The 113386-nt window shown below is 60.4% G+C and carries 110 protein-coding genes and 1 tRNA gene (2 of these 111 cut by a window edge); 45 read left to right on the top strand and 66 right to left on the bottom strand.

Going from position 1 to position 113386, the window contains the following annotated elements:
* Positions 1–500, top strand: partial view of a long-chain fatty acid--CoA ligase gene (locus ACQY8Q_RS14880; protein WP_428427276.1) — the end only. 1201 nt of this gene lie to the left of the window's left edge; the window shows 500 of its 1701 coding nt (coding positions 1202–1701); the start codon falls outside the window, past its left edge; it ends in the stop codon at positions 498–500.
* Positions 501–948: 448 nt separating this feature from the next.
* Positions 949–2574 carry a glucose-6-phosphate isomerase gene (gene pgi, locus ACQY8Q_RS14875; RefSeq protein WP_428427275.1) on the top strand — a complete coding sequence of 542 codons (1626 nt, stop codon included), beginning with the start codon at positions 949–951 and terminating at the stop codon, positions 2572–2574.
* A gap of 92 nt (positions 2575–2666) precedes the next feature.
* Here the strand turns inward: pgi and ACQY8Q_RS14870 are convergent, their stop codons facing one another.
* Positions 2667–3314: a hypothetical protein gene (locus ACQY8Q_RS14870; RefSeq protein ID WP_428427274.1), complete on the bottom strand. Its 648-nt coding sequence runs from the start codon at positions 3312–3314 to the stop codon at positions 2667–2669.
* Between the two features lie 85 nt (positions 3315–3399).
* Between ACQY8Q_RS14870 and ACQY8Q_RS14865 the strand changes: the two genes are divergently transcribed.
* From ACQY8Q_RS14865 to ACQY8Q_RS14855, 3 genes are all read left to right on the top strand, one after another.
* Positions 3400–3951, top strand: coding sequence for a DUF2975 domain-containing protein (locus tag ACQY8Q_RS14865; protein ID WP_428427273.1), 552 nt, complete (start codon positions 3400–3402; stop codon positions 3949–3951).
* A gap of 2 nt (positions 3952–3953) precedes the next feature.
* Complete coding sequence (locus ACQY8Q_RS14860) at positions 3954–4187, top strand: helix-turn-helix domain-containing protein (RefSeq protein ID WP_428427272.1); 234 nt, start codon at positions 3954–3956, stop codon at positions 4185–4187.
* Positions 4188–4320: 133 nt separating this feature from the next.
* Positions 4321–4563, top strand: a complete 243-nt coding sequence (locus ACQY8Q_RS14855; RefSeq protein WP_428427271.1) for a DUF6894 family protein — start codon at positions 4321–4323, stop codon at positions 4561–4563.
* Positions 4564–4616: 53 nt separating this feature from the next.
* Here the strand turns inward: ACQY8Q_RS14855 and ACQY8Q_RS14850 are convergent, their stop codons facing one another.
* On the bottom strand, positions 4617–5504 hold the full coding sequence (locus ACQY8Q_RS14850) for a LysR family transcriptional regulator (protein WP_428427270.1): 888 nt from the start codon (positions 5502–5504) through the stop codon (positions 4617–4619).
* A 129-nt stretch (positions 5505–5633) separates the two neighbouring features.
* Between ACQY8Q_RS14850 and ACQY8Q_RS14845 the strand changes: the two genes are divergently transcribed.
* Both ACQY8Q_RS14845 and ACQY8Q_RS14840 read left to right on the top strand, forming a co-directional pair.
* Positions 5634–5987, top strand: a complete 354-nt coding sequence (locus tag ACQY8Q_RS14845) for an antibiotic biosynthesis monooxygenase (RefSeq protein WP_428427269.1) — start codon at positions 5634–5636, stop codon at positions 5985–5987.
* Positions 5988–6179: 192 nt separating this feature from the next.
* A complete protein-coding gene (locus ACQY8Q_RS14840; protein ID WP_428427268.1) occupies positions 6180–7226 on the top strand; it encodes a glycosyltransferase family 4 protein in 1047 nt (348 codons plus the stop codon).
* Positions 7227–7248: 22 nt separating this feature from the next.
* Here the strand turns inward: ACQY8Q_RS14840 and ACQY8Q_RS14835 are convergent, their stop codons facing one another.
* From ACQY8Q_RS14835 to ACQY8Q_RS14825, 3 genes are all read right to left on the bottom strand, one after another.
* Positions 7249–8175, bottom strand: coding sequence for a carbohydrate kinase family protein (locus ACQY8Q_RS14835; protein ID WP_428427267.1), 927 nt, complete (start codon positions 8173–8175; stop codon positions 7249–7251).
* 73 nt (positions 8176–8248) lie between these two features.
* Positions 8249–8947: an orotate phosphoribosyltransferase gene (locus tag ACQY8Q_RS14830; RefSeq protein ID WP_428427266.1), complete on the bottom strand. Its 699-nt coding sequence runs from the start codon at positions 8945–8947 to the stop codon at positions 8249–8251.
* 105 nt (positions 8948–9052) lie between these two features.
* Positions 9053–9619 (bottom strand): glyoxalase superfamily protein, encoded by a 567-nt coding sequence (locus tag ACQY8Q_RS14825; protein ID WP_428427265.1) that lies wholly within the window; start codon positions 9617–9619, stop codon positions 9053–9055.
* 400 nt (positions 9620–10019) lie between these two features.
* Here ACQY8Q_RS14825 and ACQY8Q_RS14820 point away from each other — a divergent pair, with 400 nt between their 5' ends.
* Entirely contained in the window at positions 10020–10523 is a 504-nt protein-coding gene (locus tag ACQY8Q_RS14820) for a hypothetical protein (protein WP_428427264.1), read from the top strand.
* Between the two features lie 43 nt (positions 10524–10566).
* Here ACQY8Q_RS14820 and pyrC read toward each other — a convergent pair whose 3' ends face one another.
* From pyrC to ACQY8Q_RS14795, 5 genes are all read right to left on the bottom strand, one after another.
* Positions 10567–11619, bottom strand: a complete 1053-nt coding sequence (gene pyrC / locus ACQY8Q_RS14815; protein ID WP_428427263.1) for a dihydroorotase — start codon at positions 11617–11619, stop codon at positions 10567–10569.
* 308 nt (positions 11620–11927) lie between these two features.
* The gene (locus ACQY8Q_RS14810) at positions 11928–12557 is read right to left on the bottom strand and encodes a nucleoside triphosphate hydrolase (RefSeq protein WP_428429792.1); all 630 of its coding nucleotides are present in this window, start codon (positions 12555–12557) and stop codon (positions 11928–11930) included.
* Between the two features lie 2 nt (positions 12558–12559).
* Positions 12560–13348: an ATP-binding cassette domain-containing protein gene (locus tag ACQY8Q_RS14805; RefSeq protein WP_428427262.1), complete on the bottom strand. Its 789-nt coding sequence runs from the start codon at positions 13346–13348 to the stop codon at positions 12560–12562.
* A complete protein-coding gene (locus ACQY8Q_RS14800) occupies positions 13348–14406 on the bottom strand; it encodes an ABC transporter permease (RefSeq protein ID WP_428427261.1) in 1059 nt (352 codons plus the stop codon). Before ACQY8Q_RS14800 ends, ACQY8Q_RS14805 begins: the two co-directional genes overlap by 1 nt.
* 105 nt (positions 14407–14511) lie before the next feature.
* Positions 14512–15537, bottom strand: a complete 1026-nt coding sequence (locus ACQY8Q_RS14795) for a sugar ABC transporter substrate-binding protein (protein WP_428427260.1) — start codon at positions 15535–15537, stop codon at positions 14512–14514.
* Between the two features lie 300 nt (positions 15538–15837).
* On the opposite strand from ACQY8Q_RS14795, the gene ACQY8Q_RS14790 reads away from it, so the two are divergent.
* Positions 15838–17070, top strand: a complete 1233-nt coding sequence (locus tag ACQY8Q_RS14790; protein ID WP_428427259.1) for an ROK family transcriptional regulator — start codon at positions 15838–15840, stop codon at positions 17068–17070.
* Positions 17070–17498 carry an RbsD/FucU family protein gene (locus ACQY8Q_RS14785; RefSeq protein WP_428427258.1) on the top strand — a complete coding sequence of 143 codons (429 nt, stop codon included), beginning with the start codon at positions 17070–17072 and terminating at the stop codon, positions 17496–17498. Before ACQY8Q_RS14790 ends, ACQY8Q_RS14785 begins: the two co-directional genes overlap by 1 nt.
* A 75-nt stretch (positions 17499–17573) precedes the next feature.
* On the opposite strand, the gene ACQY8Q_RS14780 is transcribed toward ACQY8Q_RS14785, so the two are convergent.
* Complete coding sequence (locus ACQY8Q_RS14780; protein WP_428427257.1) at positions 17574–17957, bottom strand: DoxX family protein; 384 nt, start codon at positions 17955–17957, stop codon at positions 17574–17576.
* Between the two features lie 292 nt (positions 17958–18249).
* Here ACQY8Q_RS14780 and ACQY8Q_RS14775 point away from each other — a divergent pair, with 292 nt between their 5' ends.
* Together ACQY8Q_RS14775 and ACQY8Q_RS14770 are read left to right on the top strand one after the other, a co-directional pair.
* On the top strand, positions 18250–18954 hold the full coding sequence (locus tag ACQY8Q_RS14775) for a Crp/Fnr family transcriptional regulator (protein ID WP_428427256.1): 705 nt from the start codon (positions 18250–18252) through the stop codon (positions 18952–18954).
* 4 nt (positions 18955–18958) lie between these two features.
* The gene (locus tag ACQY8Q_RS14770) at positions 18959–20815 is read left to right on the top strand and encodes a CHASE2 domain-containing protein (protein WP_428427255.1); all 1857 of its coding nucleotides are present in this window, start codon (positions 18959–18961) and stop codon (positions 20813–20815) included.
* A gap of 6 nt (positions 20816–20821) precedes the next feature.
* Here the strand turns inward: ACQY8Q_RS14770 and ACQY8Q_RS14765 are convergent, their stop codons facing one another.
* Positions 20822–21445 carry a FecR family protein gene (locus ACQY8Q_RS14765; RefSeq protein ID WP_428429791.1) on the bottom strand — a complete coding sequence of 208 codons (624 nt, stop codon included), beginning with the start codon at positions 21443–21445 and terminating at the stop codon, positions 20822–20824.
* A 223-nt stretch (positions 21446–21668) separates the two neighbouring features.
* Here ACQY8Q_RS14765 and ACQY8Q_RS14760 point away from each other — a divergent pair, with 223 nt between their 5' ends.
* Positions 21669–22559: a tetratricopeptide repeat protein gene (locus tag ACQY8Q_RS14760; RefSeq protein ID WP_428427254.1), complete on the top strand. Its 891-nt coding sequence runs from the start codon at positions 21669–21671 to the stop codon at positions 22557–22559.
* A gap of 133 nt (positions 22560–22692) precedes the next feature.
* On the opposite strand, the gene ACQY8Q_RS14755 is transcribed toward ACQY8Q_RS14760, so the two are convergent.
* Positions 22693–23727, bottom strand: a complete 1035-nt coding sequence (locus ACQY8Q_RS14755) for a proline racemase family protein (RefSeq protein ID WP_428427253.1) — start codon at positions 23725–23727, stop codon at positions 22693–22695.
* A 328-nt stretch (positions 23728–24055) separates the two neighbouring features.
* Here ACQY8Q_RS14755 and spdA point away from each other — a divergent pair, with 328 nt between their 5' ends.
* The 6 genes from spdA to ACQY8Q_RS14725 all read left to right on the top strand — a co-directional run bounded on the left by spdA (position 24056) and on the right by ACQY8Q_RS14725 (position 31693).
* Positions 24056–24862: a 2', 3'cyclic nucleotide phosphodiesterase SpdA gene (spdA, locus tag ACQY8Q_RS14750; protein ID WP_428427252.1), complete on the top strand. Its 807-nt coding sequence runs from the start codon at positions 24056–24058 to the stop codon at positions 24860–24862.
* 187 nt (positions 24863–25049) lie between these two features.
* Positions 25050–25364 carry a YkgJ family cysteine cluster protein gene (locus tag ACQY8Q_RS14745; protein ID WP_428427251.1) on the top strand — a complete coding sequence of 105 codons (315 nt, stop codon included), beginning with the start codon at positions 25050–25052 and terminating at the stop codon, positions 25362–25364.
* Between the two features lie 188 nt (positions 25365–25552).
* On the top strand, positions 25553–29248 hold the full coding sequence (gene putA, locus ACQY8Q_RS14740) for a trifunctional transcriptional regulator/proline dehydrogenase/L-glutamate gamma-semialdehyde dehydrogenase (RefSeq protein ID WP_428427250.1): 3696 nt from the start codon (positions 25553–25555) through the stop codon (positions 29246–29248).
* 263 nt (positions 29249–29511) lie between these two features.
* Positions 29512–30096, top strand: a complete 585-nt coding sequence (locus ACQY8Q_RS14735; protein WP_428427249.1) for an IMPACT family protein — start codon at positions 29512–29514, stop codon at positions 30094–30096.
* Positions 30097–30291: 195 nt separating this feature from the next.
* Positions 30292–31278 (top strand): aldo/keto reductase, encoded by a 987-nt coding sequence (locus ACQY8Q_RS14730; protein ID WP_428427248.1) that lies wholly within the window; start codon positions 30292–30294, stop codon positions 31276–31278.
* 172 nt (positions 31279–31450) lie between these two features.
* Positions 31451–31693, top strand: a complete 243-nt coding sequence (locus tag ACQY8Q_RS14725) for a hypothetical protein (protein WP_428427247.1) — start codon at positions 31451–31453, stop codon at positions 31691–31693.
* 100 nt (positions 31694–31793) lie between these two features.
* On the opposite strand, the gene ACQY8Q_RS14720 is transcribed toward ACQY8Q_RS14725, so the two are convergent.
* The 5 genes from ACQY8Q_RS14720 to ACQY8Q_RS14700 all read right to left on the bottom strand — a co-directional run bounded on the left by ACQY8Q_RS14720 (position 31794) and on the right by ACQY8Q_RS14700 (position 37972).
* Positions 31794–31870 (bottom strand) — tRNA-Arg (locus ACQY8Q_RS14720).
* A 199-nt stretch (positions 31871–32069) separates the two neighbouring features.
* Positions 32070–33551, bottom strand: a complete 1482-nt coding sequence (locus ACQY8Q_RS14715) for a sensor histidine kinase (protein ID WP_428429790.1) — start codon at positions 33549–33551, stop codon at positions 32070–32072.
* A gap of 19 nt (positions 33552–33570) precedes the next feature.
* Complete coding sequence (locus tag ACQY8Q_RS14710) at positions 33571–34995, bottom strand: dihydrolipoyl dehydrogenase family protein (RefSeq protein ID WP_428429789.1); 1425 nt, start codon at positions 34993–34995, stop codon at positions 33571–33573.
* Between the two features lie 4 nt (positions 34996–34999).
* Positions 35000–35818, bottom strand: coding sequence for a TVP38/TMEM64 family protein (locus ACQY8Q_RS14705; RefSeq protein ID WP_428427246.1), 819 nt, complete (start codon positions 35816–35818; stop codon positions 35000–35002).
* A 144-nt stretch (positions 35819–35962) separates the two neighbouring features.
* Complete coding sequence (locus ACQY8Q_RS14700) at positions 35963–37972, bottom strand: methyl-accepting chemotaxis protein (protein ID WP_428427245.1); 2010 nt, start codon at positions 37970–37972, stop codon at positions 35963–35965.
* A 415-nt stretch (positions 37973–38387) separates the two neighbouring features.
* Here ACQY8Q_RS14700 and rpmH point away from each other — a divergent pair, with 415 nt between their 5' ends.
* The 3 genes from rpmH (at position 38388) to yidC (ending at position 40831) form a co-directional block, all read left to right on the top strand.
* Positions 38388–38525, top strand: coding sequence for a 50S ribosomal protein L34 (gene rpmH, locus ACQY8Q_RS14695; protein WP_037104763.1), 138 nt, complete (start codon positions 38388–38390; stop codon positions 38523–38525).
* A 135-nt stretch (positions 38526–38660) separates the two neighbouring features.
* Positions 38661–39047, top strand: coding sequence for a ribonuclease P protein component (rnpA, locus tag ACQY8Q_RS14690; RefSeq protein ID WP_068951673.1), 387 nt, complete (start codon positions 38661–38663; stop codon positions 39045–39047).
* The gene (gene yidC / locus ACQY8Q_RS14685; RefSeq protein ID WP_428427244.1) at positions 39047–40831 is read left to right on the top strand and encodes a membrane protein insertase YidC; all 1785 of its coding nucleotides are present in this window, start codon (positions 39047–39049) and stop codon (positions 40829–40831) included. Before rnpA ends, yidC begins: the two co-directional genes overlap by 1 nt.
* Before the next feature lie 99 nt (positions 40832–40930).
* Here yidC and ACQY8Q_RS14680 read toward each other — a convergent pair whose 3' ends face one another.
* Positions 40931–41809 carry a LysR substrate-binding domain-containing protein gene (locus tag ACQY8Q_RS14680; RefSeq protein ID WP_428427243.1) on the bottom strand — a complete coding sequence of 293 codons (879 nt, stop codon included), beginning with the start codon at positions 41807–41809 and terminating at the stop codon, positions 40931–40933.
* Positions 41810–41917: 108 nt separating this feature from the next.
* On the opposite strand from ACQY8Q_RS14680, the gene ACQY8Q_RS14675 reads away from it, so the two are divergent.
* From ACQY8Q_RS14675 to ACQY8Q_RS14660, 4 genes are all read left to right on the top strand, one after another.
* Positions 41918–42814 carry a DMT family transporter gene (locus tag ACQY8Q_RS14675; RefSeq protein WP_428427242.1) on the top strand — a complete coding sequence of 299 codons (897 nt, stop codon included), beginning with the start codon at positions 41918–41920 and terminating at the stop codon, positions 42812–42814.
* 105 nt (positions 42815–42919) lie between these two features.
* Positions 42920–43837, top strand: coding sequence for a DMT family transporter (locus ACQY8Q_RS14670; protein ID WP_428427241.1), 918 nt, complete (start codon positions 42920–42922; stop codon positions 43835–43837).
* 82 nt (positions 43838–43919) lie between these two features.
* Positions 43920–44573, top strand: coding sequence for a ribosome biogenesis GTP-binding protein YihA/YsxC (gene yihA / locus ACQY8Q_RS14665; protein WP_428427240.1), 654 nt, complete (start codon positions 43920–43922; stop codon positions 44571–44573).
* Positions 44574–44754: 181 nt separating this feature from the next.
* On the top strand, positions 44755–45294 hold the full coding sequence (locus ACQY8Q_RS14660) for a DUF1269 domain-containing protein (protein WP_428427239.1): 540 nt from the start codon (positions 44755–44757) through the stop codon (positions 45292–45294).
* Positions 45295–45300: 6 nt separating this feature from the next.
* On the opposite strand, the gene msrB is transcribed toward ACQY8Q_RS14660, so the two are convergent.
* Together msrB and ACQY8Q_RS14650 are read right to left on the bottom strand one after the other, a co-directional pair.
* A complete protein-coding gene (gene msrB / locus ACQY8Q_RS14655; RefSeq protein ID WP_428427238.1) occupies positions 45301–45792 on the bottom strand; it encodes a peptide-methionine (R)-S-oxide reductase MsrB in 492 nt (163 codons plus the stop codon).
* Positions 45793–46026: 234 nt separating this feature from the next.
* Complete coding sequence (locus tag ACQY8Q_RS14650; protein WP_428427237.1) at positions 46027–46584, bottom strand: fasciclin domain-containing protein; 558 nt, start codon at positions 46582–46584, stop codon at positions 46027–46029.
* 400 nt (positions 46585–46984) lie between these two features.
* On the opposite strand from ACQY8Q_RS14650, the gene ACQY8Q_RS14645 reads away from it, so the two are divergent.
* A complete protein-coding gene (locus ACQY8Q_RS14645; protein WP_428423764.1) occupies positions 46985–48139 on the top strand; it encodes an IS4 family transposase in 1155 nt (384 codons plus the stop codon).
* Between the two features lie 221 nt (positions 48140–48360).
* On the opposite strand, the gene ACQY8Q_RS14640 is transcribed toward ACQY8Q_RS14645, so the two are convergent.
* The gene (locus ACQY8Q_RS14640; protein WP_428427236.1) at positions 48361–49083 is read right to left on the bottom strand and encodes an anti-sigma factor; all 723 of its coding nucleotides are present in this window, start codon (positions 49081–49083) and stop codon (positions 48361–48363) included.
* The gene (locus tag ACQY8Q_RS14635; protein WP_318414359.1) at positions 49080–49619 is read right to left on the bottom strand and encodes a sigma-70 family RNA polymerase sigma factor; all 540 of its coding nucleotides are present in this window, start codon (positions 49617–49619) and stop codon (positions 49080–49082) included. Before ACQY8Q_RS14635 ends, ACQY8Q_RS14640 begins: the two co-directional genes overlap by 4 nt.
* Before the next feature lie 184 nt (positions 49620–49803).
* On the opposite strand from ACQY8Q_RS14635, the gene argB reads away from it, so the two are divergent.
* Positions 49804–50691: an acetylglutamate kinase gene (gene argB, locus ACQY8Q_RS14630; protein ID WP_426124084.1), complete on the top strand. Its 888-nt coding sequence runs from the start codon at positions 49804–49806 to the stop codon at positions 50689–50691.
* Positions 50692–50792: 101 nt separating this feature from the next.
* Here the strand turns inward: argB and ACQY8Q_RS14625 are convergent, their stop codons facing one another.
* Complete coding sequence (locus tag ACQY8Q_RS14625; protein ID WP_428423744.1) at positions 50793–51749, bottom strand: IS110 family transposase; 957 nt, start codon at positions 51747–51749, stop codon at positions 50793–50795.
* A gap of 8 nt (positions 51750–51757) precedes the next feature.
* On the opposite strand from ACQY8Q_RS14625, the gene ACQY8Q_RS14620 reads away from it, so the two are divergent.
* Positions 51758–51844: a DUF2180 family protein gene (locus ACQY8Q_RS14620; protein ID WP_113313656.1), complete on the top strand. Its 87-nt coding sequence runs from the start codon at positions 51758–51760 to the stop codon at positions 51842–51844.
* A 292-nt stretch (positions 51845–52136) separates the two neighbouring features.
* On the opposite strand, the gene ACQY8Q_RS14615 is transcribed toward ACQY8Q_RS14620, so the two are convergent.
* Genes ACQY8Q_RS14615 through ACQY8Q_RS14605 form a run of 3 tightly spaced genes read right to left on the bottom strand, consistent with a single transcriptional unit; the run spans position 52137 to position 54951 of the window.
* Complete coding sequence (locus ACQY8Q_RS14615) at positions 52137–52904, bottom strand: isocitrate lyase/PEP mutase family protein (protein ID WP_428427235.1); 768 nt, start codon at positions 52902–52904, stop codon at positions 52137–52139.
* Complete coding sequence (locus tag ACQY8Q_RS14610; RefSeq protein WP_428427234.1) at positions 52901–53980, bottom strand: bifunctional transcriptional activator/DNA repair enzyme AdaA; 1080 nt, start codon at positions 53978–53980, stop codon at positions 52901–52903. The genes ACQY8Q_RS14615 and ACQY8Q_RS14610 overlap by 4 nt, the downstream gene beginning before the upstream one ends.
* Before the next feature lie 56 nt (positions 53981–54036).
* Complete coding sequence (locus tag ACQY8Q_RS14605; protein WP_428427233.1) at positions 54037–54951, bottom strand: EamA family transporter; 915 nt, start codon at positions 54949–54951, stop codon at positions 54037–54039.
* A gap of 212 nt (positions 54952–55163) precedes the next feature.
* Between ACQY8Q_RS14605 and ACQY8Q_RS14600 the strand changes: the two genes are divergently transcribed.
* Both ACQY8Q_RS14600 and ACQY8Q_RS14595 read left to right on the top strand, forming a co-directional pair.
* Positions 55164–55877: a pyrimidine 5'-nucleotidase gene (locus ACQY8Q_RS14600; protein ID WP_428427232.1), complete on the top strand. Its 714-nt coding sequence runs from the start codon at positions 55164–55166 to the stop codon at positions 55875–55877.
* A gap of 139 nt (positions 55878–56016) precedes the next feature.
* Positions 56017–56532, top strand: a complete 516-nt coding sequence (locus ACQY8Q_RS14595; protein ID WP_428427231.1) for an EF-hand domain-containing protein — start codon at positions 56017–56019, stop codon at positions 56530–56532.
* Positions 56533–56796: 264 nt separating this feature from the next.
* Here ACQY8Q_RS14595 and ACQY8Q_RS14590 read toward each other — a convergent pair whose 3' ends face one another.
* The 4 genes from ACQY8Q_RS14590 to ACQY8Q_RS14575 form a co-directional block, all read right to left on the bottom strand.
* Positions 56797–58164 (bottom strand): PepSY-associated TM helix domain-containing protein, encoded by a 1368-nt coding sequence (locus ACQY8Q_RS14590; protein ID WP_428427230.1) that lies wholly within the window; start codon positions 58162–58164, stop codon positions 56797–56799.
* Positions 58165–58226: 62 nt separating this feature from the next.
* A complete protein-coding gene (locus tag ACQY8Q_RS14585) occupies positions 58227–58631 on the bottom strand; it encodes a hypothetical protein (protein WP_428427229.1) in 405 nt (134 codons plus the stop codon).
* Between the two features lie 127 nt (positions 58632–58758).
* Positions 58759–59196: a pyridoxamine 5'-phosphate oxidase family protein gene (locus ACQY8Q_RS14580; protein WP_428427228.1), complete on the bottom strand. Its 438-nt coding sequence runs from the start codon at positions 59194–59196 to the stop codon at positions 58759–58761.
* A 91-nt stretch (positions 59197–59287) separates the two neighbouring features.
* Positions 59288–60187 (bottom strand): LOG family protein, encoded by a 900-nt coding sequence (locus tag ACQY8Q_RS14575; protein WP_428427227.1) that lies wholly within the window; start codon positions 60185–60187, stop codon positions 59288–59290.
* A 206-nt stretch (positions 60188–60393) separates the two neighbouring features.
* Here ACQY8Q_RS14575 and dapD point away from each other — a divergent pair, with 206 nt between their 5' ends.
* The gene (dapD, locus tag ACQY8Q_RS14570; protein ID WP_428427226.1) at positions 60394–61251 is read left to right on the top strand and encodes a 2,3,4,5-tetrahydropyridine-2,6-dicarboxylate N-succinyltransferase; all 858 of its coding nucleotides are present in this window, start codon (positions 60394–60396) and stop codon (positions 61249–61251) included.
* Positions 61252–61256: 5 nt separating this feature from the next.
* The gene (locus ACQY8Q_RS14565; protein WP_428427225.1) at positions 61257–61616 is read left to right on the top strand and encodes a DUF805 domain-containing protein; all 360 of its coding nucleotides are present in this window, start codon (positions 61257–61259) and stop codon (positions 61614–61616) included.
* A 35-nt stretch (positions 61617–61651) separates the two neighbouring features.
* Here ACQY8Q_RS14565 and ACQY8Q_RS14560 read toward each other — a convergent pair whose 3' ends face one another.
* From ACQY8Q_RS14560 to ACQY8Q_RS14550, 3 genes are all read right to left on the bottom strand, one after another.
* Positions 61652–62827: a GAF domain-containing sensor histidine kinase gene (locus tag ACQY8Q_RS14560; protein ID WP_428427224.1), complete on the bottom strand. Its 1176-nt coding sequence runs from the start codon at positions 62825–62827 to the stop codon at positions 61652–61654.
* 88 nt (positions 62828–62915) lie between these two features.
* Complete coding sequence (locus ACQY8Q_RS14555; protein ID WP_428427223.1) at positions 62916–63962, bottom strand: aldo/keto reductase; 1047 nt, start codon at positions 63960–63962, stop codon at positions 62916–62918.
* A gap of 145 nt (positions 63963–64107) precedes the next feature.
* Positions 64108–65016, bottom strand: coding sequence for an AraC family transcriptional regulator (locus tag ACQY8Q_RS14550; protein WP_428427222.1), 909 nt, complete (start codon positions 65014–65016; stop codon positions 64108–64110).
* 190 nt (positions 65017–65206) lie between these two features.
* Here ACQY8Q_RS14550 and ACQY8Q_RS14545 point away from each other — a divergent pair, with 190 nt between their 5' ends.
* The gene (locus ACQY8Q_RS14545; RefSeq protein WP_428427221.1) at positions 65207–65947 is read left to right on the top strand and encodes an SDR family NAD(P)-dependent oxidoreductase; all 741 of its coding nucleotides are present in this window, start codon (positions 65207–65209) and stop codon (positions 65945–65947) included.
* 85 nt (positions 65948–66032) lie between these two features.
* Here the strand turns inward: ACQY8Q_RS14545 and ACQY8Q_RS14540 are convergent, their stop codons facing one another.
* Both ACQY8Q_RS14540 and greA read right to left on the bottom strand, forming a co-directional pair.
* Complete coding sequence (locus ACQY8Q_RS14540; RefSeq protein ID WP_428427220.1) at positions 66033–66506, bottom strand: VOC family protein; 474 nt, start codon at positions 66504–66506, stop codon at positions 66033–66035.
* 205 nt (positions 66507–66711) lie between these two features.
* A complete protein-coding gene (gene greA / locus ACQY8Q_RS14535; RefSeq protein ID WP_426229414.1) occupies positions 66712–67194 on the bottom strand; it encodes a transcription elongation factor GreA in 483 nt (160 codons plus the stop codon).
* Between the two features lie 1138 nt (positions 67195–68332).
* On the opposite strand from greA, the gene dapE reads away from it, so the two are divergent.
* A complete protein-coding gene (dapE, locus tag ACQY8Q_RS14530; RefSeq protein ID WP_428427219.1) occupies positions 68333–69526 on the top strand; it encodes a succinyl-diaminopimelate desuccinylase in 1194 nt (397 codons plus the stop codon).
* On the top strand, positions 69513–70127 hold the full coding sequence (locus tag ACQY8Q_RS14525; RefSeq protein ID WP_428427218.1) for a hypothetical protein: 615 nt from the start codon (positions 69513–69515) through the stop codon (positions 70125–70127). The genes dapE and ACQY8Q_RS14525 overlap by 14 nt, the downstream gene beginning before the upstream one ends.
* On the opposite strand, the gene truA is transcribed toward ACQY8Q_RS14525, so the two are convergent.
* From truA to def, 5 genes are all read right to left on the bottom strand, one after another.
* Positions 70121–70864, bottom strand: a complete 744-nt coding sequence (truA, locus tag ACQY8Q_RS14520) for a tRNA pseudouridine(38-40) synthase TruA (protein ID WP_428427217.1) — start codon at positions 70862–70864, stop codon at positions 70121–70123. The two genes, ACQY8Q_RS14525 and truA, sit on opposite strands and share 7 nt — an antisense overlap.
* Positions 70864–71799: a methionyl-tRNA formyltransferase gene (fmt, locus tag ACQY8Q_RS14515; RefSeq protein WP_428427216.1), complete on the bottom strand. Its 936-nt coding sequence runs from the start codon at positions 71797–71799 to the stop codon at positions 70864–70866. Before fmt ends, truA begins: the two co-directional genes overlap by 1 nt.
* Positions 71800–71821: 22 nt before the next feature.
* Positions 71822–72244: a type II toxin-antitoxin system VapC family toxin gene (locus ACQY8Q_RS14510; RefSeq protein ID WP_428427215.1), complete on the bottom strand. Its 423-nt coding sequence runs from the start codon at positions 72242–72244 to the stop codon at positions 71822–71824.
* Complete coding sequence (locus ACQY8Q_RS14505; RefSeq protein WP_428427214.1) at positions 72241–72525, bottom strand: FitA-like ribbon-helix-helix domain-containing protein; 285 nt, start codon at positions 72523–72525, stop codon at positions 72241–72243. Before ACQY8Q_RS14505 ends, ACQY8Q_RS14510 begins: the two co-directional genes overlap by 4 nt.
* Before the next feature lie 65 nt (positions 72526–72590).
* The gene (gene def / locus ACQY8Q_RS14500; RefSeq protein ID WP_428427213.1) at positions 72591–73115 is read right to left on the bottom strand and encodes a peptide deformylase; all 525 of its coding nucleotides are present in this window, start codon (positions 73113–73115) and stop codon (positions 72591–72593) included.
* A 144-nt stretch (positions 73116–73259) separates the two neighbouring features.
* Here def and ACQY8Q_RS14495 point away from each other — a divergent pair, with 144 nt between their 5' ends.
* From ACQY8Q_RS14495 to ACQY8Q_RS14480, 4 genes are all read left to right on the top strand, one after another.
* The gene (locus ACQY8Q_RS14495; protein WP_428427212.1) at positions 73260–74459 is read left to right on the top strand and encodes a DNA recombination protein RmuC; all 1200 of its coding nucleotides are present in this window, start codon (positions 73260–73262) and stop codon (positions 74457–74459) included.
* A gap of 50 nt (positions 74460–74509) precedes the next feature.
* On the top strand, positions 74510–75409 hold the full coding sequence (locus ACQY8Q_RS14490) for a ribokinase (protein ID WP_428427211.1): 900 nt from the start codon (positions 74510–74512) through the stop codon (positions 75407–75409).
* 289 nt (positions 75410–75698) lie between these two features.
* Complete coding sequence (locus ACQY8Q_RS14485) at positions 75699–78068, top strand: methyl-accepting chemotaxis protein (RefSeq protein WP_428427210.1); 2370 nt, start codon at positions 75699–75701, stop codon at positions 78066–78068.
* A 163-nt stretch (positions 78069–78231) separates the two neighbouring features.
* Entirely contained in the window at positions 78232–78522 is a 291-nt protein-coding gene (locus ACQY8Q_RS14480) for a hypothetical protein (RefSeq protein WP_428427209.1), read from the top strand.
* 88 nt (positions 78523–78610) lie between these two features.
* Here the strand turns inward: ACQY8Q_RS14480 and ACQY8Q_RS14475 are convergent, their stop codons facing one another.
* Positions 78611–79555, bottom strand: coding sequence for a nucleoside hydrolase (locus ACQY8Q_RS14475; RefSeq protein WP_428427208.1), 945 nt, complete (start codon positions 79553–79555; stop codon positions 78611–78613).
* A 155-nt stretch (positions 79556–79710) separates the two neighbouring features.
* Here ACQY8Q_RS14475 and ACQY8Q_RS14470 point away from each other — a divergent pair, with 155 nt between their 5' ends.
* The gene (locus ACQY8Q_RS14470) at positions 79711–80142 is read left to right on the top strand and encodes an Hsp20 family protein (RefSeq protein ID WP_428427207.1); all 432 of its coding nucleotides are present in this window, start codon (positions 79711–79713) and stop codon (positions 80140–80142) included.
* 140 nt (positions 80143–80282) lie between these two features.
* Complete coding sequence (locus ACQY8Q_RS14465) at positions 80283–80540, top strand: DUF1150 family protein (protein ID WP_037104558.1); 258 nt, start codon at positions 80283–80285, stop codon at positions 80538–80540.
* A gap of 24 nt (positions 80541–80564) precedes the next feature.
* Here the strand turns inward: ACQY8Q_RS14465 and trmB are convergent, their stop codons facing one another.
* From trmB to trpS, 15 genes are all read right to left on the bottom strand, one after another.
* On the bottom strand, positions 80565–81263 hold the full coding sequence (gene trmB / locus ACQY8Q_RS14460; protein WP_428427206.1) for a tRNA (guanine(46)-N(7))-methyltransferase TrmB: 699 nt from the start codon (positions 81261–81263) through the stop codon (positions 80565–80567).
* 87 nt (positions 81264–81350) lie between these two features.
* Positions 81351–82631, bottom strand: a complete 1281-nt coding sequence (metK, locus tag ACQY8Q_RS14455) for a methionine adenosyltransferase (RefSeq protein ID WP_113246675.1) — start codon at positions 82629–82631, stop codon at positions 81351–81353.
* A 248-nt stretch (positions 82632–82879) separates the two neighbouring features.
* Positions 82880–83299, bottom strand: coding sequence for a helix-turn-helix domain-containing protein (locus ACQY8Q_RS14450; RefSeq protein ID WP_428427205.1), 420 nt, complete (start codon positions 83297–83299; stop codon positions 82880–82882).
* A gap of 155 nt (positions 83300–83454) precedes the next feature.
* A complete protein-coding gene (lnt, locus tag ACQY8Q_RS14445; RefSeq protein WP_428427204.1) occupies positions 83455–85044 on the bottom strand; it encodes an apolipoprotein N-acyltransferase in 1590 nt (529 codons plus the stop codon).
* A gap of 154 nt (positions 85045–85198) precedes the next feature.
* Positions 85199–86362, bottom strand: coding sequence for a hemolysin family protein (locus tag ACQY8Q_RS14440; protein ID WP_428427203.1), 1164 nt, complete (start codon positions 86360–86362; stop codon positions 85199–85201).
* A gap of 12 nt (positions 86363–86374) precedes the next feature.
* Positions 86375–86881 (bottom strand): rRNA maturation RNase YbeY, encoded by a 507-nt coding sequence (gene ybeY / locus ACQY8Q_RS14435; protein WP_428427202.1) that lies wholly within the window; start codon positions 86879–86881, stop codon positions 86375–86377.
* A gap of 18 nt (positions 86882–86899) precedes the next feature.
* On the bottom strand, positions 86900–87955 hold the full coding sequence (locus tag ACQY8Q_RS14430; RefSeq protein WP_426231154.1) for a PhoH family protein: 1056 nt from the start codon (positions 87953–87955) through the stop codon (positions 86900–86902).
* A 29-nt stretch (positions 87956–87984) separates the two neighbouring features.
* Positions 87985–89385, bottom strand: a complete 1401-nt coding sequence (gene miaB, locus ACQY8Q_RS14425) for a tRNA (N6-isopentenyl adenosine(37)-C2)-methylthiotransferase MiaB (RefSeq protein ID WP_428427201.1) — start codon at positions 89383–89385, stop codon at positions 87985–87987.
* A 60-nt stretch (positions 89386–89445) separates the two neighbouring features.
* Positions 89446–90234, bottom strand: coding sequence for a lysophospholipid acyltransferase family protein (locus ACQY8Q_RS14420; protein WP_428427200.1), 789 nt, complete (start codon positions 90232–90234; stop codon positions 89446–89448).
* Between the two features lie 147 nt (positions 90235–90381).
* On the bottom strand, positions 90382–90894 hold the full coding sequence (locus ACQY8Q_RS14415; protein WP_428427199.1) for a GNAT family N-acetyltransferase: 513 nt from the start codon (positions 90892–90894) through the stop codon (positions 90382–90384).
* 1 nt (position 90895) lies between these two features.
* Positions 90896–91561 (bottom strand): tRNA (adenosine(37)-N6)-threonylcarbamoyltransferase complex dimerization subunit type 1 TsaB, encoded by a 666-nt coding sequence (gene tsaB / locus ACQY8Q_RS14410; protein WP_428427198.1) that lies wholly within the window; start codon positions 91559–91561, stop codon positions 90896–90898.
* Between the two features lie 46 nt (positions 91562–91607).
* Positions 91608–92174, bottom strand: coding sequence for a NifU family protein (locus tag ACQY8Q_RS14405; protein ID WP_428427197.1), 567 nt, complete (start codon positions 92172–92174; stop codon positions 91608–91610).
* A 130-nt stretch (positions 92175–92304) separates the two neighbouring features.
* Positions 92305–94041: a calcium-binding protein gene (locus ACQY8Q_RS14400; RefSeq protein WP_428427196.1), complete on the bottom strand. Its 1737-nt coding sequence runs from the start codon at positions 94039–94041 to the stop codon at positions 92305–92307.
* 277 nt (positions 94042–94318) lie between these two features.
* Positions 94319–94810 carry a universal stress protein gene (locus ACQY8Q_RS14395; RefSeq protein ID WP_037104521.1) on the bottom strand — a complete coding sequence of 164 codons (492 nt, stop codon included), beginning with the start codon at positions 94808–94810 and terminating at the stop codon, positions 94319–94321.
* Positions 94811–94863: 53 nt separating this feature from the next.
* A complete protein-coding gene (gene trpS, locus ACQY8Q_RS14390) occupies positions 94864–95931 on the bottom strand; it encodes a tryptophan--tRNA ligase (protein WP_428427195.1) in 1068 nt (355 codons plus the stop codon).
* Between the two features lie 417 nt (positions 95932–96348).
* Between trpS and ACQY8Q_RS14385 the strand changes: the two genes are divergently transcribed.
* Positions 96349–96831 (top strand): YcbK family protein, encoded by a 483-nt coding sequence (locus tag ACQY8Q_RS14385; RefSeq protein ID WP_428427194.1) that lies wholly within the window; start codon positions 96349–96351, stop codon positions 96829–96831.
* Positions 96832–96842: 11 nt separating this feature from the next.
* Here ACQY8Q_RS14385 and murJ read toward each other — a convergent pair whose 3' ends face one another.
* From murJ to mutS, 3 genes are all read right to left on the bottom strand, one after another.
* Positions 96843–98429, bottom strand: a complete 1587-nt coding sequence (gene murJ, locus ACQY8Q_RS14380; RefSeq protein ID WP_428427193.1) for a murein biosynthesis integral membrane protein MurJ — start codon at positions 98427–98429, stop codon at positions 96843–96845.
* Positions 98426–101272, bottom strand: a complete 2847-nt coding sequence (locus ACQY8Q_RS14375) for a [protein-PII] uridylyltransferase (protein WP_428427192.1) — start codon at positions 101270–101272, stop codon at positions 98426–98428. Before ACQY8Q_RS14375 ends, murJ begins: the two co-directional genes overlap by 4 nt.
* A 208-nt stretch (positions 101273–101480) precedes the next feature.
* Complete coding sequence (gene mutS / locus ACQY8Q_RS14370) at positions 101481–104222, bottom strand: DNA mismatch repair protein MutS (RefSeq protein WP_428427191.1); 2742 nt, start codon at positions 104220–104222, stop codon at positions 101481–101483.
* Between the two features lie 102 nt (positions 104223–104324).
* Here mutS and ACQY8Q_RS14365 point away from each other — a divergent pair, with 102 nt between their 5' ends.
* The gene (locus ACQY8Q_RS14365; RefSeq protein ID WP_428427190.1) at positions 104325–106610 is read left to right on the top strand and encodes an NADP-dependent malic enzyme; all 2286 of its coding nucleotides are present in this window, start codon (positions 104325–104327) and stop codon (positions 106608–106610) included.
* A 199-nt stretch (positions 106611–106809) separates the two neighbouring features.
* Here the strand turns inward: ACQY8Q_RS14365 and ACQY8Q_RS14360 are convergent, their stop codons facing one another.
* The 5 genes from ACQY8Q_RS14360 to ACQY8Q_RS14340 all read right to left on the bottom strand — a co-directional run bounded on the left by ACQY8Q_RS14360 (position 106810) and on the right by ACQY8Q_RS14340 (position 112458).
* Positions 106810–107688: a GNAT family N-acetyltransferase gene (locus ACQY8Q_RS14360; RefSeq protein ID WP_428427189.1), complete on the bottom strand. Its 879-nt coding sequence runs from the start codon at positions 107686–107688 to the stop codon at positions 106810–106812.
* A 93-nt stretch (positions 107689–107781) separates the two neighbouring features.
* The gene (locus ACQY8Q_RS14355; protein WP_428427188.1) at positions 107782–110085 is read right to left on the bottom strand and encodes an ATP-binding protein; all 2304 of its coding nucleotides are present in this window, start codon (positions 110083–110085) and stop codon (positions 107782–107784) included.
* 56 nt (positions 110086–110141) lie between these two features.
* A complete protein-coding gene (lspA, locus tag ACQY8Q_RS14350; RefSeq protein WP_428427187.1) occupies positions 110142–110630 on the bottom strand; it encodes a signal peptidase II in 489 nt (162 codons plus the stop codon).
* Entirely contained in the window at positions 110630–111484 is an 855-nt protein-coding gene (locus ACQY8Q_RS14345; RefSeq protein WP_428427186.1) for a TrmH family RNA methyltransferase, read from the bottom strand. Before ACQY8Q_RS14345 ends, lspA begins: the two co-directional genes overlap by 1 nt.
* Positions 111481–112458, bottom strand: a complete 978-nt coding sequence (locus ACQY8Q_RS14340) for a class I SAM-dependent methyltransferase (RefSeq protein WP_428429788.1) — start codon at positions 112456–112458, stop codon at positions 111481–111483. The genes ACQY8Q_RS14345 and ACQY8Q_RS14340 overlap by 4 nt, the downstream gene beginning before the upstream one ends.
* Positions 112459–112745: 287 nt before the next feature.
* On the opposite strand from ACQY8Q_RS14340, the gene ACQY8Q_RS14335 reads away from it, so the two are divergent.
* Positions 112746–113204, top strand: coding sequence for a CoxG family protein (locus ACQY8Q_RS14335; RefSeq protein ID WP_428427185.1), 459 nt, complete (start codon positions 112746–112748; stop codon positions 113202–113204).
* A 22-nt stretch (positions 113205–113226) separates the two neighbouring features.
* On the opposite strand, the gene ACQY8Q_RS14330 is transcribed toward ACQY8Q_RS14335, so the two are convergent.
* Positions 113227–113386, bottom strand: the final stretch of a protein-coding gene (locus ACQY8Q_RS14330) for a DUF1049 domain-containing protein (RefSeq protein ID WP_428429787.1). The gene runs 185 nt beyond the window's last position; only the last 160 of its 345 coding nucleotides appear in the window; its start codon lies off the right edge, out of view; it ends in the stop codon at positions 113227–113229.

Genomic DNA, 113386 nt, shown 5'->3' with positions numbered 1-113386 from the left:
CCGATGTCGAAATCCGCGACGACGACGGCAACGCAGTGCCACTCGGCGATATCGGTGAAATCTGCATCCGCGGACCACAGGTCATGGCCGGTTATTGGCAACGGCCGGACGAAACCGCCAAGGCGATCTCCGCCGACGGCTTTTTCCGCTCGGGTGATATTGGCTTCATGAACCCGGAAGGGCTGGTCAAGATCGTCGATCGCAAGAAGGACATGATCCTGGTGTCCGGCTTCAACGTCTTCCCCAACGAGATCGAGGAAGTGGCGATGACCCTTGCCGGCATTCTCGAATGTGCCGCTATCGGCGTACCCGACGAACATTCCGGCGAAGCGGTAAAACTGTTCGTCGTCAAGAAGGACCCGAACCTGACGGAAGCGGACGTGAAGGCACATTGCGCAGCAAACCTGACCAACTACAAACGCCCAAGGTTTGTTGAGTTCCGTACGGAACTGCCTAAATCGAATGTCGGCAAGATTCTGCGTAAGGACCTGCGCGGGTAAGAGGCCTTGTTTACTTGTCAGAACGCCGCGAAACATCTATTTTAGCGGAGTGGTGACTGGAGCGCGAACTCCAGCCACCTTTGCTAGGCTAAGAAATTGACCCGCACGGTAATTAACCAGCTTGTGCGGGTTTTTCTTATGCGAAACGTGATGCTAAATGGCCGGAACCACATAGATCACCTCCACATCCGAGGACGGGGCTGTGTCCTGCTACAGTCCGGAAAGCCCATCCGTCCGGATGCGCCAGCTGGCATGGCGTTGCTGCTTTCATCCCCGAATGAGGAAAACATGACTGCAAAGGCGCCAATTTGCAACCACAAGACGATTTCCGGTTGCCTGACGAAAAAGGTGGGATGGCTTTTTTAGCCTTCGCATGAGGACAGGCTTGATTTGCTAAGGGCAAAGCGACTAGCTATCGCAACCCTTCCGCAATGCAAGGAACCCCGCCATGAGCGCGCTTGTCGAACAGCTGAAATCCACCGTTTCCGACACCAACGCAACAGATATCCGGGCGGCTTTCGCCAGCGATCCCAAGCGTTTCACCAAATATAGCGTGACGCTTGACGACATGCTGTTCGACTACTCGAAATGCGCCGTCAACGAGAAGGTGCTGGACGGGCTGGAGGCAATCGCCAAGGCTGCCAAGGTCGCTGAAAAGCGCGACGCAATGTTTGCCGGCGATATCATCAACATCACCGAAGGCCGCGCTGTTCTGCATACCGCGTTGCGCAACCGCTCCAACACGCCGGTCCTGGTCGATGGCAAGGACGTGATGCCGGACGTCAACGCCGTACTCTCCGCCATGGGCGTTTTTTCCGACGGCATCCGCTCGGGCGCACTGAAAGGCGCCACCGGCAAAAAAATCACCGACGTCATCAACATCGGCATTGGCGGCTCCGATCTCGGCCCGGTCATGGCGACGCTGGCGCTGGCACCCAATCATGACGGTCCCCGCCTGCATTTCGTCTCCAATATCGACGGCGCGCATATCGCCGATACTCTCAAACTGCTCGACGCTGAAACCTCCCTGTTCATCGTTGCCTCCAAGACCTTCACCACCATCGAGACGATGACCAATGCCGCGACCGCGCGCGCCTTCATTGCCGAAAAGCTCGGTGAAAAGGCTGTCGGCCATCATTTCTGCGCCGTCTCGACCGCGCTCGACAAGGTCGCGGCGTTCGGCATCGACGCAGACCGCATCTTCGGCTTCTGGGATTGGGTCGGTGGACGTTATTCGATCTGGTCGGCCATCGGCCTGCCGCTGATGATTGCCATCGGCAAGGAGAACTTTGCCGAATTCCTGGCCGGCGCGCACGCGATCGACAACCATTTCCGCACCGCGCCTTTGCGCGAAAATATCCCGATTCTGCTCGGCCTTCTCGGTTTCTACCATCGCAACGTGCTCGGCTATGCTACGCGCGCCATCCTTCCCTACGACCAGCGCCTGTCGCGCTTTCCGGCCTATCTGCAACAGCTCGACATGGAATCGAACGGCAAGGGCGTGACGCTGGACGGTACGCCGGTCGAAGGCAATTCCGGCCCGGTTGTCTGGGGTGAACCCGGCACCAACGGTCAGCACGCCTTCTACCAGCTGATCCACCAGGGCACGAGCGTCATCCCGGCCGAATTCATGATCGCCGCCAACGGCCACGAGCCCAATCTGCGCCACCAGCATCAGCTGCTGATGGCCAATTGCCTGGCCCAATCGGAAGCCCTGATGAAGGGGCGCACGCTTGCGGAAGCCCAGGCGCAGATGGCTTCGAGGGGCCTGGACAAGGACTTTATCGAACGTATCGCCCCGCACCGGGTCTTTACCGGCAACCGCCCGTCACTGACCCTCGTCTATGATGAGATGACGCCCTTTACCTTCGGCCGTCTGATTGCACTCTACGAACACCGCGTCTTCGTCGAAGGGGCGCTGTTCAACATCAATTCCTTCGACCAGTGGGGCGTCGAACTCGGCAAGGAACTGGCAACAGGCCTGCTGCCAGTCGTCGAAGGCAAAGAAAGCGCTGCCGGTCATGACTCGTCAACCGCCGGGCTGGTCGCCGCCTTGTTGAAGGCTGCGAAATAAGTCCATCCTAGCCTTGCGTGCATCGCGGCACTCCAAACTTTCGCACTGGCTTCTGGTGTTAGTTTCGATACGCGAATGACGCGCATAGGCTGTCATGAGGGATGGCGCCCTGCGGCCGGACGCAAGGCGCCATCTGGGCTTGCGTCCTGGCAGGTGGGCAGGGTATCGATGCCCTGCTCTTTCAGGATGTCTTTCAGATCGACGGCGCCAAGCACCGGAAAATATGTGTCTACTGGACTAGCCTGAAGCCATGCGGCAACTGACTGGCCTTGTTCACTTTGCGACACCGCGCCATTCCAGCAGCCGCCGTCAAAACTCATGGAGATGTACCCTTTGCCCTTCAGTCCGGCTCTTTTCGCGTTGCCAATTTGCGCCTGCAGTTCCCGCATTCGTTGAGCATCAGCGACACTCATTGTCAGCAGCACGATTTTTTGGCCCGCTTTTACCTCTTCATTCAACGCAATGGCTGCCGCGTTTCCGGATAGAAGGTCGAGATGGAAGCTGCCAAGATAATGCTGGGAGGCCTCGGTGGCCTGCCAGCCCATGGCCAGTGATACGTCGCCCCTTTTCAAAACAAGCGGCTCCGGCAAGATCAGAGCCACGCGCATTGCACCAGGATCGAACTCGAGGGGATTGAAGCGGGAAAACTTCACAAGGGCGGACGGCGAGAGTGTGGTGCACGCGGCAAGCAGTGCCGCCACAGCGACGACGCAGGACGTATTCCGTAGCAGGCAGGTCATTGACTGATCGCATCCTATGCAGATTGACGAGATATAATTATCGTTATACAATAATTTTTATGCAGTAAACATGAAAGTTCTGATCATGAGTCAGCATTCTTCGCAGACCATCCAAAGCCTGAGCAGGCTGATGAAGCGTCTTGTTCTCGTCCTCGCGGCGGGCATTGCCTTTGCCGTGATTTATGTGCTGTGGCTCCTGGCCTTCGATCAGCCAGCTTTTGCCGACCTCGTCAAAGCGAACCTGTTTGAGGAAATCCCGATGACGGTGTCGCGCACTGCGATGACGGCCCTGGTCCTGCTCGGCAGCGTTAATCTCTGGATCGCATTTTCCGGTCTGTCCGCAGTCTGGCACCTGTTCGACGGGTTCGAACGGGGAGATGTCTTTTCCGCCAGAAGCGGCGGCTTGTTGCGAAAGGCTGGCTTTGCTGCCTTGATCGGTGCTGCCAGCACAGTGATGTCGCGCACCCTTGCAGTTCTCATCGTCACCCTTGGTAACCCGCCTGGCCAAAAGGTATTGCTGGTTGTTTTCGGAACCAGCGAAGCGTTTCTCCTGTTGGTGTCTGTTCTGCTTTTGGTGATGGGCCATGTCTTTCGGCTCGCTGCCGACATCGACGCGGAAAACCGGAGCTTTGTTTAGAAATGCCGATCACCGTGAATCTCGACGTGATGCTTGCCAAGCGGAAAATGCGCTCCAAGGAGCTTTCCGAGCGTATCGGCATTACCGAGCAGAACATCTCCTTGCTAAAATCCGGCAAGGTGAAGGGAATTCGGTTTGAAACCCTGGAAAAGATCTGCCACGTCCTTGAATGCCAACCGGGTGATATTCTCGAATATCAGCAAATCCTCCCTTCCACCGTGCTGCCAGGAAGTTGACAATACCGGCGCCCGCACGATGAATACAGGCTGAACGTCCAGTTCAGCCTGTATTCGGACACAATGCGTTATCCCTGAAGATGCGTCCCCAAGCCGGAGAAATCTCCAGCGGCGCACGGGTTCGGGGCTTAACGTGGAACACTATTTCTTCGATCTGCATTTCGGCAACGAACAGGTTGTCGATGAAGATGGCGTCGATCATTTCGACGTCGGTTCCGCCGTCTATTACGGCCAGAGAATTGCCGACAAGATCGGTCGCGACACGGACTATCGCTCGCTCACCGTCCATGTACGCACCCTCGAAGGCTCTGTGCTGGCAATCGTTGCCGCTTCGGCTGGCCGTGGCTTCGAACAGATGGCGTTGATGGGGCGATGATACGCCCAGCCGAGGCCCCTCGGCAGCAGCGTGTTGCGTCTGTCCCAGTCACATCAAGCACGAAACAGATTTTCGCTCATGAACTTCACGAACGCCTGCACCTTCGGGGACAGATGTCGGCTGGATGGCCACAGAATGTTGAACTCGCCGACATCCTCGATATGGTCGGCCAGAACCGGAACCAGCTTCCCTGCGGCGATCTGACCGTGGATCGTGAAGAGCGGCAAGCAGGCAACGCCAAGCCCTTGCTCTGCCATGCTGACAAGTGGCTCGAGCGTGCTTGCCATAGAGGATACCGGCAGCTCGAATTTCCCCTGTTCCGGATCATATCTTAGAGGCCAGCGCTCGAGCTTCCCGGAGGACGGATATTTGTGGTGAAGGCAGATATGGCCTGACAGGTCCTGCGGCTTTTCCGGAATTCCGAAGCGGGCGAAGTACTCGGCCGTTCCGACGACGCGATGCGAGAATTTTCCAAGCGTCCGCGTCATCAGGCGGCTATCGCTGAGATCTCCCGTTCGAACCACGGCGTCAAACCCCTCCTCGATCACGTCGACCAGGCGGTCGGTGAAATCGAGATCGATGGAGACTTCCGGGAACAAGTGCATGAACGTGGTGATCGCCGGCATGAACAGCATTCCGGCGAGCGGCAGGCTGACGCGAAGGCAGCCACGCGGTGCAGCAAGCGTGTGCGATAGTTCCTGTTCGGCTGCTTCTATCTCGGAAAAAATCCGGCGGCAGCGTTCGAGGAACATCGTACCTTCCGCAGTGATCGCTATGCTGCGCGTACTACGATGAAACAGCCGGACACCAAGCCTCTTCTCCAGCCGGGCTATAGCCTTGCCGACAGCGGAGGAGGAGATACCGAGAACCTCACCTGCCCCGACAAAGCTACGCGTATCCGCCACGACGATGAACACATTCAAGGAACCGATATTTTCCATGGTGGCTCTCCATTGCGGACATCCAGATCCGTTATCAACGGAGCCATACCCCGTTTTTCCACTTACCGTCACGAACTAAGTCTCATCCCGGCGGCATATTCCGCCGATCGTTCTGCAGATGGAGACACCGTGACCCACTCCCCGAAGGCCGAATTTCAACTCTCTCCCCAACCCACCGTGTTCGTCGTAAATGTCATCCACGCCCACCCGGGCAAGCAGGATGAGGCATTCCAGATCATCCAGGACGTCGTGCACTACGTCGCCGAACGCAAGGCGGGCTTTCTCTGGAGCAACCTGTCGAAAAGCACCGACGGCAAGACCGTCGTCAACATCGAGGCAATCCACAGCGCCGACAATGTCGACGAGTTTTTCTCCGACCCCGTCTTTGTGGAGAAATTCAAATCTCTGGACGCTGTGTCGAAAAGCGAATTTCACATCTACAAGGTCGGAGATCTCATCCTTCCTGCCTTGAGCGCGATGTAGGATCGGCACTGGCCGGGTGCGGGTGCGGTTGCGCCCGGATCAGCTGGCCGACCGCCCGGATGAGGCCGCCGTAGATATGCCGATCATCCGCCTGTCATCAGAGCATGATCAAATCAGCGAAATGCAGCCGTCACCTGATTCGAGGTCAGCCGGTGTTTTCCGGCAGGTGGCGAGGCCGCGCCGAGGCGACTTATGGAAAAAACCATTCTCGTTGTTACCGATGCCTGGCATCCGCAGGTCAATGGCGTCGTACGCACGCTCGATGAACTCGCGCGGTCCCTGAAGGAACAGGGCATTGCCATTCACTTCCTGACGCCCCAGCGTTTTGCGACCTTTCCGCTGCCCTTCTATGCCGATATCCGGCTAGCGCTGCCAATGCGGCGGCAGGTGGCTGGCGAGATCGACGCTGTGGCACCTGACTATATCCACATTGCGACAGAAGGACCGCTGGGTCTTGTGTCGCGGGGTATCTGTCTACGCAGAGGCCTGCCGTTTACCACCAGCTATCACACGCGGTTTCCCGAATTCGTCCGTGCCCGGCTGCCCATCCCGGAAAGCTGGAGCTACTGGTGGCTGCGCCAGTTCCACAATTCCGGCAATGGCATGATGGTCGCGACCGCTTCGCTCGGCACGGAAATGGCAGCCCACGGTTTTCACAATATCAAGCGCTGGACGCGGGGCATCGATACCACGCTGTTTGATCCGGCACGCCGTCAGGATCTGCCATTTCCGCGCCCGATCTTCCTTAATGTCGGACGCGTTGCCGTGGAGAAGAACCTGCCGGCCTTCCTCGATCTCGACCTGCCGGGCAGCAAGCTTGTGGTTGGCGACGGACCCGACCTTGCCGCGTTACGGCAGCGCTATCCGGATGTGCATTTCCTGGGAAAACGTTTCGGCACGGAACTGGCGACACTCTATGCGTCGGCCGATGTCTTCGTCTTTCCGAGCCGGGTCGATACATTCGGCAACGTCATTCTCGAGGCGCTTGCCAGCGGCTGCCCGGTTGCCGCGTTTCCGGTGACGGCACCGAAGGATATTCTGGGCGACGGCAGCGGCGCGCTGTCCGGCGATCTCAGGCAGGCTGCACTGGCCGCCTTGACGTTATCGCGCGAAGACGCACGGCAAAAGGCGCTGACGTTCAACTGGAGCGAATGCGCCCGCCAATTTCTGTCAAATCTCGCCGGAGTACCGCACAGCGCTTTTGCCGGGCGCGGACGGAAGCTGGGATCCACGGTGTAACCGGCAAGACGAAGAGAGGCGATTAAAGCCCGATCTCGTAGCTCCACGGCGGGTTTGCCCCTGCCCGCGAGACGGTGACAGCGGCGGCCTTTGCGCCCAGTGCCAGTGCATCGCGGACGGCGCTTTCGCTGAGGTTCGCGACCTGTTCCTTGGTCAGGAGATTGTTCATCTTCAGCGACGCCAGGATGCCCGCGTCGAACGTATCGCCGGCGCCGACCGTATCGACGACCTCGACCTTTTCGCCCGCAACAGAGACCTTGCCGCGCGTCGTGTAACCATCGGCCCCATCGGCGCCCTTGGTGATGACAACGAGTTTCGGGCCGCGCTGCAGCCACTTGGCCACCAGTTCGTCATGCGTGCCCTCTTCGCCGAACCAATCGAGATCCTCGTCCGAGAATTTGACGATGTCGGACATCGCCGCCATGCGCAGCATGCGGGCCTTATGAGCTTGCGCATCCTTGATGAAGCCGGGGCGGATGTTCGGATCGAAGGAAATCACCCGCTTCTGATACTCGCGGGTCATCAGCGCTTCGTAAGTCGATCCGCACGGTTCCGGGATAAGGCTGATGGCGCCGAAATGCAGTGCCTCGCAGAAATCGCCGAGTGCCGGCAGGTGGTCCTTGGAGATCATCCGGCCTGCCGTATTCTCGTCGAAGAAAGCGTAGGTCGCCGAACCGTTGACCAGTTTGACGAAGGCCACGGTGGTGTGCAGCGACAGGGTCGCGCAGGGGCCGAAATCAACGTTGCTGGATTTCAGCGTCTCGCGGAGCATATCGCCGAACATGTCGTCGGAGAGACCGGTGAAGAAGCCGGTGGGGATGCCGAGACGCCCGAGCGCGATGGCCGTGTTGAAGATCGCGCCGCCGGAATAGGGTGCGAACGCCGTTTCGCCCGCCGTTGTCTGGCGCGGCAACATATCGATCAGGGCTTCTCCACAGCAAACGATCATGGCGGCGTCTTCCCCCTCAGTGGTTTATTTCAATCGATTTAAGCCAAACCGCGCCGGATTTCCAGCGCCGTTTTCAAGCCGTCGCCAGTTCGCTGACGCCACCATTGCGGCCGGACCATTCGAGTGGCGCATTGAGGAAGGCCTCAACCTCAGACAGGGTCTTTTCGTCGAATAATTTCTGCTGCTTGGCAACCGCCAGCACATCGCGCCAGGTGGCGATATTGTGCAGCGTCACGCCCTTGTCCAACATCCCGGCGCGGGCCTTCGGGAAAATATCGTAGTAGAACAGCGCCATGCCGTGATCAACGACGCCACCGGCGGCGCGGATCGCATCAATGAACGTGAACATCGAGCCACCCGCCGTCGTCAGGTCTTCAATGACGAGAACGCGGGCGCCGTCGGGCATATGGCCTTCGATCTGCGCATTGCGGCCATGGCCTTTCGGCGCTTTGCGGACATAGATCATCGGCAGCGCCAGGCGCTCGGCCAGCATCGCAGCGAACGGAATACCCGCCGTTTCGCCACCGGCGATGACGTCGAATTTTTCGAAACCGGCTTCACGCAGCACGGTGGCTGCGGCGAAATCCATCACGGCCGAGCGGATGCGCGGATAGGAGATCAGCTTGCGGCAGTCGATATAGACCGGGCTCGCCATGCCTGATGCCAGCTTGTAGGGCTTATCGGCGCTGAAATGCACCGCCTTGATTTCCCAGAGCATCTTGGCGACGAGTTCCGCCATCACGGCCTTGTCGGGAAAGGATGTCTGGATCATCGGCGGGGCTCCTGCAGCTCGGGATTTTTATCACCCGCCGCATAGCAGGTCGGGCCGCGCAATGCCAGAGGTGGAGGGCGCGGCAGAGCAGCCGCGCCGCCAATTTCAATCGTTCTGGTTCTCGCCCTGCTGCTGGCAGAAGGTGATGCGATTGTTGAAGGGATCGATCACCTCGACCTCCAGCCCCCAAGGCGCCTTTGTGACGCCCGGCTTCATGTAGCGGTAGTTCTTGCCCGCCAGTTCTGCCTGCAGCGCTGCCGCATCCTCGACGCGGACGAAGGCGCGGGCGCCGGGGCTTGCGTCGCCGGCATGCTCGCTCAAATGCAGGATCATGTCTTCCCGGGTGACCTGGCAATAGAGCGGAAAATTATCGCCGAACCGATGTTCCCAATCGAGCGTGAAGCCTAAGAACCCGCAATAAAACTCCATCGCCTTGGCGACGTCGAAGATGCGGAAGATCGGGATGGGCGCTTTTATGCCGACATGCCCGTCCTCCTTTGGCAGCACCTTGTCCGTTGTGTCGATCTTTGCCGACAGGATATTCCATTGGCCGTAGCCGAACTGGCTGGCGACGATCTCGAGGGCTTCGCTGTGGGAAAGGTTGGTATTGCGATCTGCAAAGGCCTGCTTGAGCACCTTTGCCATCAGTTTTGCATCGCGAAAATCGCGCATGGTTCATCCTCCGTCTGGCGGCAAACAGGACGATCAGTGCCCGCTCTGCTGACCCGTTCGCCATCAACGCCAAAGGCAAGGATGAGAAGGTTTCGATGGATGCATTCACCATTCGTGCTAGACACTGCGGGGCGGCTGGCCGCATCCGGCCGGCCTCATTGTTAGGCGAAGTTTTTTCCCCGATCAAGCCCGTCGCTCGCCGATCGCAAACCACTGCGCCAGCGCCCGGTCAGCACACTGCACGACCGGTGAGACCAGTCAGATTAATTCTTGGTAAGCTTCAACTACATTAGAAAAAAAAGACCATGATCCGGACACAAACCGGACACATACCTGTAGTTGAGGCGGACGTTCAACGCGTCGCTGAACGCCTGATGCCCTCCTATCATGAGGTTATCCGATGAAGATTATCAGCCTTGCCACCCTCGCCGCTCTTTCCATCGCCCCGCTCGTTCTGTCATCCGCCGCCAATGCGACGACGATGGCGGAATGCAGCACCAAATACAAAGCGGCCCAAACGGCCGGCACGCTCAATGGGATGAAGTGGAATGACTTCCGCAAAGCCCAATGCGGCAGTGATGCCGCGGCTGCAACCACGACACCGGCTTCCACGAAAACGGCTGCGAAAACGCCAACCGCAATGAGCGCCAATCAGGAACCGACGGCGGACAATACCGAAAACATGCCGGAACCGGCCAAGACCACGGCAAAGGCGCCGAAGGGCGTCGTGTTCCCGACCAAGGTCGATGCCAAATACTCGACCGAGACTGCAGGCAAAGCCCGCATGCACACCTGCCTCGATCAATACAAGGCCAACAAGGCCGACAACTCACTCAATGGTCTTGCCTGGATCCAGAAGGGCGGCGGCTTCTACAGCATCTGCAATTCGAAGCTCAAGTCCTGACGTGACCACGCTGGTTTCCTGGGGGCGGGCCTTTTGCCCACCTTCAGGAAACTGCCCAATGCAGCGGGAACATCGGATCGAACACCGTGACCGTGCCCGCTTCCGTCTCGATCTTTTCCGGAAATGTGACAGCCTCCGTCTGCTTGCGCAGCGTGATCGTCTCCGCGTTGACCGGCAGGCCATACCAGGCCGGGCCATTCAGCGACGTGAAGGCCTCCAGCTTGTCCAGCGCGTTTTCCTGCTCGAACACATGGGCAAGGCAGCTCATGGTGTTGATCGAGGTGTAAATACCGGCGCAACCACAGGCGCATTCCTTCAACGGATCGACATGCGGTGCTGAATCCGTGCCAAGGAAGAAACGGCCGTCACCGGATATTGCTGCGGCCCGCAGCGCAAGGCGATGCAGTTCACGCTTGGCAACCGGCAGGCAGTAATAATGCGGGCGGATACCGCCGACCAGAATGGCGTTGCGGTTGATGATCAGGTGATGGGTGGTGATCGAACCGGCCAGATTGCTCTTGGATGCCTTGATGTAATCAATGCCGTCCTTAGTGGTGACATGCTCCATCGTCACCTTCAGTTCCGGCAGGCGGGCGCGCAACGGCTCCAGTACGGTTTCGATGAAGACGGCTTCGCGATCAAAAATATCGACTTCTGGCGTGGTGACTTCACCATGAACGCACAGCGGCAGGCCGATCTTGGCCATACGCTCCAGCACCGGCATGGCATTTTCGAAATTGCGGACGCCGCCATGCGAATTGGTGGTGGCCCCGGCCGGATAGAGTTTGACGGCCTTGATCAGGCCGCTGGCGTGACCGGCTTCTACGTCATCCGGGTTGGTGCCTTCGGTGAGATAAAGCGTCATCAGCGGCTCGAAACGATCGCCCTTCGGCAGCACCGCCATAATGCGCTCGCGATAGGCTATCGCATCGGCAGTGGTGACCACCGGCGGCACGAGATTGGGCATGATGATGGCGCGGGCGAAGTGGCGGCTGGTATCGCCGATGACGCCCTTGAGCATGCCACCATCGCGCAGATGCAAATGCCAGTCGTCAGGACGGCGTATCGTCAGTTCGGTGACAGGCTGTGGGCTCATGGCGGATATCTCCAGGCACTCATCAATTTCTGAAAACACAGAGCCAAAGCATACAAATGAAGCTGAAACAGAGACGTGGCGTCATTGTTTCGCTCGGTCGAATGCCCCACTCTCCGTCATCCTCGCCCTTGTGGCGGGGATCCAGCGACCCGACGTCTGTCGGGTCAAAGACTCTCGTCGCCCAAGGACTTGGGCGGCTGGATTCCTGTGACAAGCACAGGAATGACGGAGAGAAAGAGCTCCGCCCACCAGCATTGAGGTTCCGATAGCATCATTTCAGCGACGGAAACAATGGAGGATCGGCGCGATCAGGCCGTTTCGAAAAACTCGAGGGCGATATCGGCGGTGCGCGAATTGTCGATGATCCGTTTGCCGTTCGGCAGATCGTTGCCGTAGAGCTTCCATTCGATGCCGGCGGCATCCAGTCCATAGTGGACCCAGCGCTGCCGCAGCCGTTCTTCCAGAACCTCGTAAGGCGGGCCGACGAAGATCGACAGGTCGAACATGCCGTCGAGCCGCGACCACGGCGCCTCGTCGAGCAAAAGGTAATTGCCTTCCGCCAGGATGATCCGTGTTTCAGGCGATACGGGCCGGGCCGACGCGATGGCAATTTCCCGGGACCGGTCGAACACCGGGACGAGAACCTCCTGGTCCGTCCTGCGTACCGCCGAAACGATATCGATGAAGGCGCGGACGTCGAAGCTCTCCGGCGCCCCCTTGCGTTTCAGCAGGCCGCGCTCTTCCAGGATGCCGTTGTCCATATGGAAGCCGTCCATCGGCAGCACGGCGGATTTTTCGCCACGGCGCGTCAACTCGTCCTGCAGCGCATCGGCAAGCGTGGACTTGCCGGCCCCAGGAGGGCCGGCAATGGCGACGATGAAGCGGGGCAAGTTGCCCGCCTTTTCGACAATGCTATCCGCGATGGCGGCAAGCGTCATGGTCATGCGGCGGCAGCCTCCGGTGGCACCTTGGCACCGGTCATGAAGGCGACAGCATCCGACATAGTATAGTCCTTCGGATTGATAACGCAGAGGCGCTTTCCAAGACGATGGATATGGATGCGGTCCGCCACCTCGAACACATGCGGCATGTTGTGCGAGATCAGCACGATCGGCAGGCCGCGGGAGCGCACGTCGAGGATGAGTTCAAGAACTTTGCGCGATTCCTTGACCCCGAGCGCTGCTGTCGGCTCGTCAAGAATGATCATCTTGGAGCCGAAGGCCGCAGCACGTGCAACCGCAACGCCCTGGCGCTGGCCGCCGGACAGCGTCTCCACCGCCTGGTTGATGTTCTGGATCGTCATCAGCCCAAGCTCGGAAAGCTTGTCGCGCGCAATCTTGGCCATCTTCGGCCGGTCGAGCATGCGGAAGATAGACCCCATCGGCCCCGGTTTGCGGATCTCGCGGCCGAGAAACATGTTGTCGGCAATCGACAGCGCCGGCGAAAGCGCCAGGTTCTGATAGACGGTTTCGATGCCAGCTTCGCGTGCCTCCAGCGGAGAACGGAAGTTGACGACCTTGCCGTCCAGCCGGATTTCGCCCTCGTCCGGATGGACCGCGCCCGAGATCGCCTTGATCAGCGAGGACTTTCCGGCACCGTTGTCGCCGATCACGGCGAGGATTTCGCCGGGATAGAGGTCGAAATCGGACTGGTCCAGCGCGGTCACGCGGCCATAGCGCTTGACGATACCCCTTGCCGTCAAGAGGGGTGCGGTGAGATGAGGTTCCATCAGCCTGCTACCTTTCTGATCCACTGGTCGACGCCGACAGCCGTAATGATGAGGACGCCGGTCAACAGGACCTTCCACTGCGGATCGGCGCCCAGCATGTTGAGGCCCATCGACACAACGCCGACGATAAGAGCACCGAACAGCGTTCCCAGGATCGAGCCGCGCCCGCCGAACAGCGAGATACCGCCAATCACCGCTGCCGTAATGGCCTGAAGATTGTAGTCCGTGACCGCCCAGGACGGTGAGATCGAGCCGTTGCGGCCAATCGACACCCAGGCAGCAAGGGCTGCGATGGCCCCGGCAAGGCCGTAGACGCCGAGCAGCACGCCCTTGACCCGGATACCCGACAGTTCCGCTGCTTCCGGGTCATCACCGACAGCATAAACGTGGCGTCCCCAGGCCGTGTGGTTGAGCGCATACCAGAGCGCGAGCACGGTGAGCACCATCATGATGACGCCAAGCGTGAAGACGGCCGAGCCGAGTTTGAAGCTGGCGCCAAAGAGACCCAGCAGCGGTGCTGCGGTCTCGATATCGGCACGGCGGATGGTCTCGTTGGCCGAATAGATATAGTTGATCGCGGCGATGATGTTCCAGGTGCCCAGCGTGACGATGAAGGGTGGTAACTTCATTCGGGATACCAGGAAACCGTTGGCCATGCCGCAGACGGTTCCGGTCACGAAACCCGCCAGAATGGCAAGCGGTGCCGGCAGGCCGTAGGTCACGGCACAATTGCCCATGACCACGGCCGAAAGCACCATGATGACGCCGATCGACAGGTCGATGCCGGCAGTCAGGATGATCAGCGTCTGTGCCGCGCCAAGAATACCGACGACAGCGATCTGCTGCAGGATCAACGTCAGCGTTCCGGCCGTGAAGAACCGCTCGCCCTTCAGGACGCCGAACACGATGACGGATACAATCAGCACGATTGCCGGAATGGCGGCCGGTGTCGAATGCAGAAAATGTTGGATGCGCCGCAGAGGCGAACGATCTTCGAATGAAGCGACTGATTTGTCGCTCTGATCCAGTGTTTTTTCGAATTCCTGGACGCTTGTCATGACAACGCCTCCCTCCCAAGAGACCGGCCTACCAACCGGCTGTTTAAAAGGGCGGCCTTGAAAACCGCCCTTCCATATTCATTCTGTGCTGAAAGCCCTAGGGCATCAACCCCAGCACTTGTCCGTGCCGGCCTTGACGTCGATCGACTCGACGCCCTTGGCAGGCTTGTCGGTGACGAGAGCAACGCCGGTGTCGAAGAAGTCCTTGCCTGCGGTCGGCTTCGGCTTGGTGCCGTCCTTGGCGTACTGGGCAATGGCTTCGATGCCGAGCGATGCCATCAGCAGCGGATATTGCTGCGATGTTGCGCCGATGACGCCTTCAGCCACCGATTTTACACCGGGGCAACCGCCGTCAACGGAGACGATCAGGACGTCCTTTTCCTTGCCGACAGCCTTCAGGGCTTCATAGGCGCCAACTGCAGCCGGCTCGTTGATCGTGTGGATGACGTTGATGTCCGGATCCTTCTGGAGAAGGTTTTCCATGGCGGTGCGGCCGCCTTCTTCGTTGCCGTTGGTGACGTCATGGCCAACGATGCGCGGATCGTCTTCATCACCGATCTTGTTCGGGTCCTTCGGGTCGATGCCGAAGCCGATCATGAAGCCCTGGTCACGCAGAACGTCGACGGTCGGCTGCGACGGAACGAGATCGAGGAAGCCGATCTTGGCATCCTTGGCCTTGTCGCCGAGCGTTGCAGCAGCCCAGGCGCCGATCAGCTTGCCGGCCTGCAGGTTGTCTGTCGCGAATGTTGCGTCGGCAGAGCCGGGCGGATCGAGCGGGGTATCGAGAGCGATGACGAGCAGGCCGGCATCCTGTGCCTTCTTGACCTGGTCGACGATGGCCTTGGTATCGGAAGCAGCAATCAAGATACCCTTGGCACCATCGGCGATGCAGGATTCAATCGCTGCAACCTGGCTGTCATGGTCGCCGTCGACCTTGCCGGCGTAGGACTTCAGGTCAATACCCAGTTCCTTGGCCTTGGCTTCGGCGCCTTCCTTCATCTTGACGAAGAAGGGGTTGGTATCGGTCTTGGTGATCAGGCAGGCCGAAACGCCGGCGGCCTGGGCAGGGGCTGCAAATACGACGCCAAGCGCCAGCGCGCCGAGAGCGGCGGAAACAATAGTCTTCTTCATGAAATCCTCCCAAGGATTGAAAAATGGCACCGGCGAACCGGCCCGTCAGGCTTCGCCCACCGCAACATCTCCTCTGTGCGGGTGGCGCTTCCGGACATAAAACAAACATCAAAATGAAATGCTGTCAATAAATAAATCAAATTGAATTATTAAATATCTGTGCCATTCTCTGCGCAGAAAATGTGCATGCGCCTGTCGTGGTTGCAGGGCACGCAAGAAACAAAATGAAGGCGTGATCAGGAGGCCAGTCCGGAACAACCCAGTCCGGATAGGAAATCGCGCTTTAGGGAGGTAACGGGCATGACATCACAAGCCGGTTCCGGCGGTGCATCGACCGTTCCGGACGTCTTCGACCCGGGTGGCGGCGCCAATCTCACCCGTGTGCGCGCCTATAACGAGAGGCTGGTAATGTCGCTGGTGCGCCGCCACGGCAGCCTGTCGAAGGCCGATATCGCCCGGCGTTCCGGCCTTTCGGCGCAAACCGTCACGGTCATCATGCGGGCGCTTGAGAAAGACGATCTGCTTATTCGCGGCGAACCGGTGCGCGGCCGTGTCGGCCAGCCGTCGATCCCGATGCGGCTCAATCCGGATGCGGTCTACTCCTACGGCGTCAAGATCGGCCGGCGCAGCTGCGATCTGGTGCTGATGGATTTTATCGGCAATATCCGCCTGCAGTTGCATCAGACGCACGCCTATCCGATGCCGGACGACATCCTGTCCTTCATCGTCGAGGGCATCCCCAAACTCGAAGCGATGCTGACCGGTCAGCAGAGGACACGCATCGCCGGCATCGGCATCGCCACCCCCTTCCAGCTGTGGAGCTGGGCCGAGGAGACCGGTGCACCGCGTGAGGCGATGAACAGCTGGCGCGGTTTTGACCTGCGCGACGAGGTGGCGGCGCGGACGCACCACCCGGTGCTAATGCAGAACGATGCCACCAGCGCCTGCGGCGCTGAACTCATCTTCGGGGTCGGCTCCTCCTATCCCGATTTCATCTATTTCTACATCGGCTCGTTCATCGGCGGCGGCATCGTTTTGAATTCGGCGCTGTTTTCCGGCCGCACCGGAACGGCCGGCGCCGTCGGCCCGCTGCAGGTTTCCGACAAGAACGGCAAGCCGCAGCAATTGCTGAAGATCGCGTCCATTTTCGTGCTCGAAAATCTGCTGCGCGAGAAAGGTATCGACCCGACGCCGCTCTGGTATTCCGCCGATGAATGGATCGATTTCGGCGAACCGCTGGAAACCTGGATCCAACTGACAGCTGCGGCACTGGCGCAGGCCATCGTCTCCTCCGCCTCGATCATCGATTTCGGCGCCGCCGTAATCGATGGCGGCTTTCCCGGCTGGGTGCGCGAGCGCATCGTCGCAGCAATCCGCAAGGCGGCCGGAGATCTCGACCTCGAAGGCGTCATCCTGCCCGATATCATCGAGGGTGCGGTCGGCGCCCAGGCCCGTGCCATCGGCGGCGCCAGCCTGCCGCTGTTTTCGCGCTACCTCATCGATACCAACGTTCTTTTCAAGGAAACAGCCTGATGCTGAAAGGTCTAAACCCACTCCTGAGCCCCGAGCTTCTGTCGACACTGCGGGCCATGGGCCACGGCGATGAAATTGCTCTGGTCGATGGCAACTATCCCGGGCAGGAACACGGCCGCCGGCTGATCCGGCTCGACGGGCATCATTTGATCCCGGTTCTCGACGCGATCCTGAGCCTGCTGCCGATCGACGATTTTGTACCGTCGGCCATTTTCCGCGCCACCGTGAAGCAGGACCGCGATGCGCTCGATCCGGTGCATCAGGACATTATCGCCTGCTGCGCCAGATATGAGCCGGACCGGGCGGTCACGCCGCTGCTGGGGCCGGAATTCTATCCGCGGGTTCGCGCCGCCCACACCGTTGTCCAGACCAGCGAACCACGGCTCTATGGCAATGTCATCCTGCGCAAGGGCGTCATCTACTCCTGACGGCCTTCAACGATAGACACGAAAAAGCCCGCCGATTTTCCAATCAGCGGGCTTTTTTTATTGGGCAAACAGCAATCAGGCGCGCTTGGCATCAACCGAGAGAGCACCGGCACCGAACGTGGCGACGAACAGGAAGCCGCCAGCGATGGCAAGGTTCTTCATGAAGTGAATGTCGTTGCCGGCAACCGAGAAATCAGCGTGGGCGACGAAAGCTGTGGCAACGCAGAAGAGCGCCAGGATATAGGCGGCCGGGCGGGTGAAGAAACCAACGAGAATGGCGAGACCACCGAGCAGTTCGACAGCAGTGACGAGGATGGCCGTGACCATCGGCAGCGGCAGGCCCATGCCGCCGAAATAACCGGCGGTGCCGCCGAGTGCCGTGATCTTGCCGTAGCCGGCAACGATGAAGAGGATCGACAGGAGGATACGTGCGACGAGGAGGACTGCATTCTGCGGCATTGGAAGAGACTCCGGTTTGGGTTCATTGTTGGCGACAGATTTATCAGCAATTCCAAATTCATCCAGCCCATGGGCCGGAGACAGATTGTTCACAAAAAGTAGACGACCCCTTAAGATCGTCAACCGAGTACACCATCACCCTTTTAACGGCTCAGTGTGACGGCGAATCCACCGGATCATCGCCAGCATATCCCGGTGCATTGCGGCATCCATAGTGTTTTTTGTTGCAACGCCTTGAAGACTGCGAGAAGAACTTTACCGGGGAAACAATGAATTTGCGGCGGGGAAGCAAATGAGCGAGATCAACAAGAGTCCGGCCTTCTGGCGTTCCTTTCCGATTTTCGAAGAATTCGACAAGGAGACGCTTTCCGCGATCTCAGCACTTGCGACCTATCGCAAATGGACCTCGGGAACGGTGATTTTCCAGCGCGGCGATGAAGGCAATTACATGATTGCCGTTCTGTCCGGCCGCATCAAGCTGTCGCTGCTGACGCCACAGGGCCGCGAACTGCTGCTGCGCCATATCGAGGCCGGAGCACTGTTCGGAGAAATGGCCATTCTCGATAGCCAGCCGCGTTCCGCCGACGCCACCGCCATCACAGTGACGGAGGGCTATGTCATCAGCAAGAAAGCTTTCCTCGACTTCATCACCCATACACCGAACGCCGCTGAATCGATCATCCGCTATCTTTGCTCGCAGCTGCGCGATACGACGGACCGCCTGGAAACCATCGCGCTCTATGATCTACACGCCCGTGTGGCGCGCTTCTTCCTCGCCACACTGAAACAGATCCACGGCACCGACCTGCCGGAAAGCGCCAATCTGCGCCTGACGCTCAGCCAATCCGATATTGCCGGCATACTGGGCGCCAGCCGCCCCAAGGTGAACCGGGCCATTCTGGCGCTGGAGGAAAGCGCTGCGATCAAGCGGCTCGACGGCATCATCACCTGCCATATCGGCCGCCTGCAGAAGATCGCGGAACCGGAGGAGGAATAACCCGTTGAAAAGTTTCCGCCTGTCCCGGATCAGGCCGCTTTTTGCGGGAGCGGCGGCGAGCCTCCTCGGCGCCTTGCTGCTGTTCTTCTACGGTGGGGAGGCGCTCGAAACGCAGCGGGAGCAGTTTTTCGATTCCCTCACCCAATGGGTTCCGGCACCGCAATCTGCAGAGATCGTTGTCATCGACGTCGATCGCACCTCGATACAGCAGTTGCCGGACAAGACCTGGGGCCGGACCGAGACGGCCGATCTGCTGTCGAGACTGTCAAAGGCAGGAGCCAAGGCCGTCGCCGTCGATTTCATCTTCAGCACGGCCTGCGATCCGGCAGAACCATCCAACGTCGCGCTGGCGAAGGCGATTTCCAGCGTACCGGTCGTTCTTGGCTTCCTGATCGCCGATGGCGGGCCGGAGCATCCGGTACCCGTTCCGCCTGTCGCCGTCCGCAAACCGGTCACTATTCCCGATCTCTGGTTCATCAATGGCGCAGAAGCATCCTGCAGCTTCCTGCAGACGGCGTCGCACTCGGCAGCAGCCGCGTTTCTGGTTGGCGATGAGGATGCCCGCATCCGCCGTGTGCAGGCCTTCTCGATCATCGGCAATGATGCCTATCCTGCGCTGGGGCTTGAAGCTGCGCGGCTGGCGGCGGGTGGGCGAACGCCGATCCTCGGCGGGCAGCCGGCCTGGCTGAAGCTTGAGAGCCGGCTGATCGAACTGGATGAAGATGGCAGCCTGCGTTTTGCCGCAAGCCCCATTGCCACCATCGAGGCGCGCACCGTGTCGGCAGGCGATGCGCTGAGCGGCGGCGTTGCGGATGAACGCTTCAAGGACAAGACAGTGCTGATCGGCAGCAGCCTGCCCAATCTCGGCGGGCTGCGCTCCACCGCCTCCATGCCGCTCGAACCATCGGTGCAGATCCATGCCGATATCGCCAATGCCGTTCTGACCGGCTTCATCCCGGAAAGGCAGGCAAGGCTTCCGCTGTTCGAAGCAGCCCTGGCCCTGATCGGCGGACTGTTGGTGGCCTTCGTCGCCACGCGTCTGCGGCCGGTCACCTCCGTGGCCTTCGGCCTCCTGGCGATCTCCGCCACGATCGCTGCAGCTGCGGCTATCTATGCCGGTTCCGCGCTGCTGGTCGATGCCGTCGGCATCAGCCTTGCCCTGGTCTTTGTGCTTGTCGTCACCAGCACTCTGCAATTCGCCCGCGTCCGGAGGGCGGAATCCACCGCACGCAGCAAGTTCTCGCAATACCTGCCGCAATCCGTGGTCGCCCGCTATATCGACAATCCGGATGACGACCGGGTGGCAGGCGAGGAGCGCCCGGTGACCGCACTGTTTACCGATATCGAGGGCTTTTCGACGCTATCCCAGAAGCTTTCGCCGCGCGATCTCGTCACCCTGCTCGATATCTACTATGCCGAGGTCAACGGCCTTGTGGCGCAGTATGGCGGTATGGTCGACAAAGTGGTCGGCGATGCCGTGCACGCCTTCTTCAATGCGCCGGAGGACCTGGACGATCACGTCAACAAGGCGATCGACTGCGCCGAAGCAATCCGGGCGCTGACGGAGGAAATGCGCCAGCGGCAGGGTTTTGCCGAACATCAATTCGGCCGCACCCGCATCGGGATCGAAACGGGGATTGCCGTGCTTGGCGAGGTCGGCGCCGGCGGCAAGCTGGATTACACGGCGCATGGCGACTGCATCAATCTTGCAGCCCGGCTTCAAGAGGCCAACAAATTCCTCGGCACCGCTATCTGCATCGGCCCGCAGGCCGCCGTCGAGAGCGGCCGCACCCTGCGCTCGGTCGGCATGCACGAAATCCGTGGTTTTGGCGAGATGGAACTGTTCACCAGCCAAGCCTGAACGCGGTCAGCGCTTCAGACCGGCGCTGGCATAGGCTTCGATGATGCGGGCCTCTTTCCACTTCACCGTCTTGTTCGGCGCCTCGCCGGGCTTGGCGATCTCGATACCCTCACCGGCGTTCACCAGCCGCCTGACGCCACCGGCATCGACCGCCACCTGACCGTGTTCGACGAAAACGGCAAACACGCCGCGATTGGGGCCTGCAAAGAACTTCGTGCCCCGCACGCCGATCATGCCGAAGGTGGTACGCAGCGCCAGATCGATCTTCGGCAGGCCTTCCGGCCTGTCGAACACCATCTGGCCCATGCCGAGTTCCATCGTGCCGCCCTGGCCAGCGATAAAGCTGTCGAGCAGAAGCTCCGTCTTGCTCCCCAGCAAGATGCGCGTGTCGCCGACCAGCGCAAGATCGGCAAAACTGTCGCTGCCGGTGGCGACAAAATCATTGTCCATGATCTGCCCGCCGGTCGCCAAGCTCTCCCGCTTTTCCGCCCGCTTAAGATTGACCTTGCCGCGCACGTCCGATGCCTTGCCGATCACTGTGCTCGCCTGGGTCGGTATGGCCGCAAGACCGCCTGCGACCAGCGCGCAGCCGGCAATGAATGCCCGCCGCCCGATCAGGCTTTGCCGCAACTGTTGAATGTCTGGCGTCATTGTCCCTGCTCCTTGTTCAAAACAATCCGGTTTCCGGCGGGAGTATCCGTGTTGATGGGGTGGGAAGCCCGCTTCTGTTCGGATGCCGCTCTTGCCCGGCGTGTTCTCATCCTCCTCCCCGGTTGCTCCTCATACTGTTTCCCAAGGAACAGCCGCAGTCCAGCACAGCTCATAGGGTGACACAAACACCGAGGAGAGCGCCATGAAAAACCAACCCAGCAACCGCATTTCAGCCATCAACGCCATCCTGCTGACCGCCGTCAGCCTGCTTTCGATCGCAGCGATCGCCATTCCCTCCGCCCGCGCCGCCTCGGCGCTGTTGCCGGCAGACCAATGCGATGCGGAAGCCGGTAGCGAGCACGACCTGCAACGCAACTTGTCCTTTCGTCCCGTCGCGACCGAAGACATCCGTATCGGCATTGCCCTTTCGGCTTGCCGCGAAGCCTACAACCAGGGCAGCGGCCCGCGACAGACCTTTGAGCTTGCCCGCGTGCTCCATGCCGCCGGCCAGCGCGGTCAGGCCATGGCGATGCTGGAAAAGGCGGCCGAAGGCAACCATGCGGTCGCGATGGTGAATTATGCCGTGATGCTCGGTGAACGCGGCGACCGTGCAGCGGAATTCGCGCTCTATCAGAAGGCGGCTGCCACCGGAAACATCCTCGCCGCCTACAATCTCGGCGTTGCCTACCGCGACGGCATCGGCACCTCGGCCAACGGCGCGCTCGCCGCGCAATGGTTCGAGCGGGCGTCTATCGCCAAGGACAATCTTGGTGCCTTCAACCTCGCCGTGATGCTGGACGAGGGCACGCAAATTCCGGAAGATAACGGCAAGGCAGCGCAGTTCTACAAGCTGGCCGCCGATCGCGGCAATGTCGATGCAATGGTCAATCTCGGGCTGATGCTGGAGAGCGGCGAAGGCATGCCCGCCGATACCGCCGCAGCGACCGCGATGTTCAGCCGGGCCGCCGAAAAGGGCGATGCGTTCGCACAAGGCAAGATCGCCCAGCCGGCAGTTGATACCGCCACCACAGCCAGCGTCACACCGAGCGAGCAGGCAAGTCTGGCAATGCCGAAGACGGGCCGTGTGAAGTGAGGCCGCTGCACCCCAGAAACAGGCCCCGGCCTGCTCATGCCGGACAATCCAGCGTAATCTCTTGAGGCGGATTGCGTTATCCGCCCCAGCAATATTCAAACGGCAGCCCGTAAGTGTGGACTAACCTTTTAGGTTAGCGAATTTCGCCTGCCTGCGGGCCCCAGGTGTCGGTGAGTGCAAAGCCATCGGCCATCGGGTCAAACGGATCGAGTGCGACCTGATGCAGGCCAAACGTCCAGCCGCGTCCCGAAATGGTCGGGATGATTGCCGGACGCCCAGCCACTTCCGTGACGCTTTCGAGACCAACCTCGAATTCGGACCCGATGATCGAGCGGGACTTGAAGACATCGCCGACCTTTGCCAGCCCACGGGCGTGCAACGTTGCCAGATTGGCGGAGCTGCCGGTGCCGCAGGGCGAACGATCGACGCGGCCCGGCCACATCGTCGTGCAGGTGCGCACAGTGCCGTCGGCTTCGGTATCGCGAAACATCACATAGGCGACGCCCTTGATTTCCGGGATTTCCGGATGGACGACAGGGATGGTGCGGTTGACCAGATCCTTCAGGATCATGCCAGCCTCGACAATCTTGCGGGCATTGGCCTTTTCGATCGTCGTGCCGATCTGCCCCACATCGACCAGCGCATAGAAGATGCCGCCATAGCAGATATCCATCTTGATGCGGCCCCAATCCGGGGTGTCGATCTCGACATCCAGTTCGTGAACAAAGGATGGCACCATGGTGAGCTTGACGCGCTCACAGCGGCCGTCCCGGCAGGTGGCCGTCGCCTTGACGAGACCGGCGGCGGTATCGAGCATGACGATTGTTTCGGGCTCCTTCATTTCGACAATGCCGGATTCGAGCAGCGCCGTGGTGACGCAGATCGAGTTGGAACCGGACATCGCATGCGCCTGGTCGGCCTGCAGGATGATGAAACCGGCATCCGCTTCCGGCCGCTTCGGCGGCACCAGCAGATTGACCGAGCCGATCGAGGCGGCGCGGGGTTCCAGGCAAAGGAACCGGCGCAGGCTGTCATCGACGGTGTTGATGTGGTTGAGCTGTTCGGCGATCGTGTTGCCGGGAATTTTCGGCACACCGCCAATGGCAACCTTGCCGATTTCACCTTCGCAATGAACATCCAGCAACTGGATCGTGCGCTTCCATCTCATCCCATCGCTCCTTGCATCCTCGATCCGGGAGAACCAACACCCGTCACATCGAGAAACCCGATTTCATATCGCGATATATCAGCCCGCCACCTTTGCCTAGACGCTATCGGACGGGGCCTGGAAAAACCGCCGCCCCCTCGGATCAAAGCCCGTAACCTCAGCGACGTTGCGGCATCATGGCGTCACTCATAACAACGGTATCGGATATGAGACGCGCCGTTGAAGCCGCACCCTGACGTTAATCCTCCCAAATATGTTGCTTGACGCCCGCGCCATCCACCGACAGCGTGTAGGCATCGAGTAGCGTTTTTAAGTGAGTTTCTGCACAATGACGAAGCTGATCATCTTCACCGATCTGCACATGGTACCCGAGGGACAGTCCATCATCGGACTTGATCCTTTCCAGCGGCTTGCCGCCGGCATCGATCACGTCAATCGCTACCACGCCGATGCGGACCGGGTGATCATCATGGGCGATCTGGCGCACCGCGCCGACCGGCCTTCCTATGAGCGGTTGAAGGGCCTGCTGGACCAGCTGATCCCGCCACTCGCCATCGCTGTCGGCAATCACGACAACCGGGAGACATTCCTGGATGTCTTTCCGGATGCTGCCACGGACGAGGACGGTTTTGTCCAGCAGGTCATCGATTTTCCGGACTGCCGCGCCGTGATCCTCGATACATTGTTTGCCCCACCCTACGATTATCCGCGCAGCCATGCCGGTTTCCTCTGCACCAAACGGCTCGCCTGGCTGGACCGGCAGCTGGAAACCGCCGGCGATCTGCCGGTGCTGCTGTTCATGCACCACCCGCCGCACGCCACCGGCTTTACCGGCATGGACCTGATCCGGCTGATCAATGAAGTGGATTTCTACGATGTGGTCAAGCGCCGGGGCAATGTCCTGCATATCTTCGCCGGCCATGTGCACCGGACAATCTCCGGCTCCGGCCGCGGCATACCGTTTTCGGTGTTCAAGAGCCCTGTCCACCAGCAGCCGATGCCCTTCGACGCGCCCGACGCCTCGCTCTCCGTCGATGAACCAGCCGCCTACGGCATCGCCGTGATGACGGATACGGGCATTCTGGTGCATACGGAGGATTACGAGATCGCGGTCCGGGAAGCGGCTGTGGCTTAGATTTTCTCTTCTCCCCTCGGGGAGAAGTGCCGAACGCAGTGAGGCGATGAGGGGGCGGTTCGGCACATTCAAAGTATGTGGCTCCCTCTCATCCGCCCTTCGGGCACCTTCTCCCCGCCGGGGAGAAGAGGAAGCCACAACCTTCCACCCCATTCCGTTCCCGCATGATTTCCGCTACCCTACCCGCATGACCCTTGCCGTTCCCACCGATGATTTTGACTGCCAGAGCTGTGGCGCCTGCTGCAGCTATTCCGAAGACTGGCCACGTTTTTCGCTGGAAACCGACGAGGAGCTGGACCTTATCCCCGCTGAGTATGTCTCTGCCGATCTCGGCGGCATGCGCTGCGAGGACAATCGTTGTTCGGCGCTTGATGGCAAGCTCGGTGTCCATGTCGGCTGCAAGATCTATGCGGTCCGCCCGATCGTCTGCCGCACCTGCATGCCGGGCGACGACGAATGTCTGATGGCCCGGCATAAACTGTCCCAGAAGGTGCTTCTCTGACGACGGATCGTCCGGTTCGATTTTGGTATCGCCGCATGGTGTACGGTTTTTGCGATTTATTTCGGTGAAAAATCCGGAATCTGGCGTGTTTTCCCGGATAGCTATCCGGCGGCCTCTACCCTATTTTGCGCCCATGAATTCCGGGCCACGCAGCGTGAGCCTGACAGCTTCGAAAAGGGACGATTTCGATGAGCCTGCCGCAGCCACAAAACACCACCAATACCCCAACAGCTCCCTTTTCTAATTTTGCCCCACCCATCGCCGAGCAGACGGCGCTGCGCCAAGCCATCACCGCCGCCTATCGCCGCCCCGAGACCGAATGCCTGCCGCCGCTGATGACGGCCGCCACCCTGCCCGACGATATCCGCGCCCGCGCCAAGACGACTGCCCGCAAGCTGATCACCGCCCTGCGCGCCAAGCACAAGGGCTCCGGCGTCGAGGGTCTGGTGCATGAATATTCGCTGTCGAGCCAGGAAGGCGTGGCGCTGATGTGCCTGGCCGAGGCCTTGCTGCGTATTCCCGACACAGCCACCCGCGACGCGCTGATCCGCGACAAGATCGCCGATGGCGACTGGCGCTCGCATATCGGCGGCGGCCGCTCCCTGTTCGTCAATGCGGCCACCTGGGGTCTCGTCGTCACCGGCAAGCTGACCTCCACCGTCAACGACCGCAGCCTGTCGGCCGCGCTGACCCGCCTGATCGCGCGGGCCGGCGAGCCGGTGATCCGTCGTGGTGTCGACATGGCGATGCGGATGATGGGCGAGCAGTTCGTTACCGGCGAGACCATCGACGAGGCGCTAAAGCGCTCGCGGCCGCTGGAGGCCAAGGGCTTCCGCTATTCCTATGACATGCTGGGTGAGGCTGCGACCACGGCCGCTGATGCCAAGCGCTACTACGCCGACTACGAAAACGCTATCCACGCTATCGGCAAGGCCTCTGCAGGCCGCGGCATCTATGAAGGCCCCGGCATTTCGATCAAGCTGTCGGCGCTGCACCCGCGCTATGTCCGCGCCCAGTCGGCCCGTGTCATGACTGAACTGCTGCCGAAGGTGAAGGCACTGGCGCTGATCGCCAAGGGCTACGACATCGGCCTCAACATCGACGCCGAGGAAGCCGACCGTCTGGAACTGTCGCTCGACCTGCTTGAAGCACTGCGCCTCGATCCGGCGCTCTCCGGCTGGAACGGCATGGGCTTCGTCGTCCAGGCCTATGGCAAGCGCTGCCCGTTCGTTCTCGATTTCATCATCGATCTCGCCCGCCGAGCCAGTCACCGGATGATGGTGCGTTTGGTCAAGGGTGCCTATTGGGATGCCGAGATCAAGCGTGCCCAGATCGACGGCCTCGACGGTTTCCCGGTCTATACCCGCAAGATCTACACCGACATTTCCTACATCGCCTGCGCCCGCAAGCTGCTGGACGCGACCGACGTGATCTTCCCGCAATTCGCTACCCATAACGCGCAGTCGCTGGCGACGATCTATGAAATGGCCGGTCCCGATTTCAAGGTCGGCAAATACGAGTTCCAGTGCCTGCATGGCATGGGCGAACCGCTCTATGACGAAGTGGTCGGCAAGGCCAATCTCGACCGTCCGTGCCGCATCTATGCACCGGTTGGCACGCATGAGACGCTGCTCGCTTATCTCGTCCGCCGCCTGCTTGAAAACGGCGCCAACTCCTCCTTCGTCAACCGCATCGCCGATCCCACTGTTTCGATCGACGACCTGATTGCCGATCCTGTCGATACCGTCCGCGCCATGCCGGTGATGGGCGCCCAGCACGAGCAGATCAAGGCGCCGGCCGATCTCTATGCCGGCCGCAGCAATTCCGCCGGTCTCGATCTTTCCAACGAGACTTCGCTGTCGATGCTGTCAGATGCCCTCAAGGCCAGCACCGCGATTGACTGGACCGCCGCCCCGCATCTCTGCGCCGAGACACTGCGCGGTGAAAGCCGTCTAGTGCTCAACCCCGGCGATCACCGCGATGTCGTCGGCTCCGTCATCGAGACTGCCGAAGACGATGCCCGCCGCGCCGTCGAGATCGCGCTTGCCGAGGGTGCCAAGTGGAGCACCGTTTCGCCCACCGAGCGTGCCCAATGCCTGGTGCGCGCCGCCGACCTGATGCAGGCTCGCATGCCGACGCTGCTCGGCCTCATTGTCCGTGAAGCCGGCAAGTCGCTGCCGAACGCCATTGCCGAAGTCCGCGAAGCCATCGACTTCCTGCGCTATTACGCCGAACAGGCGACCCGCACGCTCGGACCTGCCCATCAGGCGCTCGGCCCCATCGTCTGCATCAGCCCGTGGAATTTTCCGCTCGCCATCTTCTCCGGCCAGATCGCCGCAGCGCTGGTCGCCGGTAATCCGGTGCTGGCCAAACCCGCCGAGGAAACTCCGCTGATCGCCGCCGAAGGCGTGCGCATCCTGCATGAAGCCGGCATCCCGGCAGAGGCCTTGCAGCTGCTGCCGGGTGACGGCCGCGTCGGTGCTGCCCTTGTCGGCGCGCCCAACATTGCCGGGGTGATGTTCACCGGTTCGACCGAGGTTGCCCGGCTGATCCAGGCCCAGCTTGCCGACCGGCTTTCCCCCTCCGGCAAGCCGATCCCGCTGATTGCCGAAACCGGCGGCCAGAATGCCATGATCGTTGATTCATCCGCGCTTGCCGAACAGGTCGTCGGCGACGTCATCGCCTCTGCCTTCGACAGCGCCGGCCAGCGCTGCTCGGCGCTGCGCGTGCTGTGCCTGCAGGACGACGTGGCCGACCGCGTACTGACCATGCTGAAGGGCGCCTTGCACGAACTCGATATCGGCCGCACCGACCGTCTGGCTGTCGATGTTGGTCCGGTCATATCAGCGGAAGCCAAGGGCATCATCGAAAAACACGTCGAGGCCATGCGCGGCATCGGCGCCAAGGTGGAGCAGATCACGCTGCCGGCTGCGACCGCTGAAGGCACGTTCGTGCCACCGACGATCGTCGAGCTGAAACAGCTTTCCGACCTCAAGCGCGAAGTCTTCGGCCCGGTCCTGCACGTGCTGCGCTACGAGCGCGATGATCTCGACCGGCTGATCGACGACATCAACGCCACCGGCTATGGCCTGACGTTTGGCCTGCACACGCGCCTTGACGAAACCATTGCCCATGTCACCTCGCGGGTGAAAGCCGGCAATCTCTACGTCAACCGCAACATCATCGGCGCCGTCGTCGGTGTGCAGCCCTTTGGCGGCCGTGGCCTTTCCGGCACCGGCCCGAAGGCTGGTGGCCCGCTCTATCTCGGCCGCCTCGTCACCACGCCGCCGGTGCCGCCGCAGCACAGCTCGGTTCATACCGATCCGGTCCTACTCGATTTTGCCAAATGGCTGGACAGCAAGGGCCTGAGAACCCCAGCGCAGGACGCCCGCGAAACCGGCAGCCAGTCGGCGCTCGGCCTCACCACAGAGCTTGCCGGCCCGGTCGGCGAACTCAACCTCTATGCCCTGCATCCGCGCGGAAAAATCCTGCTGGTGCCGCAGACTGCCGATGGCCTTTACCGCCAGCTTGCCGCCGTCTTCGCGACCGGCAACACCGCCGTGGTCGATACAGCATCCGGCCTCAAGGAAGCACTGGCATCGTTGCCGTCCACAGTCGCCGCCCGCGTTTCCTTCACCGCCGACTGGCGCATGGACGTGCCCTTCGCCGGTGCCCTGATCGAAGGCGAGGCGGACCGCGTCCGCACCGTCAACAAGCAGATCGCCACCCTTCCCGGCCCACTGGTCCTGGTCCAGGCAGCATCAACGGCCGAGCTTTCGAAAAACCCAGATGCCTATTGCCTCAACTGGCTGCTCGAAGAAGTCTCCACCAGCGTCAACACGGCGGCTGCAGGCGGCAATGCGAGCCTGATGTCGATCGGGTAAGGATGGCTTGCCGCCGCCCTTTCCTCCGTCTTCCTCGCCCTTGTGGCGGGGATCCAGCGGCGCCGCGTCTGCGGCGCCAAAAGACTCATCTACTTTCGTGAGAAAATGGCTCTCTCACCGCGCAGACGCGCGGTGACTGGATGCGCGCCACAAGGGCGAGCATGATGGAGAGTGGGGTCTTCGCTCCGCCGCAGTTCCTGAAGAATGGCATCTCTTGGCACCAAGCCACCCGATGCGCTATCACCGCGCAAACGGGCCAGCCAATGTTCACGCTTCAACGCATCGAAACCCACACGCAGGAGATCAAGAAGAGCCGGTTTCTCGCGGTCTGCGGCCCCGTGTCCAGCGAGCAGGCGGCAAAAGACTTCATTGCCGAACAGTCCGACCCGACGGCGAACCACAATTGCTGGGCTTTCCGCATCGGCCAGACCTACCGTTTCAACGATGATGGCGAGCCGAGTGGCACGGCCGGCAAACCGATCCTGCAGGCCATTGACGGTCAGTCGCTCGATCATATCGCCGTTGTCGTCACACGCTGGTTCGGCGGCACGCTGCTCGGCAGCGGTGGCCTGATCCGCGCCTATGGCGGTACGACGGCGATGTGCCTGCGTGCCGCGGAGAAGATAGAGGTCATCGAGACGATCGAGGCCACCGTCGATTGCGAATTTTCCGATCTGGCCCTGATCAAGGCCCGGCTCGGCGGGCTGGGTGTAACGGTCAGCACGGAAACGTTTACCGGCACCGGCGCCAACCTCACCTTGCAAATCCCCAAGGATGCGGCTCAGACGGCTGCTGCAATGATCCTCGACCTCAGTCGCGGCCGGACTGTCCTCCGGCTGGAAGATTGACGGACACCGCTTCGGCGCACTTTCGATAACGCGTTGAAAACAAGAATTATTTTTCCTCCTATACTATCCTGTTGAAAGATCGGATGCTGGCCAGCCTGTCATATTCGGAATAGAAACAGCAGGTAAACAGAGTTTTCCCGCTCAGATGGAGCGGGTTTGACGGGGCGGCGTGCGCCGTCCGGCGAGGATGAAACCATGAAAAACAGAATTTTGGGGCGCACCGGCGCGACCATTTCAGAAATCGGCTTCGGCGCCTGGCAGATCGGCGGCGCCTGGGGCGATGTTTCCGAGGAGGACGGCAAGCGCGCTCTGAATGCGGCGCTCGATGCCGGCGTCACCTTCATCGATACGGCCGATGTCTACGGCGATGGCCGTTCGGAAAAGATCATTGCAGCGGTGCTGAAGGAACGCGGCGGCGAAAAGCCCTTCGTTGCCACCAAGGCCGGCCGCCGGCTGAACCCGCACGTGGCCGAGGGGTACACTGCCGCCAATATCGAAGCCTTCATCGACCGAAGCCTTGCCAATCTCGGCGTCGAGACGCTCGACCTCGTGCAGCTTCATTGCCCACCGACGGAAGTGTTCTACCGGCCGGACATGTTCGGGGCGCTGGACGATCTCACCGTCAAGGGCAAGATCCGCAACTACGGCGTCTCGGTGTCGACTGTCGAGGAAGCGCTGAAGGCGATTGAGTATCCAGGCGTTGCGACCATCCAGATCATCTACAACATCTTCCGCCAGCGCCCGCATAACCTGTTCTTCGAGCAGGCGCAGAAGAAGAATGTCGGCATTATCGTGCGCGTACCGCTGGCGTCCGGCCTGCTCTCCGGCAAGATCACCGCTGATACCAAATTTGCCGATGACGACCACCGCAAGTTCAACCGCAACGGCGAATTCTTCGATGTTGGCGAGACCTTTGCTGGCGTGCCGCTGGATGTGGCACTCGAGGCCGTCGAACAGGTGCGGCCTCTGGTGCCACAGGGCGCGTCGATGGCGCAGTTCGCGCTGGCCTGGATCCTCCAGAGCCCGGCCGTCTCCGTCGTCATCCCAGGGGCTCGCAACGAGGCGCAGGCCAAGGCCAATGCCGCGGCAAGCGAACTGCCCGCGATCCCTGCCGAAACGCTGGCAGCCCTTGCCGATGTCTACGAGCGCCTGATCAAGGTTCACGTTCACCAGAAATGGTAAAAGACATAGGCCGCGCCGGTTCTCCCGGCGCGGCTATACCGGGTTCGTCGCGCGATCGCTGCATTGCACATGAACGACCACATGCGAGACGAAACAGTTTTTTCCAGCTATAGCGACGAGGCCGGGGCGTTTCGTCGCCGGTCGAACAATGACCCAATTGCCGGAGAAGACCATGGCTTTCGATCCCATCAAAGCGCTCACCAACTATTCGGACGCGGAGTGCACGGTGCAGTTCATGATTGCCGGAAGTACCGCTTCGGTTTTTCCGACGCTGGAAGCCGCTGTGATCTTTGCCGGCGAAAACGGTGCGGGCTGGAAAGATGTCGAGATCACTGTGCATCTCGATCGCGAAGACATCGTCTACGCCACCGGAAAGACCCGCACCCTGATCGAAGCCTTGCGGAAGAAGAAATAGTCCGGATTAAGAGGGCGCGCTGGCGTGGCGACAAGCCGCGGCAGCGTTTCACCCATGGGCGAAAACGATTTTAATCTTACCGCTAAGTCATTGAAAGAAATGGTGCACCCGGAACGATTCGAACGTCCGACCCTCAGATTCGTAGTCTGATGCTCTATCCAGCTGAGCTACGGGTGCTTCCTGCTGCGGCGTTAACCGCTTGCGTGGCGATCCTCTAAAACGTCCAACAGGGGAATGCAAGCGAATTTCGGCAGAAAATTTGTTTTTTGATGAAACTACCCGCTTATATCCTTGAAACTGTGGATGGATTTCAGCCGCAAAGCCTTTTCACAGCGCCGTTTCACGCGCGTCGACGCCCGATATAAAAAATCTGCGGTCAGCGTCTGGCTTTTGAGCGGAAAGCATCAAGCGGGACAGGACGGTCAGGCAATTCGATTCTGAACAGCGTGCCCGGCGTCGGCTTTTCCACCAGCGCGATGGTGCCGCCATGGGCGAGCACCAGTTCGCGGGCGATGGCAAGACCGAGACCGGTGCCGCCGGAGCGCGCAGAGCCCCTGAAGGCGGCAAACAGATTTTCGCGCGCTTTGGGCGGCATGCCAGGACCGGTATCATCGACGGAGATGCTGACGACGCTGCCGGTGCGCATCGCCGAAACGCTGATCAGGCGCGCAGCCCCGCTGTCGGCATGATCGTTCATCAATGCCTGGACCGCGTTGCGGCAGATATTGTGGACGACGCGAAACAGCTGCTCGCTATCCGCATCGACCTGCAGGCCGTCGGGGATCTGGATCTGGAACTCGATCCCGGCATTCGGGTCGATCGCCAGCATTTCGCCGACGTCGCTGACCAGCGGCCGAAGCTCGACGAACCGCCGATGCGGTTCCGGCTCGGTCGTCCGGCCATAGGATAGCACCTCGGTTGTATAACCGACGGCGCGGTCGATGGTGCGCAACAGCGTCGGGGCGAAGCGCTTGACGATCGGATCGTCGACATCGGCAAGGCGGTCGGAAATCAGCTGCGCCGACGCAAGGATATTGCGCATGTCGTGATTGATCTTGGAAACGGCAAGCCCGAGATCGGCCAGATTCTTCTGCTGCTTCAGCGTCTTCTGCAGTTGTTGCTGCATGGCCGACAGATGCTGTCCGGCGATGGAGAGTTCATCCCGGCCGGATGCCGGCTCCAGTACGCGGGCGGGATCGGACGGCTCGGCGGCGAATTCCTGCATATTGGTGGTCATCCGGCGGATCGGCGCGATCATCAGCCGGTTGATGGCCAGAAAGATCAGCGCCGCCGTAAACAGCGAAATGGCCAGCGACAGGAAGAAGACATTGCGTGAATAGACCAGCATCGCCTTGCGCAAGCTCGCATCCGCCATCACAACTTCGATGATCGCATCGCTTTCACCGATAGGGCCATAGATACGAATGATCTTGTCACCGCCGAACAGCAGCGTGTCGAAGGCATCGCAGATGGCGGAGATGGGGGTCATCGCGGCAACGTCATATTGCGCGTCGATTTCAGGCGGCATGTCCACCGCCGCGATCAACCGCGATTCGTCCTTGCGCCTGAGAACGATGGCCTTGGTGCCGGTCGCCATCAGGGTTTCCTCCTGCAGCGGCCGCGACAGCTGCACGTCCTGCAGGCCATCGACCACCACGCCGGCGGCGGCGGCCGTGTTCAGCCTGTCTTCCATCCAGCGGATACGCATATTGGCAACGGACGGCACAAAGATCAGTACTTCGGCCAGCATGACGAAGATGACGGTCAAGAACAGAAGCTTGCCGGACAGGCCGCGAAAAAAACCAGCGCGGACCGGCTGCCTTTGAAGGGCTGTGGTTTCTGTCAGTTCTGCCGTCATATCATAGAATTCCATCGTCTCAGCCGAAACGTCTGAGCAAACGGATGATGGCCCGGACGAACGGCGTGCGTGTCAAGGGCGTATAATAGGCGATGACGGCACGTTTTCCAATCTCCGTCATGGTTGGATAGGGCACTATGGCGTTGCGCACGTGCGATAGCCCCTGACCGTTGGAAATGAGGACGGACCACATGGTGATCATTTCGGCCGCTCCGGCCCCGGCGATACCAGCCCCAAGGACCTTTCCACGCTTGCCGATAATGATCTTGATCAGGCCTGCCGTGCTGCGTTCCGCTTGCGCACGATCGTTGTCTGCATAGGACCAGCGAAGGACCTCGACCTTGCCATGGCGGGCGCGCGCCTCTTCTTCTCCAAGCCCGACAGAGGCGATTTCCGGATCGGTAAAGGTGGCACGCGGAACGATATCGCGGTTTTCCCGGGCCGGCAGCCGGAACAGAATTTCGCGCAGCACCAGTGAGGCGTGATAATTGCCGGCATGGGTGAATTGCAGCCCGCCCGCCACATCGCCGATCGCGTAGACCCGCCGGTTTTGCGTGCGCAGGCTGCGATCGACAGCGATGCCAGTTGCCATCACGGCAATACCCGCGTCCTCAAGACCCAGCCCGGACGAATTGCCCCTTTTTCCGGTCGCAACGAGCAAGGCGCTACCGTCGATGATGACCGGCCCAGCCTGCGTTTCGCAGTGCAGGCGGTGGCCCGTTGCCGTCCTCTCGACAGATAGAACCCGGCTATGTTCGAAAATATCGATGCCCTCGCCGCGCAGCCGGTCGAGGACGATGCCCGCCAGTTCGGGATCCTCCTTGGCCAGCGCCCTGCCCGCATCAACGACCGTTACCGTTGCCCCCAGCCGCCGGTGCGCCTGTGCCATCTCCAATCCGACGGGGCCGGCACCGATGATGACGAAATGCTGTGGAAGGCTCTTGAGATCGAACAGGGTTTCGTTGGTGAGGTAATCGATATCGGCAAGGCCGGGGATCGGCGGAATGACTGGCGAGGATCCCGTGGCGATGACGAAACGGCGGGCGCGGATGGTAAAGCCGCCGGCGGCCACCGTGTCCGGATCGGTGAACCGCGCATCGGCGCGAATGACCTTCACCCCCATGGCGGTGAAGCGCTCGACCGAATCATTGGGCGCAATCGCATCGATGACCGAGCGGACATGCGCCTGGACCTTTTCGAAATCGATCACCGGTTCACCGGCGATCACCCCGAACTCGGCCGCCTTGCGCACCGCATGCGCATGCTTTGCTGCCGCGATCAGCGCCTTGGAGGGCACGCAGCCGGTGTTCAGGCATTCGCCACCCATCCGTCCGCGCTCGATCAGCACCACCGGCACGCCGAAGGCGGCGGCGCCTGCCGCAACAGAAAGACCGGCGGAGCCTGCGCCGATCACGCAGATATCGGGGGAAAGAACCGTTGCCACGCCGTCAGTCTTGTCCACGATCACCCGCCGCCTGCCGTTTTTCGCGAGCAAATTGCACGAGAAGCGGCAACGCGGCAATGACGGCGAGCGCCATGAAGGCAAAGGTCAGCTTTGGCGTCAGGAAATCGGACAGTTGCAGCGACCGGCCGTGTTCGACTGCGTCGCCGATGGCCTCCTCAAAGCCGCAGCCAAGCCACGTATAAACGAACGTGCCGGGAATGATGCCGACCACGGTGGCCAGCGCAAAGGTCCGCAGGCTGACGGCGAAGAAGGCGGGGGCGATGTTGACGATGAAAAATGGAAACATTGGCGCAAGACGCAGCACCAGCAGATAAATGAAAGCATTGCGGCTGAAGCCGGCCGAAAACCGGTTGAGAAACGGCCCGGCCCGCCGCCTGAGAATATCGCCGAATACCGTGCGTGCCCCGGCAAACAGAAGACAGGAACCGATGGTGGCGGCAATGACAACGATGATCCCGCCCGTCAGCCAGCCGAACAGGAAGCCGGCAAAGATCGTCAGTACCGAAGCCGCCGGCACCGACAGCGCCACGACGGCCGCATAGACGATGAAAAACAGCGATGCAGCCCGCAGCGGATAACGTTCCACCATATCCAGCAGCATCTCGCGCTGATCCGCCAGCCAGCCGAGCGTCACGTAGCGGTGCCACCCCAGCCCATAGGCAACGGCAAGGCCTGCTGCCAGCACGAGAAGCGGCGCCATGCGCAGCACCAGCGGCTGCCCCGCCGGTTCGCCCTCTGCTGCTGTGGTTTCCCGGCGGCCTTCCACTGTCAGCTGCTGCCTCTCGCGCTCGTTGTGTTCCATTGCCCAGCATTAGAAGGAAAGGGCTGCTCGAACCAATAACTAATGATCGCGATCAAAAACGTCGCCGTGATCGAAACGCAAAAATCCCGCAGCGATATTGGATCGCTGCGGGATTGCTGTTCAAGTCCGATCCACTCTGAAGGATCAGAATTCTTCCCAGTTGTCCTTCGACACAGCAGCACTGGCCGAACCACCGCCAAAGGCGCGGGCGACGGTGCCCATCATCTTGCGGGCAGGCGACGCGACCGGGCGGGTATTTTCGCGAACCGGGGCAGCAACCACGCGCAACGGCGCGCTGTCATCCAGCTTGAAGTGCGAGATCAACCGCGCCAGGCTGTCGGCTTCGGCCGAAAGCTTGTGCGTAGCAGCATTGGCTTCTTCGACCATCGCGGCGTTCTGCTGCGTCACCTGATCCATCTGGTTGACGGCGGTGCTGACTTCGCCAAGACCGGTCGACTGTTCGCGGGCAGCTGTGGCGATCGAGTGGATGTGATCGTTGATGCTCAACACCCGCGTTTCGATCTGGCCGAGAACCTGACCGGTCTCCTGCACCAGCTTGACGCCGGTTGCGACTTCGGAGCCGGACTTGGCAATCAGGCCCTTGATGTCCTTGGCGGCACTTGCCGCACGCTGGGCCAGCTCACGGACTTCCTGCGCAACAACGGCAAAGCCCTTGCCTGCGTCACCCGCGCGCGCCGCTTCGACACCGGCGTTGAGCGCCAGAAGGTTGGTCTGGAAAGCGATCTCGTCGATCACGTTGGTGATCTGGCCGATCTCGCTGGAGGCCTGCTCGATCCGGCCCATGGCATCGACGGCCTTGCGCACGACTTCGCCGGACTGGGCTGCGCTCTGCTTGGCCTCGGTGACCATGACGGTCGCTTCCTGGGCGCGGTCAGTAGAGTTGCGCACGGCAGCGGTGATCTGCTCAAGTGCCGCGGACGTTTCTTCGAGTGCGGCGGCCTGCTGTTCGGTGCGCTTGGACAGATCGTCGGCGGCCGAGCGGAGTTCGGACGAGTTGCCGTTGATCGAGTCCGTTGTGGTGCGCACTTCACGCAGGGTATTCTGCAGGGTGGAGAGCGTGTCGTTGACGTTCTGCTGCAGTTCGGCAAAGGCGCCCTGGAAATTGCCGTGCATGTTCTGCGTCAGGTCGCCGGCCGACAGGCTGGCGATCACCCGGCGGGTCTCGTTGACGCCGCTGTTGACGCCATCAACCAGCTCGTTGAGGCTGGCAGCAAAGCGATTGAGGTCGGCATTGCCGTAATCCTTGCTGATCCGCTTGGTAAAATCGCCAGCGGCAGCGGCTGTAACGACGACAGCAATGCTGGACTGCAGATCGGCACTCTTTTCGCGCAGCGCGCTTTCCTGGGCATTCAGTTCGCGCACGGCCAGACCATTGCGCTTGAACACTTCGACGGCACCGGCCATCTCGCCGATTTCGTCCTTGCGTCCGGCAAAGGGCACGTTGGCGTTGAGGTCGCCGTCGGCGAGCTGCTTCATCGTGCCGGTCAACTGCAGGATCGGCTGGCTCAGCTGCTTGGTGCCAATATAGAAAGCCGTTCCCGCGCCGATGACCAGACCGAAGCCTGCCGTCAAAAGCACCATGAGGATCATCCGGCTTTCGATCGCGTTGACTTCGTTCTGGATCGCATCCAGCGCTGCACGGTCGGTATCGACGATCGCGTCGATCTCGGCCTGGAAAGCCTTGCGGTTGGCGCGGTTGAGGTCGTTGTTGCCCTGTTCGTTGGCAGCCTGCGGCGAGACTTCCTGGCTGAGGCGGGCTGTTTCCGTGCGGAACGTGCGGAATTCGGCGGCGCGCTTGACGACCGCATCGAAGGCGACAACTTCCTCTGCAGGAACGAGTGGTTTCCACTCAGCGAGAAGAGTGTCGATCTTGTCGAGGTTCTTCACCAGGCCTTCAGCGAAGGGCTTTGATTTTTCCACCGTCGGCGCTGCGTATATACCGCGCGCTTCCATGACGACGGCTGTTACCAGACGATTGAGATGCTCGCCGTTCAGCGCGCGATCCGAGGCGTTGTCGAACTGGACGAGCCTTGCATTGTATTGTGTAATCACGGTCAGTGCCATGCCGGTCACAGCCACTGCGATCAGACTCATCAAGCCGACGATGAGATAGATCTTGCCTCGAATTTTCATGTACGTGTCTCCCTGGGACCGCCAACAGGCCATGAAAGGCACAGCTTACGGGTTCTTGCGTCAGGGATGACACTAGGACAGCGATGGTTAATGAAGACTCTTGCGGAGATGAACAATTCTAGCAATTGGGTCTTAGGGCTTTGTTTAATCAATTACATTATAATGCACTAACTTTCAATCTTAAGTTGAAAGACACAAATGATACGCACCACCGCTATTGGCACGCTGGAACGGCGCAACCGGCGTCGATCCCAGCTTTTCAGCCCCGGCAATTGACTTTCGCGGCCCTTTGCTCTTATAAGCCGCCCACGTCCGGACAAGTCCCCTTGCCCTGTGCAACGCCGTGTCCGGAACGTAACGCTCCCTTGCTAAGAAGCAAACCCAAGAAGGGCCGCACACCGCGGTATTAAAATAAATGACGAAGCGTACCTATCAACCGTCTAAGCTTGTTCGCAAGCGCCGTCACGGCTTCCGTGCACGTATCGCCACAAAGGGTGGCCGCAAGGTTATCGTTGCCCGCCGGGCACGTGGCCGTAAGCGTCTGTCGGCTTAAGGCCGTCTGACGCGTGCCGCGTCTTCGCGCACTTACCTTCGCGAAACCTGCATGCGCGGCTTCATGGTGCCGGAGCATCCTGCAAACGTCCGTCTGGGCGATGGATGCTCCTGTTTCCGGAAGGAGCGCGGGCGAATGACATCACCCAAGCCTAAATCAACTGCCGGGCGGCTGAAAAGCCGGCCGCAGTTTCTTGCCGTGCGCAAGGGAGAGCAGCGGAAGGGGCCGTTGTTTCTTCTGGAAGTTCTTGATCGCAACGAGCCTGACACCGCGCCACGCGTCGGTTTCACCGTCACCAAGAAGCATGGCAATGCCGTCGAACGCAACCGGATGCGCCGGCGTCTGAAAGAAGCGGTGCGACTTTCCGCCGGATTTGCAATGAAGCCCGGACTTGACTATGTGATTGTCGCCAGACGCGACCTTTTGAACGCGCCCTTCGAGCGGATCGGCAAGACCCTCTGCGAGCGGATCGAAAGCAAGCAAAAATATTCACGGCCACCGGCCGGCTCCAGGAAAGAATGATGGAAAAAAACCGCAACTACTTCGTGGCGATCGGGCTATCAGTGCTCATCCTGATTGCCTGGCAATTTCTCTATGTGAATCCGAAGATAGAGAAAGAACGGATTGCGGCGGAAGCCCATCAGAAGATCACCCAGCAGAACCAGCCGGCCGGTACGCCTGCCGTTCCGGGCCAGGCCCAACCGGCCCAGGGTGCTGTCCCAGGTGCTGTTGAAACCCGTGACCAGGCGATCGCCAAATCCGCCCGTGTTTCCATCGACACGGCAGCGCTGATTGGCTCGATCAACCTCACCGGCGCACGCTTCGACGACCTGAAGCTCAAGGAATACCACGAGACCGTCGACGACAAGAGCCCGTTGATCACCCTGTTCAGCCCCTCCGACACGCCGGACGGCTACTTTACTGAACTCGGCTATATCGGTAACGAGGCATCAGGCACCGTTCCTGGCCCAACCACGGTCTGGACGGTCAAGAGCGGCGACAAGCTGACAACCGCAACGCCTGTCGTGCTGACCTACACCAACGAGAAAGGCGTGGTTTTCACCCGCACGATCTCGATTGACGAACATTTCATGTTCCAGGTCGCCGACACGATCACCAATGGCAGCGGCGCTCCGGTATCACTGTCCAACTATGGCCGCGTCACCCGCTTCAACAAGCCGACCACCCCGAGCGTCTACGTTCTGCACGAAGGCTTCATCGGTGTCATCGGCGAGCATGGCCTGAACGAAGTTGCCTATAGCAAGGTGGAAAACGACGTTCCTGCCAAGCACGAGAAGGCAACGACCGGCTGGCTCGGCATTACCGATAAGTACTGGGCCGCCACCATCGTGCCGCCGCAGAACCTGGCCTACGAATCCAAGTACGAACACTTCACCGATGGCCGCCCGCGCTTCCAGGCTGATTACAAGCAGGATGCCGTAACGATTGCGCCCGGCCAGTCCACAGACCTGAAGACGCTGGTTTTTGCCGGTGCCAAGCAGGTCCCGCTGGTTGACGGCTACGAGAAGTCCTACTCGATCCCGCAGTTTGACCTCCTGATCGACTGGGGCTGGTTCTACTTCATCACCAAGCCGATGTTCAAACTGATGGACTTCTTCTTCCGTTATTTTGGCAATTTCGGCGTTGCGATCCTTCTGACCACCATCGTCGTCAAGCTGCTGTTCTTCCCGCTTGCCAGCAAGCAATACGCTTCCATGGCGAACATGAAGAAAGTTCAGCCGAAGATGGAGGAACTGAAGAAGAAGCACGGCGACGACCGCATGGCGTTGCAGCAGGGCATGATGGCCCTCTACAAGGAAGAAAAGATCAACCCGATCGCCGGTTGCTGGCCGATCCTGTTGCAGATTCCGGTGTTCTTCGCGCTCTACAAGGTGATCTACGTCACCATCGAAATGCGCCATGCACCATTCTTCGGCTGGATCCAGGACCTTTCGGCGCCGGATCCGACCTCGCTGTTCAACCTGTTCGGCCTGCTGCCTTACGACGTACCGCATGCGCTGGTTATCGGCGTCTGGCCGCTGATCATGGGCATCACCATGTTCCTGCAGATGCGCATGAACCCGACGCCACCGGATCCGACCCAGGCGATGCTGTTCACGTGGATGCCGCTGGTCTTCACCTTTATGCTGGCCAGCTTCCCGGCCGGTCTGGTGATCTACTGGGCCTGGAACAACACGCTGTCGATCACGCAGCAGGCGTTCATCATGAAACGCCACGGCGCCAAGGTCGAACTGATCGACAATCTCAAGGGATTGTTCACACGGAAACCGAAACCGGCCAAATAGGCCGGATCGAGGCGAAAATCACAAACCCCGGGTCGACTGATCCGGGGTTTTTTCTTGGCCAGAACACGCCCTTGGCGTTTCGGCCAGCTTAGCTCACAGCTAGATCATCCGTTGCATTTCCTCGCCGAGCCACTTGCGGAATTTCCGGGTCATGCGGTTTTCGTGACGCTGGAAGACCACCCGGTAGTGACCGAGGTCCACCGGCCCGAAGCCAGGCAGGACCACCAGCCCGCCAGACCGGATTTCACGCTCCGTCAGGAACGCAGGCGCAAGCACCATGCCAAGCCCCGCAGTCGCCGCGTGCAAGGCGGCATCGTCGGTGTCGAACACATGCTGGATCTGTATGGCGCTGCGCTCGAGGCCAAGCGTGCGCGTCCACAGCGCCCAGTCCCAATTGTCCACCGCACATTGCAGGGCTGGAACCTTGCCGAGATCACCTGTCTCCCCATACCCGACCGCAGCCAGAAGCGCTGGCGATGCGACCGGACGGCTCATATCGGCGGCAAGCCATTCTCCGTCGGCGGGGTTTGTGCCAGCACGATGATAGGAAATCGCCAGATCGCCGGAGCCCAGAGAGATACTGGAACCGGTTTTCGTCTCGACACGAACACGGGCGGCTGGATTGAGCGCCTTGAACCGTTCCAGCGCCGGAATCAGCCAGCGAACGGCGAGCGAGATCGATACACGAACGACAATTTCATTCTGATCGCGGCTGAGCGCTTCGGCCGACCGGTCGATCGCAGCAATCGCTGCGGCGGCATCATCGTGGAATCGGCGTCCCGCATCCGTCAACTCGAGGAAATTGTGGCTCCGCTTGAACAGCGCCACGCCCAGTTCGCCCTCCAGCTTCTTGAGCTGATGACTGACGGCGCTCGGGGTGACGCCGATTTCTCCGGCGGCCTGCACGATACTGAGATGACGCGCTGTCAGGACAAAAACCCGCACGGCATTCAGCGAGACACTGCGCTTGTTCTGCATCGAAAATACTCATTCAGGGTTCAAAAATCGAATTTGCAATGCGGTGCGCCGATTTGGCAAGAGTTTCGATTGAAACCATTGAAAGTTATGGCCTTGCGGAAAAGTCTGTTGAACTCGAATGCCGAAGCCATGATCTGGGTCGTGCTCGGCACGGCGTTATTTTCCTTGATCTTCGCCTCGGGGAAATTCGGTGGCGACAGCATGTCCGTGCTGCAAATCCAGTTCCTGCGGTACATCAGCGGTTTTGCGACACTACTTTGCGTGGTTGCCTGCAAACGGGACAGCTTGCGCGTCTATCGCAGCGCCCGGCCGTTTTCGCATGCCATGCGCGCCGCGTTCGGTGTCTCCGGTGGTTTCGCGCTGATCTATTCCTCGGCGGCGATGCCGATTGTCGATGCAACGGCACTCGGTCTTCTCTATGTGGTTTTCATCATTCCGCTCGCCGTTCTCGTCCTCAAGGAGACCGTGACCAAGCAGCATATGGTCGGCATTACGCTGAGTTTCGCCGGCGCCGGTTTCATCATGATCTCACGCGGCGCCTTCACCCAGTTCGAACCCGCCTATCTGATGCCCGCGGGCATTGCCGTTCTGGGCGCTGCCCTGCTCGCCATCGAGGGCCTGATGATCCGTGTCCTGTCGCATGCCGACCGGCCGCTGACGGTGCTGCTCTATGTCAACGGCTTCGGCATCCTCTTCCTAGCTCTTCCGGCGATACTGACCTGGAAGCATGCGTCGTTGTCCGCCATGGCGCCGTTTCTGCTGCTCGGCCCCATCGCGGTGGCAGCGCAATATTGTGTCGTGCGCGGATACCGGCTTGCCTCGCTGGCGATCGTCGGCCCGGTCGATTATGCGTGGCTGGTCTTTGCCGCAGTCATCGGCTTCCTGTTTTTCAACGAAATCCCAACCACCGGCGTGCTGGCAGGCGCGGCAATCATCGCCATCGGCGGCGTGGTGCTTGCCGTTATCAAGCCCGAACCGGAAGCCGCTGCGGTCGAGGATCGATAGCAGCGGGCACATGCGGAGAATGTTTGCGACAACACCCTGTCGCGGATACCGGCGCACGCAAGACTGTTCGATTCTACATTAGGATACCGCAACCGGATTCCCGTCATGTCGCAGCCCTCAACCCTGCAGCAGTCCGTAACCACCGGCCAACACAGTGCCACCCAGGGCGCCACACTGGTGCTCGGCTCCGCCATCGTCTGGAGTTTTGGCGGCACGCTGGCGCGCTTCCTGTCGATCGAGGATGGCTGGACCATCGTGTTCTGGCGCTCGTTCTTCGCCGCCGTCTTCCTCATCGGCTTCATGCTTTTGCGCGGCGGGCCACGCGGCACCGTCGCGCTGTTTCGCAACATGGGCCTGCCGGGCATCGCGGTCGGCCTGTGTTTTGCCATCGCCTCGACCTCGTTCATCCTGGCGCTCGCCTATACCACCGTCGCCAATATCGTTCTCATCCAGGCCGGCGTGCCGCTGATTGCTGCGCTGATCAGCTGGATCGTCTTTCGCGAACGTGTGTCCCTCCTCACCTGGCTTGCCATCGCTGCCGTGATCGGCGGTGTCGCGATCATGGTGTCGGATTCCATCGGCGGGGCGGTCTCGCCAATCGGCGATGCGCTGGCCGTCCTGATCGCCTTCGTCTTCGCGCTCGCCACCATCATCACCCGCCGCTACGCGCATGTGCGCATGACGCCGGCCGCCTGTTTCGGCACCATCGTTGCCGGTACGGTCTCAGCCATCATGGCATCGGGCTTCAGCGTCACGCTGCCGGAACTCGGCATTCTCGCGACATTCGGTGCTCTCAACTTCGGCCTCGGCCTCGCATTCTTCGTCACCGGCGCCCGGCTTATCCCGTCGGCACTCGCAGCCCTTCTCGGCACCGCCGAGACGATCCTGGCGCCGCTCTGGGTCGCGTTAATCCATGGCGAGATCCCCAACCTCAACACTATACTTGGCGGAACGGTAGTGCTGGTTGCCCTGCTTTCCTATCTCAGCGTCGAGATGTGGCGTCAGCGGCGCGTTGCCATTTAAGCAAATTCGCGAAAATCGCGAGTTTTCTTGACATGGCGGCACAAAACCTTGAAGTCCTGAACAAAAGCCAAGGACAGACACCATGACAGACGCCACGCAGCAGGACGACAAGCCCCTTTTCGGGCGGCCATGGGTATTTATCCGTGGCGTGCCGTCGATGAAGTTCCTGCCGCCGGAAGGTCCGCTGGAGATTGCCTTTGCCGGCCGCTCCAATGTCGGCAAGTCGTCGCTGATCAATGGGCTGGTCGGGCAGAAGGGTCTTGCCCGTACGTCGAACACGCCGGGCCGCACCCAGGAGCTCAACTACTTCGTTCCGGACGGCTATTCCGGCCAGCCTGGCGACCTGCCGCCGATGGCGCTCGTCGATATGCCCGGCTACGGCTATGCGCAGGCGCCGAAGGAGCATGTCGATGCCTGGACCAAGCTGGTCTTCGACTATCTGCGCGGCCGCTCGACGCTGAAGCGTGTCTACGTGCTGATCGACAGCCGTCATGGCATCAAGAAGAACGACGACGATGTGCTCGACCTGCTCGACAAGGCAGCCGTGTCCTATCAGGTCATCCTCACCAAGACCGACAAGATCAAGGACCCGGCGGTTCCCCGGCTGATTTCCGAGACGCTGGAAAAGATCAAGAAGCGGCCTGCAGCCTTTCCGGAAGTCCTTGCGACCTCGTCCGAGAAGGGCCTTGGAATGGAAGAGTTGCGCGCCGCCATCCGCGTCGCCATCTCGACCTGACCCAAATCGGCTTCATATTCTGATTTGAAGCATGCCATTTGCGCAATTTGCTGTGCGATTTTGCGCGGCATGCTTTAATTGCAGCTGTCACACTACCCAGACAGGACATGTGCTCTATGTTCACGCGCGGGGCGGCCTTTCGGCGACCTCCAATGCGTTGAGCGTTCAAGGAGAAAACAACATGTCCGATCTGATTGTGGTGGGTTTTGACAGCACCGAAGAAGCCGACAAGGTGCTTCTGAAGCTGAACACGCTGAAGAAGGAATACCTGATCGACCTCGAGGACGCCGTCGTCGTCGTACGCGACGAGACGGGCAAGGTGCATCTGAAGCAGAGCATGAATCTGACGGCTATCGGTGCGACATCGGGACTTCTCAGCGGCTCGCTGTGGGGTGGCCTTGTTGGTCTGTTGTTCCTCAATCCGCTTGCCGGCTTCGCCATTGGTGGTGCGATTGGCGCCGGCACCGGCGCGCTGTCGGGTTCGCTTGCCGATTACGGCATCGATGACGACTTCATCAAGTCGCTTGGCGAAACTATTCCCAACAACTCCTCGGCGCTGTTCGTGCTGGTCCGCAAGGTTCAGCCGGAGAAGGTTCTCGCCGAGTTTCACGGTTTGCGCGGCAAGGTGTTGAAAACCTCGCTGTCGCCGGACCAGGAAGCCAAGCTCCAGGCCGCACTATCCGACACTCAGCCGGCCGCTGCGGCTCCAGGCACCCTCTAACAGCGATCAGGCAGCCGATGCGGGCGTGAATGTCATTGCCATCCCGTTGATGCAATGGCGCATGCCGGTCGGCCGCGGACCGTCGTCGAAGATATGGCCGAGATGGCCGCCGCACCGGCTGCAATGACATTCGGTGCGGGTCATGAACAGCGACGTATCCTCGCGCTTGCCCACCGCATTCGGCAACGATTCCCAGAAGCTTGGCCAGCCCGTGCCGCTGTCATATTTGGTTTCCGATGAATAGACCGGCAGATCGCAACCGGCGCAATGGAACATGCCCTTGCGCTTCTCGGTGTTGAGCGCGCTGGTGAACGGCCGCTCCGTGTCTTCGTGGCGCAGGATCTGGTACTGCTCGGCGGTGAGGAGCGCCTTCCATTCCGCATCGGTTTTCGTCACCTCGAACGTCTCGGCAGCGATGGCTTCAGGCCTGAACCCGCGAAACGCCGCAGTCGCAGCAATGGCTACTCCGGAAAGAAGAAAGAAGCGTCGGCTTGTCATGATACTCTCCCGTCTGCCGAATGGCCTCGGCAACGCCTGAAAGCTAGTGTGGTGCTCATCCAACTGCAAAACAAATGCCGATCAATCCCGCGTGAGCAACAGCTTGTATACGAACTAAAAAGGCCACCGGAGAGTGAAAACCGGTGGCCTTGAGGCCGGAGAGGACTTGATCCCCGGCCCGGAGCCGAAAATGCGTTGAGGATGCATCCGGGCCCCAAACCACATGGGCTTGGATCAGGACTTCGGCAGCAGGACCTTGTCGATCACGTGGATGACGCCGTTCGACTGTTTCACGTCGGCAATGGTGACATGTGCCACACCGCCGGTTTCGTCGGTCAGGGTGATCTTGCCGCCCTTGTCCTTGGCCTTCAGAATGCAGCCGCCGACCGTCTTGACGTCATGGGTGCCGCCGTCGTCCTTGACCATCTTGGCAATTGTCGCCGCCATCGCGTCTGCCGCGACGACATGGCAGGTCAGGACCTTGGTGAGCATCGCCTTGTTTTCAGGCTTCAGGAGTGTGTCGACCGTACCGGCCGGCAGGGCTGCGAATGCTTCGTTGGTCGGTGCGAAAACCGTGAACGGGCCTTTGCCCTGAAGGGTTTCGACGAGACCGGCAGCTTTGACGGCGGCAACCAGCGTCGTGTGATCCTTGGAATTGACGGCGTTTTCGACGATGTTCTTGTTGGCATACATCGGCGCGCCGCCGACCATCGGATTTTCAGCATGAGCTGCAAAAGTGCCGGCGGCCAGTATCGAAGCGACGGTGACCGTGCGCAGCATGGACTTGAACATTTCTATTCCTTCCTGTTGATCTCGCGGACCCGCGAAGGCGGGCCTCTCCCAATTTTTCTGGAATTCGTGTTCTCTGCGCAGAGGACAAAACAAGGAACGGAAGGGTGTCCGAAAGAGTTTCAGGAAAATTCACGTTTCCCCAAATATTTGATTTTCTATGTTTTTATGACAAGTACGATCGTCTACAGACAAAAATGCTGCACTCTTTCAAGCGCAGCAAGTGACCTGCTTACAAACCGTGAATACGATTATCTCGCGAGAGCGGCACCCCATTCTTCGTCATCCTCGCCCTTGTGGCACTGCTGTCCGGTTTAAATTTTGTAGACATGGTGCACGGTGTTGATTCTACTCGTATTCGAGCGTTTGGCGACGATCTCGAACACGAAGGAGGAGCAACCCCGTGCGGCATCACAATAGCGTCTTTCATGATCTTTTGAAGCGCGTTCCATGGTCGGCTTTTGACAGGCTTGTGGAGGAACATGGGGCCGACAAACATGTTCGGCGGCTCTCGACGCGGACACAGTTGATCGCCCTTTTGTACGGCCAATTGGCCGGTGCGGTGAGTTTGCGCGAGATCGCCGGCGGTTTGGAAAGTCATGCGGCGCGTCTTTACCATCTCGGTGCGCGTCCGGCCTCGCGCTCGACGCTTGCCGACGCCAATGCGAAGCGTTCAAGCGCGGTGTTTGCCGGCCTGTTTGCTGAACTGGTGGCAAGGGCAGGACGCGGCCTGCGCCGGGCGGCCGGTGAGGCCACCTATCTGATCGACGCGACTGGGGTCCGCCTGAGTGGAGCGGGAAGCGACTGGGCGCGGTTTTCCCATCAGGCCTGCGGTGCCAAGGTCCATATCGTCTATGATGCGCTGGCCGAACGGCCGATCTACGCGGCGGTGACGCCTGCCAATGTCAATGACATCACCGCAGCCAAGGTCATGCCGATCGAAGCGGGCGCCACCTATGTCTTCGATCTCGGCTATTATGATTTCGGCTGGTGGGCCAGAATGGACAAGGCCGGATGCCGGATCGTCACGCGGTTCAAGTCGCATACGCCGCTGGCCGTAACGCGCGAACAACCGCTCAACAGCAACGGCACCATCCTGTCCGACCGCATCGGCCTGTTGCCAGCCCGCCAGGCGAAAAACCGCAAGAACCCGTTTGGCGATCCCGTGCGCGAGATCAGTGTCAGGACACAAACAGGCAAGGTTTTGCGGTTGCTCACCAACGATCTCGATGCGCCAGCGGACGAGATCGCCGATCTCTACAAGCGCCGTTGGGCGATCGAACTGTTCTTCCGCTGGGTCAAGCAGACGCTAAAGATCCGGCATTTTCTCGGCAATAGCGAGAACGCGGTCCGTATCCAGATTGCCGCCGCCCTCATCGCCTATCTGCTGTTGCGCATGGCCCAGGCCGATCAGACAAACGTCCAGAGTCCGCTCGCCTTCGCCCGCCTCGTGCGCGCCAATCTCATGCATCGCCGCCGAACCGACAGCCTCACAAAGCCACCACCCAGCCCATCAAACGACACAGGACAGATGACCTTGAGCGGGTTGGGATTTTAAACCGGACAGCAGTGCCCTTGTGGCGGGGATCCAGTGACCCGACGTCTGTCGGGTCAAAAGACTCTTTCAGCTCAAGGACTTGAACTGGCTGGATTCCTGTGACGAGCACAGGAATGACGGAGGGTTTGGCAATTGCATGGTTTCCCAAGTGATCTGCAAAATGGTCAGAAAACAACTTAATCAGCATTAAGTAAGATTAGACTTACAGTGGACGGTGAAGGTTAAGGCAGGCGTGTCTTGCCAACGGCAACCACCGGGCCGGTTGCCGTGCCGGTCGGCGAGCCGCCGAAGGGCTCGACGCTGACGGCGAGCGTGACGCCTTCGCCGAATTTCGAGCGCAGCTCCGGCGGAATGATGATCTCGCCTTCGCCTGTCTGCGGCAGGATGCCCAGCGACCTGGCCGGATTGTCGCCCTCGATCAACCAGAGTTCCAGCGACTTGGCTTCCGCCTGCTTTGCAGCCACCGGCGTTATTTTCAGCGCGCCGTTGCCAGCATCATATTGTGCCAGAAGATTGATCGTCGTGCTGGCATCGCCAGTCAGTTCAGCCACCAGCGGCTTTGTCTGGCTAACGGGCGTCAAGATGCCGGAAGAGAATGTCGCAACGGTGACAAGACCCGCCACCGATGTCAGCGTCAGCACACGCCAGAGCGCCAGCGAATTCCAGAACCCGCCTGCGGCAACAACTGGTCTCGCCTGCTCAGCAAACAGGCGGCGCTCGACGGCGACCAGCACCTGCGGCGGCGGAGTAATGGGCTCATAAGCATCGTTGAAAGAGGTGAGATTGCTCTGCCAGTGATTGACCATGGCCGCAAACGCACCATCGAGAACGATACGCGCCTCGACCTTTCGGCGATCGTCGGCAGACAGAACACCCAGCACATACTCGCCCGCAATCACCTGGTCGCGACGGGAATCTCCGCTTTCGGGGTTCTGTGTGGTCATCGCTCCATGCACTCTCTGAGTTTCAACAGGCTGCGGCGCAGCCATGTTCGCATCGTGTTCAGCGGCGTGCCGAAAAGTTCGGCCAGTTCCTGGTAGCTCAATCCCTCGACATAGGCCTTGCGCACGGCATCGGCGCGGTCTGCCTCGAGTTCATTCATGCAATTGTCGATCCGCCGGCCCTCCGCCGTATTGATGGCGGTTTTTTCCGGGTCTGGCGCAGAATCTGCCAGATCATAAGCCTCGTCAATCGTGTTTGCCACCGGCTTTCGCGCCCGCAGGTGATCGATCGCATGATTGCGCGCAATCGCCGAAAGCCAGGACATCGGATTGGTGTCGCCGCTGGCATAACGGTCCGCCCGCTGCCATATCTTGATGTAGATTTCCTGCAAGGCTTCTTCCGCTTCCGTCCGGTCTCTCAAGATACGGACGCAAATGGCAAAAAGTTTCGGGCTTGTTTGCCGGTAAAGAGCGGAGAACGCCGCGCGGTCCCTGAGCGAGACCCGGCCGATCAGCGTGGAGATGTCGTCTGTGGTCATTGATACTCCGGTCCTCGTCCTCAATCGCGAACATAGAGCACAAGGCTGGGGATAAAAAGGGGAGTTGCACGAGATTAAAACGGTTGCAGCAACCTATGTCACACCGGCTTTATCTTTGCCCCGGATCATTCCCTCCAGGGGAAACTTGCGCTAAACAGCACCCGGCTAATTTCGAGGTATTTCCATGTCCGCATCCGAAAGCGAAATCCAGGCAAATCTTCTCGCCAAGGCGCTGCCCTATATGCAGCGCTACGAGAACAAGACGATCGTCGTCAAATATGGCGGCCACGCCATGGGCAATGCCGAGCTTGGCAAGGCCTTTGCCGCCGATATCGCGCTTTTGAAACAGTCTGGCGTCAACCCGATCGTCGTGCACGGCGGCGGCCCGCAGATCGGCGCGATGCTGACGAAAATGGGCATCGAATCGAAATTCGAAGGCGGTCTGCGCGTCACCGACCAGAAGACCGTCGAGATCGTCGAGATGGTTCTGGCCGGCTCGATCAACAAGGAAATCGTCGCGCTGATCAACCAGACCGGCGAATGGGCGATCGGCCTTTGCGGCAAGGACGGCAACATGGTCTTTGCCCAGAAGGCCCGCAAGACCGTCATCGATCCCGACAGCAACATCGAACGTGTGCTCGACCTCGGCTTCGTCGGCGAAGTGACGGAAGTCGACCGCACCCTGCTGGATCTTCTCGCCAAGTCCGAAATGATCCCGGTCATTGCCCCGGTCGCCCCCGGCCGTGACGGCGCCACCTACAACATCAACGCCGACACTTTTGCTGGCGCCATTGCCGGTGCACTGAACGCAACCCGCCTGCTGTTCCTTACCGACGTTCCCGGCGTGCTCGACAAGAAGGGCGAACTGATCAAGGAACTCTCGGTCGCGGAAGCCCATGCCTTGATCAAGGACGGCACGATTTCCGGCGGCATGATCCCCAAGGTCGAAACCTGCATCGAAGCGCTTTCCCGCGGGGTCGAAGGCGTCGTCATTCTGAACGGTAAGACGGCACATTCGGTGCTGTTGGAGATCTTTACCGAGCATGGTGCGGGAACGCTGATTGTTCCGTGAGGGGCGGCAGATAGGTCGACTAAGTTCGCCGAAAGCCGCCGTTTTTGGCCCGGCAGGCGCCGTCGAAGTGACGGATCGCAGCCCCCACTTCCGTCATCAAGTCAGTTGTCGGGGGCCGCTTGGGCGTCACGTATTCTTGCATTTGCGATAGTGATGATCTTCCGCATGATGGCGCCGAGCGCCAGGCGCTTTGGTTTTCCGGCGGACAGGAAGGCCTTGTATGCGGTGGCGAGCGGGTTGTCGCCACGGATGGCAGTGAGGGCTGCGATGAACAGTGCTGGCCGGAGATGCCGGCGTCCGCCGCAAACTGCCCGATAGCCATTCAGCTTTCCACTGTCTCTGGGATGCGGCGCGCATCCGGCCAGACTGGCCGCCTGCCGGCGGTTGATGCTGCCGAGTTCTGGCATGGCGGCGATCAGAAGTGCTGCGATGGTGGCGCCGATGCCGGGCACGGAGCGCAAAGCCTTTTCACGGCGCCGCAGCCCGGTGTCATCGCGGATGAGAGTTTCGATCTGCGCCTCGATGAGAGCAATGCGTCGGTCGAGCTCGGCGATATGGTCTTCGATATCGGCTGCGATCATGGCACTGCGGGGCGCCTTGAGCCGGTTTTTTTCCTGAACCCGCATGGCAACGAGATCGGTGCGGCGGGCACTCAACAGCCGCACCTGGCTCTGGCTGGCCTGCGGCGGCTGCCAGCGGACCAGGGTTTGACTGCGGTCGAGGCCATACTGCGCCAGCCAGCGCGCATCGATGGCATCCGTCTTGGCCCGCTTGCCGAAGGAACGGATATAGGCCTTGACCTTGGCGGCGTCGGCGCGGTGGGCGGAAATTCCAAGCGCCATCAGCACGGCAAGTACCTGGTCCTCATATCCCCCGGTTGCCTCGCAGACCGCCAGAATGTCTGTCCGTCCGCCATAGGCCTGAAGGGCAGAATGCAGGGCGTCGCGGGTATTGCCGATCGTCAGGGGGTGGCCAGTCAGGCTGTCGAACAGGGTGACGCTGTCACAGGACACGTCGAGACCGAGAACGGACTGGATTTTGTCATCGTCTGTCATCATGATGCTCCATGCTTTGCATTGTCTGCGGGCGCATCGTCGCGATGGCCCATTCAAGTCAGCAAGCGATGCGAGGCTGGAGCGGCAGTGTCCCCTGATGACGGCGGTCGCAAGGACCTATTCCTGTACGGGCGCCTGCCGCGGCGATCCCCGGGATGGCCATCCCGGGGATCGCATCGCCAACCTCAAGAGCAGTAAAGCACGAAAGTCACAGACAATTCCTGTGCCTGTCACAGGAATCCAGCCACGCGACGTCCGTCGCGTGAAAGAAGTCTTTCAGCGGCGCAGACGCGCCGCTACTGGATCCCCGCCACGCGGGCGAGGATGACGGGAGTGGGGGGCGCTGCTCCCAAAACCGATGCACGGCGCGCTCCGCAAAGCCCAAGCCCCTCAGCGCGCCTGATAAATCCCGCTCGCCTCACCTTTCAGCCACTCTATCATCGCCCGGTAGGGCCCCGGCCCATAGCTGATCCGCGCCACACCCAGTCCGGCCAGCGCTTTCACATCCATGCCCGGCCGCATCATGATGTTGACCGGCAGCGCCACCGCCTCGCAGACCCGTCCGATCAGGTCCGGGTTCGATAATCCCGGCACGAAGAAGCCGCTGGCGCCAGCCTCGGCGTATGCCGCCGCCCGCTCGATCGCCTCGTCGACCAGCGGTGCATGCCGTACAGGATCGGAGAGTTTTAGGAAAAGGTCGGTACGGGCATTGATGAAGAAGGGAATGCCCTTTTCGTCGGCCTTGGCCCGGATCGCCTTGGTCCGCGCGGCCTGCGCCTCAAGCGTGTGCAGCCCGCTACCGCCGACCACCTGATCCTCAAAATTGATGCCGACGGCGCCGGTATCGATGACATGGCCGACATTCTCAGCGGTGACGTCAGCATCTTCGGCGTAGCCACCCTCGAAATCGATCGACACCGGCAGATCAGTGGCAGCAACGATGCTGCGGGCAATATCGACGAGCTGCTGCATCGGGATTTGCTGGCCGTCGCCATAACCGTTGGCATCAGCGACCGACCAGCTTCCGGTTGCCAATGCCTTGGCTCCGGAGGCCGCCACGGCCTTTGCCGTGCCCGCATCCCAGATATTGTAGAGCACCACCGGATCGCCCTTGCGGTGCAGTTCCTTGAAGGCCTTTGCCTTGTCCGTCTGGTTCATCGTCTTTCCTCCGAAAACAATCCTGTGGGCCTCATCCTGCCTTCATGCCGCAAAAGCCACTGCTTGCGCCAGATGCCGCCGCCATATCCCGTCAGCGAACCGTCTGAACCAATGCAGCGGTGGCAGGGAATGACAATCGAAATCTGGTTGGCGCCATTGGCCTTGGCAACCGCCCGGACGGCCTTCATCCTATCCACTTCGCAGGCAATATCACCATAGGATAGTGTCTCGCCCGGCGGAATATCCTGCAGCCTTGCCCAGACCTGCTTCTCGAACGCCGTCCCGTTCAGAGCCAGCGGCGTCTTGAACGCGCCTGGCTTTCCAGCGAAATAGTCCGAAAGCTCAGTTTCGATCTGCGCGATCGGCGGCGTCTTTCCCGGTGCAACGGAAGAGCGCGTGTTCTGTTTCAGCTTTTCCATCTCGGCCGGCAGCCCCTTGCGGTCGTGAAACTCCAGCAGATGCAGGCGTGTCTCGTCGGCCACCGCGACCATCGGCCCAAGCGGCGTTTCCATCCAGTCGGCATAAAGCAGCGTCCGGCCCTGCGACATCGCCGGTGCTCCGCCGATCAGCCGGGCGAAGGCGGCGCGAAAGCCGCTTGGCGATTCGTAGCCCGCCTCCATTTGCGCATCGATGACGCGGCCACCTTCGGCCAGATGCCGCGCCGCCGCCCCGAGCCTGCGATGCCGGGCGAGATCGAGGAAGGTGATGCCGAGATGACGCTTGAAGGCCCGGCGCACGGTCGAAGGATCATAGCCGCGCCGGATCAGATCGGTCTCCGTCCAGCGCCGTTCCGGATCGGCGTCGAGCGCCTGCATCAGGCCGTCAACGATCGCGTCCTTGCCGCCAGCCGTTTCCAGCGGGCGGCAGCGCAGGCAGGGCCGAAAACCCGCGTCCAGACAGGTGCCGATCGAATCGACGAAGATGGTGTTCTCCCGCCGGGGCTTTCGCGCCGGGCACGAGAGGCGGCAGAAGATGCCGGTGGTTTTGACACAGACGAAGGCCGAGCCTTCATAGTCGGTGCTGCGCGACAAAAGCGCGTCATAGAGGGTGTCTTCAGGGGGGAGATCAAACAGCATGATCCCTTTTACCACCGCAGCATTTTACGCGCCGCCGAAAATCGGGCGCCTATTCTTTAAAGGATCAGCAGCATCACCACGCCAAGCACGATCAGCAGGCAGCCGAGAACCTCCAGCTTGTTGATCCATTCGCGGAAGATGAACACGGCGGACGCAAAGGTGAACAGCATTTCCACCTGTGCCACCACCTTGACGATGGCCGCCTGCTGCAGCGTCATCGCCATGAACCAGCCGAAGGAGGCCGAGGCTCCGGCAAAGCCGACCAGCAGGCCCGGCCGCCAGGCCTTGACCACCCGTTTCAACTCGTCCGGCTCGCGCATCAGGATCCAGACCAGCATCGTCACCGTCTGCAACAGGATGACGAAGCCGAGCGTAAAACTCGCCTGCATGACGAAATCCGACTCAGGCAGACTGGGAGCGAGCGCCAGCGAGGCCGAGCGGTAGGAGACGGCCGAGAGGCCAAAGAACGTGCCCGACAAGAGCCCAATGCCCGCCGTCTGGGTGAATACCGACGTCACCAGAGACTTGACGCTGAGCGGCGTCCTTGCCACCGAAATGATCATCACGCCGACAACGGAGATGGCGATGGCGACCAGCGTTCCCCGGCTTGCGGCCTCACCGAGAAAGATCAGCGCAAACAGCGCCGCCTGCGCCGGCTCGGTGCGCGAATAGGCGGTACCGACGGCAAAGTTGCGGAAGGAAAACAGGTGTACGAGCAGGAAGGTCGCGGCGATCTGCGACAGCCCGCCGATCACCGCCCAGAGGAAGAAATGCGCATCCGGAACCGGCAGCGGCCGGTCGAACCCGCGCCAGAGGACCGCCAGATAGATCAGCGCGAACGGTACGCCGTAACCAAAGCGCACGAAGGTCGCCCCGGTCGTGCCCATCACGCCCTTCAGGTGTTTTTGCATGGCGGAGCGGATGTTCTGCAGGAAGGCAGCCGCGATGGTGATGACGATCCAGGTTTGCATCTTTGCGGGCTAGCATGCCGCAGCGCCGGAATCCATCACCGCCCAACGGTAAACCTTCACTTGTCGCGCTTACGCAACAACACCGGTAGCGGCCTGGCAGCGGGCCGTCGAAATGGCCGTTGACGAGGAAATCGCCTTTGCCGCCCGCCTGGCCTGGCCGTGTGCGCATATTTCCCATTTGCCTCCGCTGCGACCCATGGCATAACGCGCCCATGACCCAGCTCGACCGCCTGCCGACCCAAGCCGATTTCGCCCATGTCACCGATTGGGTGTTCGATCTCGACAACACGCTTTATCCGCATCACGTCAATCTGTTCTCGCAGATCGACCGCAACATGACGGCCTATGTCGCAGCTTTGCTGACGCTGGACCCAGTGGCGGCCAAGGCGTTGCAGAAGGAATATTATCGCGATCACGGCACCACCCTGCAGGGCCTGATGATCCACCACGGCATTGATCCCAACGAATTTCTGCAGAAGGCGCATGCAATCGACTATTCCGTCGTTCCGGCCGATCCGGCGCTTGGCGAAGCCATCAAAGCGCTGCCGGGCCGCAAGTTCATCTTCACCAATGGCAGCGTCAAGCATGCCGAGATGACGGCGCGTGCGCTCGGTATCCTCGATCATTTCGACGATATTTTCGATATCGTCGCCGCCGAATATGTGCCCAAGCCCGCCGGTGATACCTATCACAAGTTCATGAGCCTGCACCGGGTCGACACCAAGCATGCAGCCATGTTCGAGGACCTGCCACGCAATCTGGTGGTGCCGAAGACGCTGGGCATGAAGACGGTTCTCCTGGTGCCGCGCAATTTCGAATACGAGTTTGCCGAAGCCTGGGAAAAGACGGAGGACGGAGCAGCACAGGTCGATTACGTCACTGAAGACCTGACAGGCTTCCTCAACCGGCTTCTGTCCGAGGGCTGACATCGGCCTTCGGAACACAGTTTCGACATGGAAAAACCCCTTTCCTGTCAAAGGTTTAAATTACCAAAGTTTAACTGGCGATCCGCGTCAGGCTGTCTATCTTCCACTCAGGGACAATGATCACTGAAAGGATTTCGACATGCGCAAGAACACTTTGATTCTCGGAGCCGTCGCCGCCAGCCTCGTGCTCACCGGCTTTGTAGCCCCCACCTTCGCCGCCAAGCAAAAGCCGACGCCGGAGCAGCGGAGCGAATGGATGATCAAGCGTTTCGATACCAACGGCGACAACAAGGTCTCGCTGGACGAGTTTCATGCCGGCACGGCAGCAGCCTTCAAGACTTTCGATGCGGATGGCAACGGCCAGGTTACCCGCGAGGAAATCAAGGCGCAGCGCAAGGCTCACGGCCAGGAATGGCGGACTGCCAAGGAAAAGACCGGCGCTGACAAGACTGCTGCGATGGAAAAGCTCAGGGAAGCACGACCGATGCTGCCCGGCATCCGGCATAAGGGCTTCAAGCGCGCCGATACCGACAAAAACGGCTCGCTCAGCCTGGCCGAAGTGACAGCGCGGGCCGACGCGATGTTCAAGCGCCGCGACACCAATGGCGACGGCGTCATCGACGCCTCGGACTTTACCAAGACCAAGAAGATCTGATTGTTATCGCCCCGGCCGACGAACGGCCGGGGCGTTCAGACTACTGACGAACCCTGAAGCCGATATTTGACGAAAGCTTCACCCCATTCTCCGTCATCCTCGCCCTTGTTGTGGGGATCCAGCGACCCGACGTCCGTTGGGTCAAAAGACTTTTTTCAGCTCAAGGACTTGAGCTGGCTGGATGCCCGCCACGAGGGCGAGCATGACGGAGAAAATTAGGAGCCGCCCTACAGAGATTGCAGTTCGTCAGCATTCAGCGCCCGTTCAAGCGAACCGGATCGCCCGCCGGAAGTGCGGATAGCTCCAGTCCAGCACCAGCATCACCACCAGTGAGAGACCGACCAGCGGAAAGATGATGCCGCCGATGGCCAGGAGCGCGATCAGGCCGCGAAATACCCGCTTGTCCGAAGGCATTGGCGGCACGCCCAGCGAGCCTTTTGGCCGGCGCTTCCACCACATGATACCGGCCGACACCGCCAAAAGCACGATGGCGAGGCAGGCAGCAAGCAGCCCCAGCTGGTTGGCGAGCCCGAATTGCTGGCCCATATGAACGTTGATGCCCCATTCCAGCGCCCGGCCGACCGGGCCGTAATCCGCATAGCTCATGTCGATCAGCGGCTTGCCGCTATACTGGTCGAGATGCACCACCCGCTGCTGCGCAACATCGTCCGGATAGACGGAACCGGTATAAACACCTTTCGCCGTCGCCGGAATATTGACGGCATAGCCGTGGTGCAGGCCGAGTCCGTCGAAAGTGGCAACGGCCTGATCGAGACCGATCGGCGTGGCGCCCTGCCCAGTTGATTCCGGCACCTGTGCCTGCTCCAGCGACCACGTCGTCTTGGCAACATGATCGAGATGCTCGCCGGACATCGGCACGCCAGTGCGCACGCCGGCCGGATAGCCGAAATTGCTGCCATTGGCCCATTCATTGACCTTCTCGCCCCAGACGCCGGACCAAGGCATGCCTGTCACCGCCAGAAAGACGATGAAGAAGCCGACGAAAATGCCGCTGACCGCATGGGTGTCGCGCCAGAACACCCGCCGTTTCGGCGTGCCGCGCACACGGAGCACCCCGCCCGTCTGGCTGCGCGGCCACCAGAGGTAGATGCCGGTGGCGACCAGAAGCACCGACCAACCTGCGGCGATCTCGATCAGCGACCGCGCAAACGAGCCGAAATATTTGAGGCTGTGCAGCGTGCGGATGGTCCACATGATGGTGCCGCGATCAGGAAGCGCGCCCAGCACCTTGCCGTCATAGGGATTGACGTAAACAGCCAGTTTTCCGGCCGTTGACGAATTGACGGTGATCTCGACCGAATCCACCGGCGAAGGCGGGTCGGTATATTTGACCGCCTTGCCGGGATAGGCGGCCAGCGCTGCTGCGACCATCGCCGAGGGTGCGGCTGTGACGGTGTTCTCCTGAACCTCGACCCGTTTCAAGTCCGCGTAAACAAGACCATCGATCTCGTCGCGGAACAGGTAGAGCGCGCCAGTGACGGCCAGCGTGATCAGAAAGGGCAGGACCAGAAGGCCCGCATAGAAATGCCAACGCCAGACGGCGCGGTAAAGGTCGGACGGCGAACGCACCGCAACAGCGGCGTCGGCGCGGCCGATGGTGAAATCGGACATGGGTATCTCCAGATGAGCAAAGATAGCGGCCGCCGCCTCGCGAGCGGCCATAATTCAAAACGTCATGCGGAGATGGACGGAGGCGCCCTGGCTTCAGCGAAGAAACTGCGAAGAACAACCCGTGGCACAGGCTTTGCGGCGAAGTAGACGTCAGCCACGACGCCGGAAACGGGAGTGACGATATCGATCGAACGGCCGGGCAAGGCGGGCGTATAGCCAGCCGCCAGCTGGCACAGCGTGCCGCAGAGGTCGCGCGCTGCCTTGGACGGCCCGCCGTCCGGCAAGCTCTGCTGCGGCCCGTCCTGATGTCCAATGCAGAGGATGTTGAACGGATCGACGGCAGCACTTGCCATCGTTCCATGCGCAACACCGGAGAGAAGCCCCTGCATCAAGAGCATAGCAGCGAACAGCACGGCAATCGCGCCGGCCGACACTCCATCTCTCAAGACAAGCCGCAGGGTTTTCATCCCGGCTCATTGCCATAGCTGCGACCGCCTGTCACTGCGACACAACGCCAGTTACGGGAATTTTGCTGAGGTCTTCAAACGCTGATCGCTGAGGGACCGATCAGCGCAAATCGGACCGGCCGGCGTCTCAATGACGCCGCTTAGCACCGGTCAGCTTGATCTCGCCCTCATCCTCGCCGTCCCAGTAATGCGCCCTGACGGCGCTGACCTTGATCAGGACCAGACCCTTGGTATTGACGCCGTCCTTGAACCACTCGTCGAGATCCTTCGTCCAGTGTTCCTTGAACACGCCCTTGTCCTTGATGACATCGGCCTCGCCTTCGACCGCGACCATGAAGGCCTTCTTGCCCTGAAAGGACAGGGCAACTTTCGAGTTGCGCTTGATGTCGTCGACCATGCGCGATTTTTCCCAGGTGAAATAGTAGGAATCGCCGTCGTAATCGACTTCACCATTGTTGCTCATCGGACGCCCGGCGATGGCGCCGCCGTCGGTATGGGTCGATAGCATGGCGATATCGATATCGCGCATTTTGGAGGCTATGTCGGAAAGGCTCTTCGAAGGCATGATCGTCTCCCGTGTCGATGAATGACGGGAAAACGCAGCCCGCGCCGATTGGTTCAAACGCGGGCTGGAGAAGATGGGATTGTGATCGATTTTACCGCGCGCCGGATGCCACCGGCACCGTGGCCGGATCGACCGTCTCGTAGAATTTCGCGATGATGTCCCAGGCCTCGTCGGCAGTTTCGACGAACTGGATGAGATCGAGATCATCCGGCGCGATGGTGCCGAAATCGGCCAGAGCCTGGAAATCGATGACGCTGCGCCAGAACTTCTCGCCGAACAGGATCAGCGGCACCAAAGCCATGCGGCCCGTTTGCATCAGCGTGATCGTTTCGAACAGTTCGTCAAACGTGCCGAAGCCACCCGGAAAAACCGTGACGGCCTTGGCGCGCAACAGAAAGTGCATCTTGCGGATGGCAAAGTAATGGAAGTTGAACGACAGGTCCGGGGTCACATAACGATTGGGCGCCTGCTCGTGCGGAAGCACGATGTTCAGCCCGATCGATGGCGCGCCGATGTCGTCGGCACCACGATTGCCGGCTTCCATCACGCCCGGTCCACCGCCGGTGGTCACGACATATTCCTTGTAGCCGGACTGGGCCGAATGCAGCGAGCAGAGGCGGGCAAATTTGCGCGCCTCCTCGTAGTAAACCGAGGCGGCTGTCAGGTTCTGGCGCTGGGTGTCGTTCTTCGCCGCCCAGGCATCGCCGCCCGGCTCGGGAATGCGGGCACCGCCAAACATCACCACCGTCGAATTAATGCCGCGTTCGGCCATGATCATTTCGGGCTTCAGCAGTTCCAGCTGCAGCCGCATGGGGCGCAGCTCTTCTCGGCCCATGAAATCATCGTCCGTATAGGCGAGCCTGTAGGAGGGTGACATCGATTGTGGTGTCTGCGGAACGCCTGCCGCGCGCTGGCGGGTCTGCTGGCTATCGACCAAAGGGTCCCAGACCCCATCCTTGCGCCGCAGATTCCGCTTCTTCATTCTTGTCATGTCAAACTTTCCTGCCGCAAACCGACAGCAAATCATCGCTGCCGGATGCTCCTTTCAACATCCCGGTCGCTACGGATCAAATCACCCGTGCCCATTCCGGGACATACAGCTTCATCCAGCCCAGACCGCAACCGAAAACCACTTCAATTTTTCGGGATCATGCTCTAGAGCAGATTACGATAGCCGCCGAAGTTTAAGGAATTCCGATGACGACCCATGATCTCGCCTCCCTGTCGCAGACCATCGACACCGCTTTTGACAACCGCGATACCGTCACCATCAACACCAAGGGCGAGATCCGCGATGCGGTGGATACGGCACTTGACCTGCTTGACGGCGGCAAGGTGCGCGTGGCCGAACGCGGCACGGACGGCAACTGGACCGTCAATCAATGGCTGAAGAAAGCCGTTCTCCTGTCGTTCCGGCTGAATGACATGGAAGTCGTCAAGGGCGGCTCTGGCCAGTCCACCTGGTGGGACAAGGTTCCTTCGAAATTCGAAGGTTGGGGCGAAAACCAGTTCCGGCAAGCTGGCTTCCGCGCCGTGCCGAACGCGATCGTTCGCCGCTCCGCCTATATCGCCCCCAACGCCATCCTGATGCCCTCCTTCGTCAATCTCGGCGCCTATGTCGGCGAAGGCACGATGGTCGATACCTGGGCAACGGTCGGTTCCTGCGCCCAGATCGGCAAGCATGTGCACCTGTCCGGCGGCGTCGGCATCGGCGGCGTGCTGGAACCGATGCAGGCCGGCCCAACGATCATCGAGGACAATTGCTTCATCGGCGCCCGCTCGGAAGTGGTCGAAGGTTGCATCGTCCGCGAGGGCTCGGTTCTCGGCATGGGCGTGTTCATCGGCAAGTCGACCAAGATCGTCGATCGCGCCACCGGCGAAGTCACCTATGGCGAAGTGCCGCCCTATTCCGTCGTTGTAGCCGGCTCGATGGGCTCCGGCGCTGTCATGCCGAACGGCGTGGTTGCCCCGAACCTCTACTGCGCCGTCATCGTCAAGCGCGTCGATGAAAAGACCCGCTCGAAGACCGGCATCAACGAACTTCTGCGAGACTAATCCCTATGCGCACGGAGGGGCAGCAGAGCATGTCCTGGCTGTTCTTCAGCCCCTCCGGCCGCGTCAGCCGCCTGCCCTATCTGCTCGGCTGGCTATTCTGGGCCGCGGCCAGCGGCTTCGTGCTGTCCCGCGTATTCGCCCATCAGGGCAACGATATTCCGCTGGCACTCTGGACCCTGATCCTCGTCGTCACCGCCCTTGTCTCCACCGCATCGATCGCGTTGATGACCATCAAGAGGCTGCACGATATCGGCTATCCCGGCCACCTCGCCATCTGCCTGTTCATTCCCGTGCTCAGCCCTGTCCTCTTCATCGCACTCTGCCTCTGGCCGGGCACCGATGGGGCGAACGACTACGGCCGCTGACTGGCGGAGACGGCAAGGCTGCCTGGAAGTGGCGGCTATTGCTGCGGCATCTGGAAGGTGAAGCGAGTTTCGGCCGGTGTCGATGTGACCAGCAGCTTGCCCTTGTGGGCCTTGGCGATTTCCGAGGCGATATAGAGCCCAAGACCGAGCCCCTGCAGGTTCGTCTTGGCCGAAGCGCGCACAAACGGCTTGAACAGGTCCTTGACCACCGCTTCCGGGATCGGCTCACCGGCATTGGCCACCGCAATCTCGAAAAGGCCACCCGATGTCGTAGATCGCACCCGAATCGGCGCTTCCGGATCGCCGTGGGTCAGCGCATTGGCCAGAAGGTTGGACAGCAACTGGCCGATCCGGCCCTCGTCGCAGCGGACCATCGCCTCCGTCAGGTCAGCCTCAATCCGCCGGCCCGGATTGGCCAGAATCAGTTCCGCGACAACCTGTTCCAGAACCGGCCGGAGCGGCACGCGGTCTGCCTGCTCGATGGAAATGCCGCCGCCCAGCCTGCCGCGGGCGAAATCGAGCACGTTGTCGATCAGGCCCGACATCCGCGAAATGCTGTTCTGCATCAGCCCGAGCACCGTCTTGCTTTTATCGTCCGTGACCGAGCGCTGCAACATGCGGGTGCCGGCATCGAGCGATGCCAGCGGATTGCGCAGATCGTGGCCGAGCACGGCAATGAACTGCTCGCGCAGCTCGCTGCCCTGCCGCTCCTGGTCGATGCGGTCGTGCGCGTCGAGATGAAAGGCGATCAGGTTGGCAAACAGCTGGAACATACCGGTGATCTCAGGCGTGTTCAGCGTGCGCGGCACCGTATCGATGGCGCAGAGCGTCCCAAAGAACGACCCGTCGGCAAGCATGATCGGCACGGAGATGTAGCTCTGCAAGCCGTAGTGCGCCGGTGTATGATGACCGGAATAGGTCGGGTCCTCGGCGACATTGTCGATGATCACCGGCTCATGATGATCACGGATTTCATTGCAGATCGTCGTTTCGATCTTCAGCTCGCCGCCCGGCTCCAGACCGAAAGCCAAATTGTCCTGAACGCCGCAGGCAATCCACCGGTCGGCGGTGACCCGCGCCACCGCCGCAAAGCGCATGCCTGTCGTCCTGCAAACCACATCGAGAATGGTCGGCACGGCGGTGATCTGTGCGATAGCGTCAACCGCAGCGGCGGGATTGTCGTTCAATGCATGACTTTCGATAGGAGGCATTCAAAGCGGTTCCCTCTTTCTCTGCGGAATGCACCTCAGATGCAAGTCTGATGATGGAAAGGGCGGCGACAACCGCCGCCCTGCGGCATCATGCCTTGGCTTCGAACGGCTGCGGACGGCGCGCTGCCCCCTGCCGCTCCAGCATCCAGCCCGGATATTCCGGCGGCAGGGCGCTGACGGCGTCGAGCTTGGCAAGATCGTCGGCATCGAGCCTCAGCTTCACCGCCTTCAGGTTTTCCTCCAGCTGTTCCACCCGCTTGGCGCCGATGATGACGCTGGTGACGAAGGGCTTGGCCAGGATGAAGGCGAGCGCCACTTCGGCGACACTGGCACCATGCTTTTCCGCAACCTCGCGCATGGCGGCGACACAGGCCCAGGCCCGGTCCTTGTCAACCGGCGGAAAGTCGAAGCTGGCCCGGCGGCCTTCGCCATTGCCCGGTGCGCCCGGTCCATACTTGCCCGACAGCAACCCGCCGGCAAGCGGCGACCAGACCATCAGGCCCATCTTTTCCTCGTTGAGCAACGGCACGATATCCCGCTCCAGATCGCGCCCGGCGATCGAATAATAGGCCTGCAACGTCTCGAACCGGGCAAAGCCCTTGCGCTCGGAAACACCCAGTGCCTTCGCAATCCGCCAGGCCTGCCAGTTGGACATGCCGACATAACGGACTAGCCCGCTCGTGACCAGATCGTCCAGCGTCCGCAGTGTCTCGTCGATCGGCGTTACCGTATCGGTTCCGTGTATCTGATAGAGGTCGATGTGATCCATCTGCAGCCGGTCCAGGCTCTCCTCGACCGAGTCCATGATATGGCCGCGCGAGGCGCCGCGATCGTTCGGGCCGTTGCCCATCTGGCCAAAGACCTTGGTGGCGATCACCACGTCCTTGCGCTCGACACCGAGATTGATCAGCGACTGCCCGAGCAGCCGTTCGGACTCACCGGCAGAATAGACATCGGCCGTATCGATGAAATTGACGCCGGCGGCCAGAGACCGCTCGACGATCCGGTCGGCCGCATCCTGATCGACACCGGCGATACCGCCCCAGAAGGCGCCTTCGGCCGATCCGAAGGTCATCGTTCCCAGGCAGATTTCCGAAACGAACAGGCCGGTATTGCCAAGCTGATTGTAACGCATGGGGTACTCCATAGTTCTCTTGAAATGAAGGGGACGGAAGGGCCCGGCAGCGCGGGCAATGCTTTTGAGGAAAGTAGGGCGCAACGGCTGCGTTGCCACCCCGGGGACTTTCGAACGCCGCTCTGCGCGTCCAAAACGGTTTTTGCTATTCGGCCGCGGCCTGCGTGCGCAGCATCGAGACATCGCGCAGCGGCGACTGGCCGTAGAAACGGGTATATTCCAGTCCGAACTGCGACGGGCTCTGATAACCGACGGTATGCCCGGCCATGCCGGCGTCCATGTTGTCGACCAGCATCAGCCGGCGCGCCTCGTTGAGCCGCAATTGCTTCTGGTACTGCATCGGCGTCATCGCCGCGACCGCCTTGAAATGATGATGCAACGACGAAACGCTCATGCCGCAATGGTCGGCCAGATCCTCGATCCGCAGCGGCCGGACATAGTGTTCACGCAGCCAGGCGATTGCCTTGGCGACCCGGTTCCCCGGGCTGTCGGCCGTGGCAATCTGGATCAAGCGCGGCCCGTACGGTCCCGTCAAAAGACGATAGAGAATTTCCTGTTCGACGAGGGGCGCCACGCCTGCAATGTCGTTCGGAGTATCAAGGAGTTTCAAGTACCGGAGTGTCGCGTCCACCAGGGCTGGCGATGCCTTGTGGACGACAAGACCCCGCATGCCATCGGCCGTTGCCGCGACGGATGGAACGGCGATCCGCTGCAGCACCTCGCGCAGCCGGTCGGGATTGATCACCATGCCAAGCCCCAGATGCGGCGCCTGCGGACTGGCGACGCTGACCCGCGAGATAACCGGCAGGTCAAACGACACCACGACACAATCGCCAACCCCGTAATGATAGACATCCTGCCCGAGCGTCACACTTTTCTGGCCTTGGGCAATGAGCGCGAAGGCCGGCCGGTGTGCCAGGTGCACAGGAGCAGTCGGTGCGGTCTGGCGCCCCAGCAGCAGGTTGTCGATCGCGGTCTCGAACATGCCTGTTCCCGGCGTGTGCCGCGAAATGATCTCAGCGATTTCACCGAAGCGTTCTGTCTGGTTCTGCATGGAGCGGAAACGATACCCTGATGTTCGACTGATCCGAAGCTACTCCGGAATATCGAACCGGGAAATGCCCACTCTCTCACATTTGCAGGATCGCATAGAAATCTCGGAGTATCGTTGTAACGCTATTGCCCTTGTCTGCCGCATGCTTGGCTCATCGGATCAGCAAGTCCGAAGAATCAAGGAAATCGCCATGACCAGATTGACCGGAAAAACCGCCGTCGTCACCGGCGCTGCCAATGGACCGGCGGCCCGGATCGCAGCCCGGCTTGCCGCCGAAGGTGCTGCCGTCATCATCAATGATGTCGCCGATAGCGAAGGTGCATCTCGCGTTGCCTCAGAGATCGTCCGGCGCGGTGGCAGGGCTGTCGCCGTCGAGGGCGATATCTCGAAGGCGCAGGATGTGAAGCGCATCTTCCGGGCCACGATCGAGATTTTTGGCCGGCCTGACATCGTCGTCAACAATGCCGGTATCGTCCGGGTCGACCCGCAACAGGCAGAAGCAGACGCCAACAGGACCTTTGCCGTCAATGTCTTCGGCACATTCCTGATGTGCCAGGAAGCGGCCCGCCAGTTCGCCGGCAAGGGTGGCATCATCATCAATATGAGCGTAATGGCCAATGCCGCTCCGCAGGCAGGAACGCCGGATGCGGAGACGCAGTCCACCATCAGGAGCGCCATCGATATGCTGACACTCGGCCTTGCTCGCGACTTCGCCGAGCGCGGCATTCGTGTCGTCTCGATCGATCCGGCGGGTTTTGACGCAGAAAACCTGTGCAGCCCCGATCTTCCCGAAAAGACCGCACGCCGCATTCCCGCCCTGAAATCGCTGCGCCGCGGCCGCCTGCCCGGCGCCGGCACGCCTGCCGCCTCCGATGATATCGCCTTCATCCGCAACGAACTGGTTGCATCCGCGGGCTGGCGCGGGTGGTGAAGACCGGCCCGTAAAGGCCATCCATACCGGACGTGCGCCGAATGCCTGCGCTCCGGCAAATTTGCGGCCCGGTGCGAGACTGCTGTCAGCCGCGCCGAGCCGCTTCGATCACAGCAACATCGATCTTCTTCATGGTCATCATCGCATCAAAGGCACGCTTTGCTTCACCGCCGCCTGCCGCCATCGCTTCCATCAGGACGCGCGGTGTAATCTGCCAGGACAGACCCCACTTGTCCTGGCACCAGCCACAGTCATTTTCACGGCCACCATTGCCGACAATCGCGTTCCAGTAGCGGTCGGTCTCTTCCTGATCGTCCGTTGAAATCTGAAACGAGAAGGCTTCGTTGTGCTTGATGCCGGAACCGCCGTTCAGGCCAATACAGGCAACACCGGCAACCGTGAACTCAACAACCAATACGTCGCCCTGCTGACCCGATGGATAGTCTCCAGGGGCACGGATGACGGCACCCACCGCACTGTCGGGAAATGTCTCTGCGTAGAAACGGGCGGCGGCCTCGGCGTCTTTGTCATACCAGAGGCAGATGGTGTTCTTTGCCATTGCGGTGTCCTTTCGCGCTTCATTCTCCAATTCCATCAAAGCCGAAAACTAAACCGAATTTTCAGCCCGTCCAAACCAATTCACGAGCACTCTAGGCAGGGGTCGTTCTGGCCCAATTGCGGCATAAGCTGAGTCCGAAGTTTCAAAGACCCCACAGCCGTTGAAATGCCTGCAGAACCATAGCCGTCACATGCTGGCGGGTATTCTAGGCAATGGCGATGATCTCGAGTTCCTGATCACCGGCGCCCACCACATCGCCGACGGCCTTGCCCGTCAAAAGCCGCGCCACCGGCGAGACATAGGAAATCGATCCGGCCTTGGGATCGGCTTCATCCTCGCCGACAATCCGGTAGGTCTGGACACGCCCGTCGTTGCGGCTGAACGTCACCGTGCTGCCAAACGAGACTTTGTCGATCGATGCCGGCGCGGGCATAACCTCGGCCGTATGAACCCGTGCCGCAAAATAGCGCGTATCGCGCAACGGGGTGGCCGCCTGCCTGCGCCGCTCGTTGACGTCCTCGATAGTACTCGTGGCCTCGTAGGCCGCACGGGCTTGGCTGAGTTCCAATTCCAGCGCCTTCAATCCAGCCTCCGTCACCCGGTTCGGGTGCGGCGAAATCGGCCGGTCCGGCAAATGGGTTTCCGCAGCCGTTTCAGCACTATCATCCTTGGCAAAGGCAACACTCAAATCTCAAAACTCCATCTCGACACGATGCGCCCATGCAGGCGCCCAGGGCAAGGGGCCATCGCCCGCATGTTTGTCAGAACCGTCTATCGCAAGACAAGGGATTATCCGCCGATAGTTTACTATCGGTCGAAGGTGCCGCTCACGTTTCGGGTATTTCCCAATAAGCAGCATACCATACACCGAGCCATTATCCTCACATGCCGCAGGAATTCAGACACGGCATTTGAACCGCACGCAATCGCTGCCCAATAACACGTCATCCTCGGGTCAAGCCCCTTGGATGAGGGAGGAAATATGCACCTCCTCAGTGCTCAGCACTCGTCCCGCGTTAGTGGGAGAAAACGGCCTGCCTTCATTTAACTTCAAGCACTTATCGCCCCGTCCTCCTCGCGACCACTACCCACCCCACTTAAAAAATCATCCCCGCAAATCCCCGCGGTTCAGACCCGTGCGATCATCAGTGCGTCCTGTCACGGCGAGACTGCTAGGCGTAGCGGTGAGACAGGGCCGGTGCCGGGTGAAGGACAGACGTAAGCCTTTGTCCGGTGGATGGTCAGAAAGTGGTTTCCCTCCCGTCTGCAAAATGGCGGGGCGTGCCTGTGAGGCACACATGAGGACCGGCGACTGGTGTGTCGAAAGACAGGCCTTTCGCGGCGAGACGGCGAACAGCCGTAAACGCCGCCCCGTATCAAAAGGGCGCCGCCATCCCCGCAGAGAAACCGGAGTTGCCCATCGGCAAACACTGAACGGGGCGCTTGGAAGGCGTCATATAAAAAAACTTAGCTCCGGCACTTTCCAGCGCCCCGGCCAAGTTAGTATCACAAAAAACCACGGCGGATTTTTCCGGGCGTGGCTTGAGGTGTTGACGGGACCGCGAACTCCCTCTTCTCCCTTGCGGGGAGAAGAGGAAAACCCACCTCCCCCTTGAGGGGGGAGGTCGCGACACAGTCGCGGGTGGGGGTGACCGCCGCGAACTCTGCGACCTAAAGCATAAGCCGTAGATCACCCCGCCCCGGCACTACGTGCCGACCCTCCCCCTCGAGGCGAGGGTAAAACTGCCGCGAATGCCAAGTGTAACAGCGTGACAGCCCCGTATGGATCGGCTAAACCAAGCCCCGCGAAACAACAGGCTTTCTTGATGACCGCTATCGATCCCGTCGCCAATCTCTCCGCACTGATCCGCTGCCCGTCCGTGACCCCTGCCGAAGGTGGTGCGCTCACTGCCCTGGAAGCGATGCTGAAGCCGCTCGGCTTCGTTGTCGACCGGGTGACGGCGACCGAGGACGGGACGCCGGATATCGAAAATCTTTATGCCCGCCTTGGCACAGATGGCCCGCACCTGATGTTTGCCGGCCATACGGATGTCGTGCCGGTCGGTGACGAGGCCGCCTGGACGCATGGTCCGTTTTCCGCCGATATCGCTGGCGGCGAAATGTATGGCCGCGGCGCCGTCGATATGAAGGGCGGCATCGCCTGTTTTGTCGCCGCCGTCGCCCGCCATATCGAAAACAACGGGCCGCTCAAGGGATCGATCTCGTTCCTCATCACCGGCGACGAGGAAGGCCCGGCGATCAACGGCACCACCAAGCTGCTCGAATGGGCAGCGGCAAAGGGTGAACGCTGGGACGCCTGCCTGGTCGGCGAGCCGACCAATCCGGACCAGCTCGGCGACATGATCAAGATCGGCCGGCGCGGCTCGCTGTCCGGCACCATCACCGTGCACGGCGTTCAGGGCCATGCCGCCTATCCGCATCTGGCCGACAGCCCTGTGCGCGGCATCCTTTCCCTGACGCAGGCGCTGATGGACCCGCCGTTCGATGGCGGTACCGACACTTTCCAGCCGTCCAATCTCGAAGTGACGACGATCGACGTCGCCAACAGGGCAGTCAACGTCATCCCGTCCAAGGCATCGGCAAGTTTCAACATCCGCTTCAACGATACCTGGGACGCCGACAGCCTGAAGGCGGAGATCATCGCCCGGCTGGATCGTGCCGCCGCAGAGAGCCCGCTTCGTCCCGGCCGCCCGCCGGTCCGCTACGATCTCGTCTGGAGCGAGCGCCCGAGCCACGTCTTCATCACCCGCAACAACGCCCTGATCGCCTCGCTGTCGAAGGCCATAGAGATGGTTACTGACCGCGAGCCAAAACTCTCGACCACCGGCGGAACATCGGATGCGCGCTTCATCAAGGATTTTTGCCCGGTGGTCGAGTTCGGACTTGTCGGCCAGACCATGCACATGGTCGATGAACGGGTCGCCATCGACGACCTCCGAACCCTGACCGGGATCTATGAAGTCTTCATCAGCCGCTGGTTTGGCCATGCCGCAGATTGAGGAAGTCGGGGCCTATCTGAAGGGTGTCTGGCTGCTGATCCTGGGAGACCAGAGCGGCTTCGACTGGCTCGACATCACTGCGACCGGCGTCTGGCGCTCGTTTGCCGCATTCCTCTGGTGCCTTCCGGCCATGGCCGTCGGCTGGGCGGCGTGGCGCCTGTTTTATCTGGAACAGATGCCGACAGGAACCGAAACGGGGCTCGGCTTCATTTTAAGGCTGTTTCTCGTCGATGCAACGATGTGGATCGTGCCTCTGGTACTGGTGGCCGTCCTGGCAAAGCCGCTCGGCTATGCCGACATGCTGGCCACACTTATCGTCAGCACCAACTGGCTGGCTGTCCCGACGGTCTATGCGATGGCGGTCCCGCTGGCGATCAGGCTGGTCCTTCCAGGCGGCCAAGGGTTGGCCTACCTGCTCTCCCTGACCCTGCTTTTGGCCAATTTCACGGTGATTTTCAGGCTGGTGAAGACCGTGACCAACAACCAGCTGCTGCTCGCCTCGGCGATCTCAGCCCTTTTAATCCTGCCGTCCCTGATGTTGAGCGAAGCCCTGCCACCTCTGCTCGGTCTGATGCCGATCTATGCCGCAACCCTTCAGTAATCGACCTGCATGAAATAAAGCCCGTCGGGCGGCGCAACGGGACCGCAGGCCTTGCGGTCCTTCGCCTCCAGCGCTGCCCGCACGTTGTCCGGCGTCCATCGCCCGTCGCCAACCATTTTCAACGTGCCCGCGAACGAGCGGATCTGATTGTGCAGAAAACTCTGCGCCGTCGCCCGGATTTCGATGACATCGCCAGCCCGCGTCACATCGAGCAGGTCAAGCGTCCGCCACGGGCTGTTCGCCTGGCAATGGGTGGAACGGAACGTGGTAAAGTCGTGGTGGCCGACCAGCACCTGTGCGGCCACATGCATGGCCTCGTGATCGATCGGCTTCGACACCCACCAGGCACGCTTCGCCTCCAGCGCCAAAGGTGATGGCCGCGAAATGATCCGGTAAAGATAATGCCGCCGGAGCGCAGAAAAGCGGGCGTCAAAGTCGTCAGAAACCTCGGCGGCCTCGATGATCGACACCTGCTGCCCGGCCCGCCCGAGATAGGCGTTCAGCGCATTGCGCAACGTCTCCGGCTTCCATGCCCGCGACAGATCGACATGCGCCACCTGGCCCCAGGCATGCACGCCGGAATCGGTACGGCCCGCCCCCCGGATCAGAGCAGGTTCGCGGGTCAGCGCCAGGATCGCCTTTTCGACGGCGCCCTGCACCGACGGCCCATTGTCCTGCCGCTGCCAGCCGACATAATTGGAGCCGTCATATTCGATCAGCAAGCGAAACCGCGGCATCAGGACAGCCTTGTGCCGGCGGGAATGGGCGTGCCACGCCGGAAATCTTCGGCATTCAAAACTTTGCCTCCCGCCTTCTGCAGCCGGGTCAACCGAACGGAACCCTCGCCGCAGGCAATCGTCAAGTCGTCGAACAGCGCCGTACCCGTCTCGCCGCCGGCGGTTTCAGCCACCGAAGCAAGAACCTTGATCCGCTCTGGCTTGCCACCAATCTCCAGCTCGAACCAGGCACCGGGAAAGGGCGACAGTCCGCGAATGTGATTGTGGACTTCGACGGCCGTTCTGGAGAAATCGATCCGCGTCTCCGCCTTGCTGATCTTGGCGGCATAGATGACGCCATCGTTGGATTGCGGCCTCAGCGGCAGATCACCGCCATCGAGCTTGTCCATGGCCTCTTTCATCAAACCGGCACCGGCGAGCATCAGCTTGTCATGCAGCTCGCCAGCCGTCATCTCGCTGCCGATGGCGATAACCTTGGTCAGCGCCACATCGCCGGTATCGAGCCCCTTGTCCATCTTCATCACCATCATGCCGGTCTCGTGGTCACCGGCCATGATCGCCCGCTGGATCGGTGCCGCTCCACGCCAGCGCGGCAGAAGCGACGCGTGGCCGTTGTAGCAGCCAAGCCTTGTGCCGCTCAGAATCTCTTCTGGCAACAACAGGCCGTAAGCCACGACAACGGCAACATCGGCGTCGAACTCGCGGAACGTCTGACGGTCTGCTGCATCCTTGAAATTGACGGGGGTCAGCACCTCGATGCCCAGCAGTTCTGCTGCCTGATGCACTGGCGATTTCTGCAGGTCGAGACCACGGCGTCCGCCGGGACGCGGCGGCTGGGTGTAGACGGCAACGATCGTGTGACCGGCCTCAGCCAGCGCCGCCAATGTCGGGACCGAAAACTCCGGCGTTCCCATGAAGATGATGCGAAGCGGCATGGCGCGCGGTTCCCCGTTCTGATCAGGCCTCTTCAAACGGGTTTACCAGCTTCAAATCAAGCCCCTCAAAGTCTTTTGTATTGCGCGTCGCCAGTGTCGCATCATGCGACAAGCAGATCGCGGCTATCATGGCGTCCTGAACCGAGATCGGCCGGCCGGCACTTTCGCGCTTGGCGCGGAGACGGCCGGTTAGCACCGGGGCCCGCTCACTGAAGTCCAGAATGCGACCACGAAACTGAATTGCCAATAGGCGTTCAAGCGAGAGAATATACCGATCAGAACCCGTACGCAGATAAAAGCGCTCCGCTCCAAACGACTGCTCCATCACGACGATGGAGTTGAGATACAAATTCGATTCGGCTTGACGTCGAAACCATACTCCAACGCTTTTGTCCGGGGATGATTTTACAAGCTCCGAAATGATGTTCGTGTCGAGTACGATCATTGGAACTCCAGGGCCGGGCGGCCAAAGTCTTTCTTCCGCTCCGCTTCCACCTCATCCAAAATAGCGGCAAAATCGTCACCCAAGCCTTCGTCAGCTCCAAAAGCTGCACGCAGAACATCGTAGGCAGATTCCTCCACGGGCTTGATATCGCTCTCGGCGATCAGGCCCCTGCGCAAAAGCTCCTTGGCTTCATCGGAAAGACTACGCCCGGTGCGGTCAGCCGCAGCGGCGATGTCGCGCTTGAGAGCGTCGGAAATATTTCGGATCAGCAGATCGCCCATGCGCAACCTCCACTATGATATCACTGATATCATAGTCTCGCAGGCCCGGATTTTCAATCGAAGTGTCAGATCGCCTTGGCGCCGCGGGTCTTGGCGGCCTTGGTAAACTTGCGGATGACCATTTCGCGCTTCAGCTTGGAGATGTGGTCGATGAACAGCACGCCGTTCAGATGATCGATCTCGTGCTGCAGGCAGGTCGCCAGAAGACCATCGGCCTTCGCCGTCAGCTGCTTTCCTTCAAGATCGATGTATTCGATCGTAATGGCTGCTGGCCGTTCGACTTCGGCATAATAGTCCGGGATTGACAGGCAGCCTTCTTCGTAGACGGACGGTTCGTCGGATGTGGTCAGGATTTTCGGATTGATAAAGACCAAAGGCTGTTTTTCTTCGCCATCCTTCGACACGTCGATCACCAGCATCTGGCGCGGAATGCCGATCTGGATCGCGGCAAGGCCGATGCCGGGCGCGTCATACATCGTGTCCAGCATATCGTCGGCCAGACGGCGAACATCGGCATCGACCGTTTCCACCGGCTGGGACAGCTGGCGCAGGACGGGATCGGGAAGAATGATGAGCGGCTTGATGGTCATCTGGCTCCCATAACCGATCTTTTGCGCCGATGGAATTCTCGTTTTCAAGATTTTTGCAGCAAATGCAGCAGTTTGTATCGATCGATTCACCAATGTTCTTGTTTTGATCTAGTCAGCACGTCCGAATCCCCCTAACCTGCTGCCATGGAACCGACAATTCTCACCCTCGATCAGCCGCTTTTCATTCTTGGCTCCTATCCGGTCACGCTCGGCATGTGCCTGTTCGGCGCTGTCGTCATCCTGCTGTTTGCCGGTATTCCGGCAGTCCTCGGCAAACGGCGGGACCGGCAGTCGGCACTCGATGCCGAGCAGCGCATGACGGCGCTTCTTGCTGCCCAGACCGAGATGCAGGGCCGTATCGCGGCCATGGCCGATGTGTTTGGCGCGCGCCAGTCCGAACTCAACCAGTCGATCAGCCAACGGATCGACGGCATGACGCACCGGCTCGGCACGTCGATCACCGAGCAGACGAAGGCGACGCATGAAAATCTGCGCCGGCTGCAGGAGCGGCTGGCCGTCATCGACACGGCGCAGACCAATATCCAGTCGCTGGCCAAGGACATGGCCGGGCTGCAGAGCATTCTGTCCAACAAACAGACCCGTGGTGCCTTTGGCCAGTCGCGCATGGAAACGATTATCGCCGATAATCTGCCGATGGGCACCTATGCCTTTCAGGCGACGCTTTCCAACGGATCGCGGCCGGATTGCACCATCCGCATGCCGAACGGCCAGCCTGTGCTGGTCATCGATGCGAAATTTCCGCTCGAAGGCTGGAACGCCATTCGCAGTGCCGAAAACCCGGAGATGACCCGACAGGCGCAACAGCAGTTCCGGCGCGACATGGAAGTGCATATCCGGGATGTTTCCGGAAAATACCTGATCCCGGGAGAGACCCAGGAAACGGCCTTTCTCTTCGTGCCATCCGAATCAATCTTCGCCGAAATCCACGAACATTTCGAGGGGATCGTCCAGAAAGCGCACCGGTCGCGGATCGTCATCGTCTCACCATCGCTGCTGATGCTGTCGATCCAGGTCATCCAGGCCATCCTGCGGGATGCAAGGATGCGCGAGCAGGCGCATCTGATTCAGGGCGAAGTGATCCGGCTGATGGAGGACCTGACCCGGCTCGACGACCGGGTGCGCAAGCTGCACGGCCATTTCCTCACCACGCAGAAGGACGTCGACGACATTCTGGTGTCGTCGGACAAGCTCAAGCGGCGCGGCACACGCATCGAGGCACTGGACCTCGAAACATCCAGTGCGGCGGCAGACGCCAAACCGGATCAGAAATCCTTCGACACCCGTATCGGGCAATTGAAGCTGCGGGTGGTTGACGAGGACTGACCCTGTCGGGCACTGTCCCGCAAAATCGACTGCCCCGGGAGAGACTTCAGATGATTACAGTTTTCGGCTCCATCAACATGGACCTGATCGCCACCACCGCACGCCTGCCAAAGCCCGGCGAGACCGTAACCGGCACGGGCTTTTCGACCGCCGCCGGTGGCAAGGGTGCCAATCAGGCCTTGGCAGCGCGGCGGGCCGGAGCCAGCGTTCGCATGGCAGGCGCTGTCGGATCCGACAGTTTTGCCGATGGCGCGCTGGCTCTCCTGAAACAGGCCGGCACCGATCTGTCGTTGACGAAGACCGTCAGCGAACCGACTGGTACCGCGCATATTCTGGTCGGTGGCGACGGCGAGAACGTCATCGTCGTGGTGGCGAGCGCCAATGGCACGGTCAGTGTTGACGATGCGCAATCTGCCGTCGAAACGATGAGTCCCGGTGATACTTTGATGCTGCAGCTAGAAATCCCTCCCGCGTCGGTGGAGACGGCGCTCATTGCTGCCAAGAGCAAGGGGCTCACATCGATCATCAACATCGCGCCTTTGACGGCGGATGCCGCACGGCTCGGCCGGATGGCCGATATTGTCGTAGCCAATGAGACGGAATTCGAGCTGCTTGCCGGACGCGAAGGGCTTTCGGCGGCTGAGCGTGAAAATGCCATGCAGGCTCTGTCGCGGGAAACAGGCCAGACCGTCATCGTCACGCTCGGCGCCGAAGGCGTCGTTGCCGTGCGCAGCGGCAATATCCACCGCGCCAAGGGTTTGAAGATCGAGCCGGTCGATACTGTTGGCGCCGGCGACACCTTCTGCGGTTATCTCGCCGCCAGCCTCGATGCCGGGCTCGATTTCGATGCGGCGCTGCGCCGTGCCGCCGTTGCCGGTTCGCTTGCCTGTCTCAACCCGGGCGCCCAGCCGGCCATCCCGCAGGCTGCCGAGGTCGACGCCAGGATCTGACCGGCGGCACTGCCAAACGGGCCAGTGCGCAATCAGGACAGCCAAAGTCGCCTATGCTGCACTCCGACCGAAATCCCGTCAAAACTACGGGATTTCGGTCTCTAACGTTGTTCTAATTTTAATAAATCCCACGCTATCAAGCACCTGCAAAGGCTGCCTTTCCAAGGATCAAAGGCAGCCTCACGATGCCGGTCGGTATCTGGCGCTCCATGAGGGGGCATCTCCCACCCAAAGATCGCGCCATTCCGCGGCTTGAAACCCGCGGACCTCTCACCATGCGGGGATATTCATGTTCAAGTTCCAGGCCAAATCGCTGGCGACAAAACTAATCGCGGTCACGGGCGGCACCATTGCGCTCGTGCTGCTCGCCTCCAACTACGTGCTGATCTCCCAGACGCAGGACCGGGTCGAAACCCTGGTGCTTGACCAGGCACGCACCGAGGCAAAATCCATTGCATCCGACATTGCCAGCAACATCGCCGAACTGGCGGGTGCTGCCCGCTCGACTGCCGGGATCATCGGACGCGGCCAGGAAGGCGGCTATCTCGACCGCAAGGCCGTCGTCGATTTGCTGAAGGCCAATGTCGAAAAGAATACATTCGCGTTTGGCAGCTGGTTTGCCGAGGAACCGAATGCCTTCGACGGAAAATCCAAGGACTATGCGGGCCAGAAGGATTTCGGCGCCAGCAAGGACGGAACGCTGAACCCCTACTGGACGAAGAGCAAGACCGGCATCGCCTTCTCGACCTTTGATTCCGATTACGCGGCCGATTGGTATGCGCTGGCGGCCAAAAGCCTCAAGGGCGCAATGTCACCGCCCTATACCGAAAGCACGACGGGCGACAGCAACTCGATGTCCTCGATCGCCTATCCGGTCATCGCCAACGGCAAGCTGATCGGCGCCAGCGGCGTCGATGTCTCGCTGTCCTCGCTTGCCAACAAGGTGAAGGATATCCGCCCCTTCGGCACCGGCCGCGTCACATTGCTATCGCAGACCGGCAAATGGCTGGTCGCCCCGCTTCCCGATCTGCTGATGAAGGAATATGACGGCATCGGCGCGGATGTTGTCAAGAACGCGCTGTCCACCGCAAAGCCAGGCATGATCCACGACCTGACCTATGACGGCAACGAGACCTTCGAGCGGGTGGTCTATCCCTTCTCCCTGCCCGACGTGAACACCACCTGGGTCGTGCTCGTCGACGTCCCGCAGTCTGCGATCAATGCGCCCGTCGTCGATCAGACCTACATGATGATCATCGGTGGCCTGATCGTGCTTGGCGCCGTGCTTCTCGGCCTCTACCTCTCCGTTCGCAGCTTCGTTCAGAAGCCGCTTGCAGGGCTGGTCAGCGATGTCGAGAACCTCAGCAAGGGTGTCTACGCCAACGCCGTCTCCGGTCAGGATCGCACCGACGAAACCGGCTCTGTCGCCAAGGCGCTGGAAGGCTTCCGTCACCGGCTCGCCGACACCAAGCGTCTGGAAGCCGAAGCACAGCAGGAGCGCCAGTCTTCCGAACAGCAGCGCAGCCAGTCCGAAGCCGAACGTGCCCAGTCGAACGCCACCCAGCGCGAGATTGTTGCCAAGCTTGCCAAGGGCCTGTCGCAGCTCTCCTCCGGCGATCTCGCCTATCGCATCACCGACGATTTCCCCGGCGAATATGCCCAGCTGAAGACCGACTTCAACTCAGCCATGGAAAGCCTCGAAGAGACGATCCAGACGGTCAACAATTCGGTCGTCAACATCAGCACCGGCACCAGCGAAATCAGCAACGCCGCCAACGACCTGTCACACCGCACCGAACAGCAAGCCGCAAGCCTGGAGGAAACGGCAGCAGCGCTCGATCAATTGACCTCGCAGGTCAATGCCAGCGCCGACAATGCCAAGGTTGCGGCCAAATCCGTCGAGACGGCCAGCAGCGACGCCGAACAGTCCGGTGAAGTGGTGCAGAAGGCGATTGCCGCGATGAAAGGCATCGAGCAGTCGTCAGGCGAAGTCAGCCGCATCATCGGTGTCATCGACGAAATCGCCTTCCAGACCAACCTGCTGGCACTCAATGCCGGTGTCGAAGCCGCCCGCGCCGGCGATGCCGGCAAGGGGTTTGCCGTCGTTGCCCAGGAAGTCCGCGAACTCGCCCAGCGCTCGGCCAATGCCGCCAAGGAGATCAAGCAGTTGATCAACACCTCGGCCGGTCAGGTTCGCGACGGTGTCGATCTCGTCGGACGTGCCGGTGGAGCGCTGCAGAAGATCGCCGACCAGGTGGTCCAAATCAATGGCCTGATCCGCCAGATTTCCGGCTCGGCCTCCGAGCAGGCCGTCGGCCTGAAGGAGATCAACACGGCGGTCAACCAGATGGACCAGGTGACCCAGCAGAACGCGGCGATGGTGGAAGAAACAACCGCCGCCAGCATGGCGCTGAACGAAGAAGCCCGTGCGCTGAACACGCTCGTTTCCCGGTTCCATGTCGCACGCCAGGGCCAGTCTTCGACCGAGATGCTGCGTAATACCGCTGACAAGATGCGGGCGCCAGCCAGGGCATCGACGCCGAGCTACAGCGCACCTGCCAAGTCGGCGCCAGCCCGCTACAGCGCTCCGTCGCCAAGGGCAGTGCCGCAGGTTTCCGGCAACACGGCTCTCGCCCAGGACAACTGGGAAGAGTTCTGAGCCACAGGCATTTGAACTTTCGAGACGAATGAAAACGGCGCCCATGTGGCGCCGTTTGATTTTACCAGATGTCCTTCGGTCCCAACAATCGCCTGCCCACCTCTGATGGAACTTCCTTTGATCCTCAGCGTTAAGGTTGATTGTCAACGCGGAGGAATTCGAGATGACTGATCGTGGGCCCACAGTTATCAATACAGGCCGCAGCAACACGAGTTGGATTGTTGCTGTCATACTGGCGCTTGTCGTCATCGGCGGCATACTGATGTATACCGGCGTTATCAACATCAACGGCGGTGGCGGCACCAACGTGAACGTCAACGTGCCGGCAGTGGAAACCCCATCGACGGACAAGCCTGCAACAGACACCCCGGCAACGGGTTCGCCTGCAACCGGCACGGCGACCACACCCACGACGACGACCACACCGACCACAACCACGCCGACCACGCCGTAGATGTGAAGTCTGATTGGGCGCAACGCCTCTGAAGCTGAAGCAACGGCGCCTTTGCGTCGCCGTTGTTCGTTTGCCGTTATGCCTACGCTTAAAGACGCGCCAACCGCTCCGTCAAGAGATCGAAGAAGCCCTGATCATCGACCTCGCGCATGACCTTGGCATTTTGCTTGCGGCCGGTGACCTGCCACCAGTCGACCACCGTCATGCCGACGGTCAATTCCGATTTGGTCTCGATCTCGACATTGCAATCGCGGCCCTTGAACAGCTCTGGACGCAGCAGATAGGCGATCACGGTCGGATCGTGCAGCGGGCCGCCGTCGGAACCGTATTTCTCGATATCAAAACGCTCGAAGAATTCCAGCATTTCAGCCATGGCGACGGCTGCCGGCGAGCCGATCGCCTTGATCTTTTCGACCCGGCTCTTGTAGGTCAGCACCCGGTGGGTGACATCGAGCGGCATCATGACGATCGGAATGCCGGACTTGAAGACGATATCGGCAGCATCGGGATCGACATAGATATTGAATTCCGCCGCCGGGGTGATGTTGCCGCCCTCGAAGAACCCGCCGCCCATCATGACGATTTCACGCACACGCGGGGCGATATGCGGCGCCTTGTTCAGCGCCAGCGCAATATTGGTAAGTGCGCCCAGCGTGCAGAGAGTGACGGTGCCCGGCTCTTCAGTAAGCAGGGTCTCGATGATGAAATCGACCGCATGCTGGGTCTGCATCGGCATTGTCGGCTCTTCGACCACCGGGCCGTCGAGGCCGGTCTTGCCGTGCACATGTTCCGCCGTTACCAACTGGCGAACCAGCGGCCTGTCGGCTCCAGCGTAAACCTTGACGTCGCGGCGATTGCACAGCTCGCAGATCACCCGAATGTTGCGGGAGGTCAGCGCGACCGGCACATTGCCAGCGACAGCTGTGATACCCAGCACATCGAGTTCGCCAGGGCTGCCGAGCGCCAGCATGATCGCGGCGGCATCGTCCTGCCCCGGATCGGTATCGATGATAATCTTTCTCGGCACGGCCATGCGGGTCTCCTCCAAATCGGCGAGCGGGACTATGATTTGCCTCTTGGCCCAGTGCAAGCGCCTTGCACTCGCTACGCACAGCTACCATATTGAAGCCTCGCGGATGCTGCCTCGCAGGTCCGTCAAAACAGTCGCTTGAGCTGCAAGGACTAGATATGACCCGGATCACGCCCTTTACGAGCCCGCTCCTGCTCGGTTTCGATGCGATGGAAAAGACCCTTGAGCGCATCGCCAAGGGCAATGACGGCTACCCTCCCTACAATATCGAACGCGTTCGCCACGACGATTCATCCGTCGAGCCGGACAGCCTGCGAATCACCCTGGCCGTTGCCGGTTTTTCGGAAGACGATCTCGACGTCACGACAGAGGAGAATCAGCTGATCATCCGCGGACGCCAGACTGAAACCAGCGATCGCGACTATCTGCACCGTGGCATCGCCGCGCGCCAGTTCCAGCGGATGTTCGTGCTGGCCGAGGGAATGCAGGTTTCCAAGGCCGAACTGAAGAACGGCTTGCTGTCGGTCGACCTCATTCGTCCAGAACCTGTCCGCATGGTAAAGAAAATTAATATTTTGGTCCCAGAGTAGGATAACCGGCAGCTTATGCCGGCTGCACCAAGGACCCGGCCGCTCCCAATGGCCTCGTACTTCGTACAGAAAAATCAATGTGTTGCGGATTTCCCTCGCCTCCCGGGCGATGAAATCAGCAAAGCCACGGAGTACGACTCATGGGATTGAAACACGTCAGCTCACATCTGTCGAAAAACGACCTGGCGCATCTCGGCGCCGGTGAGGTTGGCTATATCCGCAAGATGCGCTCGGACGAAGTGTCGCGTGTCTTCCCGGAAGCCCCCAATATGGACCCTGATCTCGACCTGTGGGCCCTGTTCGGCGCTGACGGCACACCGATCCTTTTGACCGACAACCGCTCCAGCACCTTCTTCAAGGCCGCAGAAGACGATCTGCGCACTGTCAGCCTGCATTAAGGCAGGCTGTTGTGACATTCCGGCCTAGACGCGCCGGAATGTCAGATAGGCGGACTTGCGGCCTTCCCGGCGCGCCTTGGCCTCGTAGCGCGTGCTCGGCCAGCCAGCATACGGCGTCAGCCAGTCTGAGGCGTTTTCCGCCGTCCATTCGAACGCCGCGTGATCGTGGCAGTGCGACAGCGTCCAATTGACATAGGTATCGATATCCGAGGCGAAGCAGAAGATGCCGCCCGGCTTCAGCCCGCGTGCGAACCGGTCGAGATTGACCGGAGACACGAAGCGGCGCTTCCAGTGTTTCCGCTTCGGCCACGGATCCGGATAGAGAAGGTCGATTTGATCGATCGAATTTTCCGGCAGCCAATCCAGGACCTGCGTCGCGTCATCATCGTGCAGACGGATGTTTTCGGCACCACGCTCCTCGATATAACCGACCAGTTTTGCCATCGAATTGACGAACGGTTCGACGCCGATAAAGCCCGTCGCCGGATCTTCGACGGCGCGGTGGATCAAATGCTCGCCGCCGCCAAAGCCGATCTCCAGCCGGACGCGTCCGACAGGATGCCTGAACAGCGTCTTCACATCCGCAGGTGCGGGCGAGGCCAAATCCAGCCGAAGCAAGGGCAGGACCGTATCAAGATGCGTCGCCTGCAGCGCGCGCAAAGGTTTCCCCTTGCGGCGGCCGAAGAAAGCTTCGGTCGAGCGGCTACGATGCTGGTCAGTCATGGCAATGGTCTTTCACGATAAAAGCGGACGTCTCCGTCAGGAAACATCCGCTTTACAGTTTTATCGGCAGGTCCGTAAAGAGCCGGATCAGGCAGCTTTCAGCGCGTCTTCCTTCAAAGCATCCTTGAGCGGCTTGACGAGATCAAGCTTTTCCCAGGAGAACGAGCCGTCGCGGCCAGCCTTGCGGCCGAAATGACCGTAGGCCGACGTCTTGGCATAGATCGGCTTGTTGAGGTCCAGATGGCGGCGAATGCCCGACGGAGACAGGTCCATCGTCTTGCGGATTGCGCCTTCGACCTGGTCTTCGGTGACCTTGCCGGTGCCATGCAGATCGACATAGATCGACAGCGGCTGAGCGACACCGATCGCATAGGCGATCTGGATCGTGCAACGGTCCGCCAGCCCAGCGGCCACGACATTCTTGGCGAGATAGCGTGCAGCGTAGGCAGCCGAACGATCGACCTTGGTCGTGTCCTTGCCTGAGAACGCGCCGCCGCCATGCGGAGCTGCTCCACCATACGTATCGACGATGATCTTGCGGCCGGTCAGGCCCGCATCACCGTCCGGTCCACCGATGACGAACTTCCCGGTCGGGTTGATGTACCAGTTGCAGTCATCGGCAATGTCGATGTCGTGCAGCGCTTCGCGGATATAGGGTTCGACAACAGAGCGCACCTTGGCCGAATCCCAGCTTTCGTCGAGATGCTGGGTGGACAGAACGATCGAGGTCACTTCCGATGGCTTGCCGTCGATGTAGCGGACGGTAACCTGGCTCTTGGCATCAGGACCAAGGCGGCCGGCTTCGCCAACGCCCTTCTTGCGGGCCGTCGCCAGGAGATCGAGGATACGGTGGGAATAATAGATCGGCGCCGGCATCAATTCTGCCGTCTCCTTGCAGGCGTAACCGAACATGATGCCTTGGTCGCCCGCCCCTTCGTCGCCCTGCTTGTCAGCGGCACTATCGACACCCTGGGCGATATCGGCCGACTGCGGATGCAAGAGCACGTCGATCTTGGCGGTCTTCCAGTGAAAGCCCGCCTGCTCGTAACCGATTTCCCGGATTGCCTTGCGGGCGGCGGACTTGAATTTTGCAGGATTGATAACCGGGTGACCGGCTGCGTCCTTCAGAACGTTGCCGTCCTTGTCCTTCTTCAGAAGGGTGTCCGGAACCCGGACTTCGCCGGCGATGATCACGCGGTTGGTGGTCGCCAGCGTTTCGCAGGCGATGCGAACCCCCCAGGGGTCAACGCCGGTTTTGGCGGCTTCACGATACACAAGATCGACAATTTCGTCCGAGATCCGGTCACAGACCTTATCCGGATGACCTTCTGCCACGGATTCACTCGTAAACAGGTAGTTAGCGCGCATGCGGGAAGTCCCCTCAAAGAAAAAACTGCTTCAAACGTGTTAGTGATCTTGCCACAAAATGACAAGCACACAAGGACATAAATATATCTTTATATGAGCGAAACAGGAACGATTTTCCGGGTTTTTAATGCTCTAAAGCCGTATTTGAGTGAGCCGACCTTCCCGTCACGGCGGCCAGACCTTGCATCAGGGCACAAAAAAAGCGGCACTGTCCGGCCGCTTTCTTTCATACTATGCCTTCGTCAGCCTTATTCGGCTTCCGCTTCTGCGGCCAAAGCCTTGACGAGGTCCACGAGCTTGCGGCGCACCTTGGGATCGCCAATCTTGACGAATGCGCGGTTCAGCTGAAGGCCTTCGGAGGAGGAGAGGAAATCAACCACATAGTTCGAGCTCGAGGCTTCCGCCATGCCAGACGCGCCGGTGGATGGATCGCCCGGAGCATCTTCGAAAAAGAAGGATACCGGGACATTCAAGATGCTTGAGATGTTCTGAAGACGGCTGGCGCCGACCCGGTTCGTGCCTTTTTCATATTTCTGAATCTGCTGGAAGGTGATCCCGAGAGCCTCTCCGAGTTTCTCCTGGCTCATGCCCAGCATGGTACGGCGAAGACGAATCCGGCTACCGACATGAATGTCGATAGGGTTCGGCTTCTTCTTGTTCTCTATCATAACGGTTTCCTAATAAGAGAAGTTTCAGTTGCTCCATAACCTGGACACTTGCCGAGAGCAGACTACACGTCACGTTGTGCAGTCGGGGCGGAAACCCCCCGAACATAGGTGAAGATCGATGGTGAATGCCACTATGCAATTTTAGGGGTTTTTGGTCAATTCTCTCGTAGAATAAAACTTGCGCGGGAAATAACCGCTAAACCGAGGAGAAGGCACCCAATCAGGATTGCGTTTCGTTCCTGCTCCTCATGGCTCATTAGCAATGCATACTTTCCCGGCAAAAGTGTGTCCACGAAGCCTCGCGATCCGAGCGGAAATCCGGTGACAATCTCTCCCCGGCCGTTGATCACAGCGGAAATACCGGTATTGGCATCGCGAATGAGCGGCAAACCCGTCTCCACCGAGCGTATCCGGGCCTGCTGGAAGTGCTGATAAGGTCCGGGCGTGTTGCCGAACCAGGCATCGTTGGTGAGATTGAGCAGCGCATCGGCCTGGCGTGCATCCCCGCCGATTTCGCCTGGGAAAATAGCCTCATAGCAGATCAGCGGGTAGAACGTCTTGCCGCCCGGAAGCGTCAGCAGTGAGCGTGTTGCCGCTGCCGTAAAGCCGCCGGGCATGGCGACTGTATCCACACCCGCTGCCGAAAAGAGGCTTTCCAGCGGCAGGTACTCTCCAAAGGGAACAAGGTGAACCTTGTCGGACGCGCCGACGATCTGGCCTCGATCGTCAATCACATAAATTGAATTGTAGTAACGCGGTGGCTGACCGGCGCCACTGGCTTCAGCCCGCACGGCGCCGGCAATGAGAAGCTGGCCGTCCTGCAACACATCGGAGATTCGCAACAGCGCATCGGGATTTTCGGTCAGGATGAACGGCACTGCTGTTTCCGGCCAGACGACGATATCAGGCCGCTTGCCGCCATCGGCGGCCGGCGCCTGCGTCAGTGCCAGATGCTCTTCGAAGATGTTCATCCGTTCGGCGTCATCGATCTTCTTCGATTGATCGATCAACGGCTGGACAAGCCGGACCGTCAAAGCAGGATCAGCAGGCGGCGGCAACGGCTGCTCCAGCCGGTAATAGCCGTAACCGAAATGCGCGCCCAGCAATAGCACAGCAAGGCCCAAGCCGATGCGCAGCCCCTTGCGCGTGCCGATAAGCGCGGGCACTGCGAAGACGAAGACAGCCAGCATATTGACGCCGGCAAGGCCGATCACGGCGGCGGACTGCATCATCAGCGGAATGGGCATGGCCGCATAGCCGATTGCATTCCAGGGAAAGCCGGTGAGGACAAAGCTGCGCAACCACTCGAAAAGCCCAAAAGCAAAGGCAAGCGCTGCAATCCGGCCGAGGCCGTCAGACCACAGGATGCGGGCAATGGCCGTTGCGAACGCATAGAAGAAGGCGAGGAACGCCGGCACACCGATTACCGCCAACGGCACCGCCCATGCAAAATCATCGGCTTCGACGAGAAGCGCGTTACCCAGCCACCACAGGCCGCCGAGGAAATAGCCGAAGCCGAAACACCAGCCGATCCAGAAGGCCGGAAAACTGCGCCTGATAAGACCGCGATCAGGATTGCCCGACGCGCCGTCGATCAGCCACACCAGGATAGGGAAGGACAGGAAGGGTGCAGCGAAAATGCCGAAGGGCGGCAAGGCAAAAACGGCAATCAAACCGGCGACGAAGGCGACAAGTGCCCGGCGGGCTCCCGACAACAGCATGATCCTGCCCGCAAGCCACTCCATTCACTTCCCCCAATCGGCGCAAAACGCCACCCGGCCACATGCACAGCAAACAGCGCGCACAGACCGTCAATCCGAATCAACGTGGGGCAGTGTTCCAAAAAAGTGACAGCTTGTCGTGCCTCGAAACGCTGTTTTGGCGCTCAGAGCACGAGGCTTAGCCGGTTTCGCGCAGTGATTTCTCCGGTGCGGCGGTTGGAGTTGCCTCGAAAGGCACATCCTCTTCGCCCTTTGTCGGACGCCGGCGGGCCGGCGGGCGCTTGCGGACGATCCGCACACGCTTCACACGGCGCGGATCCGCATCGAGAACCTGGAATTCGAAGCCGGGGATGGCCTGAACCACCTCACCCCGAGCCGGAATGCGGCCGAGCGCGGCAAAGACCAGACCACCGAGCGTATCGACATCCTCCAGCTGCTCGCGCACGTCGAAATCCGGGCCGATCGCTGCGGCAATCTCTTCCAGCTCAACGCGGGCATCAGCGACGAAGACGTCGTCAGAGGTCTTTGCGAACATGACCTCTTCATCGTCATGCTCGTCCTCGATATCGCCGACGACCATCTCGACGATATCCTCAAGCGAGGCGAGACCATCGGTGCCGCCATACTCGTCGATCACCAGGGCCATCTGAATACGGGCGGCCTGCATGCGCTGCATCAGGTCGGAGGCGTGCATGGACGGGGGCACGAACAGGACCTGGCGGATGATGCCGGCCTCTTCGACCGTCTTTGACAGATCGATACGGCCGAGGTCGAAACTTGGCTTGGGCTGACGAACCGGCTTTTCTGGCTTTTCAGCCACAACCGCGGTTGCACTTGCCGTCGAGCGGCTGCCGTTGCGGCGCTTGTTGCGGGCCTGCTTGGTGACATAGGACAGCAGGTCGCGAATGTGGACCATGCCGCGCGGGTCATCGAGGCTTTCGCTATAGACCGGCATGCGTGAGCGGCCGGATTCCTCGAAAATCACCATCAGTTCGCCGATGGTGATGCTGAGATCCACCGCCTCGATATCGGCGCGCGGGACCATGACATCCTCGACGCGGACCTCGCGAAAACGCAGGATATTGTTGAGCATGGCGCGTTCGGCCGGCGTAAAGGCCGTATCGCCGTCGGCGCCACCCGTCATCAATGCATCGGTGAGATCTTCACGAAGGCTGGAGGCATTGCCCGCACGCCAGATCCGGGCTGCACGGCTCCAGAAGGAGGAGCCTGACTTGCCGTTCTCAGGTTTCGGGGCGGTGCTACTACTGCCCGCTTCGTCCTGACTGGAGGCTTCCGCCTCGTCTCTAGCAGCCGGTGCCGGCTGCGCTCTAAAATCGCTCATTGTTCCAAACTATCAAACGGGATCACTGTCCCCATAGGGATCAGATAAACCAAGACCGGCCAAAATGCGAGTCTCCAGGCTCTCCATTCTTTCGGCATCACTCTCATCGATGTGATCATAGCCGAAAAGATGCAGGAATCCATGCACCAGGAGATGGGTCAGGTGCTCGTCGAAAGGCTTTCCGAGATCGTCGGCCTCGCGCACCAGCGTCTCATGGGCAAGGATGATATCGCCGAGCATCGGCCCCGGCATCTTGCCCGGGGTGACCGGAAAGGCGGGGAAAGACAGCACATTGGTCGGCTTGTCCTGACTGCGCCATTCCGCGTTGATTTCGCGAATGGAGGCGTCGTCGGTAAAGACCAGCGACACTTCCGGCGGCATTTTCGGAAACGGCTGCCTTTCTTCGCGCTTGAGGAATTCGGCGCTCGCGCCAAGGACGCGTTCGCTGAGAGACGCAAGGTCCGCCTCGGAAGGCCATGGGCCTTCCTCGACGCTGATCTGGATATCAAGGCTCGTCATGATTGGCTTGCTTCCGCCTTAGCGGTCGCCCTGCTCGCTTTCGTCATGCACGGCGGTCGTTGCCTCATAGGCACGAACGATACGGGCAACCATCGGATGGCGGACAACGTCGACGTCCTTGAAGCGGACAACCGACACACCCTCAACGCCTTTGAGGATCTGCAGAGCCTCGACAAGCCCGGACTTGACGCCGCGCGGCAAGTCGACCTGGCTCGGGTCACCGGTGACGATCATCCGGCCGTTTTCACCGAGACGCGTCAGGAACATTTTCATCTGCATCGCCGTGGTGTTCTGCGCCTCATCGAGAATGACGGCGGCGTTGGCGAGCGTGCGTCCACGCATGAAGGCGAGAGGCGCAATTTCGATCACACCGGCGGTAATCGCCCGCTCGACCTTGTCGCCGGGCATCATGTCGTAGAGCGCGTCATAAAGCGGACGCAGATACGGATCGACCTTGTCCTTCATGTCGCCGGGCAGGAAGCCGAGGCGTTCGCCTGCCTCGACAGCCGGGCGCGACAGCACGATGCGATCGACAGCGCCACGCTCGAGAAGCTGAGCGGCATGGGCAACGGCCAGATAGGTCTTGCCGGTACCGGCCGGACCGACACCGAACACCAGCTCGGACCGCTCCAACGCGCGCATGTAGGCGTCCTGCGTCGGCGTGCGGGCCGCAACGGTTTTCTTGCGCGTCGAAATCTGCGCGAGGTTCAGCTTGGCTTTCTTTTCCATGGTCGGCAACTGTAGCTGGTCGTCGGCAGCGACAGCCATACGGATGGCGCCTTCGACATCGGAGGATTCAACGGTGCTGCCGTTCTGCAGGCGCCCGTAGAGATAATCGAGCGCCCGGCGGGCCTGATTGGTGGCGACCACTTCGCCCGAGATCGAAACGGAATTACCGCGCGGCCTTGCATCGATATGCAGGCGCTGTTCGATCAATTTGAGATTCTGGTCGAACTGGCCAAACAACTCGCTGGCGAACCGGTTGTTCTCAAATGTGAGCACGAAGTGATTGACGTCTGTCGCGGATGTTTTCGACTGGCGCGGCGAGGATGAAACCAATTCGTGTCCGTTCAAGCGGTCAGGCTCCTTGAGTTAGCGGTCCCTCAGCTTACCACTTCGGCAAACAGACTGTTAGGGCCCGCACCAGTGATTCGTACAGAAACAATGTCACCGATTTGCGATGCGTTTGCATCAACATTCACCGACTGCAGCCAGGGCGAGCGGCCGATCAACTGGCCCGGCATACGGCCCGGCTTCTCCAGAAGCAGGTCAATGGTCTTGCCGATACACTGTTGCGCAAACCCGTTTTGCTGTTTTAGCAACAAAGCCTGCAATCTTTCCAATCGCTTGGCTTTAACGTCTTCCGGCACCTGATCGCCGAGGTCGGCGCCGGGCGTTCCCGGACGGGTCGAATACTTGAACGAAAATGCCTGTGCATAACCAACGGTCTCGACCAGGCGCAGCGTGTCCTCGAAATCCTCGTCGGTCTCGCCGGGGAACCCGACGATGAAATCACCGGAGAGCGCGAGATCGGGCCGGGCTGCCTTGATGCGGGCGATCAGCGCGATGTACTCGGCCGTCGTGTGCCGCCGGTTCATTGCCTTGAGGATGCGGTTGGAGCCGGACTGGATCGGCAGGTGCAGATAAGGCATCAACTGCTTAAGGTCACGATGGGCCTCGATCAGGCTGTCTTCCATGTCGCGCGGATGGCTGGTCGTATAGCGCAGACGGGCAAGGCCTTCTATCTGCGTCAGGCGATGCAGTAGCTGGCCGAGCCCCCATTTTTCGCCGTCTGCGCCAAGGCCGTGCCAGGCATTGACGTTCTGGCCGAGAAGCGTGATCTCGCGCACGCCGGCGTCCACCAGCTTCTGGGCTTCGGCAACGATCTGGGCGACGGGCCGCGAGACTTCGGAGCCGCGCGTATAGGGCACGACACAGAAGGTGCAGAACTTGTCGCAGCCTTCCTGCACGGTCAGGAAGGCTGTGACACCCCTCGCCCGTGTCTTGGCTTTGTCCGGTGCGGGCAGGTGCTCGAACTTGTCCTCGATGGCATAGTCGGTTTCCAGCACCCGCTCACCGCGCTGAACGCGCTTCAGGGCTTCGGGAAGCCGGTGATAGGTCTGCGGGCCGATGACGAGATCGACGGCGGGCGCCCGGCGCAGGATTTCGTCGCCTTCGGCCTGCGCAACGCAACCGGCAACGCCGATCATCATTTCGCGGCCTTCGGCGGCCTTTTTCTTTTTCAGGTCACGCAGCCGCCCGAGCGCCGAGTAGACCTTCTCGGCGGCTTTCTCGCGGATATGACAGGTGTTCAGAAGCACCAGGTCGGCGTCTTCCATGACGTCGGTCGAGACATAGCCGTCCTTGGCCAGCGCATCCGTCATCCGATCGGAATCGTAGACGTTCATCTGACAGCCGTAGGTCTTCACAAAGACCTTGCGGACCGGCGGGCTTTCAAGAGCCATTTCAGGCTTTGCGGATAAAACGGCGATTTCCTGTGTCATGCCCGGTTCCATAGAGTATCAAGGCCCAAAATTGAAGCCCCTTCCCTAGCGCCAACAGCCTCAGCGGCCGCGCAGCTTGAGGGCCAGCATTTCGCGGATGCTCTTTTCCACCTGACGGCTGACGACCTTGCGATTGCTCTCTGCCGTGTAGGTGATCTGCTCACCATAGATGACATCGACATCGACGGCGCCCTCATGCAGGATGCCAAGCAGATGAGGGCCAAGCGGAATATCGCCCGGCCAGGCGGCGACCGGGCGGTGATAGCGGCCCATCGGCATGCCGTGAATGCCGGTATAGGCGATGGCGACAGACTGAACATGGACGGCGCCAGTCGGCGACAGCGGCACGGCGGCGGCGGCGGCACCAAACAGCGAGGTCTTGATCTCCAGCAGCCGGTTGCCATCCGATGTCGTGCCTTCGGGAAACAGCACGACGATCTCGCCATCGGCGAGACGCTTGCCGATCTCGTTGACCTGATTGCCGGTGGTGCGCTTCTGATCGCGCTCGATGAAGATCGTTGCCTGCAGCCGCGCCAGCAGACCGAAGACTGGCCAGGCCTTGACGTCGGACTTGGCGACGAACACCACGTCGGCGATCGAACCGAGAACAAGGATATCCTTCCAGCTGGCGTGGTTCGACACCAGCAGCAACGGCCGCTGCCGGTCCGGCGTACCATGGACGCGCACCCGGATACCAACGAGACGGCAGGCCATCCTGTGCCAGAGGCGGGGCAGCGTCCGGCGCTGCGGTCTATCCAGCCAGAGCAACAGGATCTGCACCGGCGCCATGACCAGCGTCGCGATAATCAGAACCGTCATGCAGAGCGCAACGCGCAGCCAATTGATCACGCGCTGTTTCCCAGCACGACGTTTGGCATCGCCGTCAGCCGCGATGAGCCGCGTCTATCGTGATCTCTGCATGGTCTGTCGGGATTGCGGCGCAAGCGCGTTTCTCTTCCAAGTCCGCTTTACATCAGTCAGTTCAAGCGGGTACGGCTAGCCAAGATCGAGGCGCATGACAAGGGCGCCAGTTTTAGCGCCGTTAACACCTTGATAATATGCACGTCTCTCGCCAACCTTGGCAAAGCCGAGTTTCCGGTAGAGACCGATGGCGGCGATATTGGTCTCGTCAACTTCGAGGAAAACGGCTTCGGCCGCCTGATCGCGCGCCTCGCGCAATGCCGCCCGCATCAACCGCCAGCCAAGACCGAGCCGCGAGAACCGTGGATCGATACCGATCGTCAGGATTTCCGCCTCTCCGGCAGCAACCCGCGACAGGACGAAACCGCCGACAAGCGGTTGCGTAATGAACGGTCGCGTATAGGCGTTGTTCTGACGGGCGATGAAACCAAAAACGGCATCCTGAATCAGCAGGGAATGCAGTTCGCCATCGCTCCAGGCATGGGTGAAACGCGATTTGTGGATGGCGGCGGCGTGCGGCAAGTCGGCCGTTTCCAGGGCGAAGATTTCGAATTCCGGTTTGCGAACAAAAAAGTCGGTCAGCGACATCTTATGCTCGCGCCACCGCAAAACCGGCCTGAGACTTGACGTCCGGGCCTCGGAGATAAAGTGGGCTCGGCTTGCCCAAAGAAGGATCGGCTGCAGCACCAAGGCGGGCAACAAGACGGATATCCGTGAGATCCGTTTGCGCGGTGTTTTCCGGCGGCTGGTCCGTCAGATGCTTGGTTGCGGTGCCGCAGATGAGGCCATCGAAATCGGCAAACAGTTTCTGCGCTTCCGCAATGTCCAGCATCAAGGCTTCGCTGCGCGGCGTGCCGTCGGCTTCAAAACTCTGGCAGTAAAGCTCGTCGCGCTTGGCATCGATCGTTGCCAATATGGCACGTCCGGGGTTTGCCTCCCGAGCAGCTTCGGCAACGGCGGCAAGTGTGGTGACGCCAACGGCGGGCACACTCAACGCCAGCGCAAAACCACGGGCTGCCGCGACGCCGACACGGATGCCGGTGAAGGAACCGGGGCCGACGGTGACGGCGATGCGATCGACATCCGCAAGTACTTTGCCACCAGCCGCCAATGCCTCGTCGATGAAGCCCATCAGCTGCTCGGCATGGCCACGGCCGATATCGGCGCCGACAGAGGCCAGAACCGTGTCGGTACCGCTGTCATAGACCGCAGCAAAACAACCCGTCCCAGCCGTATCAATGGCCAGGACGATCATGTTTTTTCAACTTTGATGGATAGTCGCGGCACGGACGAACGCTCGCTCAGACGGCTTCGACCGACTGCACTTCAGGGATGAAATGGTGCAGCAGGTTCTGCACGCCGTGCTTCAACGTTGCCGTCGAAGACGGGCAGCCGGCGCAGGCGCCTTTCATGTTGAGGAAAACGGTGCCATCGCGAAAACCCTTGAAGGTAATATCGCCGCCATCCTGGGCCACGGCCGGACGAACGCGGGTTTCAAGCAGTTCCTTGATGGTGGCAACGATGGTCTCGTCGCCTTCGTCGAAGAACTCGCCGTCCTGGTCGCTTTCTTCAGCGCGCGTATGGACCGCCATGACCGGCTGACCGGACATGAAGTGCTCCATGATCGAGCCGAGGATCGCAGGCTTCAGGTGCTGCCATTCCTGCGCTTCCTTGGTGACCGTGATGAAATCATAGCCGAAATAGACGCCTGTGACGCCGGGGATCATGAACAGGCGCGCGGCCAGAGCCGAACCGGCTGCGGCCTCTTCCTCGTCGCGGAATTCCGCCGTACCATTTTCCATCACAACCTTGCCCGGCAGGAATTTCAGCGTCGCGGGGTTCGGCGTGGCTTCGGTCTGGATGAACATGTCGTCTCCATGCCGCCTGCCACAGCAGACGGCTCTTTAGAATTATTCCAGATGATATATGCCGTTTGATGACCTGCTTCAAGAGGCATGAAACGGCGACCATGGCCTATTATTGCGCCATCCGAACCGCTCACACAATGATGAAATCGGCGCTGGTTAGAACGAGGCCGGTTTTGAGCAAGGCAAATTGTGTCCGGCCGGCCGAGCCGGTTCCATCGGCGTCGTAAAACAATTTGCCCGTGTCGGTCTCGTAGATGATACGATCGCTGGCATCCCCCGCCAGGCCGGTCGTGTTGCTCGCGAAGGCGGAGGCCGCCATCTGGCCGGCCGCCCCGAAAGCGGTGAAGATTGCATTCTCGAGCTGTATCGTATCGTCCACCGCGCGAAAATCGGTGATCGTATCGATATTGCCGCCTGCCAGCGCCGCATTGAAGAGGAACGTGTCGTTGCCGCTGCCACCGGTCAGGCTATCGGCGCCCAGCCCACCACTCAGCTTGTCGGCGCCCGCGCCGCCCGACAATGTATCGGCGCCTGAGAGACCCGAGAGAGAATTATTGCCCGTATTTCCGGTTATCACGTTTGCCAGCGCGTTACCGGCACCGTTCAGGTTAGCGGAGCCGGTCAAAAGCAGACGCTCGACATTCGCCGACAGCGTTATGGAGGCAGAAGACTGAATGGTATCCGTTCCACCACCCACCGCCTCGACGATCGCATCGCCGCCATCCGTCACGTAGGTGTCATTGCCACCATAGCCCGTCAAAGTATCGGCGCCGCCACCGCCAATGAGGACATCATTGCCGCCACCGCCATTGATGGATTGACCGAATGCGTTGCCGGTCAGCTTGACGCCTTTCAGATAAGCCGCAGACGTCGCAGCGGAATAGTTCAGGAATTCAATCTCCTGACCGCCTTCCAGCATGTAGCTGACCGACGAATAGACATAGTCCGTGCCTTCGCCGACATATTCGAATACGCGGTCCCCAACGTTATCAACAGCCAAGTAGTCATCACCTGTGCCGCCAATAATATCGTCCAAGCCGGTTCCACCATAGAGATAGTCATTTCCTGCGTTGCCGTAGACGCTATCGTTGCCACTGTCGCCATAAACATAGTCCGAGTCGTTCCCGCCTGATAACGAGTCAGCGCCGCCACCCCCATGGAGGGTGTCGTTCCCCGCATCACCCGTGAAGTATTCGGTGTCTCCGCCGCCGATGATGTAATCCGTGCCATCGCCGCCAGACACGTTCCCAACGATAAGATGCCCTTTGCTTCCGTCGTAGAGGTCGTAGTCTCCTCCACCCAGATAGACGCCGCCGCTTAAAGTTCCGGTATTGACGATGTTATCGTTGCTGGCTTGATCCGAATAGACGGCCCAAGAATAGTCGCCCGCAGTGATCGTGCCCGAGTTCAGCAGGGAAAGGCCGTTGGTTCCCGAATTTCGAATGCCGGTGCCCCCGGAAGAAATGTCGCCGCTGTTGACGACCTTCGTCAGGGTATACGTTGCGGTATTGCTCGCGGTGATGATGATACCGGTGTCGTCGGCCCAGATCGTCCCCTTGTTGATGATCCTGCCGTCCGAGCCGTTGAGAGCAATCGCCGTAGCAAAACTGTTAAGATAACCACCCTCACCGATTTCGATGCGATGATTGGTGGCTGCGGTGGTACTGCTGAACAGAGCAATCGCGTAAGCGTTAGCAGATACAGTGCCCTGGATATTGAGGCTGTTGCCGCTACCAGTTCCATAAAAGCCATAACTGTCCGTCGATGCAACGGTCACCCCGAAGGTGACAAAAACGTTGTCGCCGGCCGCAAGGATCGCGCGGGTACCGGTACCGCTTTGAGAATAGGGGAAAACAAAAGAGACCATGGCTGTCATTCCTCCATCGCTAAAGGCCCAAACCACGATCATCACCGCGATTTTACGGGCATGATTGCAAGACAATGCGCGCCCGCGGGCAGCATCGCGCCGAGAATGTTCATGCTGTCATGTGTCAGAGCTGGGATGCGTCAAAAAGGCATATGTATATAAATATGTGAATTAGAATTAGTGATTATTACAGGAAAATACCTGCGATTGCGAGACGCTAATTGTTGCCGCTGGAATTGTGATTATTATGCAGTCAACAGCTTGAATTGATCGGGGATCAGCTCAGCGCGTCGATTTCCTCGTCGGTCAGCAAATCGGGTATGACTGTCACCGGGATCGGGAATGCTGCGGTCTTGCCGGCGATCGAAGAGACCAGCGGGCCTGGTCCATCCTTGGCCGAACCGGCGGCCAGGACGAGGATGGCGATATCGCGATCTTCCTCGATCAGGCTGTAGATCTGATCCGTTGCGCCACCCTCGCGGATGACCATTTCCGGCTCGATGCCGATCGTTTCCCGCACCGTCTGAGCGATCTTGGCAAGCGTAGCTTCGGCCTCGGCGCGGGCTTCCGCCCGCATGATGCCCTCGACGCCCAGCCATTGCTGGAAGTCGGCATCGGCAATGACATAGAGCAGAACGAGACCGCCATTGGAGTTTTTGGCGCGCATGCCGGCATAGTGGACGGCGCGGCCGCATTCCGGCGTATCGTCGATCACCGCCATGAATTTGCGGCGGTGACCTTCCAGTCTTGAGAGTCGTGTTGAAACCATGAGGCGACTCTTACACCCGATATTTTTGGCTGCAAGGTTTCTTTTGCGGCGAATTATTGCAGAAAGCCGACGATGTCCCGGACCTGTTTCATCGTCACTTCGGCCCGTGCCCTGGCCCGCTCGCCGCCATCACGCAGGATGCCGTCGATATGGGTGGTGTCGTCCATCAGACGGCGCATTTCACCGGAAATCGGCGCAAGAACGGTGACCGCCAGATCCACCAGCGCCGGCTTGAAGACCGAGAACTGCTGTCCGCCGAATTCTTCGAGCACCTCAGCCTTGGTCTTGTCGGATAGGGCGGCATAAATACCGACGAGATTATCGGCTTCCGGGCGGCCCTTCAGGCCATCGATTTCGCTTGGCAAGGCATCTGGATCAGTCTTTGCCTTGCGGATCTTCTTGGAGATCGTCTCGGCGTCGTCCATCAGGTTGATGCGCGACAGGTCGGAGGCATCCGACTTCGACATCTTCTTGGTGCCATCACGCAGCGACATGACGCGCGGCGCCGGACCGCCGATCAGCGGCTCGACCATCGGGAAATAGGCATGCACCGGCTCATCGCCGACCTTGATGTCAACACCGTAATCGGTCCGGCGGATATGGTCGCTGAAGTCAATGTTGAATTTCTGGGCGATATCGCGGGCAAGCTCCAGATGCTGCTTCTGGTCGTCGCCAACCGGCACGTGGGTGGCGCGGTAGACGAGGATGTCGGCGGCCATCAGGCTCGGATAGGCGAGCAGTCCGAGCGAGACCTGCTCGGCATTCTTGCCGCCGGACTTGTCCTTGAACTGGGTCATGCGTTCCATCCAGCCGATGCGGGCGACGCAGTTGAAGATCCACGCAAGCTCGGCATGCTGCGGCACGGCGGACTGGTTGAAGACGATGTGCTTCTTCGGATCGATGCCGGCGGCGATGAAGGCGGCGGCGATCGAGCGGATCTGGTTGCGCAAATCCTCGTGTACGAGCTGGGCAGTGAGCGAGTGAAGATCGACGACGCAATAGATGCAGTCGTTGTTTTCCTGCAGCGCCACGAACTTGCGGATCGCACCGAGGTAATTGCCGAGGTGGAGATTGCCGGTGGGCTGGACGCCGGAAAAGACGAGCGGTTTGAAGTCTGACATCGTGTCCTCATTCGGGCTTGTGGAGGGCCCGGCCTCTGTTGCTGTTGGGGGCTTATGCACATAGGCGTCCCGGCGATCAAGAGGCGTGCGCTCTGCGCTTGCGGCAAATTCCGCCGAAGGACAGTTGGCGGGGCTGCCAAGATCTTGAATCCAAAGATCTAAATTGGAATTTTTTGCTCTAATGTTTCGCTTGAATTAACGAAGAAGGCGGTAGTGCGGCATAGCTATTTAGAGCTACAAGAAGAAAATTCCATAAAATTGCTTCATTTCGGATGAATTTGCCAATCCAACACTACACCGAGGTTCTCAGCAGAGTTCATTCCGCTGCACCGCGCGCATAAGGGCGCGCCGAACCGACATTTGCATGCGCCCCGATCCGACACCGGATGCTGAAGGGGTACATGCCAAAGGATTGTCATGCGTAACCTACTTTTGCTCGCTCTCGCGTGCGTGTTCGCCGTTTCCAGTTTTGCCATTGCCGAAGCCAAGGATCGCAGCTCGCGCAAAGTAAAACTGCCCGTCCACACAAGAACAACGGCTTATGCCGTCCAGACGGTATCGGTCAGAACAGGCTGTTTTTCACCACGCCTCGAGGGCATTCTGATACATATTGCTGCGAAAACCGGACGCCGGCCGCTGGTGACTTCTGGCCACCGGCCGCAGTCGCATCGTTCCGGTTCAATGCACCGGTTTTGCCAGGCGGCCGATATCCGCGTGCCCGGCGTTTCCGAAAGCAAGATCCTTGCGGCAGCAAGAACGGCACCGGGCATTGGCGGCATCGGCCGCTACTGCAACGGGATCGTTCACGTCGATACCGGCGCGCGGCGCCAGTGGGCGTATTGTGGCAAGTCGATAGGGCATTTCCTCAGCGCCAAGCGCCGCTCGGGAAAGCGGGCCTGACGTTTGTGCCGTCAGGTGTCGGTTGGCGGCGGGGCTGCACCCTTGCGCTTGATGTTGCGCCGGATCATCGACAGGTCTGCTCCGCCGATCAGGAAAGCGACGGCGAAATAGACGACCATCGAGACGCCGATCAGAATCCCCAGCGCGCCCAGTTTCGTCCAGAATGGCGACCCTGACGCCAGCGAGACGGCAAAGACGCTGCGCAGATAATAGAGTACACCGCCCATGACCGACGCGGCAACGATCAGCAGGACGGTGCGGCGCAACAGCGCCCATTCCCATGTCAGATGACCGCGCCGCAGCAGCGTGACGAAGAGCAGAACCGTGCTGATCCACCCGGCTGTGGCTTCAGCAACCGCGATACCCGGCGCACCGAGACGGGGAAACAGCGTGATTGCCACAGCGCAATTGGCAGCAACGGCAACGGCCGAGAATCGCATCGGTGTCTTGGTGTCCTCGCGGGCATAGAAACCCGGCTGCAGCGCCTTGATCAAAACGAAAGCCGGCAGGCCGATACCGTAGATGGCAAGGATCGAGCCGACGACAGCGGTATTGCCGGCATGGAAAGCCCCGCGTTCAAACAGCACCCGAATGATCTCATCAGAAAGGATCCAAAGGGCGACAGCAGCCGGAACGGTCAGGAACAGCACAAACTCGATCGAGCGGTTCTGCAGGTTTCCGGCCTCGCGCAGATGGCCGCCCTTCAGCGCCCGCGACAATTCCGGCAGCAGCACGACGCCAACAGCGACACCGACCACACCAAGCGGAAGCTGATAGATCCGGTCGGCATATTGCAGGGCGGCGATGGCGCCATCCTGGGCCGAGGCGATCGCCTGGCCAATCAGCTGGTTGATCTGGGTAATGCCACCGGTGATCGCTGCCGGCACCGCCAGGATCAGCAGGCGTTTGACGTTCGGCGTCAAGCGGGGAAACTTGAGGCCGATACTCATGCCGGCATGAAGGACGCCGAGATAGACGACGCCAAGCTGCAGCACGCCAGCCACCATGACACCCCAGGACAGATACCAGGCGGTCATGAGCGGATCGGCTCCAGTGTAGAGCGCATAAAACAGCGCGCCGATCATCACGACATTGAGGAAAATCGGAGCGACGGCGGCGGCAAAGAAGTGGTGCAGCGAATTCAGCATGCCGCTCATCATGGCGGTCAGCGACATGCACATGAGGTAGGGGAACATCACCATTGCCATGCGCACGGTGAGGGCCGATTTCTCGGCATCATCGGCAAATCCAGGCGCGATGACGAAGCGCACCAGAAGCGGCATCGACAGTTCCATCGCGATGGTGATCAACAGCAGCACGGTGAACAGCACGCCGAACACTTCTTCCGAAAAGCGCTTGGCGCCATCCGTGCCGTTGGCTTCGATCTCCTTGGAAAACAGCGGCACGAAGGCGGCGTTGAAAGCACCTTCGGCAAAGAGGCGGCGGAACAGATTGGGGAACCGGAATGCCGCATAAAACACGTCGGCCATCGGGCCGGTACCAAGTGCTGCCGCCATCAGCATTTCACGGGCGAAACCGAAGATGCGGCTGCCGAGCGTGGCGCCACCAACGGTCATGAATTTCTTGACGAGGCTCATGATTCTGCCTTGGCTTTTTTTGCACCGGTGACGGAGCGCGTGTGTTGCGGCGCGATCATGCCGGAGGGCATGCGGTCGCGCATCTCGTCCGCCTCATCCGACATCACAGCCTTCAGCCGCGCAATGATATTGCTCTGCCGGGCTTCATTGGTGATCTTCTGGCCGACGAGGTCGGTGACATAGAAGGTGTCGATGACCTTCTCGCCGAAGGTGGTGATATGCGCCGAGGCGATATCGAGCGACAGGTCGGAGAGCACGGCGGTGACTTCCGACAACAGGCCGGTGCGATCGAGGCACTCGACCTCGATGACGGTGAACTTGTTCGACAGGCTGTTGCTGATAGTGACGGCCGGCGGCACCGTGAACGCCTTGTTGCGCTTGCGGTGCTTCGTGCGGCTGGCAATCACTTCCGGCAGACGCTTCTTGCCCGACAGCACGTCCTCGATCATCTTGCCGATATTCGCCGCCCGGCGCATCTCGTCGTCATCGACCGGAAACTCACGGGTGATCAGGATCGTATCCAGCGCCCGGCCGTCCGATGTGGTGAAAATTTGCGCGTCAACGATATTGGCACCGGCGGCGGCACAGGCGCCCGCGATGACAGCAAGCAGACGCGGATGGTCCGGCGACAGGATGGTGATCTCGGTGATGGCATGGAACTGGTGCGTGCGAACCATCGTCGCCAAGGCACGGCCGGTCTTGTCGGCCTCGCGGATGAAACGGGCGTGACGCAACTGGTCTTCGAGCGGCACGGAGAGCAGATACGGCTGGTAGTGCAGCTTGGTATAGGTCTTGCGATCCTTCTGGCTCCAGTCGGACAAAGCCTCAAACAGCACGTCCGCCGCATGTGCCGCGCGCTCCTTGCGCGGCAGATCGGAAAAGCCGCCGGATAACAGCAGTTCGGTCTCGTAGTACAGCGTGCGCAGCAGCTGACCCTTCCAGCCGTTCCAGACGCCGGGACCGACGGCGCGGATATCTGCGATGGTCAGGATCAACAGCATCTTCAGGCGATCAAGCGATTGCACCTTTTCGGTAAAATCGATGATCGTTTTGCGGTCGTTGAGGTCGCGCGTCTGCGCCACCATCGACATGGTCAGGTGTTCCTCAATCAGCCACGCCACCGTTTCCGTCTGCTTGGGGGTCATGCCGAAGCGCGGGCAGAGCTTTCGGGCAACCTTGGCACCGGCGGTCGAGTGATCTTCCGGGCGGCCCTTGGCGACGTCATGCAGAAGAACGGCGACGAACAGCGCGGTGCGATCCTCGACGCCCGGCATCAGCTTGACGGCGAGTGGATGCAGTTCCTCGTCACGTCCCTGATCGATCCGTGACAGCACATCGACGGCGCGCAGCAGATGCTCATCGACGGTATAGTGGTGATACATATTGAACTGCATCAGCGATACGATCTTGCCGAATTCAGGGATGAACCGGCCGAGCACACCGGCCTCGTTCATCCGGCGCAGGATCAGTTCCGGATCGCGGCGCGAGGTCAGCATCGACATGAACAGGCGGTTGGCCTCCTCGTTGTCGCGCACCGCAGGGGTGATCAGGCCGAGCGACCGGGTCACCTGCTTCAGCGCGGCGGGATGGAACTCCAAACCGTTGATATCGGCGACATGGAAGATGCGGATCAGATTGATCGGGTCGCGCTTGAAAATATCCGGGCTTGCCAGCGCAATCCGGCCACCATCATCGACGAACTCCAAAGTGCCGGCGATCTTGCGGACGCGGTGGGTGAAGCGGCTGAGAGCAGCGGTAAACCCGGGAAGCTGCTTGGCCTGCTGGTCTTCAAGAGCTGCGCAGAAGATGCGGGTGAGATCGCCGACACTCTTGGCGACCAGGAAATAGTGCTTCATGAAGCGTTCGACGGCGGTCATGCCGGGGTGGTCGTGATAGCCGAGGCTTTCGGCGATCTCGCGCTGGATATCGAAGGACAACCGCTCTTCCGCCTTGCCGGTCAGGAAGTGCATATGGCAGCGCACCGCCCAGAGGAAATCATCGGCTTTCTGGAAGAGCTGATATTCTTGGCGCGACAGGACGCCGAGCTTGATCAGATCGGCCGAATCCTTCACCCGGTAGAAATATTTGGCGATCCAGAACAGCGTGTGGATGTCGCGCAGGCCGCCCTTGCCTTCCTTGACGTTCGGCTCGACCAGATAGCGCGTATCGCCGGCCTTGCGGTGGCGCTCGTCGCGCTCGGCAAGCTTGGCAGCAATGAAATCGGGGCCGGTATTCTTGACGATCTCGCTGTCGAAGCGGGTTTCCAGCTCCTCTGTCAGCTCCTTTGAGCCGCAGATGTAGCGGGTTTCGAGGATCGCCGTGCGGATGGTCATGTCGCCGCGCGACAGCCGGATACACTCGTCGATCGTGCGCGTCGCATGGCCGACCTTGAAGCCCAGATCCCACAGGATATAGAGCATGAACTCGATGGCAGGCTCGGCCCAGACGGCCTTCTTGACCGGCAGCAGGAAGAGCAGATCAATATCTGAACCGGGCGCCAGCGTACCGCGACCATAACCGCCGACGGCGGTAACAGCAATGCGGGTCCACGGCTGAGCGTTGGCGGCGTTGAAAACCTCGTTGAGAACGAAATCATGCAGGACGGTGATCAACTGGTCCTGCAGCCAGGAAATCCGCTCGGCGCATTTCAGCCCGCTGCCGTCCTTGAGCAACAGTTCACGTGCCTTTTCGCGGCCGGCCAGATTGGCCTGCTTGAAGGCGGCGAGCAGCGCCTGGCGCATCATGTCGCGGTGTTCCGCATGCGCCGAGGCGATGAAACTGCACTTGGCCCTGAGTGCCGCAACATCCAGGATATCGGGAAATGACGTCTCATGTATGGTCATCAAAGGCCGACCGTCTTCCTGTCCGGCAGGCTCTGCGAGCCGCTGCCAGAGCATGATGCCGAAAAATACAAGCGGTTTTCGGACGACATCATGCTCTACTTTTGATTCTGGAGCGGATTCAGATTTCAGGTCGATTCGACCTGAAATCATCCGGCTCCAGTGCATGCGCTATAGCCTTTTTGGCCGGGAATGGACAAGACTTTAGCGATCACGAATTACCGAGCTGTTTCTTCAGAGCGTAAAGCGCGTCCATGGCCTCTCTTGGCGTCATGTCATCGGGATTGAGGCTTTTCAAAGCCTCTTCGACCTTCGACGGGCCGGCCTTGACCCGCTCCTCGCGGCGGATGGCCACCTGGAACAGCGGCAGGTCGTCGATCAGCTGGCTGGACGGATTCTTACGGTCGGCGTCCTCAAGTTTCGCCAGCACGTCTTTCGCTCGCGCAACGACGGAAGCAGGCAGACCGGCAAGTCGGGCGACCTGGATGCCGTAGGACCGGTCGGCAGCGCCGGGGCCGACTTCGTGCAGGAAGATGACGTCGCCGTCCCATTCCTTGACGCGCATGGTGGCATTCGACAGGCGCTCGAGCTTTTCGGACAGGACCGTCAGTTCATGGAAATGCGTAGCGAACAATCCGCGGCAGCGATTGCCCTCATGCAGATGCTCGACAGACGCCCAGGCGATCGAGAGGCCGTCGAAGGTGGCGGTGCCACGGCCGATTTCGTCGAGGATAACCAGCGAACGGTCGGTGGCCTGATTGAGGATCGCGGCCGTTTCGACCATTTCGACCATGAAGGTGGAGCGGCCGCGGGCGAGATCGTCGGATGCGCCAACCCGCGAAAACAGCCGGTCGACGATGCCGATATGGGCGGATGCCGCTGGCACGAAAGAGCCCATCTGCGCCATGATGGCGATCAGGGCATTCTGGCGCAGGAAGGTCGATTTACCGCCCATGTTGGGACCGGTCAAAAGCCAGATCGCGCCATCCCCCTCGCCGTCATGCGGCGACAGATCGCAGGTATTGGCAACGAAGGCAGCACCCGATTGGCGGCGCAGCGCCTGCTCGACGACCGGATGACGGCCACCGTCGATGGCAAACATTTTCGAGGTATCGACCAGCGGACGGCAATAGGCCTGCTCTTCTGCAAGCGTGGCGAGACCTACCGAGACGTCCACTACGGCCAACGCAAGTGCTGCCGCCTTGATCGCTTCGGCCTCCGCCACCACCATGGCCGATAGCCTGTCGAACGCTTCGAGTTCAATGGTCAGCGCCCGGTCGGCGGCATTGGCGATCTTGGTTTCAAGATCGGAGAGTTCGGTCGTGGTGAAGCGCATGGCATTGGCCATGGTCTGGCGATGGATGTACCGAGACTTCGCCTCCGGGGTGTCGGTCATCGGCCCGGCATTGCCCTGTGTCACCTCGATGAAATACCCGAGCACGTTGTTGTACTTGATCTTCAGCGACTTGATGCCGGTTTCCTCGGCATAGTCGAGCTGCAGCCCGGCGATCACCCGGCGGGACTGGTCACGCAGTGCCCGCATCTCGTCAAGTTCGGCACTGGCGCCATCGCGCAGAAAACCACCGTCGCGTTTCAGCAACGGCAGCTCGTCGCCAAGAATGGTTACCAGCTGCTGGACCATATCCTGCGGCAGCGCGCTGACCGCTTGAAGCGCGGCACCCAACTCTTGCGAAAGATCACCGCGGCCGAGCAGGCCGGCAACCTCAACAGCAGACTGGCAGCCGGCAAGGATGCTGCCGAGATCACGCGGCCCGCCACGGCCGAGTGAAAGGCGCGACAAAGCGCGCGGCATGTCCGGCACGTGTTTCAGCGCGGACCGCAGGTCGCCGCAGAACGACGGCTGGTCGGCTAGGGCCGAGATGGAATCGAGCCGGGCGTTGATCCGCTCGGGATCGGTCAGCGGCGACATCAGCCGTTCGGCAAGCAACCGAGCACCGCCACCGGTAACGGTGCGATCCAGCGCCTTCAACAGCGTGCCGTTGCGATCGCCAGACTGGGTTTTCACCAGTTCGAGGTTGGTGCGGGTGGCAGGATCGATGAACAGTGTCGAGGCGGCACTTTCGCGCTCCGGCGCGCCCAGGGGCGGGCGTTCGGCGAGCTGGGTCTTTTCGACATAGGAGATCGCGGCAGACGCTGCCGCAAGTTCGGCGCGTGAGAAACTACCGAAACCATCGAGCGTCTTGACGCCATAATAGCGGGTAACGCGGTTTTCCGCCGTGGCGCTGTCGAACAGCACGGCCGGCTGCGGAACAGCGACGCGGCCGAGAATATCGATGACCGGACGCATCTCCGGATCATGAAAGACCGTATCGGCCAGAATCAGCTCGCGCGGCTCGATGCGCAGGATATCGGCGAGCAGCCGCGTCTCGGTGGTTTCGGCCAGCCGGAAGACGCCGGTGGAAATATCGATCCAGGCGAGCGCGATGGCCGGCTCCGTGCCGCGAATGCGGGCAAGCGCCATCAGATAATTGGATTCGGATGGCGACAGCAATTTGTCTTCGGTGATTGTGCCCGGCGTAACCAGGCGCACGACATCGCGTTTGACGACCGATTTTCCGCCGCGCTTCTTGGCTTCTGCCGGGTCTTCGACCTGTTCGCAGACGGCAACACGGAAACCAAGGCTGATCAGCTTTTGCAGGTAATCATCGGCCGCATGGACCGGCACGCCGCACATTGGGATATCCTGGCCAAGATGCTGGCCGCGCCGCGTCAGCGTGATGCCGAGCGCCCGCGATGCTTCGACGGCATCCTGGAAAAACAGTTCGTAGAAATCGCCCATCCGGTAAAACAGGATCGAATCCGGATTGTTCGACTTGATCTCGATGAACTGTTCCATCATCGGCGTAGCCGTGGCGCGGCTTTCCTCCGTCGCCAGTTGGGCGGCGGTCAGAACCTCGGGAGGGCGGGTGATTGGCGCGGTCACAAAAGTCATGCTGGTCCTAAAAAAGTGGTGCCACACTATCCATGCGCGTTTATAGAAGACAACAACAAAGCGGCTGTGGAGAGCCGTCGCCCACAAAAGGTTGGAGGACCCATGGCCGAGAATGACAAGACCAGTCGCAGCGCAAACAGCGTCACGGACCAGGAAGCCCTCGATTTCCACTCGCAGGGCCGGCCCGGAAAACTGGAGATCTCGCCAACCAAGCCGATGGCGACGCAGCGCGACCTGTCGCTTGCCTATTCGCCGGGTGTGGCCGTACCGGTCAAGGCAATCGCCGCTGACCCTTCCAAGGCCTATGACTATACGACGCGCGGCAACATGGTGGCCGTCATTTCCAACGGCACCGCTATCCTTGGCCTCGGCAATCTCGGGGCACTGGCCTCGAAGCCGGTGATGGAGGGCAAATCCGTGCTCTTCAAGCGCTTCGCGGATGTCGATTCGATCGATCTCGAAGTCGATACCGAAGATGCCGACGAATTCATCAATTGTGTGCGATTCCTCGGCCCCTCCTTCGGAGGTATCAATCTGGAGGACATCAAGGCGCCGGAATGCTTCATCATCGAGCAGAAACTGCGCGAAATCATGGATATCCCTGTCTTCCATGACGACCAGCACGGCACGGCGATCATCGCAACCGCAGGCCTGATCAACGCATTGCAACTGACAGGCCGCGACCTCAAGACGACGCGACTGGTCTGCAATGGCGCAGGCGCGGCCGCGATTGCCTGCGTCGAACTCATCAAGTCGATGGGTTTTGCGCCCGAAAACATCATCATGTGCGACACGAAGGGTGTGATCTATCAGGGCCGCACCGAAGGCATGAACCAGTGGAAGTCCGCGCATGCGGCCAAGACCGACCGGCGCACGCTTGAGGACGCAATGGATGGCGCGGACGTGGTGCTCGGCCTATCGCAAAAGGGTGCTTTCTCGGAGGCGATGATCCGCTCCATGGCGGAAAAGCCGATCATCTTTGCGATGGCCAATCCCGATCCGGAAATTACACCTGAGGAGGTGTCTGCCATTCGCGACGACGCGATCATGGCCACCGGCCGATCCGACTATCCAAACCAAGTCAACAATGTGCTGTGTTTTCCCTATATGTTCCGCGGTGCGCTCGACGTTCATGCCTCGACCATCAACGAAGAGATGAAGATTGCAGCGGCACAGGCGCTGGCAAGCCTTGCCAAGGAAGACGTGCCGGATGACGTTGCCGCCGCCTATCAGGGCAACCGGCCCCGTTTTGGCCCGCAATACATCATTCCGGTGCCTTTCGATCCACGCCTGATCTCGTCCATTCCGGTTGCCGTCGCCAAGGCTGCGATGGAAAGCGGCGTTGCCCGCAAGCAGATTCCCGATCTTGCCGCCTATGGCCGGCAGCTGTCGGCCCGCCGCGATCCGATCGCCTCGACGCTGCAGCGCATCTATGAGCGCGTTCGCCGCCAGCCCAAGCGCATCGTCTTTGCCGAAGGCGAAGAGGTGCAGATGATGCGGTCGGCGCTTGCCTACGCCAATCAGGAACTTGGCACCGCCATGCTGCTTGGCCGCGAGGACCGGATGCGCCAGACGGCAGAGCGCGAAGGCATCGATCTCGACCGCCCCGGCATCCAGCTCGTCAATGCCCGCATTTCCAAGCGCACCGCTGCCTATACCGATTATCTCTATGCCCGCCTGCAGCGGCAGGGTTATCTGTTTCGCGACGCGCAGCGGCTGATCAACAACGACCGCAATCACTTCGCCGCCTGCATGGTGGCGCTGGGCGATGCCGACGGCATGGTGACGGGCATCACCCGCAACTATTCCACAGCACTCGAGGACGTCCGCCGCTGCATCGATCCGAAGCCCGGCCACCGGGTGATTGGCGTGTCTTTGGCACTCTGCCGTGGCCGCACGGTTCTGGTTGCCGATACCGCAGTCCATGACATGCCGGCTGCCGATGAACTGGCCGATATCGCCGAAGAGGCCGCAGGCCTTGCGCGCCGCCTCGGCTATGTGCCGCGCGTCGCCATGCTGGCCTATTCGACCTTCGGCCATCCCTCCGGCGAACGGTCCGAGCGGGTGCGCGAAGCGGTCAAGCTGCTCGACAAGCGCCGTGTCGATTTCGAGTATGATGGCGAGATGGCGGCCGATGTGGCGCTGAACCCGAAGGTAATGGAACAGTATCCGTTCTGCCGCCTCTCAGGCCCGGCCAATGTTCTGGTCATGCCGGCGTTCCACTCGGCATCGATCTCGACAAAGATGCTGCAGGAACTCGGCGGAGCAACTGTGATCGGCCCGCTGCTCGTCGGCCTCGACAAATCGGTCCAGATCGTCTCGATGTCCGCCAAGGACTCCGACATCGTCAACATGGCAGCCCTTGCAGCACATAACGCCAATAGCTGAAACGCAAAGAACCCGCCTGGTTGGTACCGAGGCGGGTTCCTTTTCTCGTAATATCAGACTTGATCAAAAATACCCAAGTTCAATACTCGATACGCAACATGGGAACACTTATCAAAAGTCCTCCATCAACATGCAACGTGTATTAACTTTAACTAAATCATGTCAAGTTAACTTAATGTAACCTTTGATCCGCAAGCATTCAGCTTGCGAACCGGCCGGCGTCGGCGCCGTAATAATTCAGGTAGCGGCCGGAAATATTGGTGATCGGCAAAACGATCAGCACGTCGGTGGTGCGGAAAGCGTGATCGACCACGGCACCGTTGCCGACCATGGCGCCCAGACGCATGTATCCCTTGATCAGCGGCGGCAAAGCGGCAAGCGCCTTGCGCATGTTGATCGCCTCAACCGGCATCAGGTCCATGGTGCGGAACAGTTCGGGGCGGGCAGACACGTCCCACTCGCCGCGCACGACCATGTTGTGGTGCAGGAAGGACAGCGCCAATGCGTGCTCTTCGGGAATGACGCCCGGGAACGAACCGCAGCCGAACATGGCATCGACGCCGTATTTCAACGCATAGGCCCAGTTGCCCTGCCACAGAAGTTCGACGGTGCGCTTGGTGCGGTATTCCGGCAGGACGCAGGAACGTCCGAGTTCCATGAATTTCTTGTCCGGGTGGCGCTCCAGAAGCGATCCGACCGAAAATTCCGACGCCGAATAGAAGCCACCCGTGCGGGCCGCGACGTCCTGGCGCAGCAGGCGATAGGTTCCGACGATCTGGTCTTCCGGATCACCCTCGATCGACGTGTCGAGCACCAGAAGGTGATCGCAGACCAGATCCCAGGCATCGGCGTCACGCTTGCGGCGATCGGCGTCCTGCGGGATCTGTGCCTTCATCTCCTCGACGAAGACCTTGTATCGAACTGCCTGCGCGGCATCGATTTCGGATGCGTTGCGGGCAAGGCGCGTCTCGAGGTTACCGATGCGGCCGAGTATGTCATGCGCCGGGGCATTGACGCCCCGGACACGGGCCTGCGGCTGCTCAGCCACCACAACCATATCCAGAGTTTCGATTGTCATCGTACGTCATCCTAGTCGCTTCAATCCTATCCGGCTTAAACCATGTTTCTGCGACAGGATAGTGACATCGGGGCTCCAGGAAAACAGCTGAAATCACGGAGCAAGCAGGCGATTGATCTCGGCGGTCAGCGCTTTCGGATCGGCGGGTTTCGACAACACGGCGCTTGCTCCGGCAGCCATGAGTTTCCGGCGCGTCTCCAGTTGCGTATCGGACGTCAGGATGATGACCGGGACAGATCTGCTGCCAGATTGGCGCTCATGCTGGCGCAGGCGCTCCAGCATCGACAGCCCATCGCCGCCCGGCATATTCAGATCGCTGATAATGAGTTCCGGCGCGACACGAAGAGCCGGCGGTCCATCGAACAGGGTGACGGCAAGCGCTGCAAAATCATCGACGACGCGAACGGTGTGGCCCGCCCGCTCCAGAACGGAGCGCACCATCAGGGCATTGATCGGATCATCTTCGGCCAGAAGCATGCCGCCTTCGGCCGGCCTGTCACGCAGGGCGGGGACCTCGCGCAGCACCGGGCGGTTGTCGTTGATTGCGTCGCGCACTTCCATTCCTTTCATGCGGCCGCGCAGCACCTCGACCAGAGACTTTTCCCGCAGCGGCCTGATCAGCCAGGCATGATAACCGTCCATCTGATTGATCTGGCGGCCGTTGCGCTCTTCCGGATTGATCAGATAGGTCTTGCGCAGCTTCTGCTGTTCAAGGCCGGGCATCTGCGCCAAAAGCCGGCGGAACTGTGCGGCATGGCGATGATCGACGATGATGTCGGTCAATGGCATCCCGGTCGACAGCGCCCGCACAGCGGCGGCCTGTGCATCCTCCATCGTTTCGGCGCGTTCGCAGAAGCCTCCGAGCGTGCGGATCGTTGCAGACAACGCTGTAGATGCCGGACCGGCCGGCGCCATGACCAGAACACGCGACATCCCGAGCACGTCTTTTCTGGCCAGCGAAGCGTTTGCAAGATCGCATCCAAGGGCAGGAAAGCGGATTTCAAACGTGCTGCCGGTGCCGGGAATACTGGAAAGTGTCAGGGAGCCGCCATACTCTTCCATGATCCGCCGCGAGATGGCGAGACCGAGCCCGGCGCCCCCGGCGCGCTGGGCACTGGTGCCAGCTTGCTCGAACTCGTCGAAGATCCGCGCCTGTTCCTTGGCGTTCATCCCAGGACCGCTGTCATCGATGCTGATGACAATCGTGTCGCGTTCCAGCGCGGCGCTGACAAGTACGCCGCCGGTATGGGTGAATTTGACCGCATTGCCAATGACGTTGAACAGAACCTGGCGCAGGCGGGCCGCATCGAAATTCATCAGGCCCGGCACATTGGCAGCAATGGTGGCGCCGATCTCAATGCCCTTTTCATGAGCGCGGTGTGACAACATCTCGACGACGCTCTCGATGGTTTCGCGCAACGGTTCCGGCGCCGGGCGCAACTGGAACCGGCCGGCCTCTATCGAGGAGAAATCCAGCAGGTCATCGACCAGTTGCACCAGCGCATGGCCTGACTGACGCATGCCTGCGAGATAGTTTTTCTGCTCGCTCGTCAGCCGCGTCTGGCTGATCAGATGGCTCATGCCGAGGATACCCGACAGCGGTGTGCGGATTTCGTGGCTAACGGTCGCCAGCAACCGCGACTTCGCCTGGCTCGCCTGTTCGGCGCGGCGGCGCGCTTCCTCGCTTTCGCGGGCGATCCGGCTTTCCTCGGTGACATCGCGGGCGATGCTGTGCAGCATGAAGGCACCGCTCGCCGGTTCACGGGCGATGACATCATGCCAGTCGAATATTTTGGGGCCTGCATCGGTCGCGATGCGAACGCGGTAGCGATTGGGAGCCGAGGCGGGTTCGAATTCGATGCCGAGCGCTTCGCAGGTCCGGCCTTCCGGCTTCAGCCAACCGGTCAGCCGGCAAAATACCGAATTGGCCTGGACGATCTTGCCGCCGGGCTCGCGAATGACGGCGATATCGCCGAGTGCATCGTGGATGGTGGAGAGAAGCTGCGATGTCTCGCTGCGCTCCCAACGGCTGTCGCTGGCTTTTTCGTCCCGGACACGTCCCTTGGCGGCGGCGGGCCGGACGCTGGAGCCATACCAGTCCTTGAGCAGCAGGGCAGCGCCCGTGACGCCCGCCACGGCCAGACCAGCCGACAGCAGATAGAACCCGGCATCGATGCCGGTGCCGAGAATGGCGGCGGAGCCCAGAAGACCAGTCCCAGCCAAGGCCGGTTTCAGCGCCGGGTAGCGCTCCTTGGCCGCCGTGTAACCGTCTTCCGGCTCCAGCGAATGCGGATCGTCGGCCAGAGGCGTCTCGGATGCACGGCGGTTGTTCAACGTCCGTTGCGGGGCGCTGAATTCGGTTGCAATCCGTTTTCTCAGATTTGACAGGTCGCTCATGACGCTTGGCCTAGCATGGCAAGCGTTTTGATTGACTTCAGCCGGTCTTTAAGATTTTAGCGATCCTGCTTTTTCATATGCAGCAGTTCGTCAAGAATGATCGCTCCGGCACCGATCGTGATGAAGCTGTCGGCCAGATTGAAGACGGCGAAGGACCATGTCGGCAGGTGAAACAGCACATAGTCGATGACATAGCCAAAGATCAGGCCATCGATCACATTGCCGATGGCGCCGGCAATAATCAGCGCGTAGCCGAGATGCGTCAGAAACCGATCCGGCGGCGTCTTGCGCCAAAGCCAGATAACGAAGGCCACGACGACAATTCTCAGGCCGATGATCGCCCAGCGCTCGACACCCGAAAAGAGCGAGAAGGCGACACCGTAATTGTAGACACGGTGTAGAGCCAGGAACGGCAGCACAGCGACGCTCTCGCCATAGGGCAGCCAGAGCTCGACGGCAGCCTTGATCGCCTGATCGAGCAGGACGGCAACAACGATGAGGATGGCGATGGGAATGGGGCGCGAAAAAAGAGCAGTCTTTTGCATCAGGTTCTATCGTCCAGCGTCAGCAGATGGCGGCGTGCCTCAAACAGCATGATACCGGTGGCGATGGCCAAATTAAGGGAATCGGCCCGGCCCTGCTGGGGAATACGGGCAAGTGCTGTCGCTTCCCTGGCAAGTTCTTCCGGCAACCCGGCCTGTTCATTGCCCATCAGCAGAACGACAGGCTTCTTGCGATAATCGATGGTGCGGTAATCGACGGCACCGGCCAGATGGGTGGCGGCAAGCTGAACGCCGGCGGCCTTCTGCCACTTGACGAACTCGGCAACGGTGGCCCGCATCAGCGGCATGGCAAAGACCGAGCCCATGGTCGCCCGTACCGTTTCCAGCGAAAACGGGTCGGTGGTCTCACCGACCAGAATGACGCCGGAGGCGCCTGCGGCATCGGCCGTGCGGATGATGGTACCGAGATTGCCGGGATCACGGACGCGATCAAGCGCAACATATGTTTCGCCGACAACCGGCTTCATGTCGCGCAGATTGGCGTAACGCTGCTCGAAGACGCCGACGACCATCTGCGGATTATCACGGCGGGTGATCGCGGAGAGCACCTTCTCGCTGACTTCGAGCACGAGACCGCCAGTGGCGACCGTTTTCAGCGCCACCTGCTCGACCTGCGTCTTGCCCTTGGCCGCCTTGGCATAGACCAGCGTCTTGATGGTCCAGCCGAGATCCAGAGCATCGATGACCAGCTTCAGGCCTTCGGCGATGAAGGAACGGGTTTCGTCGCGCTCCTTCTTGTTGGCGAGCGCCTTGATATCCTTGATGATCGGGTTGGCAAGGCTGGTGACTTCCTTTACCTGGCCGACGCGCCGGGGGCCCTGATTGTAGTCGTTCATTTCGGCACCCAACGGGAAAAGAGAGAGGTGGAGAGTGCACGGCCCGGCTCATTGCCGTCAAGACCGCCTTCGCGCAGAATCAGTTCGCCCGATTCCACCGCACCGCCGCGCCCGCGCATCGTCTCGCGCATCAGCTCGTGGATGGAATAGAAGCTTGCGCGGATCGAATAGGCGGTCAAAACCAACCCCTTGGCATCCGGTGACAGGATCTCGCGGCAGATGTCCAGCATCAGCGCAAGATGATCGAAAAGCTGCCAGACCTCGCCATTGGGGCCACGGCCGAATTTCGGCGGATCGGTGAGAACGATATCGTAGCGGCTGCCGCGACGCTCCTCGCGCTGGATGAACTTCATCGCGTCTTCGCAGATCCAGCGGATCGGCAGATGGTCGGCGCGTCCGAGCGCCTGATTTTCGCGCGCCCAGCCGATCGCCTTCTTGGAAGCATCGACATGAGTAACTTCCGCGCCTGCCTTTGCAGCAATCAGCGAGGCAACACCGGTATAGCCGAACAGATTGAGCACCTTCAGTGGCCGGCCCGCCGTCTCGATCTGCTCCTTCATCCAGCTCCAGTGGGCCAGCTGTTCCGGAAACACGCCAACATGGCGAAATGCGGTGAAGCGGCCATAGAATTCGGCATCAAGGATCTGCATCGGCCAGGTTTCGCCGAGCGCCTGACGCGGAAAGCGCCAGCGCCCCATACCGTCTTCATCGGTATCGCCGGTGAAGATCGAGTCAGCGTTCTCCCAGACATGTGAGGGCAGCGTTTTCGGCCAGAGCGCCTGCGCTTCGGGGCGGACGATCCGGTAAGGGCCGTATTGTTCGAGCTTCAGGCCATCACCACTGTCGATCAGGTGATAATCGCGCGCGCCCTTGGTCTCCAGAATGATCGGGATGCGCTCGTGCGGCTTGTCGCCGGTGCGGATACGCACCTCGGCGCGCGGTGCGGGCTCGGATGCAGCCGGCTTCGGCGGCATCTTTTCCGCCGCAGCCTTGGCTGTAGACCGGCCATCGCCGCTTCGCGAAGGCTGGGGCTTGGAGTACGGCGGCCGGCTGACCGGCGCCTGTACGGCACGGCCCTGCACGCCGCGCGACGACGTTGCCGGTGCGGCTTTGCCCTTTGGCCGTCTATCTTTATCTTTCACGCCGTTTCGTCCGTCAGCTGCTGGGGTTCAAAGGCTGCAAATAGCACTGCTCTTTCTGTTGGCAAAGCTGTTTCCTATCTGAGATACAATCGCGCAGTGACGGTAAGGAGAGAATACCAATGGAAATGAAGGGCGAAGAACGCATCGCGGCTCCCCTCGACCTCGTCTGGGCGGCGCTCAACGACCCGGATGTCCTCAAGGGGTGCATCCCCGGCTGCACGGCAATCGACCGCCTATCGGCGACAGACTTCACCGCGACGCTCAAGGTCAGGATCGGGCCGATCCCGATGACATTTTCGGGCAATATGACGCTGTCGAATGTCGATGCGCCGCACAGTTACACACTGAGCGGCGAAAGTGCCGGCGGCATCGCCGGACTTGCCAAAGGCCGCGCCGATGTAACGCTCACGGCCGACGGCGAAGAAACGATCCTTGCCTATGACGCCACGGCCGAGATCGGCGGCAAGCTCGCGCACCTTGGATCGCGCCTTGTCGGCTCGAGCGCCAGCAAGCATGCGGCCAAGTTCTTTTCGGATTTCAGTGACGCGGCACGCGCAAAGGCGATGCGGCAAGCCTGAACGGCGATCGCATTCCAGACAATTATTTGGACGAGGCGGGAAGCAGCGTCTGCGAGGCGATGGTTTCGGCGCGGGTGCGGTGCTTTTCGGCTTCCGCGTGCCATTTGACCGCTTCATGCGCCTCGTTGCGGGCCCGCTTGCGGTATTTTCCCTGTGTGAACCATGTCGTCAGCGAGCCGACG

The sequence above is a fragment of the Pararhizobium sp. genome (assembly GCF_965279435.1).
Classification (GTDB): Bacteria; Pseudomonadota; Alphaproteobacteria; order Rhizobiales; family Rhizobiaceae; genus Pararhizobium.
The sequence above is the reverse complement of the archived record's forward strand: the minus strand, read 5'-3'. Positions and strand labels throughout refer to the sequence as shown.

Bases quoted from the DNA above. Each gene is read 5' to 3' on its own strand.
- pgi (WP_428427275.1), top strand. From the start codon at position 949: ATGAGCGCGCTTGTCGAACAGCTGAAATCCACCGTTTCCGACACCAAC.
- ACQY8Q_RS14870 (WP_428427274.1), bottom strand. From the start codon at position 3,314: ATGACCTGCCTGCTACGGAATACGTCCTGCGTCGTCGCTGTGGCGGCA.
- ACQY8Q_RS14865 (WP_428427273.1), top strand. From the start codon at position 3,400: ATGAGTCAGCATTCTTCGCAGACCATCCAAAGCCTGAGCAGGCTGATG.
- ACQY8Q_RS14860 (WP_428427272.1), top strand. From the start codon at position 3,954: ATGCCGATCACCGTGAATCTCGACGTGATGCTTGCCAAGCGGAAAATG.
- ACQY8Q_RS14850 (WP_428427270.1), bottom strand. From the start codon at position 5,504: ATGGAAAATATCGGTTCCTTGAATGTGTTCATCGTCGTGGCGGATACG.
- ACQY8Q_RS14840 (WP_428427268.1), top strand. From the start codon at position 6,180: ATGGAAAAAACCATTCTCGTTGTTACCGATGCCTGGCATCCGCAGGTC.
- ACQY8Q_RS14835 (WP_428427267.1), bottom strand. From the start codon at position 8,175: ATGATCGTTTGCTGTGGAGAAGCCCTGATCGATATGTTGCCGCGCCAG.
- ACQY8Q_RS14830 (WP_428427266.1), bottom strand. From the start codon at position 8,947: ATGATCCAGACATCCTTTCCCGACAAGGCCGTGATGGCGGAACTCGTC.
- ACQY8Q_RS14825 (WP_428427265.1), bottom strand. From the start codon at position 9,619: ATGCGCGATTTTCGCGATGCAAAACTGATGGCAAAGGTGCTCAAGCAG.
- ACQY8Q_RS14820 (WP_428427264.1), top strand. From the start codon at position 10,020: ATGAAGATTATCAGCCTTGCCACCCTCGCCGCTCTTTCCATCGCCCCG.
- pyrC (WP_428427263.1), bottom strand. From the start codon at position 11,619: ATGAGCCCACAGCCTGTCACCGAACTGACGATACGCCGTCCTGACGAC.
- ACQY8Q_RS14810 (WP_428429792.1), bottom strand. From the start codon at position 12,557: ATGACGCTTGCCGCCATCGCGGATAGCATTGTCGAAAAGGCGGGCAAC.
- ACQY8Q_RS14805 (WP_428427262.1), bottom strand. From the start codon at position 13,348: ATGGAACCTCATCTCACCGCACCCCTCTTGACGGCAAGGGGTATCGTC.
- ACQY8Q_RS14800 (WP_428427261.1), bottom strand. From the start codon at position 14,406: ATGACAAGCGTCCAGGAATTCGAAAAAACACTGGATCAGAGCGACAAA.
- ACQY8Q_RS14795 (WP_428427260.1), bottom strand. From the start codon at position 15,537: ATGAAGAAGACTATTGTTTCCGCCGCTCTCGGCGCGCTGGCGCTTGGC.
- ACQY8Q_RS14790 (WP_428427259.1), top strand. From the start codon at position 15,838: ATGACATCACAAGCCGGTTCCGGCGGTGCATCGACCGTTCCGGACGTC.
- ACQY8Q_RS14785 (WP_428427258.1), top strand. From the start codon at position 17,070: ATGCTGAAAGGTCTAAACCCACTCCTGAGCCCCGAGCTTCTGTCGACA.
- ACQY8Q_RS14780 (WP_428427257.1), bottom strand. From the start codon at position 17,957: ATGCCGCAGAATGCAGTCCTCCTCGTCGCACGTATCCTCCTGTCGATC.
- ACQY8Q_RS14775 (WP_428427256.1), top strand. From the start codon at position 18,250: ATGAGCGAGATCAACAAGAGTCCGGCCTTCTGGCGTTCCTTTCCGATT.
- ACQY8Q_RS14760 (WP_428427254.1), top strand. From the start codon at position 21,669: ATGAAAAACCAACCCAGCAACCGCATTTCAGCCATCAACGCCATCCTG.
- ACQY8Q_RS14755 (WP_428427253.1), bottom strand. From the start codon at position 23,727: ATGAGATGGAAGCGCACGATCCAGTTGCTGGATGTTCATTGCGAAGGT.
- spdA (WP_428427252.1), top strand. From the start codon at position 24,056: ATGACGAAGCTGATCATCTTCACCGATCTGCACATGGTACCCGAGGGA.
- ACQY8Q_RS14745 (WP_428427251.1), top strand. From the start codon at position 25,050: ATGACCCTTGCCGTTCCCACCGATGATTTTGACTGCCAGAGCTGTGGC.
- putA (WP_428427250.1), top strand. From the start codon at position 25,553: ATGAGCCTGCCGCAGCCACAAAACACCACCAATACCCCAACAGCTCCC.
- ACQY8Q_RS14735 (WP_428427249.1), top strand. From the start codon at position 29,512: ATGTTCACGCTTCAACGCATCGAAACCCACACGCAGGAGATCAAGAAG.
- ACQY8Q_RS14730 (WP_428427248.1), top strand. From the start codon at position 30,292: ATGAAAAACAGAATTTTGGGGCGCACCGGCGCGACCATTTCAGAAATC.
- ACQY8Q_RS14725 (WP_428427247.1), top strand. From the start codon at position 31,451: ATGGCTTTCGATCCCATCAAAGCGCTCACCAACTATTCGGACGCGGAG.
- ACQY8Q_RS14715 (WP_428429790.1), bottom strand. From the start codon at position 33,551: ATGACGGCAGAACTGACAGAAACCACAGCCCTTCAAAGGCAGCCGGTC.
- ACQY8Q_RS14705 (WP_428427246.1), bottom strand. From the start codon at position 35,818: ATGGAACACAACGAGCGCGAGAGGCAGCAGCTGACAGTGGAAGGCCGC.
- ACQY8Q_RS14700 (WP_428427245.1), bottom strand. From the start codon at position 37,972: ATGAAAATTCGAGGCAAGATCTATCTCATCGTCGGCTTGATGAGTCTG.
- rpmH (WP_037104763.1), top strand. From the start codon at position 38,388: ATGACGAAGCGTACCTATCAACCGTCTAAGCTTGTTCGCAAGCGCCGT.
- rnpA (WP_068951673.1), top strand. From the start codon at position 38,661: ATGACATCACCCAAGCCTAAATCAACTGCCGGGCGGCTGAAAAGCCGG.
- yidC (WP_428427244.1), top strand. From the start codon at position 39,047: ATGGAAAAAAACCGCAACTACTTCGTGGCGATCGGGCTATCAGTGCTC.
- ACQY8Q_RS14680 (WP_428427243.1), bottom strand. From the start codon at position 41,809: ATGCAGAACAAGCGCAGTGTCTCGCTGAATGCCGTGCGGGTTTTTGTC.
- ACQY8Q_RS14670 (WP_428427241.1), top strand. From the start codon at position 42,920: ATGTCGCAGCCCTCAACCCTGCAGCAGTCCGTAACCACCGGCCAACAC.
- yihA (WP_428427240.1), top strand. From the start codon at position 43,920: ATGACAGACGCCACGCAGCAGGACGACAAGCCCCTTTTCGGGCGGCCA.
- ACQY8Q_RS14660 (WP_428427239.1), top strand. From the start codon at position 44,755: ATGTCCGATCTGATTGTGGTGGGTTTTGACAGCACCGAAGAAGCCGAC.
- msrB (WP_428427238.1), bottom strand. From the start codon at position 45,792: ATGACAAGCCGACGCTTCTTTCTTCTTTCCGGAGTAGCCATTGCTGCG.
- ACQY8Q_RS14650 (WP_428427237.1), bottom strand. From the start codon at position 46,584: ATGTTCAAGTCCATGCTGCGCACGGTCACCGTCGCTTCGATACTGGCC.
- ACQY8Q_RS14640 (WP_428427236.1), bottom strand. From the start codon at position 49,083: ATGACCACACAGAACCCCGAAAGCGGAGATTCCCGTCGCGACCAGGTG.
- ACQY8Q_RS14635 (WP_318414359.1), bottom strand. From the start codon at position 49,619: ATGACCACAGACGACATCTCCACGCTGATCGGCCGGGTCTCGCTCAGG.
- argB (WP_426124084.1), top strand. From the start codon at position 49,804: ATGTCCGCATCCGAAAGCGAAATCCAGGCAAATCTTCTCGCCAAGGCG.
- ACQY8Q_RS14625 (WP_428423744.1), bottom strand. From the start codon at position 51,749: ATGATGACAGACGATGACAAAATCCAGTCCGTTCTCGGTCTCGACGTG.
- ACQY8Q_RS14620 (WP_113313656.1), top strand. From the start codon at position 51,758: ATGCTTTGCATTGTCTGCGGGCGCATCGTCGCGATGGCCCATTCAAGT.
- ACQY8Q_RS14615 (WP_428427235.1), bottom strand. From the start codon at position 52,904: ATGAACCAGACGGACAAGGCAAAGGCCTTCAAGGAACTGCACCGCAAG.
- ACQY8Q_RS14610 (WP_428427234.1), bottom strand. From the start codon at position 53,980: ATGCTGTTTGATCTCCCCCCTGAAGACACCCTCTATGACGCGCTTTTG.
- ACQY8Q_RS14605 (WP_428427233.1), bottom strand. From the start codon at position 54,951: ATGCAAACCTGGATCGTCATCACCATCGCGGCTGCCTTCCTGCAGAAC.
- ACQY8Q_RS14600 (WP_428427232.1), top strand. From the start codon at position 55,164: ATGACCCAGCTCGACCGCCTGCCGACCCAAGCCGATTTCGCCCATGTC.
- ACQY8Q_RS14595 (WP_428427231.1), top strand. From the start codon at position 56,017: ATGCGCAAGAACACTTTGATTCTCGGAGCCGTCGCCGCCAGCCTCGTG.
- ACQY8Q_RS14590 (WP_428427230.1), bottom strand. From the start codon at position 58,164: ATGTCCGATTTCACCATCGGCCGCGCCGACGCCGCTGTTGCGGTGCGT.
- ACQY8Q_RS14585 (WP_428427229.1), bottom strand. From the start codon at position 58,631: ATGAAAACCCTGCGGCTTGTCTTGAGAGATGGAGTGTCGGCCGGCGCG.
- ACQY8Q_RS14580 (WP_428427228.1), bottom strand. From the start codon at position 59,196: ATGCCTTCGAAGAGCCTTTCCGACATAGCCTCCAAAATGCGCGATATC.
- ACQY8Q_RS14575 (WP_428427227.1), bottom strand. From the start codon at position 60,187: ATGACAAGAATGAAGAAGCGGAATCTGCGGCGCAAGGATGGGGTCTGG.
- dapD (WP_428427226.1), top strand. From the start codon at position 60,394: ATGACGACCCATGATCTCGCCTCCCTGTCGCAGACCATCGACACCGCT.
- ACQY8Q_RS14565 (WP_428427225.1), top strand. From the start codon at position 61,257: ATGCGCACGGAGGGGCAGCAGAGCATGTCCTGGCTGTTCTTCAGCCCC.
- ACQY8Q_RS14560 (WP_428427224.1), bottom strand. From the start codon at position 62,827: ATGCCTCCTATCGAAAGTCATGCATTGAACGACAATCCCGCCGCTGCG.
- ACQY8Q_RS14555 (WP_428427223.1), bottom strand. From the start codon at position 63,962: ATGCGTTACAATCAGCTTGGCAATACCGGCCTGTTCGTTTCGGAAATC.
- ACQY8Q_RS14550 (WP_428427222.1), bottom strand. From the start codon at position 65,016: ATGCAGAACCAGACAGAACGCTTCGGTGAAATCGCTGAGATCATTTCG.
- ACQY8Q_RS14545 (WP_428427221.1), top strand. From the start codon at position 65,207: ATGACCAGATTGACCGGAAAAACCGCCGTCGTCACCGGCGCTGCCAAT.
- ACQY8Q_RS14540 (WP_428427220.1), bottom strand. From the start codon at position 66,506: ATGGCAAAGAACACCATCTGCCTCTGGTATGACAAAGACGCCGAGGCC.
- dapE (WP_428427219.1), top strand. From the start codon at position 68,333: ATGACCGCTATCGATCCCGTCGCCAATCTCTCCGCACTGATCCGCTGC.
- ACQY8Q_RS14525 (WP_428427218.1), top strand. From the start codon at position 69,513: ATGCCGCAGATTGAGGAAGTCGGGGCCTATCTGAAGGGTGTCTGGCTG.
- truA (WP_428427217.1), bottom strand. From the start codon at position 70,864: ATGCCGCGGTTTCGCTTGCTGATCGAATATGACGGCTCCAATTATGTC.
- fmt (WP_428427216.1), bottom strand. From the start codon at position 71,799: ATGCCGCTTCGCATCATCTTCATGGGAACGCCGGAGTTTTCGGTCCCG.
- ACQY8Q_RS14510 (WP_428427215.1), bottom strand. From the start codon at position 72,244: ATGATCGTACTCGACACGAACATCATTTCGGAGCTTGTAAAATCATCC.
- ACQY8Q_RS14505 (WP_428427214.1), bottom strand. From the start codon at position 72,525: ATGGGCGATCTGCTGATCCGAAATATTTCCGACGCTCTCAAGCGCGAC.
- def (WP_428427213.1), bottom strand. From the start codon at position 73,115: ATGACCATCAAGCCGCTCATCATTCTTCCCGATCCCGTCCTGCGCCAG.
- ACQY8Q_RS14495 (WP_428427212.1), top strand. From the start codon at position 73,260: ATGGAACCGACAATTCTCACCCTCGATCAGCCGCTTTTCATTCTTGGC.
- ACQY8Q_RS14490 (WP_428427211.1), top strand. From the start codon at position 74,510: ATGATTACAGTTTTCGGCTCCATCAACATGGACCTGATCGCCACCACC.
- ACQY8Q_RS14485 (WP_428427210.1), top strand. From the start codon at position 75,699: ATGTTCAAGTTCCAGGCCAAATCGCTGGCGACAAAACTAATCGCGGTC.
- ACQY8Q_RS14480 (WP_428427209.1), top strand. From the start codon at position 78,232: ATGACTGATCGTGGGCCCACAGTTATCAATACAGGCCGCAGCAACACG.
- ACQY8Q_RS14475 (WP_428427208.1), bottom strand. From the start codon at position 79,555: ATGGCCGTGCCGAGAAAGATTATCATCGATACCGATCCGGGGCAGGAC.
- ACQY8Q_RS14470 (WP_428427207.1), top strand. From the start codon at position 79,711: ATGACCCGGATCACGCCCTTTACGAGCCCGCTCCTGCTCGGTTTCGAT.
- ACQY8Q_RS14465 (WP_037104558.1), top strand. From the start codon at position 80,283: ATGGGATTGAAACACGTCAGCTCACATCTGTCGAAAAACGACCTGGCG.
- trmB (WP_428427206.1), bottom strand. From the start codon at position 81,263: ATGACTGACCAGCATCGTAGCCGCTCGACCGAAGCTTTCTTCGGCCGC.
- metK (WP_113246675.1), bottom strand. From the start codon at position 82,631: ATGCGCGCTAACTACCTGTTTACGAGTGAATCCGTGGCAGAAGGTCAT.
- ACQY8Q_RS14450 (WP_428427205.1), bottom strand. From the start codon at position 83,299: ATGATAGAGAACAAGAAGAAGCCGAACCCTATCGACATTCATGTCGGT.
- lnt (WP_428427204.1), bottom strand. From the start codon at position 85,044: ATGGAGTGGCTTGCGGGCAGGATCATGCTGTTGTCGGGAGCCCGCCGG.
- ACQY8Q_RS14440 (WP_428427203.1), bottom strand. From the start codon at position 86,362: ATGAGCGATTTTAGAGCGCAGCCGGCACCGGCTGCTAGAGACGAGGCG.
- ybeY (WP_428427202.1), bottom strand. From the start codon at position 86,881: ATGACGAGCCTTGATATCCAGATCAGCGTCGAGGAAGGCCCATGGCCT.
- miaB (WP_428427201.1), bottom strand. From the start codon at position 89,385: ATGACACAGGAAATCGCCGTTTTATCCGCAAAGCCTGAAATGGCTCTT.
- ACQY8Q_RS14415 (WP_428427199.1), bottom strand. From the start codon at position 90,894: ATGTCGCTGACCGACTTTTTTGTTCGCAAACCGGAATTCGAAATCTTC.
- tsaB (WP_428427198.1), bottom strand. From the start codon at position 91,561: ATGATCGTCCTGGCCATTGATACGGCTGGGACGGGTTGTTTTGCTGCG.
- ACQY8Q_RS14405 (WP_428427197.1), bottom strand. From the start codon at position 92,174: ATGTTCATCCAGACCGAAGCCACGCCGAACCCCGCGACGCTGAAATTC.
- ACQY8Q_RS14400 (WP_428427196.1), bottom strand. From the start codon at position 94,041: ATGGTCTCTTTTGTTTTCCCCTATTCTCAAAGCGGTACCGGTACCCGC.
- ACQY8Q_RS14395 (WP_037104521.1), bottom strand. From the start codon at position 94,810: ATGGTTTCAACACGACTCTCAAGACTGGAAGGTCACCGCCGCAAATTC.
- trpS (WP_428427195.1), bottom strand. From the start codon at position 95,931: ATGTCAGACTTCAAACCGCTCGTCTTTTCCGGCGTCCAGCCCACCGGC.
- ACQY8Q_RS14385 (WP_428427194.1), top strand. From the start codon at position 96,349: ATGCGTAACCTACTTTTGCTCGCTCTCGCGTGCGTGTTCGCCGTTTCC.
- murJ (WP_428427193.1), bottom strand. From the start codon at position 98,429: ATGAGCCTCGTCAAGAAATTCATGACCGTTGGTGGCGCCACGCTCGGC.
- ACQY8Q_RS14375 (WP_428427192.1), bottom strand. From the start codon at position 101,272: ATGACCATACATGAGACGTCATTTCCCGATATCCTGGATGTTGCGGCA.
- mutS (WP_428427191.1), bottom strand. From the start codon at position 104,222: ATGACTTTTGTGACCGCGCCAATCACCCGCCCTCCCGAGGTTCTGACC.
- ACQY8Q_RS14365 (WP_428427190.1), top strand. From the start codon at position 104,325: ATGGCCGAGAATGACAAGACCAGTCGCAGCGCAAACAGCGTCACGGAC.
- ACQY8Q_RS14360 (WP_428427189.1), bottom strand. From the start codon at position 107,688: ATGACAATCGAAACTCTGGATATGGTTGTGGTGGCTGAGCAGCCGCAG.
- ACQY8Q_RS14355 (WP_428427188.1), bottom strand. From the start codon at position 110,085: ATGAGCGACCTGTCAAATCTGAGAAAACGGATTGCAACCGAATTCAGC.
- lspA (WP_428427187.1), bottom strand. From the start codon at position 110,630: ATGCAAAAGACTGCTCTTTTTTCGCGCCCCATTCCCATCGCCATCCTC.
- ACQY8Q_RS14345 (WP_428427186.1), bottom strand. From the start codon at position 111,484: ATGAACGACTACAATCAGGGCCCCCGGCGCGTCGGCCAGGTAAAGGAA.
- ACQY8Q_RS14340 (WP_428429788.1), bottom strand. From the start codon at position 112,458: ATGCCGCCGAAGCCGGCTGCATCCGAGCCCGCACCGCGCGCCGAGGTG.
- ACQY8Q_RS14335 (WP_428427185.1), top strand. From the start codon at position 112,746: ATGGAAATGAAGGGCGAAGAACGCATCGCGGCTCCCCTCGACCTCGTC.